General features: G+C 42.9%; 92 protein-coding genes and 1 tRNA gene (2 of these 93 running past the window's edge). 39 read left to right on the forward strand and 54 right to left on the reverse strand.

Features of this window, described 5'->3' with window-relative positions; translation table 11 throughout:
- Both J8L84_RS14825 and J8L84_RS14830 read right to left on the reverse strand, forming a co-directional pair.
- Positions 1–1,431 carry the 5' portion of an ExeM/NucH family extracellular endonuclease gene (locus J8L84_RS14825; protein WP_211071353.1) on the reverse strand. It extends 2,619 nt beyond the left edge of the window, so 1,431 of the gene's 4,050 nt are visible here — the first part of the coding sequence; its start codon is at positions 1,429–1,431; the stop codon falls past the left edge of the window.
- Between the two features lie 347 nt (positions 1,432–1,778).
- The gene (locus J8L84_RS14830) at positions 1,779–4,349 is read right to left on the reverse strand and encodes a M1 family metallopeptidase (RefSeq protein WP_211071354.1); all 2,571 of its coding nucleotides are present in this window, start codon (positions 4,347–4,349) and stop codon (positions 1,779–1,781) included.
- A 420-nt stretch (positions 4,350–4,769) separates the two neighbouring features.
- On the opposite strand from J8L84_RS14830, the gene J8L84_RS14835 reads away from it, so the two are divergent.
- Together J8L84_RS14835 and J8L84_RS14840 are read left to right on the forward strand one after the other, a co-directional pair.
- Entirely contained in the window at positions 4,770–5,615 is an 846-nt protein-coding gene (locus tag J8L84_RS14835) for an enoyl-CoA hydratase/isomerase family protein (RefSeq protein ID WP_057791123.1), read from the forward strand.
- Between the two features lie 46 nt (positions 5,616–5,661).
- Positions 5,662–5,904 (forward strand): YdcH family protein, encoded by a 243-nt coding sequence (locus J8L84_RS14840; RefSeq protein ID WP_211071355.1) that lies wholly within the window; start codon positions 5,662–5,664, stop codon positions 5,902–5,904.
- Between the two features lie 75 nt (positions 5,905–5,979).
- Here J8L84_RS14840 and J8L84_RS14845 read toward each other — a convergent pair whose 3' ends face one another.
- Positions 5,980–6,231 carry a hypothetical protein gene (locus tag J8L84_RS14845; RefSeq protein ID WP_211071356.1) on the reverse strand — a complete coding sequence of 84 codons (252 nt, stop codon included), beginning with the start codon at positions 6,229–6,231 and terminating at the stop codon, positions 5,980–5,982.
- Positions 6,232–6,795: 564 nt separating this feature from the next.
- Between J8L84_RS14845 and J8L84_RS14850 the strand changes: the two genes are divergently transcribed.
- Positions 6,796–7,173, forward strand: a complete 378-nt coding sequence (locus J8L84_RS14850; RefSeq protein ID WP_211071446.1) for a phosphate ABC transporter substrate-binding protein — start codon at positions 6,796–6,798, stop codon at positions 7,171–7,173.
- 94 nt (positions 7,174–7,267) lie between these two features.
- Here the strand turns inward: J8L84_RS14850 and J8L84_RS14855 are convergent, their stop codons facing one another.
- Complete coding sequence (locus J8L84_RS14855) at positions 7,268–8,320, reverse strand: LacI family DNA-binding transcriptional regulator (protein WP_211071357.1); 1,053 nt, start codon at positions 8,318–8,320, stop codon at positions 7,268–7,270.
- Between the two features lie 138 nt (positions 8,321–8,458).
- Between J8L84_RS14855 and manD the strand changes: the two genes are divergently transcribed.
- The 5 genes from manD to J8L84_RS14880 all read left to right on the forward strand — a co-directional run bounded on the left by manD (position 8,459) and on the right by J8L84_RS14880 (position 15,662).
- Positions 8,459–9,676: a D-mannonate dehydratase ManD gene (gene manD / locus J8L84_RS14860; RefSeq protein WP_211071358.1), complete on the forward strand. Its 1,218-nt coding sequence runs from the start codon at positions 8,459–8,461 to the stop codon at positions 9,674–9,676.
- A gap of 43 nt (positions 9,677–9,719) precedes the next feature.
- On the forward strand, positions 9,720–10,856 hold the full coding sequence (locus J8L84_RS14865) for a Gfo/Idh/MocA family oxidoreductase (protein WP_211071359.1): 1,137 nt from the start codon (positions 9,720–9,722) through the stop codon (positions 10,854–10,856).
- 13 nt (positions 10,857–10,869) lie between these two features.
- A complete protein-coding gene (locus tag J8L84_RS14870) occupies positions 10,870–12,660 on the forward strand; it encodes a transporter (RefSeq protein ID WP_211071360.1) in 1,791 nt (596 codons plus the stop codon).
- Between the two features lie 74 nt (positions 12,661–12,734).
- Complete coding sequence (locus tag J8L84_RS14875; protein ID WP_247670813.1) at positions 12,735–13,550, forward strand: hypothetical protein; 816 nt, start codon at positions 12,735–12,737, stop codon at positions 13,548–13,550.
- Between the two features lie 303 nt (positions 13,551–13,853).
- Positions 13,854–15,662: an EAL domain-containing protein gene (locus tag J8L84_RS14880; RefSeq protein ID WP_247670805.1), complete on the forward strand. Its 1,809-nt coding sequence runs from the start codon at positions 13,854–13,856 to the stop codon at positions 15,660–15,662.
- Positions 15,663–15,845: 183 nt separating this feature from the next.
- On the opposite strand, the gene J8L84_RS14885 is transcribed toward J8L84_RS14880, so the two are convergent.
- The 5 genes from J8L84_RS14885 to msrA all read right to left on the reverse strand — a co-directional run bounded on the left by J8L84_RS14885 (position 15,846) and on the right by msrA (position 20,926).
- The gene (locus J8L84_RS14885) at positions 15,846–16,781 is read right to left on the reverse strand and encodes an alpha/beta fold hydrolase (RefSeq protein ID WP_211071361.1); all 936 of its coding nucleotides are present in this window, start codon (positions 16,779–16,781) and stop codon (positions 15,846–15,848) included.
- Between the two features lie 263 nt (positions 16,782–17,044).
- Entirely contained in the window at positions 17,045–18,331 is a 1,287-nt protein-coding gene (locus J8L84_RS14890) for a beta-propeller fold lactonase family protein (RefSeq protein ID WP_211071362.1), read from the reverse strand.
- A gap of 210 nt (positions 18,332–18,541) precedes the next feature.
- Positions 18,542–19,141 (reverse strand): molybdenum cofactor guanylyltransferase, encoded by a 600-nt coding sequence (locus J8L84_RS14895; RefSeq protein ID WP_211071363.1) that lies wholly within the window; start codon positions 19,139–19,141, stop codon positions 18,542–18,544.
- Positions 19,142–19,357: 216 nt separating this feature from the next.
- Positions 19,358–20,146 (reverse strand): transporter substrate-binding domain-containing protein, encoded by a 789-nt coding sequence (locus J8L84_RS14900; RefSeq protein ID WP_211071364.1) that lies wholly within the window; start codon positions 20,144–20,146, stop codon positions 19,358–19,360.
- Positions 20,147–20,332: 186 nt separating this feature from the next.
- Positions 20,333–20,926 (reverse strand): peptide-methionine (S)-S-oxide reductase MsrA, encoded by a 594-nt coding sequence (gene msrA / locus J8L84_RS14905; protein ID WP_211071365.1) that lies wholly within the window; start codon positions 20,924–20,926, stop codon positions 20,333–20,335.
- A 314-nt stretch (positions 20,927–21,240) separates the two neighbouring features.
- Between msrA and J8L84_RS14910 the strand changes: the two genes are divergently transcribed.
- The gene (locus J8L84_RS14910; protein WP_013783601.1) at positions 21,241–21,669 is read left to right on the forward strand and encodes an OsmC family protein; all 429 of its coding nucleotides are present in this window, start codon (positions 21,241–21,243) and stop codon (positions 21,667–21,669) included.
- A 178-nt stretch (positions 21,670–21,847) separates the two neighbouring features.
- Here J8L84_RS14910 and J8L84_RS14915 read toward each other — a convergent pair whose 3' ends face one another.
- The gene (locus J8L84_RS14915) at positions 21,848–22,375 is read right to left on the reverse strand and encodes a thioredoxin family protein (protein WP_348771837.1); all 528 of its coding nucleotides are present in this window, start codon (positions 22,373–22,375) and stop codon (positions 21,848–21,850) included.
- Positions 22,376–22,586: 211 nt separating this feature from the next.
- Entirely contained in the window at positions 22,587–23,132 is a 546-nt protein-coding gene (sodC, locus tag J8L84_RS14920) for a superoxide dismutase family protein (protein WP_211071366.1), read from the reverse strand.
- A gap of 428 nt (positions 23,133–23,560) precedes the next feature.
- On the opposite strand from sodC, the gene J8L84_RS14925 reads away from it, so the two are divergent.
- Entirely contained in the window at positions 23,561–26,662 is a 3,102-nt protein-coding gene (locus tag J8L84_RS14925) for a ligand-binding sensor domain-containing diguanylate cyclase (RefSeq protein ID WP_211071367.1), read from the forward strand.
- A gap of 115 nt (positions 26,663–26,777) precedes the next feature.
- On the opposite strand, the gene J8L84_RS14930 is transcribed toward J8L84_RS14925, so the two are convergent.
- Entirely contained in the window at positions 26,778–27,248 is a 471-nt protein-coding gene (locus J8L84_RS14930) for a Spy/CpxP family protein refolding chaperone (RefSeq protein ID WP_159531723.1), read from the reverse strand.
- A 182-nt stretch (positions 27,249–27,430) separates the two neighbouring features.
- On the opposite strand from J8L84_RS14930, the gene J8L84_RS14935 reads away from it, so the two are divergent.
- From J8L84_RS14935 to J8L84_RS14950, 4 genes are all read left to right on the forward strand, one after another.
- Positions 27,431–28,144, forward strand: a complete 714-nt coding sequence (locus J8L84_RS14935) for a response regulator transcription factor (protein ID WP_211071368.1) — start codon at positions 27,431–27,433, stop codon at positions 28,142–28,144.
- Between the two features lie 8 nt (positions 28,145–28,152).
- The gene (locus J8L84_RS14940) at positions 28,153–29,496 is read left to right on the forward strand and encodes a HAMP domain-containing sensor histidine kinase (RefSeq protein ID WP_211071369.1); all 1,344 of its coding nucleotides are present in this window, start codon (positions 28,153–28,155) and stop codon (positions 29,494–29,496) included.
- Between the two features lie 216 nt (positions 29,497–29,712).
- On the forward strand, positions 29,713–31,737 hold the full coding sequence (locus J8L84_RS14945; RefSeq protein WP_247670806.1) for an FAD/NAD(P)-binding protein: 2,025 nt from the start codon (positions 29,713–29,715) through the stop codon (positions 31,735–31,737).
- Positions 31,738–31,863: 126 nt separating this feature from the next.
- Entirely contained in the window at positions 31,864–32,331 is a 468-nt protein-coding gene (locus J8L84_RS14950; protein WP_211071371.1) for a CreA family protein, read from the forward strand.
- A 65-nt stretch (positions 32,332–32,396) separates the two neighbouring features.
- Here J8L84_RS14950 and J8L84_RS14955 read toward each other — a convergent pair whose 3' ends face one another.
- Positions 32,397–33,074, reverse strand: coding sequence for a nitroreductase (locus tag J8L84_RS14955; RefSeq protein ID WP_211071372.1), 678 nt, complete (start codon positions 33,072–33,074; stop codon positions 32,397–32,399).
- 187 nt (positions 33,075–33,261) lie between these two features.
- Positions 33,262–34,194, reverse strand: a complete 933-nt coding sequence (locus tag J8L84_RS14960) for an exopolyphosphatase (RefSeq protein WP_211071373.1) — start codon at positions 34,192–34,194, stop codon at positions 33,262–33,264.
- 254 nt (positions 34,195–34,448) lie between these two features.
- On the opposite strand from J8L84_RS14960, the gene J8L84_RS14965 reads away from it, so the two are divergent.
- The gene (locus J8L84_RS14965) at positions 34,449–35,846 is read left to right on the forward strand and encodes an 8-oxoguanine deaminase (protein ID WP_211071374.1); all 1,398 of its coding nucleotides are present in this window, start codon (positions 34,449–34,451) and stop codon (positions 35,844–35,846) included.
- Positions 35,847–35,879: 33 nt separating this feature from the next.
- Here the strand turns inward: J8L84_RS14965 and J8L84_RS14970 are convergent, their stop codons facing one another.
- From J8L84_RS14970 to J8L84_RS14995, 6 genes are all read right to left on the reverse strand, one after another.
- Entirely contained in the window at positions 35,880–36,845 is a 966-nt protein-coding gene (locus J8L84_RS14970; RefSeq protein WP_211071375.1) for a nucleoside hydrolase, read from the reverse strand.
- A 10-nt stretch (positions 36,846–36,855) separates the two neighbouring features.
- On the reverse strand, positions 36,856–38,037 hold the full coding sequence (gene tsgA / locus J8L84_RS14975) for an MFS transporter TsgA (RefSeq protein WP_211071376.1): 1,182 nt from the start codon (positions 38,035–38,037) through the stop codon (positions 36,856–36,858).
- Between the two features lie 100 nt (positions 38,038–38,137).
- Entirely contained in the window at positions 38,138–39,184 is a 1,047-nt protein-coding gene (locus J8L84_RS14980) for a 3',5'-cyclic-nucleotide phosphodiesterase (RefSeq protein WP_348771838.1), read from the reverse strand.
- Between the two features lie 82 nt (positions 39,185–39,266).
- Positions 39,267–40,403 carry an FAD-dependent oxidoreductase gene (locus J8L84_RS14985; protein WP_211071377.1) on the reverse strand — a complete coding sequence of 379 codons (1,137 nt, stop codon included), beginning with the start codon at positions 40,401–40,403 and terminating at the stop codon, positions 39,267–39,269.
- A 268-nt stretch (positions 40,404–40,671) separates the two neighbouring features.
- The gene (locus J8L84_RS14990; RefSeq protein WP_211071378.1) at positions 40,672–42,681 is read right to left on the reverse strand and encodes a prolyl oligopeptidase family serine peptidase; all 2,010 of its coding nucleotides are present in this window, start codon (positions 42,679–42,681) and stop codon (positions 40,672–40,674) included.
- Between the two features lie 3 nt (positions 42,682–42,684).
- Positions 42,685–43,224: a hypothetical protein gene (locus J8L84_RS14995; protein WP_211071379.1), complete on the reverse strand. Its 540-nt coding sequence runs from the start codon at positions 43,222–43,224 to the stop codon at positions 42,685–42,687.
- Positions 43,225–43,463: 239 nt separating this feature from the next.
- Here J8L84_RS14995 and J8L84_RS15000 point away from each other — a divergent pair, with 239 nt between their 5' ends.
- The 3 genes from J8L84_RS15000 (at position 43,464) to J8L84_RS15010 (ending at position 45,965) form a co-directional block, all read left to right on the forward strand.
- A complete protein-coding gene (locus J8L84_RS15000; protein WP_247670807.1) occupies positions 43,464–44,978 on the forward strand; it encodes a hypothetical protein in 1,515 nt (504 codons plus the stop codon).
- An 87-nt stretch (positions 44,979–45,065) separates the two neighbouring features.
- Positions 45,066–45,362 (forward strand): hypothetical protein, encoded by a 297-nt coding sequence (locus tag J8L84_RS15005; protein ID WP_211071380.1) that lies wholly within the window; start codon positions 45,066–45,068, stop codon positions 45,360–45,362.
- Positions 45,363–45,389: 27 nt separating this feature from the next.
- Positions 45,390–45,965, forward strand: a complete 576-nt coding sequence (locus J8L84_RS15010; RefSeq protein WP_211071381.1) for a hypothetical protein — start codon at positions 45,390–45,392, stop codon at positions 45,963–45,965.
- A 321-nt stretch (positions 45,966–46,286) separates the two neighbouring features.
- Here J8L84_RS15010 and J8L84_RS15015 read toward each other — a convergent pair whose 3' ends face one another.
- The 3 genes from J8L84_RS15015 to J8L84_RS15025 all read right to left on the reverse strand — a co-directional run bounded on the left by J8L84_RS15015 (position 46,287) and on the right by J8L84_RS15025 (position 48,240).
- Positions 46,287–46,424: a hypothetical protein gene (locus tag J8L84_RS15015; protein WP_167347523.1), complete on the reverse strand. Its 138-nt coding sequence runs from the start codon at positions 46,422–46,424 to the stop codon at positions 46,287–46,289.
- Positions 46,425–46,843: 419 nt separating this feature from the next.
- Entirely contained in the window at positions 46,844–47,293 is a 450-nt protein-coding gene (locus J8L84_RS15020) for an NfeD family protein (protein ID WP_057791055.1), read from the reverse strand.
- Positions 47,294–47,295: 2 nt separating this feature from the next.
- The gene (locus tag J8L84_RS15025) at positions 47,296–48,240 is read right to left on the reverse strand and encodes a slipin family protein (protein WP_211071382.1); all 945 of its coding nucleotides are present in this window, start codon (positions 48,238–48,240) and stop codon (positions 47,296–47,298) included.
- A gap of 462 nt (positions 48,241–48,702) precedes the next feature.
- Here J8L84_RS15025 and J8L84_RS15030 point away from each other — a divergent pair, with 462 nt between their 5' ends.
- The 6 genes from J8L84_RS15030 to J8L84_RS15055 all read left to right on the forward strand — a co-directional run bounded on the left by J8L84_RS15030 (position 48,703) and on the right by J8L84_RS15055 (position 52,163).
- Positions 48,703–49,035 (forward strand): PadR family transcriptional regulator, encoded by a 333-nt coding sequence (locus tag J8L84_RS15030; protein WP_211071383.1) that lies wholly within the window; start codon positions 48,703–48,705, stop codon positions 49,033–49,035.
- A gap of 3 nt (positions 49,036–49,038) precedes the next feature.
- Positions 49,039–49,524, forward strand: a complete 486-nt coding sequence (locus J8L84_RS15035) for a hypothetical protein (protein WP_211071384.1) — start codon at positions 49,039–49,041, stop codon at positions 49,522–49,524.
- 139 nt (positions 49,525–49,663) lie between these two features.
- Entirely contained in the window at positions 49,664–50,260 is a 597-nt protein-coding gene (locus J8L84_RS15040) for a Crp/Fnr family transcriptional regulator (protein ID WP_348771839.1), read from the forward strand.
- An 89-nt stretch (positions 50,261–50,349) separates the two neighbouring features.
- The gene (locus J8L84_RS15045; protein ID WP_211071385.1) at positions 50,350–50,976 is read left to right on the forward strand and encodes an NAD(P)H-dependent oxidoreductase; all 627 of its coding nucleotides are present in this window, start codon (positions 50,350–50,352) and stop codon (positions 50,974–50,976) included.
- Between the two features lies 1 nt (position 50,977).
- Complete coding sequence (locus J8L84_RS15050; protein WP_211071386.1) at positions 50,978–51,433, forward strand: DMT family transporter; 456 nt, start codon at positions 50,978–50,980, stop codon at positions 51,431–51,433.
- A complete protein-coding gene (locus J8L84_RS15055; RefSeq protein ID WP_211071387.1) occupies positions 51,423–52,163 on the forward strand; it encodes a GNAT family N-acetyltransferase in 741 nt (246 codons plus the stop codon). Before J8L84_RS15050 ends, J8L84_RS15055 begins: the two co-directional genes overlap by 11 nt.
- A 488-nt stretch (positions 52,164–52,651) precedes the next feature.
- Here J8L84_RS15055 and J8L84_RS15060 read toward each other — a convergent pair whose 3' ends face one another.
- From J8L84_RS15060 to J8L84_RS15100, 9 genes are all read right to left on the reverse strand, one after another.
- Positions 52,652–53,920 carry an integrase gene (locus tag J8L84_RS15060; protein WP_211071388.1) on the reverse strand — a complete coding sequence of 423 codons (1,269 nt, stop codon included), beginning with the start codon at positions 53,918–53,920 and terminating at the stop codon, positions 52,652–52,654.
- Entirely contained in the window at positions 53,921–54,133 is a 213-nt protein-coding gene (locus J8L84_RS15065; RefSeq protein WP_129739125.1) for a helix-turn-helix domain-containing protein, read from the reverse strand.
- 411 nt (positions 54,134–54,544) lie between these two features.
- Positions 54,545–55,270 (reverse strand): DUF429 domain-containing protein, encoded by a 726-nt coding sequence (locus tag J8L84_RS15070; protein ID WP_211071389.1) that lies wholly within the window; start codon positions 55,268–55,270, stop codon positions 54,545–54,547.
- Positions 55,271–55,626: 356 nt separating this feature from the next.
- Positions 55,627–56,238 carry a hypothetical protein gene (locus J8L84_RS15075; protein ID WP_211071390.1) on the reverse strand — a complete coding sequence of 204 codons (612 nt, stop codon included), beginning with the start codon at positions 56,236–56,238 and terminating at the stop codon, positions 55,627–55,629.
- Between the two features lie 2 nt (positions 56,239–56,240).
- Complete coding sequence (locus J8L84_RS15080) at positions 56,241–57,260, reverse strand: hypothetical protein (protein WP_247670808.1); 1,020 nt, start codon at positions 57,258–57,260, stop codon at positions 56,241–56,243.
- A gap of 79 nt (positions 57,261–57,339) precedes the next feature.
- A complete protein-coding gene (locus J8L84_RS15085; RefSeq protein ID WP_211071391.1) occupies positions 57,340–59,097 on the reverse strand; it encodes a restriction endonuclease subunit S in 1,758 nt (585 codons plus the stop codon).
- The gene (locus tag J8L84_RS15090; RefSeq protein WP_211071392.1) at positions 59,097–60,572 is read right to left on the reverse strand and encodes an N-6 DNA methylase; all 1,476 of its coding nucleotides are present in this window, start codon (positions 60,570–60,572) and stop codon (positions 59,097–59,099) included. Before J8L84_RS15090 ends, J8L84_RS15085 begins: the two co-directional genes overlap by 1 nt.
- A gap of 44 nt (positions 60,573–60,616) precedes the next feature.
- Positions 60,617–63,058 (reverse strand): DEAD/DEAH box helicase family protein, encoded by a 2,442-nt coding sequence (locus tag J8L84_RS15095; protein ID WP_211071393.1) that lies wholly within the window; start codon positions 63,056–63,058, stop codon positions 60,617–60,619.
- Between the two features lie 226 nt (positions 63,059–63,284).
- Positions 63,285–64,547, reverse strand: a complete 1,263-nt coding sequence (locus J8L84_RS15100) for a hypothetical protein (protein WP_211071394.1) — start codon at positions 64,545–64,547, stop codon at positions 63,285–63,287.
- Positions 64,548–65,203: 656 nt separating this feature from the next.
- On the opposite strand from J8L84_RS15100, the gene J8L84_RS15105 reads away from it, so the two are divergent.
- The gene (locus J8L84_RS15105; protein ID WP_211071395.1) at positions 65,204–66,178 is read left to right on the forward strand and encodes a hypothetical protein; all 975 of its coding nucleotides are present in this window, start codon (positions 65,204–65,206) and stop codon (positions 66,176–66,178) included.
- Between the two features lie 2,094 nt (positions 66,179–68,272).
- Here J8L84_RS15105 and J8L84_RS15110 read toward each other — a convergent pair.
- Positions 68,273–68,839 (reverse strand): DUF1643 domain-containing protein, encoded by a 567-nt coding sequence (locus tag J8L84_RS15110; RefSeq protein WP_211071396.1) that lies wholly within the window; start codon positions 68,837–68,839, stop codon positions 68,273–68,275.
- Between the two features lie 292 nt (positions 68,840–69,131).
- Here J8L84_RS15110 and J8L84_RS15115 point away from each other — a divergent pair, with 292 nt between their 5' ends.
- Entirely contained in the window at positions 69,132–70,328 is a 1,197-nt protein-coding gene (locus J8L84_RS15115; protein ID WP_211071397.1) for a TerB family tellurite resistance protein, read from the forward strand.
- Between the two features lie 711 nt (positions 70,329–71,039).
- On the opposite strand, the gene J8L84_RS15120 is transcribed toward J8L84_RS15115, so the two are convergent.
- From J8L84_RS15120 to apbC, 5 genes are all read right to left on the reverse strand, one after another.
- A complete protein-coding gene (locus J8L84_RS15120) occupies positions 71,040–71,441 on the reverse strand; it encodes a hypothetical protein (protein WP_211071398.1) in 402 nt (133 codons plus the stop codon).
- Positions 71,442–71,670: 229 nt separating this feature from the next.
- Positions 71,671–71,747, reverse strand: a tRNA-Pro gene (locus tag J8L84_RS15125).
- A gap of 130 nt (positions 71,748–71,877) precedes the next feature.
- On the reverse strand, positions 71,878–73,287 hold the full coding sequence (locus J8L84_RS15130; protein WP_211071399.1) for an SLC13 family permease: 1,410 nt from the start codon (positions 73,285–73,287) through the stop codon (positions 71,878–71,880).
- Positions 73,288–73,361: 74 nt separating this feature from the next.
- Positions 73,362–73,958 (reverse strand): dCTP deaminase, encoded by a 597-nt coding sequence (gene dcd, locus J8L84_RS15135; protein WP_211071400.1) that lies wholly within the window; start codon positions 73,956–73,958, stop codon positions 73,362–73,364.
- Between the two features lie 147 nt (positions 73,959–74,105).
- Positions 74,106–75,248 (reverse strand): iron-sulfur cluster carrier protein ApbC, encoded by a 1,143-nt coding sequence (gene apbC, locus J8L84_RS15140; protein WP_211071401.1) that lies wholly within the window; start codon positions 75,246–75,248, stop codon positions 74,106–74,108.
- A 106-nt stretch (positions 75,249–75,354) separates the two neighbouring features.
- Here apbC and metG point away from each other — a divergent pair, with 106 nt between their 5' ends.
- Entirely contained in the window at positions 75,355–77,382 is a 2,028-nt protein-coding gene (metG, locus tag J8L84_RS15145; RefSeq protein ID WP_211071402.1) for a methionine--tRNA ligase, read from the forward strand.
- A 584-nt stretch (positions 77,383–77,966) separates the two neighbouring features.
- Here the strand turns inward: metG and J8L84_RS15150 are convergent.
- Complete coding sequence (locus J8L84_RS15150; protein ID WP_211071403.1) at positions 77,967–78,872, reverse strand: methyltransferase domain-containing protein; 906 nt, start codon at positions 78,870–78,872, stop codon at positions 77,967–77,969.
- An 85-nt stretch (positions 78,873–78,957) separates the two neighbouring features.
- Between J8L84_RS15150 and gloB the strand changes: the two genes are divergently transcribed.
- The 4 genes from gloB (at position 78,958) to J8L84_RS15170 (ending at position 84,824) form a co-directional block, all read left to right on the forward strand.
- Positions 78,958–79,749: a hydroxyacylglutathione hydrolase gene (gene gloB, locus J8L84_RS15155; RefSeq protein WP_211071404.1), complete on the forward strand. Its 792-nt coding sequence runs from the start codon at positions 78,958–78,960 to the stop codon at positions 79,747–79,749.
- A gap of 63 nt (positions 79,750–79,812) precedes the next feature.
- On the forward strand, positions 79,813–81,492 hold the full coding sequence (locus J8L84_RS15160) for a LysM peptidoglycan-binding domain-containing protein (protein ID WP_211071405.1): 1,680 nt from the start codon (positions 79,813–79,815) through the stop codon (positions 81,490–81,492).
- A gap of 19 nt (positions 81,493–81,511) precedes the next feature.
- Complete coding sequence (locus J8L84_RS15165; protein ID WP_211071406.1) at positions 81,512–82,525, forward strand: ion transporter; 1,014 nt, start codon at positions 81,512–81,514, stop codon at positions 82,523–82,525.
- A 163-nt stretch (positions 82,526–82,688) separates the two neighbouring features.
- Positions 82,689–84,824 (forward strand): TonB-dependent siderophore receptor, encoded by a 2,136-nt coding sequence (locus J8L84_RS15170; RefSeq protein ID WP_211071407.1) that lies wholly within the window; start codon positions 82,689–82,691, stop codon positions 84,822–84,824.
- A 146-nt stretch (positions 84,825–84,970) separates the two neighbouring features.
- Here the strand turns inward: J8L84_RS15170 and cysS are convergent, their stop codons facing one another.
- The gene (gene cysS / locus J8L84_RS15175) at positions 84,971–86,353 is read right to left on the reverse strand and encodes a cysteine--tRNA ligase (RefSeq protein ID WP_211071408.1); all 1,383 of its coding nucleotides are present in this window, start codon (positions 86,351–86,353) and stop codon (positions 84,971–84,973) included.
- A 161-nt stretch (positions 86,354–86,514) separates the two neighbouring features.
- Between cysS and J8L84_RS15180 the strand changes: the two genes are divergently transcribed.
- The 5 genes from J8L84_RS15180 (at position 86,515) to J8L84_RS15200 (ending at position 91,813) form a co-directional block, all read left to right on the forward strand.
- A complete protein-coding gene (locus J8L84_RS15180; protein WP_013783527.1) occupies positions 86,515–87,006 on the forward strand; it encodes a peptidylprolyl isomerase in 492 nt (163 codons plus the stop codon).
- A gap of 119 nt (positions 87,007–87,125) precedes the next feature.
- Complete coding sequence (gene lpxH, locus J8L84_RS15185) at positions 87,126–87,851, forward strand: UDP-2,3-diacylglucosamine diphosphatase (RefSeq protein ID WP_211071409.1); 726 nt, start codon at positions 87,126–87,128, stop codon at positions 87,849–87,851.
- Positions 87,852–88,157: 306 nt separating this feature from the next.
- Positions 88,158–88,778, forward strand: coding sequence for a YqiJ family protein (locus J8L84_RS15190; protein ID WP_211071410.1), 621 nt, complete (start codon positions 88,158–88,160; stop codon positions 88,776–88,778).
- Between the two features lie 17 nt (positions 88,779–88,795).
- Entirely contained in the window at positions 88,796–90,544 is a 1,749-nt protein-coding gene (locus J8L84_RS15195; RefSeq protein WP_211071411.1) for a flotillin domain-containing protein, read from the forward strand.
- A 330-nt stretch (positions 90,545–90,874) separates the two neighbouring features.
- Entirely contained in the window at positions 90,875–91,813 is a 939-nt protein-coding gene (locus J8L84_RS15200; protein WP_211071412.1) for a transposase, read from the forward strand.
- Between the two features lie 278 nt (positions 91,814–92,091).
- Here the strand turns inward: J8L84_RS15200 and J8L84_RS15205 are convergent, their stop codons facing one another.
- From J8L84_RS15205 to J8L84_RS15225, 5 genes are all read right to left on the reverse strand, one after another.
- Positions 92,092–94,428 carry a xanthine dehydrogenase family protein molybdopterin-binding subunit gene (locus J8L84_RS15205; protein ID WP_211071413.1) on the reverse strand — a complete coding sequence of 779 codons (2,337 nt, stop codon included), beginning with the start codon at positions 94,426–94,428 and terminating at the stop codon, positions 92,092–92,094.
- Entirely contained in the window at positions 94,418–95,440 is a 1,023-nt protein-coding gene (locus tag J8L84_RS15210) for a xanthine dehydrogenase family protein subunit M (protein ID WP_211071414.1), read from the reverse strand. The genes J8L84_RS15205 and J8L84_RS15210 overlap by 11 nt, the downstream gene beginning before the upstream one ends.
- Positions 95,440–95,952 (reverse strand): 2Fe-2S iron-sulfur cluster-binding protein, encoded by a 513-nt coding sequence (locus tag J8L84_RS15215; RefSeq protein WP_211071415.1) that lies wholly within the window; start codon positions 95,950–95,952, stop codon positions 95,440–95,442. Before J8L84_RS15215 ends, J8L84_RS15210 begins: the two co-directional genes overlap by 1 nt.
- A gap of 323 nt (positions 95,953–96,275) precedes the next feature.
- Entirely contained in the window at positions 96,276–98,516 is a 2,241-nt protein-coding gene (locus J8L84_RS15220) for a heparinase II/III family protein (RefSeq protein WP_211071416.1), read from the reverse strand.
- Positions 98,517–98,937: 421 nt separating this feature from the next.
- Positions 98,938–99,963: a zinc-binding alcohol dehydrogenase family protein gene (locus J8L84_RS15225; protein ID WP_211071417.1), complete on the reverse strand. Its 1,026-nt coding sequence runs from the start codon at positions 99,961–99,963 to the stop codon at positions 98,938–98,940.
- Positions 99,964–100,100: 137 nt separating this feature from the next.
- Here J8L84_RS15225 and J8L84_RS15230 point away from each other — a divergent pair, with 137 nt between their 5' ends.
- A complete protein-coding gene (locus tag J8L84_RS15230) occupies positions 100,101–101,033 on the forward strand; it encodes a LysR family transcriptional regulator (RefSeq protein WP_211071418.1) in 933 nt (310 codons plus the stop codon).
- On the opposite strand, the gene J8L84_RS15235 is transcribed toward J8L84_RS15230, so the two are convergent.
- Positions 101,030–101,641, reverse strand: coding sequence for an ACP phosphodiesterase (locus J8L84_RS15235; protein ID WP_211071419.1), 612 nt, complete (start codon positions 101,639–101,641; stop codon positions 101,030–101,032). The two genes, J8L84_RS15230 and J8L84_RS15235, sit on opposite strands and share 4 nt — an antisense overlap.
- A gap of 138 nt (positions 101,642–101,779) precedes the next feature.
- On the opposite strand from J8L84_RS15235, the gene miaE reads away from it, so the two are divergent.
- A complete protein-coding gene (gene miaE, locus J8L84_RS15240) occupies positions 101,780–102,538 on the forward strand; it encodes a tRNA isopentenyl-2-thiomethyl-A-37 hydroxylase MiaE (RefSeq protein ID WP_211071420.1) in 759 nt (252 codons plus the stop codon).
- 568 nt (positions 102,539–103,106) lie between these two features.
- Entirely contained in the window at positions 103,107–103,703 is a 597-nt protein-coding gene (locus J8L84_RS15245; RefSeq protein WP_211071421.1) for a Yip1 family protein, read from the forward strand.
- A 131-nt stretch (positions 103,704–103,834) separates the two neighbouring features.
- Here J8L84_RS15245 and purF read toward each other — a convergent pair whose 3' ends face one another.
- The 8 genes from purF to J8L84_RS15285 all read right to left on the reverse strand — a co-directional run.
- Positions 103,835–105,358 (reverse strand): amidophosphoribosyltransferase, encoded by a 1,524-nt coding sequence (gene purF / locus J8L84_RS15250; RefSeq protein ID WP_013783506.1) that lies wholly within the window; start codon positions 105,356–105,358, stop codon positions 103,835–103,837.
- Positions 105,359–105,372: 14 nt separating this feature from the next.
- Positions 105,373–105,861 carry a CvpA family protein gene (locus J8L84_RS15255; protein WP_013783505.1) on the reverse strand — a complete coding sequence of 163 codons (489 nt, stop codon included), beginning with the start codon at positions 105,859–105,861 and terminating at the stop codon, positions 105,373–105,375.
- Positions 105,862–106,021: 160 nt separating this feature from the next.
- Positions 106,022–106,627 carry an SPOR domain-containing protein gene (locus J8L84_RS15260; protein ID WP_211071422.1) on the reverse strand — a complete coding sequence of 202 codons (606 nt, stop codon included), beginning with the start codon at positions 106,625–106,627 and terminating at the stop codon, positions 106,022–106,024.
- A 31-nt stretch (positions 106,628–106,658) separates the two neighbouring features.
- Positions 106,659–107,966: a bifunctional tetrahydrofolate synthase/dihydrofolate synthase gene (folC, locus tag J8L84_RS15265; protein ID WP_211071423.1), complete on the reverse strand. Its 1,308-nt coding sequence runs from the start codon at positions 107,964–107,966 to the stop codon at positions 106,659–106,661.
- Positions 107,966–108,811 (reverse strand): acetyl-CoA carboxylase, carboxyltransferase subunit beta, encoded by an 846-nt coding sequence (gene accD, locus J8L84_RS15270; protein WP_057790975.1) that lies wholly within the window; start codon positions 108,809–108,811, stop codon positions 107,966–107,968. Before accD ends, folC begins: the two co-directional genes overlap by 1 nt.
- A gap of 242 nt (positions 108,812–109,053) precedes the next feature.
- Positions 109,054–109,845, reverse strand: a complete 792-nt coding sequence (truA, locus tag J8L84_RS15275; RefSeq protein WP_057790973.1) for a tRNA pseudouridine(38-40) synthase TruA — start codon at positions 109,843–109,845, stop codon at positions 109,054–109,056.
- A 61-nt stretch (positions 109,846–109,906) separates the two neighbouring features.
- Positions 109,907–114,547 (reverse strand): FimV/HubP family polar landmark protein, encoded by a 4,641-nt coding sequence (locus tag J8L84_RS15280; protein WP_211071424.1) that lies wholly within the window; start codon positions 114,545–114,547, stop codon positions 109,907–109,909.
- Positions 114,548–114,968: 421 nt separating this feature from the next.
- A protein-coding gene (locus J8L84_RS15285) for an aspartate-semialdehyde dehydrogenase (RefSeq protein WP_057790969.1) crosses the window boundary here: on the reverse strand, positions 114,969–115,343 show its 3' end. 642 nt of this gene lie beyond the right edge of the window; the window shows 375 of its 1,017 coding nt (coding positions 643–1,017); its start codon lies beyond the right edge, outside the window; it ends in the stop codon at positions 114,969–114,971.

Here is a 115,343-nt window from a genome sequence, read left to right on the forward strand (position 1 = left end):
ACGGTTACCTTGGAATTCGAAAACTTTACTGTTTCGTTCTTCCTCGAATTCATCTACTGGATCGCTTTCATGCCACTGCAACAATACGCAAAGCTTGCCATGTGCCGCTTCGTCAGTGCTGGTTAAACGGTCAACCAATACCAAATCTTCTTCCGATTCACTGGTATCGCTGCCATCGTAACGTACGTCCATGTAAAACATTGCGCGCGCCACATCACCCTTCACTGAATCACGAGGCTCAAAAGAGTCACTATCAATGCTGTTCGCTGGCGCTTCCGATAATTCGCCATCGCTTTCATCAAAGTCTAAATTACCGCGAGAACCATTTACCGAAATATCGGTTGGCCGAAGGTGATGAATATCGGTGTAGGCTGCAAGGCTATTGCTAGAGAAACCATGGCTGTTAGCCCAAACGTGTTCTCTGTTCCAGTTATCTTGGTTGCTGCTTTGGGTACCGCTACCGTTACTAAATTTAGCTAACGACGTTCCCATGTAAAACAATACTACATTGTCTGGGTTGGCTGGGTCTTGATCGGTATCGGTAAGGGCTGTCCATGCTTCTGAATAAGAAAGCTGATGGTGGTCTAGCGAGATAATATTTTGTGCCAGCGCTTTAAGTGTTTCAGCGCTTTCATTGTTCGTTATTGCGGTATCAAGCTGTGCATAATAATCAGCTTCAACATATTCGCTGGGTAATTTAACCGCAGTTAAATCAGGGCAGTTAAAGCAACTTTCGGTTAACGTACGAAGTGTGTCGTCAGATACTTCACCATCATCGCCGCCTTCTCCTTCACTACCGTCGTCTTCTGAGCCAGTTGAGCCTGATAAAACAACGCTGTTTACAAAGTGAGATTCTGTCCCAGCATTGTTCTTCATAGCGAGTTTTATTTGAACCGTGCTTGCATCAGGAATAGCAGAATTAACGGTTATACCAGTGTAGTCATCTACCAGAGTATGAGTGTCTGTACCCAATGTATTAGTGACTAAGACAAACTCTCCACCATCAACTGAGTACATCACATCAACATAATCTAAGTCTTCTTGCGTACCACTTTCTGATACTTCGACATCAAGCTGCAAGTCGGTCAAGCCATTAACAACAATAACTTCTGACAACCACACTGCTTCGCCATCTACATCACGAGCACTTAATTGACCGCCATCGACTTTAAACCAATCAGAAGCCGCCGTTAAATCAGCATCTGAAACATCAATACTCCAGCGAGATACGTCATCCATATCGATAGTAACAGTGTCGCCTCCAACGGCTCCCTTGCCGTCTAATGCGGCTGCGTCGAAGTTCTCTTCCCAAATTACATCTGATAAAGCGTTAAAAGAAAGTGGCAGAGTTAGCACACTACCCAATATTAATTTTACGCACAAAGCTGACTTACTCAACTTCGCTCGCCCTTGTTTACCCAGTTGTGCCATGTTGTTATTGTCCACTTTTTTTTAGGAACGTATTAAATTATATACTTGCGTATACACAGCAAGAACTTGTGCAAAATAATATCAGTTTTTTATTTAACAATGAAAATCATAAACTTACGCTGGTTAAATAAGTTTATTTTTTGTTTAACTCAAGTGTACTTCGGTACAGGTAAAACTAACTGTGCAAATTCTGTGTAAAAAGTGGCCTTGTAACAAAATTGACGCTTAGTGCTCTCTTTTGTGACATTTTGAGGTAGAAAATAAAAAAGAGGCTGCCGGATGGCAGCCTCTTGCGTCGAATCACAGTAATACTGTTGATTTATAAAGATATTAATTTAATCTTATATTCAGTTGCCGTATTTGGCTAAGAATTTATTAAAGTCTTCTTGGTATGTCGCTTTTAAACGTAAACACTGTTTCGATTCATCCAACATAATGTCGAAACTACGGGCCATGCCTTCATGCTTATCTTTGATTGGCTCGTAGAATGCTTTAGCCATCTCTACGTTTTCAGCACTACAGGTAGTTGATACAAATTCAGGCATACGCGATACATGGTAATCTGGCATCTTTGCAATTAATGCATCTAGATTTGAGTTTAACCATTTGTACAAGGCGGTTTTAAGCTCTAAATTGCGCGAGACTCTTACCAACATATAAAGTGTATTCGCCGGAGTAATGTCGTCGGTTAATGCTAAATCTAGCATTTTATTTACCGTGGCTTCATCGGTATAGCGCATTGAATAAAGCAAGGTGCGTTTAACATTAGGAAGTTGTGCTTTTTTAAATGCAGCTACCAATGTTTCATATAGCGCTTCTTCACTATGCTTCGTAGTAACCCCAATAGCGGTACCGGCAATACCCGCTGGAACGGCACTGCTATCTTCAATGTATTGCTTAGCAAGCGATTCACTTTGCTTAATCAAGGTTTCGTTGTTTGCTCTATTTCCAAGCAGGCTGTAAAGCTGGTTACGTAGGCTAATAACGCTTTCCGATTCATCGCTAGTTTGCTGAAGCGTAAGCTCGTTTAGCAAAGGCAAGTACTCTTGATTCAACAATGCAGCATAATTTGCTTTATTGTCATCATTAACTAAGTAATCAAACTCAGCCAAAACACCTACCGCAGCACGTTTAACAACTGGGTCGTTATCTTTCGCCAAGGCATTTAATACTGGCATTATGCTATCAATGTTAACTTTACCCGCGTTAAGCAATGCTTGCATATTATAAAGCACGTTTTTCTTTTCGCGGTTGTTAAGCACATTCAAATCGCCAAGTAAGTTATCAAGTTGCTTACTTGTAATTGCCCAGCGGAAATAGCCTGTGGCGTTATCGTTAGGGAAAACCCAGTCAGCTTCAGCAAGTTGAGGCAATTGAGTTTTGGCTTTATCAATAAATACCAATTCCTGCTTTATTGCACCGTTTACTTTATAAGTAAGTTTAAGCGGAACTGCCCACGTTTGTGCATCTACGGTTGCGCCCGCGTAATGGAAACGCTCCTGTGTAATAGTACCTTTATCGTCTATAGAGATCAGTGGGTAAGCAGGTTGTTCTAAATAGGCTTTCATCATGGCGCTTAAATTAATGTCTGATACACCATCAAGTGCAGCCCACAAATCATCAGCAACCGTATTACCCCATGCATGGGTATTCATATAGTTACGCACGCCTTCACGGAACTTTTCAGTACCAATTAACGACTCTATCATTTGCAGAATAGACTCGCCTTTTGAGTAGTTCAGCCCCAAGCCATCCATAACATCTGGTTGAGTGCGCACTACTTTTTTAACTGGTTTAACCGTAGGGCTAGCATCGGCACCAAACGCAGACTCTTGCACAATACGATCTGCAAAATTAAGCTCTGGGTAAAGTTCCATCATGGTGTAGCTTGCCGCCCACGAGGCAAATGCTTCGTTTAACCATAAATCATCCCACCATGCCATGGTCACTAAGTTACCAAACCATTGATGCGCCAGTTCATGTGCAATAACGTTAAGCGGGCCTTTACGTTCTGTTAAACCCGGCTCGTCTGCTAGCAATAACAAACTGTCGCGGTAAGTAATTAGCCCAACGTTTTCCATTGCACCATGAGTGAAGTTAGGTACAGCGACAAAATCGAGCTTTTTGTAAGGGTATTTAATATCGAAAAAGTCTTCTAGCGTGGCTAAAATTTCAGGGGTGTGCTTCACCACAAACTTAGTTTTGTCTGCATAGCCTTTAGGTACGTAGATTTTACCTGGTACCGACAAACCTTTTAGTTCAACACTATCAAATGGCCCTACAGTGTAAGCAATTAAGTAGGTTGGCATAGGTTTGGTTTTTTCAAACTTAACGGTTTGCATGCCTTCGCTGACATCATGGCTTTCAACCGGCGTATTCGATACCACCGCTTGTTTTTCGGGCGCCGTGATGGTCATTTGATAAGGTATTTTAAATGCGGGTTCATCGAAACTAGGAAAAGCTTTACGTGCATGCATATCTTCAAACTGCGTAAAGATGTAGTTTGTTTCTTCAAAACGAGACAAATACATGCCATCAGATGACGTATTCACCTTGCCTTCGAAGTCGATGATTAGGGTGTATTTGCCCGGCGCAATGTCAGCTTCAGCCATGCCCCAATTAATATTGTATTCACCTTGTTCAACATTAAGTGCTATTACGCGCTCATTTTGACTAAGCTCGGCATGTGTAACGGTAAGGTCTTGCTGATAAAAGCCCACTTTTTTTGTGGCTGAATTAACCGTAATGCTAATGCGGGTAGAACCCGAGTAGTTTGGTGCATCAGGATCTAGGTTTAAATGAATGTCTTGAAAGGTTGGCGTAACGGAAGATGGTAAACGGTATTCCACATCTTTTGCTAACACTTGAGTCGTTAGCAGCGCCAAAACACAACTAAACAACGTTATGATTCGTCTCATATCTTATAATTCCATGTAGAGAGGGGGCCCCTTAAAGAGAGTATTCCCTTTGAAAGAGAGTATTGCCCGTAAAAAGGGAGCATTGCCCTAAGTATAATCGCGAAGGAGCATAATCAGCTTTAGCGTGTCACGCAACGTAGGCAGTCGCAAATGATATTTGAAATTGTTACGAAAAATGTCCAGCGCAACAGATAGTTCGTTCAACTTATAAAATTCCTCTTACACTTTATATCCCCCCGTTTTCTTGTGTCTGAATCACAACTTATCCCCTATTTAGCTGTTACCTTCAACAAAAAACATAAACTGTATTCACGGTTTTACCGATTATTAAGCCACTCAATCGCTGCTAGTCTTTCATTGGCAAGTTAAACACAACTAAAAAATGAATTAAAAAACGAATGCGACCAGAGGAATATGAGCATGGCTTATAACGGCTACACCACTTTTACCGCAAAGCAAGACGGTGCAATACTCACCATTACTTTCGATTTCGGCCCTGTTAATGTGCAAGGTCAAGAGATGTTAGAAGACTTAATGGGTCTTGCCATGCGCCTTGAGCGCGACCGCACCGTTAAGGTGGTGGTATTTCAATCAGCTAACCCTGAAATTTGGGTATGTCACTATGACACCAACCTGCTAAAAGACATGTCTACAGAAGCGGTAGCACGTGGCGATGTAAAATTGCTCGACCTTCAAGTGGTATTAGAACGTATTAGCAAATTACCTCAAGCCACGATCGCTAAACTTGAAGGTTTTGCCCGAGGTGGCGGTCATGAATTTGCACTGGCCTGCGATATGCGATTCGCCGCGCGTGGTAAATACAAGTTTATGCAAATGGAAGTCGGCATGGGCATATTGCCTTGCGGCGGTGGTGCGTCTCGCATGGCGCGTCAAACCGGTCTAGGCCGCGCCCTAGAAATTATTCTAAGTGCTCGTGATTTCAGCGCCGATGAAGCCGAAGCTTACGGCACCATTAATAAAGCCCTGGAGCCTGACGAAATTGGTCCTTATGTCGATGCCCTAGCTAAACGCATTGCCCTGTTTCCCGCAGAATCGATTAATGCCTGTAAACAAGCGGTATACGAATCTATCGACAAGCCTATAGATGAAGCGTTACGTGCAGAAGCTTACTGGTTATATCAAGCCACCAGTAAAACCCCCGCTGTTAAACGTTTTAACGAAGCAGACATTAAAGGCATGGAATACGACATGGAAAATCAACGTAATTGGAATGATCTAGTCGTCGCCGTACAAGATATTAAATAACACTATCCAATCAAATTAACGCATCGAAAAATTTTAGGAGCATATTATGTTAGGTGAAGTTCACTCATTGCAATCTGACTTTCCCGAATACAAAGATACCATTGAGAAACTGGTAGAAAGTGACAGTACGTTTGCCAGCGAAAACAAACAGTACAACGCTTTAGATGAAGAAATTCGCAAACTTGAGCTAAAGGGCGGCCCAACCACCGACGAAACATTGCATCAATTGAAGCATGATCGTGCCGTGCTAAAAGATACGCTGTACGAAAAATTACAGGCCGCGATATAAGTTTCTACCGTTAAAGGAGTAGAAATCACCTCCTCTAGATAGTGGTGAAGCGTTAACCTCTCGAGCGCTTTGCCACTACTTCATATGCACTTTCCCACCAATAATTTTAAACGCAGGCGTGCCTCTTATTGTGGCTTCCCGAGCAAAGGGTTGCTCGCACCCAGGGCATATACAGGGTGTAGTGGTATAATCTTCAACAATACGCTCTTTAAAGCACTTAACCAGCGCGCCTTTGCCACCTTTTCGGTATTTGAAAATAGGCGTTTTGCATTTCGCACAGGTTATTTGTACCGTTCGAACTGGCCCTTTCTTGTTCGGTTTTGCCATATTCCCACTTTATTAATCAATTTGCTTACCACAAAGATGAATTTGAACATCTGTAGATGTAATAAGAAACCTTTCTACATTGGTTAATCTTAGATAATACACCAACATACCAATCAAGTTTGTTCACGCTTAGCCTGCCATAAATGGAAGTTCGCGAAAACTTCACCTATTATGATAACAAGGAACCTATCCTTATACTTGTATTCAGTCATTTGTATGAAGTATTCAGTTTAGCGATAGTTAACATGGACTTGCCGTAACCTTAGCTTGATTCTTTACTTATTTTGTTGATTAAGGAAGAGGCATACTAACGCTCAGTACAGAAGGTCTAAGATTTTTCGTAAACTTTCACTGATAATACATCGAACCTATACTATTCTGAGTTCGAAGAATGAATTCATATTATCGCACCTAGCAGGATACATGCTAGATTCGACGACACAGATGCAGCGGCGCTAACGCCTTACGATAGAGCAAATGCTCCCTGCAATAGCAGTATCTTTAGATTTAGTATTTTAAGGAATAATGAAAATGAAAGCGAAAGCGGTCCTATTACTTAGTTTAATGTTTGCACTTCCTGTAAGTGCAGCAAACGTAATTATCGTTAGTGCAAAAAATGGGTCGGGTATCGATGCCGAAGCAGTCAAAAGAATCTACCTTGGTAAAATGAAAGCATTTCCTGACGGTAGCAAAGCACTTCCTTTAACATTTGAACAAGGTAATGAAGTTCGTGGTGCCTTTAACACGGGCGTTTTAGGTAAGTCAGAGAGCCAATATTCTGCGTTTTGGTCTAAATTAGTTTTTACTGGCCAAGGCACACCTCCTGAAGAGGTATCTACACAAGAAGAAATGCTGCAACTTGTTGCTGATAATCCCAATACTATTGGCTTTGTGGATGAGAGTTTAGCGAACGACTCTGTCACGGTAGTCGGTAGCTTCTAACCAAATAAACTAACGCAACAAGAGCGCTTTTAATGAGGACATTGAAAGCGCTTTTTTATTTCCAATAAGTAAAGTGATATTCCTACGCCTCACATCACGCTTCACGTATTCCGCTAGCGTTTATCGCCCCCCCTTTTTTGGGGGGGCTAGCGCAAGAGTCTCTTTGTGTTACGGAACAGGAAATCATAATTTTTTGTGAATGCCTGTCTTTATCTTCTATCAATTCAAGAAGAAGTTGGGCAGCTTCCTTTCCTATAATGTAGGGTTCTTGTTTTACTACCGTAACAGGTACTTTGAAAAACTCTGTCATGGGAATATCATCAAAACCTAACAAAGAAACATCGTCAGGAACACTCACTCCTTCCTGGTTTAAATGCGCTAAAAGCTCTGTAGTAATGGCAAGATGCTGAGTAAAAAACGCGGTAGGTGCCGCATCTGATTGAAGAATTTCCTTTGGTGAATGCTCAAATCCTGTTTCTCGTTGCCAATACTGCACTAGCGCCTCGTTGTATTGAATACCATGCTTTTTAAGCGCATCGGTATAACCTAAATAACGCTCATTCCTCGATTTAACGTTCTGGAATTCTTGTGTCACAAAACAAATTCGCTCATGCCCCAATTTGATTAAATAGTCTGTGGCATCAAAAGCGGCTTTGCGGTAATCAGATAAAACAAGATTCTTCTCGCTGCCGTCATGCTCTAATTGCACGTGGACTATGGGCAGCCCCTTATGAATATACTCTTCAATGAGGCCATTGTTTTTACCCGATGACGCTATGATTATTCCGTCTACTTGCAACTGAAATAATGCCTCTAGCGACTTGGCTTCAACCACGGGATCAAAATCAGTGTTGTAAATAAGTGCGTTGTAATTCGCTTTTTTACAGAAGTCGTCCACACCACGAATAGTTCGACTGGTATCAAAACCGGTAATATCCCGAACGATAACCCCTATTGTCTTAGTTTTAGTGGTTTTTAAACCTTGAGCAAAGCGGTTAGGCGTATAGTTTAATTCTTTAATAGCAGCCCGAACTCGAAGCTCAGTTTCCTTCGACATATAGTCGAAACGCCCATTAATGTACTGAGATACCGTACTGTTCGACACTTTGGCTAGGCGCGCCACATCCGCCAATTTCACTTTTTGCATAGCTTTTTCGAAGAGCCTGAGGTTCATTGAACCATTGTTAACAACTTGTTGACATTATGCATTTGTATGCTAGGTTTAGTCAACTAAAACGTTTTACTAAAACGTTTTATATTTTCATCCTAAGCAGAGGGAAGACTGGTGAAGATTGAAGAAATTAAGGTATTTGTGTGCAGTCCGGGACGTAATTTCGTTACCGTGAAAGTCATTACAGATAGCGGAATTTACGGTATTGGCGATGCTACGCTAAATGGCAGAGAAATGGCGGTGGCAACCTGCCTTGAAGAGCATATTGCGCCTTGCCTAATTGGCCGTGACGCTCACGACATCGAAGATATCTGGCAATATCTTTACAAAGGGGTGTATTGGCGTAAAGGCCCGATAAATATGGCCGCCATTGCGGCTATTGATATGGCATTGTGGGACATAAAAGGCAAAGCCGCTAATATGCCTGTTTATCAGTTGCTGGGCGGAAAAAGCCGTACGGCAGTCACCTTGTACGCACATGCGAGCGGCGACACTATTGAAGAGACCATTGATAAAGCGCAAGCCCATATTGATGCGGGGTTCAAAGCCGTACGTTTGCAAACTGCCATCCCCGGGTTAGGGGTTACTTACGGCGTGCTTGGCGATAAGAAAGACTACTTTGAATTACAAGGCAACCGCCCTCTCCCTCCGGAAGAACCTTGGTCTACCCTAAAATACTTTAATATGGTGGAAGACCTTTTCAAGCAAGCCCGTGCCCGCTTAGGCAATGACGTTCACCTACTTCATGATGTGCATAGCCGGCTAACCCCTATCGAATCGGCGCGACTGGGTAAGCTATTAGAGCCTTATAACCTGTTATTTCTTGAAGATGCTTCCGTGGCTGAAAACCAAGAAAACTATAAGGTAATTAGGCATCACACCACTACCCCACTGGCCATAGGTGAAACCTACAACACCATTTGGGAATGCAAAGACCTTATTCAAGATCAGCTTATTGATTATATCCGTACAGCAGCTACCCATGCGGGCGGTATAACCGGCCTTCGCCGCATTGCCGATTTTGCCAATATTTATAATGTGAAAACCGCGCCTCACGGAGCACCCGATTTATCGCCAGTGTGCTTTGCTGCCCATATGCATTTAAATATCTGGGCACCAAACTTTGGTATTCAGGAGTTCGTTGGTTTTGGTAATGCACAACTTAACGAAATATTCCCCCATCGCTATGAAGTTAAAGACGGTACGGTAGCCGTTTTAGACGCACCCGGCTTGGGCGTAGATTTTGATGAATCAGCAGCGCAAAAATACCCTTACAAACGCTCTTATTTACCGGTGAGCCGATTAGAAGATGGCACTGTGTGGAACTGGTAAAGCTATTTAGCGCTGTAATAACAAATTCGATAAAGGAAAGAACATGAGTAACCCTATTAAGGTATTAATTCAAGGCACTGGATTTGCAGGCCAAGGGCATGCAGAAGCCTTTAGATATGCGGGTGCAGAAGTGGTTGGTATTGTGGGCAGAACCCCAAGCGTCGTAGAGAACGTAGCGAAAGAACTTTCAATACCTTACTTCAGTACCGACTGGCAACAAGCGCTTGAAGATTGCAAGCCAGACATAGTGTCTATTGCCACCCCCGGCGGCGCCCACGAAACGCCCATTATTCAAGCTATTGAATTTGGCTGTCATGTATTTAGTGACAAGCCTCTGTCTACCACCGGTGATTCTGCTAAGAAACTGTATGAATTAGCCGAAGAAAAAGGGGTGAAAACCGCTTTTGCTTCTAGCTTTCGCTATATGCCTCATGTTATTCACGCCAAACGTTTAGTGGAACAAGGAGTGATTGGTGAGCCACTAGAAGTAGAGTGTATTTCACACTTTAACTTAGAGCGTGACATTCCTTTTGGCTGGTCGCACCGCAAAGAAGACGGTGGCGGGCGCTTAAATAACAACTTTACCCATAAGCTTTCAATTGTCACCTCCATTGTGGGTGAAGAAATCTTATCGATAATGGGGGAAGTACGTGATGACTTGGGCAAAGCCCCGATTGTTGAAGGCGTACATAACTTCAAAAAGCGCCGCGACTTTATTCCCAATGACCTTAGCGACCCCAACCTCAAATGGGGGGAGTCGAATGTAGAATGGTCGTACACCGTGCTTGCACAGTTAAAAAGTGAACGTGCAGCAAAACCGGTCTCGGTGTTGTTTAAACATGGTGGTTTACAACCCCGCTTTACCGACGACCATATCGTTGTTTACGGCAGCAAGAGTGCCATCTTTATAAAAGGTCACTATGCCAGCGGCCCACTTTATTATTATGATGAAAACAACCAGTGGACTGAATTGCCACTACCGCAAGACATCATAGACAACACTCCCGAAGGCGAAGGTGACACCGAACGTAATTGGCGCTATTTAATTCGCGAATTAGTGAGCGATGTGAAAGGTGAAACCGTTGCGCCTTATCAAACCTTTAAAGAAGGTGCGCAATACCAGCAACTCATCGATCTCATTCGTCGAAATGACAATTGGATAGACGTTAGCCAACTGTAATTAAAGGTGTCCCATGGTCTATGAATATCTCGTTATTGCAGGGTACTTTTTACTGATCCTCGGTATCGGTTTTGCGTTTAAATCGATGGCCAAAAATTCCACCAGCGACTACTTTCGTGGTGGCGGTAGAATGCTATGGTGGATGGTTGGCTCAACCGCTTTTATGGCACAATTTTCCGCTTGGACCTTCACAGGCGCAGCGGGGAAAGCTTTTAGCGACGGATTCGCCATAAGCTTAGTATTTTTCGCTAATACGTTTGCCTATTTTTGTGGCTGGCTCTACTTTTCAGCCCGGTTTAGACAAATGCGTGTCGACACCCCCACCGAGGGCATTAAACGTCGCTTCGGTAGTCAGAACGAACAGTTTTTCTCTTGGGCGCTGATCATCTTTAGCATGATAAACGCTGGCGTGTGGTTAAACGCCCTTGGTGTTTTCTCTAGTGCCGTATTTAATGCCGATATAAGTTTAACGATTATTGCTACTGGCCTTACCGTGCTGTTTGTCTCGGTATTGTCTGGCGCCTGGGGCGTGGTAGCGTCCGATTTTGTACAAACCCTTATTGTGGCAATTATCTCGATAGCCTGCGCCATTGTAGCGCTTGTAAAAGTAGGTGGACCCGTTGCTTTAGTAACTGATTTTCCTGTAGATTTTGTTATGGGCCCCGACATGAACTACGGCCTATTGCTTGTTGGCACTTTTGTTTTCTTTTTGGCAAAACAACTGATCACCATTATGAACCTGAACGACTCGTTTAGGTTTTTAAACGCAAAAGACACCATTAACGCACGAAAAGCCGCATTACTTGCCATGGTATTGATGGGCGTTGGCAGTATTATTTGGTTTATTCCCCCTTGGGCATCGGCCATCTTGTATCCTGATGCCGCAACCGCCTACCCTGAGTTAGGCAATAAAGCGGGCGATGCGGTGTATCTTGTATTCACCCGTAATGCCATGCCCCTTGGCACTGTTGGGTTGTTGCTGGCGGGGTTATTCGCGGCTTCTATGTCGTCAATGGATTCAGCGCTTAATAAAAACGCGGGTATTTTTGTACGAAGCTTATACCAACCTTTATTGCTTAAAAAACAGAAACAAGTGTCAGATAAACACCTGTTGAATGTTAGCCGTTTAGTCAGTTTTATTAGCGGTATTATGGTTATCGCCGTTGCACTGTTCTTTAAATCATTAAAAGAGCTAAGTTTGTTTGAGTTGATGATGAATGTATCTACGATGATTCAAGTTCCGCTACTCATTCCCTTAATATTTGGCCTGTTTATTCAAAGAACGCCCCAGTGGGCGCCTTGGGTAACCGTCGCCATAGGCCTAACCGTTTCTTGGTTAATGATGAATGTGTTCACCCCTGAGCTTTTTGCTAGCTGGATTGGGCTAGAACAAGCACTTACTCGCCGTGAGTCAATCGATCTTAATCTCATGCTTATTATCGTTGCTCAACTGGTTATTACCGCTGGCTTTTTCTGTGCAACCTCCTTGTTTTACAACCCCGAAAAAGACGCGCATAAAGCAGAAACCGAGCGTTTCTTTGACGATGTGGAAACCCCAGTAATTGCAGATTTTGAGCAAGACGATTACGACCGCCAACAACGCAATAAACTAGGAGTTATGGTTATTATTATGAGTGCGGGCATGCTCGTTATGATGCTAATTCCTAATCCTCTGTGGGGCAGACTCATGTTTTTAGGTTGCGCTTTTATCATGTTAACCATAGGTTTACTGCTTAAACACAGTGCTAAAAAAGAGACGACTACGGCCACCTCATCATTGAGTAAAAAACCATGCTTAGAATAAAGCTATTTACCGCGTTTATAAGCAAGTTTTTTGCTTGTGTATCAAGCCTACAAACATTGGCACGCTGGTTAGGTATGGGTTTACTTTCTCTCATGCTTTTCGGTTGCTTAATGAGTGATGAGAATTACAGGGTAAACTTAACTGAGGGTATAGATGAGTCGGCTGGGCCTGTACCTGCCTATATTATTTCAACCCCGTCGGCCACTTACTATCTTGAAAAGCAAGGTGGTGGGTTATCGAGCATGCTTGATAAAGACGGGGTAGACTGGATTGGTTTTAACAACATTGAGGGTTCAGGCCACAAAGGTGAATACCGCGGCTTCCCCAATGCCATCCATAAACAAGACGGCAGTTATTTTCATGCTATGAATGCTGGCACTGACAATGCCAACGGTGAAGTTCTTATCGAGCATGAGAACCATGTACGTATAGCATTTACCTCAGCAAACGGGAAATGGGTTGGCCAGTGGGATTTTTACCCTACCCATTGTGATTTCACAATGAAAACGGTAAGCCCCGGCTATCATTATTGGGTGCAATATGAAGGTGTGCCAGGCGGTAGCATGGATGACACCGACTTTTGGTATAATTCTGCTACTGAAATACGCCACCCTATCAATGATTCATTCAAGGGCGATTTACCTTACCCTGAATGGTATGCCTTTGGCGATGAATCATCTCCACGAATGATTTTTTTGTTAAACCATGACGATGATACTCACCCCGACAACTACGTAAGCCGTCCTTACATGACTGTGCTCGGCTTTGGCCGCCAAGAAAAAAACAAGTTTTTGAATACGCCTAAAACATTTTCCATAGGCTTTGTGGAATCGGTAGAGTATGAAAAAGTGTCAATAGAAGTGGCTACTGTATTGAAGCAAATACATTGAACTAGCCCAGTGGCAGAGTGGCAGAGTGGCAGAGTGGCAGAGTAAAAAATTGTTAGAGCAGCAGGGCTAGCAACCAAGAAGTGCTTTTACACCATCAATAGCACATTCTCACTTTGCACAAAAGTATCGGCAAGCAGCACAAGGTATTAATACAAGCGCTGGAATTAATCTACCCTACCAGGAAAGTGCGCTATTATAAATATATCTCTCAATACCATTAGTCACTAGAAAGAGCTTACAATTCCAAATTTTGCTTTAACCATAGATAAAGACGCGTTTAATCAAATACGTCGTCGTAGACTCATGCAAATTTGTGGAGTGTCCGCCCTCGGGCTGGTGGCTTCTCTTTCTGTGGCGCGCAATGTTACCTTTATTATTATTGCCGTCGGCCTTACCTGCTTAATTGCCGCGTTTGTGTTCGCATATAAACATAAAGTACTTGCCTCAGCATCTACCCTGCTGGTGTCATTATCTTCCATGTTGTTCGCCCTAGCTGCAACCGGTGCAGGGTTATTCGACATAGCTATTTTGGGTTACCCCACCCTAGTAATTTTCGCCGCTATTTTAGGCGGTGTAGGCTTGTTCATAACGCTACTTTCTTTTGTTACTTTGCAATGTGTGCTTATTGTCGGGTTGTCGCTCCAAGGTATTATTACACCCCATATTCCTTCAACTAGTTGGGAGCATTTAATTTTCACACTAGTGATATTTATCGTCACAGGTTTTAGTGTTTACATTTTAGTTAGTGATATCAAAGACTTAATGGCATCGCTTCAGGGCGAAAATATCAAAGTGGCGCAAAGTCGCACGCAAATTCAGCATTTGGCGCACCACGACAGCCTAACCAATTTGCCTAATCGGCTGTATGGTGAAACCCTATTTAATTTATCGCTAAGCGAGTGTGAAGAACATGGGCAGTCATTAGCATTACTGTTTATTGATTTAGATAATTTTAAGCCAATTAACGATGCGTTAGGCCATGCGGCGGGCGATCAATTGCTTAAATCACTTACCCAACAGCTCACAGAAATCTTGTCGCCAAAACAATATCTCATCCGCTTCGGTGGTGATGAATTTCTGGTTATTGCCCCTTTCAACCCTGAAAGTGATGAGTTGACATCGCTCGCTAATGCTCTGATTGGGCAGTGCGCATCTGTTTTCGATATATTTCAAAACCAAGTAAGGGTTTCAGCCTCATTAGGCACAGCTAGCGCACCAAAAGACGGCACCGATTTTAAGCAGCTATGCAGAAAAGCCGATATCGCTATGTATAAAGCGAAACAAGATGGCCGCAATACCTATCACCATTACGATGAGAGTTTAGACAAAGCCAGCGAAAACAAGTTTAAAATGCTACAACTCTTGCGCCCAGCGCTGAGTGAACAACAATTCGAGCTGCACTACCAGCCCATCGTAGATTTAAAGAGTGGCAACATTAAAACCCTAGAAGCATTACTACGCTGGCCTCAACCTGATGGGAGTATGATCCCGCCAGACTTATTCATCCCCTTGGCAGAAAGTAGTGGCTTAATTAATGAGTTAGGTAGCTGGGTAGTGCGTCAAGCCACCCAATTTTGTGCCCAATTACGCCAGCAGGGACATTCTGATATACGTATGGCAGTAAATTTATCGGTGATGCAATTTAAAGATGGCCAGCTTCAACGCACTATTGAAAGTGCATTGTATGAAGCGGGCTTACCTCCAGAAGCATTAGAACTAGAGTTAACCGAATCGTTGTTGATTGATGAAACCGAGCAAATACAAAAGCAACTCGCTTCACTGAGCAAGCTTGGCATTACCATTGCCATTGACGACTTTGGTACGGGTTACTCTAACTTGGGTTATCTTCGAAACTTTAACGCTTCAAAGCTTAAAGTAGATAGATCGTTTATAAGCCCGTTGTGTTTCTCGGAGCACGATGAGTCTTTGGTAGGCGCCATTATCAACATGGCAGCCAGTTTAGGCTTGAAGACGGTGGCTGAGGGAATTGAAGATGAAGAGACCTTACAAAAGCTGCTGTTACTTGACTGCGACATGGGGCAAGGCTATTTCTGGTCAAAACCCTTACCCGAAAACGCGTTAATGGAATTTTTGAAAAGCCGTAACACTTAACACAGCAGCTTTTATATCCTCGCCTTTATTCGACTCTTGTTTACTGATCTGACATTTCTGAGCTGGGCGTTCTTAGCTGAGTTATCTGAGCTGGGCGCTCTAAGCTGGGCCTTGTGAGCTGGACTTTCTGAAACTAATTATTCAATTGATGGTTTCAGTCTTTTGCTGAAACAGCAACTTTCGTTAATTTAGTAGCTGCTTGATCCAATTAACAGATAAATTCAGCACTTCTTCTTTTTTGCTTTTATTAGGTTCATATACGTTGAAGATATGATCGGCGCCACCTATGTAATAGGCATCTTCACGCACCGCATTACTCGCATCAAAAATAACCTTTTCATGAGCGGGTAAATAGTCGTTCGAGCCTCTTATCGCTAATAGTTCCCCTTCAAATTCACCTAAGTTTCGAATGGGATTGTAGCCCAACATGCCCAACAAATGCTTTCTGGTGAGCGTTAAATCAACCCAGCTTTTTAATGTGCTTTGCCCTTGTTCTAAAGCCTGTCGAACTTCTTTAAAGTTTTGACTATTCGTCACTATTTCATTCGGGTTTAGCGCTGTAGACCATAACACCATGCCATCAAAGGTTTTAGGGTGCGTACTAACCAACTCCATAGCCGTCGCGCCCCCTAAACTAAACCCTACAACCACCAATGGCGTGTTAGGATACTGCGCGTGCAAGTAATCTAGCCCGGCCTGCGCATCTTCTACCCGGCTTTTAAAGGTACTCGATAGCGTATAATTACTTGCTTCACGTTCCGCTTCCCCTCGAACATCAAACCTGACAGAAGCAATACAATGCGCGCTTAACTGGTGCGATAAATCTTTATATAAGTCGCCCACTTCATCTTTTTGCCCTGCCCAACCGTGTATTAGCAGTACCGCGCCTTTTACCTCACGACTGGCTTCATTTTTTACAGTGCAACCAGACTTTTCCAGTACCCCATTGGCACCCGAACTCAAGTTTATCTTCTGGCTTAAGTTTACACTCTGGCTTGAGGCTGCAGAATGGCTTAGGCTTTGATTATGTTCAGCTACATCTAATTTGGCATCAGCTACTGTGCTTAATAGTAATGCGCTTGATAACACTGATGTTGCTAGCACCGAACTTACTGGCATTGAACGTAATAGCTTTGTAGTGAACAGCCTACTAATAAATAACCCTCTGACAAATGCCCCTCTAATAAATAGAGTAGCCCCAAGGCTCAAACTTTTATTACGCTTACTTCTTACACAATATGATTTAACGCTTGAATGGCGAGCCATTGTCATCCCTATTACTGCTATTTATTCTTCGGTTTAGCGCGAGTGCTAAGTGTTTGGATTTATGTCTAGCGCTAGCTCTGTTGCCCAGCTTTATTGATTAGCTTTGTTGATTAATCTTATTGAGTAGCCTCAAGGCCGGTTAGTACAAATTTTTGTACTCGTCGGCCTGTACTGACTTCTGAGGTGTACAGGTTACCCTCGCTATCAGCTACCACACTATGAAGCCAAGTAAACTGCCCCGGATAGCGACCAGGTCGACCAAAACTACCCAGCACTTGATAGTTCTCATGTAATAAAATCCAAATGCGACCATTCATCATATCGGCCACGTACATGTATTTATTGTCGGGCGAAAACGCGATATCTGAGGCTGTGCCTAAGCCGCCGGTTTCGCCCGCCACTACCACGTCTTGCATAAAATTAACCGTGCCGCTTTCATCAGCTTTAAATACTTGAATCCGATTATTTCGTCTATCGCACACATATATTCTGCCGTCACTTGCTTGAGTAACACAATGTACGATATCACCAAAGTTTTGTGCTTGTGTGCTAGTAGCACTGGCATTCGCCGTGGCTTGAGAAACATCGAACGCACCTTCACGGGTGCCGCCGCCAGGTGCTGTACCGTACGCGCCCCATAATTGGTCAAACTCGTTGGCCTCTGTGTTAAACGCCGTCACCCGTTTATTTATATACCCGTCAGCAATAAAAACTTTATTAGTGTGGGTGTTATGAAAAATATCGGCAGGGTTACCTAGCGTTGATTTACTTAAGTTTCCGTCTGTTTTACCGCGAGTACCAAACTGGCGAATAAATTCCCCTTTTTCCGTGAAGTTAAGCACCACATGGTCACCGTCACCATTTCCGCCCAACCACACCGTATTTTCATCATCCACGTATAATCCATGGACCGTTGCTGGCCACTGGTTTTCACCATTTATTGAAGGTGATATTTCAGGCCCGCCCCACGCATTCAGTAAGTCGCCTTGTGGTGAAAATTGTAAAACGTGAGGGGCAGCTTCACAGCAAAGACCCATATTGTTGGTAAGCCCGACATCAAGCTTACTTAGTGAATTCGGTCGGTGTAGTAACCACAGGTTATCGTTTTTATCTACCGACAACCCTGGCACCTGACCAATAATCAATGTTTTCGGCATTTTAGGCCAGCTTGCATCCACCTTGAATTGAGGAACCGGATGGCTAACATCTGCTTCAGAATAGCGTTCAACGTTAACCAAGCTGGGGGATTGCAGCTCTTGACCATTCGCCGAGGCTTGGTTTCTAACGCTGGCTTGGCGCTCGACATTAGCGGCACTTACCGTGAAAGAAACCACTACGCTGCCAATGCAAAAGCCAGCTATCTGCATAAAAGATTTAGCGGATGGTAAAGAGATACAAGGCATTGCGTTAACCCTTAAATGTATTGAACGAGCAATATTGAATTTGGTGTAATTGATGAACTTTGTCTTACTAACGTTTTAGCACAAGCGTTTTGGTACAAGCTATTTTATACAAGTCGATTACTATGAGCTGCTTGGTAACAACCGTTTAAATCATAAGCTAGCTGATGAATAAACACACTAACAAGTACGGTCATGTTCGTTGAAGTGTCGTTAATTTCCGGCCAATGATAGCAATTTTTTAGCGGCATCCCACTGCGCTGGTGTGTTCACGTTGGTTAACCGCGCGTTATTTTCCGGCGAGACTTCAATTGCATCAAAATTTGTACACATGGTATTGACTGAACGTTGCGGCACTTGCCCTTTAACAACACCTTCAAGGTACTGTCGAACCTCTGTCGTTAACGGCAAAAACAAGGGTAGATAGTGATGGGAAAAATAAGCAGGCCGTTTTGCGCTGGTGCCTTTGTCGATAAGCTGCTCTAAATCTTCTTTTCGCAACAGGGGCAAATCGACTGGCGTGATAATCAGTGCATCCGCGTTGCTTTGTTTAGCAACAGAATATATTCCGCCCAAAGGCCCAATATTGGCCACTACATCATTCACCACTTTGTAGTTATCAGCATATTTATTAGGCTGGCAACTAACAGTAGTCGCTTCATTTCGGCTAATTAATAAACGCTCAATAGGCAATGAAGAAACTAAGTCCGCAGTGTAAGTAAGCATATCGCGCTCATCACGTTTCAAAAGCGCCTTATCTTCCCCCATTCGGCTTGAAAGCCCACCTGCTAGTACTACACCATCAATGGCCATATCGCCCCCTTTCCCTATACTACTTTTAACACAACTCCAACCAACCTTATCATGCTATTAGCATGCGGATAATCATAAATTTCAGTCAATTAACATTAGCCTAGGCTCAATGTAGTTGGCGATTTACGGTAATTGAATGAGGCTATCTATTACGCATAGTACGATTGCTTAAGTGCAATAGAAGCGCTTAATGGCTAGAAACATTTTCAACCGGTACTACTTTTGATTGGCTATGGCTTCAAAACGCGCATCTATTTGGCCGCGCTCGCCAGACTGTTCAATGAGTGCTAATGCAGCGTTAAATTCATCGATGTGCGCCTGCGCATTTTCAAGCTCTTTAGAAACAATATAGTAAAGCGGAATAGTGGCTACAGGAATATCGATAATGCTGACACTGTCAAATACTTCAAGGAGTTTTGAATTATGATCTCTTTGCAAGTAACCATTAGTAAAGCCTATATCGCCCCACCCTTTTGATACTTGAACAATACAGCCTCTTGCATCAGCCGCTCGTTGAACAGAAAGCTTATATGCTTTGATAAACTCTGACTGTTCGCTGCTTAAGCTATAACCATATGGCAAACAAAGGCGAGCCCCTGTCACATCAGCTAATGTATTAACTTTCATTTCTTTTGAGGTGTAAATACGTACGGGAATTGAATTAATGCGTTTAGAGTAAATAAACGACTTGGCTCGTTCGTCGGTATGAACATAGGGAAATGTTCCTTGATACTTGCCTTCAAGTGCCCATTTATAACCACGTTGCCAGGGTAAAATGTCGATATAAATGGGGGTATTCATGTGCTTGAAAACAGCTTTTACCAAGGAAACAGACCAGCCACCATCTTGCGCATTTTCATCAACATAAGGGAAGTAACTTGAACCCGTAGTTAATAGGGTATCGCTATCAAGCGGTGGCGCCTTTGGGAGTTGCTCGGCCACACTAAAGTAAGACGAAAGCCCCAAACACAGCAAGATAAGCTTTATTACAACGCACTTTTTCATGTACTACATCCAGCCGTTTTGGTTATTTCATCGCTATTTAGTGTTAAACAACGATTAGCTATACTTTAAATTACTATAAAGAAAAAATAACGAGATAAAAGTAAAAACCGCGCAATGCTGCACACAGCAGACCTGTATTTAAGTCTACCGCAGCATTACATAATAATGATGACAAGAAGCAAGTAACTAAGACTTACCTGTTGCTTTCTCACCCCAAATCTCTTCTAAGCGCTGATCGCGGCCACAATTCCAGCGATAAAGCTTGTAACGCACCGGGCTTTTTTTATAGAAATCTTGATGACCTATTTCGTCGCCTTTAATAGGATAAAATGTCGATGAATCCAAAATTGGGGTAACCACGGTTTGATTTGGAAATTGTGCTTTCACCGCATTTTTAGTGTCTTGTGCAATAGCACGTTCTTCATTGTTAGCGACAAATACGGCACTTAAATAACTGGGGCCTTTATCACAAAATTGCCCCCTTGCATCAAATGGGTCGATATTCACCCAGTAATGGTCGAGTATTTCTCGATACGACACTTTGCTTTCATCGTAAGTTATCTTCACAGCTTCATAATGCCCCTTATGGTTACCATTATAAGTAGGATTAGGCACTGATCCTCCGGTAAAACCCGAGACCACATTGGTTACGCCCTCTAATTTTTCAAAATCAGATTCCATGCACCAGAAACATCCACCAGCCAGAATAGTCTCGTCAGCAGTGGCAATTGGGGCAGCGATAAACGTGCTTAACAATAATGCGGGCAAAATAGATTTCATTATTAACCTTAAAATTAACTATCGAAGATAAAGACATACAGCTCACTAATAAAGAACGGATTAAGTCCTAAAAACTTTCATTTTCTGAGACATTATAATTGCGGGTAGAATTTTCATTTAGCCCTGTAACCTACGCATGTTGTAACGACATTACACTACCAATACTAGCTGCGTTAACTCATATTACTTCAACGCTATCGCCCGCATGGCCTTGGCTTGCAGAAAATCGGTGACATCGGCAGAGCACTTGCATCGTTAAGTTTTTAAAATTCAAACCATATAACTGGTTTGGTCAAAACGTAAGGAAATAGCAAATGAGCATAGTTAAATCAGGCAGTGCAGCATACAAACCTTTAGGTAAGCAAGGCAAAGGCAGTATTTCTACCGAAACAGGCGCATTATCTAATCAACCCTACGGATTTAATACACGCTTTGAAGATGGCAAAGGCACCAACCCCGAAGAATTAATAGGGGCGGCGCACGCAAGTTGCTTCACCATGGCCTTATCTTTTGCACTATCAGGCGCAGGCTATGATGACGGAGAGCTAAACACTACCGCTAAAATCAGTTTAGATAAGACAGACGATGGTTATGAAATTAGTCAGTCAGCGTTAAGCCTTGAAGCGAGCGTTGAGGGAATTACCGAAGACGAATTCGCTAAAATTGCTCAGGAAGCAAAAGACAACTGCCCCGTTTCACAGCTTTTAGATACGAAAATCACCCTTGAGTACACGTTGAAGTAGTAATCTTTATCATTACGCAATGAGGCAGTAGCGATAGGGCTTAGCTTTTAGCTCTTGATCTAGGCTACTGTACCAATATAGCGGATAAATCAGCAGGCTGATTGAATGCCTGCTGATGCTTTTATTCACGGCTATTTTATTTACCACTTATTTGTCTGCCAAACTTTTACCCGTGCATCTATTCAACCGCTGCCGCCAGCGCCTGTAAATCTTGGGGCAAACTAGTTTCTGCACGTTCTACCACTCGTCCTATTTCTTCACCATTACGCATTAATATGAAAGTAGGCGTATATTTAAGCGCATGCTTTTCTGCCATACCCTCAGGATCGCTCTTTTTCCTGTCAACCGCGAATAACGTAAATTGAGGCACATCTAATCCGCTAGCATCTAGCGTTTTCAATAGTCGGGGTACTTCCCTTTCACTGTCATGGCACCATGCGCCAAATAGTATGAGTAGCGTATCGTCCTCTAAAGCAGATACAGCTTTAATCTCTGCGTCGCTAGGTTGGTACGACTTATATTCGTCCATAAAAGCTGGATACTGTGCAAGCAATGCTTCACCGCTAATTTCCCCTACAACATCTGGAATGTTATCTGCAGCCAACACATTTGCTGAGGCTAATATTACTAATGCAGTTAGCACTGGTTTCAATACCGTTTTCAACACTGGCTTTAACGCATTAGATACGAACTTAAATGTAAACACCTTATTTCTCCTTAAACGGCTATAGCCGTATTCAATAGTGCATTGAAGTAAAACGCAAGTTCACTATTCTCCACTTAACCCTTTTCAGATTTGTCGGCTTACGCTGAGTAACTCAAACACAAAAAAAAGCGGCATTTCTGCCGCTTTGATTATTCATTTTTGCTAAGTACTAATATTTAAGGTCAAAACTAATATTGACCTTCAATACTGTTTATTTACCAATCACGCCGCAAGCCACTCGCTCGCCGCCACCGCCAAGTTTGGCTGGGGAATCTGAATAGTTATCGCCACCTGCATGAATCATAATGGCGCGCCCTTCAATATCTTCAAGCTCCAATTCAGGTGCGAATACAGGTTGAGTGGCATTGCCACTTTCATCAACATATAAGGTTGGTAAATCACCTTCATGACCTTCTTCAGACCAAGGTACGCTGTGACTACCCGTATTTTCAGGGTCGAAGTGCCCGCCCGCAGCACCGCCTAAGACCTTTTTGCCGTCTTTCATTGCTGCTGAGCAGTCGCCATTTTCATGTACATGGAAGCCGTGAATACCTGGGGTTAGCCCTGATAGTTTTGGTGTAAACACCACACCGTCGTCATCGTAGCTACTTACCATCACGCTTCCGATAGCTTCGCCTGTTTTCAGATTATTCATCATAATCTTTTTCCCTTCATCCTCATGATGACCGGCGAAACTACTTGCGCTTAAGGCTAGTGATACTGCTCCTACCATGGCGGTTAATGTAAGCTTTTTCATAGCGTTCTCCTTCTCTGCTTAAAATTCGTATTGATGAAGCCCGTGCAATTATTAAACGAGCCTGCATTACGACTTACCCTTAAAAGGAGCATAATTTGCACCACAAGTGGTTAACGCGCTGTAACCCCATGAAAAATAGACATTAAGAAGAATTTAGTGATATAGACGTTCTTGACGCTTTTGAATAGATGTAACGATTTAACTCGCAATGTGTAATGTTTACGCAAACAAGCACTTATAAAATAAAGCCTACATTAATTCGGCTACGGCCTGTTTCTCGTTGCAACGCGAATGGCAACGCTTTATTCTCAAAGTACGAAAGTGATTTAGTGCATCAGTATGCATTGGGTTAATAGTAACGATTAACGTGGTACGCTACTTTGTTAACTAAATTTTTAAAACTGTGTTGCACTTTATCAGTGTTGCCATTGTTTTTTTGTGTCCCCGCTTCAGCTACCTCTAGCTGGCACACGCTTCATCAGCCCACGTTTTACACGCCTTTAGCCGAGACTTCACTAATTGACGGCCCAATCCTATCTGTATTGGAAACTAACGACGGGTTTATATGGATTGTTGATTCCAAAGGATTATGGCGATGGGATTCCCAGTCTTTAAAAGCAGTGTCATTTGAAAACAAGCAAAGCGATACGCCTTCGCCGCAAATTCAAGCCACCTTTGTTACCAAAAGCGGTGAAGTATGGGTAGGTACTCAACAAGGCCTTTACCGTTTAAATCAAGAAAAACTACAACTCAATGCATATGAGGAAAGTTTACTTTCGGATGTATCGATACTTAACCTCAACGTCACTTCTATTGCCAACAATAAGATTTTCACTTTTGCATCAGATAGTGCGTTGTTTATTTTCAATGATACAACGAAAAAACTATTGGGATTTGAACTACCTCATAGAGCGAGGATCCATGCACTTCATATAAATAGCAAGCACCAATTATGGGTTGGGTCTGGACAAGGGCTGTTTCAGTTTCCGCTCGTTGATATCGCAAGTAGCGGCGTTGAGCATTCTCCGCTTCGGGTAGCAGTGGGTAGTTATAAAAAACCTCGTATCAGTAGTATCCTTTCGACCGCTTCAGGCTCCCTTGTCGTAGGCACTGCCGACAAAGGTTTGTTTATTCAAAATGAAGATGCATTATTTCGCCAATTAGCAATGGGTACCACGACATTGCCTTGGCTTTTTACTATGAGCGAAATAAAACCTGATTTACTGCTGCTTGGCACCTTTGGGCAAGGGTTCATAGAAGTGAATATTAATACTCATAAAACCCGCCAGTTTTTGCACAACCCACTTCAACCAGCCTCGCTTGCTGACGACAATATTTGGTCTACCTTTACCGATAGCAAAGGATTAGTGTGGATTGGCGCTGGGCACACGCTTAATATTTTCGATGCGAATAACCAATCGATAATTAATATATTCGGTGGTGCAAATATTGATAAAAGCTTGAGTTACCGAAAAGTACATTCGGTACAGTCCCATCATGGCGAACTGTTCGTAGGTTCCGGTAATGCCGGCATCGAAATCCTGTCACCGGTAAAAGGCAAAATAGAACAGCGTTGGGAAACATCAGAAAACCCCGTTGAAACCTTGCATGTGGCTAAAAATGGTGACGTATATGCGTCTAGCAACTTTGCATCAGTGAAAGTAGACTCTGCTACTAAGCAAGCCCTGTTGTTAGCGGTATCAACACGCCATCCTTCAACATTTACCACTGCCTTTTTATCCACAGAGACGAGTTTGTGGCTAGGCGGTACAGACGGTTTATGGGTGCAGCACAACGCTACAGAAAAACACATTGAATTTGCTGACAGTATCGCAGAGCGGCGTATTGCGTCGTTAGCAATTGATAAAAATCGCTTATGGATTGGAACATGGCAAGGATTGGTCAAAGGTGACATTCAAATGGGTGAAACTATCGACTTGGCGACAAGTTACATTGCTCACCCCATTTTAAAACAACAATATATATCTAGTTTATTCGTTGACGATAATGGTTACCTTTGGGTCGGTACAGGCTCTGCAGGTTTATTTGTTAAACCTACACACGCAGACTGGATTCAAATAGAGAGCACTAGTGGTTTGCCAGGCAATAACATTGCTGCAATCGCAGGAGAAAGTGAAGATCATATTTGGGTAAGTACTACCCAAGGCATTGCCGCAATAAACCGCCATAAATTTGCTGTTAGCTGGGCTGTCGTTGCACCAAGCGTGGTGAATGCGCCTTATGCACCTTCAGCAGCTACAATAACAAATGAGAACGACATTGTTTTTGGCGGCATTAACGGCTTAACCATTATTGACAGTAATAACGTTACGTTTGCGAAGCCGCCTCTGCCAGTCGTGCTTACGGATATTACTTTGGTTCACCATGACGATACCATCGAATCGCTGGGGCAAGCCGCGACTGATTTAACCCTTCCTCCACTGACAAAACGAATAACCTTCGAATTTACGGCACTTGATTATCTTACTCCTGAACACACTCACTATCGTTATCGTGTATTAGGGTTAGATGGAAACTGGATTCAGGCAAATGCTGAGCAACGTTTAGCAGTCATTACGATGCCGCAGCCTGGCGACTATACTTTGCAAATTGAGTATTCTTACGATGGAGTAACGTGGGAAAAAAATGCATTGCATCGAAAGTTATTTGTTATGCCAGCGTGGTATCAAACCACACTAGCAAAATTTGTCGCTATCTTGTGTTTATGTGTCGCTGTGTACATGGGTCATTTACTGGGGGTAAAACATCACAGACACCGTCAAGCATTTCTAGAAAAGCTCGTGAATGCGAGAACTACTGAATTATCGATAGCTAATAAGCAACTCAGTGAACAGGCCGCAGCGCTTAAAGAGGCCAGTTTGACTGACCCACTAACGGGGTTACACAACAGGCGCTATCTAACACAACATATTGAGCGCGATATTGCCCTTGTGCAGCGTTATTACGCTAACTGCGATCAAACGTACACCGAGCCTAAAAACCACTATGACATACTGTTCTTCGTTATCGATTTAGACCACTTTAAAAAAATCAACGACACTTATGGTCATCAGGCTGGTGACAAGGTTTTAGTTGAAACCCAAAAACGCTTGAAGCGTATATTTCGTGAAACTGATTATCTTATTCGCTGGGGCGGTGAGGAGTTTTTAGTCGTCGTCCACAACACACCTAGAGAAGAAGCGTGTGTGTTGGCAGAGCGAGCGGTAGATATAGTGGGTTCGATTGAATTTCAACTTACAGAAGAAACAAGTAAACATGTCACCTGTTCAATTGGTTATGCGGCTTATCCACTTTCTCAGCAGCATTACGATATTTTTGATTGGCAAACTACAATAGGACTTGCAGATACCGCGCTTTATGGCGCGAAAAACAACTGTCGTAATACCTGGATGGGCTTAACGTCGATTCCACCAAGCACTGACCGTAAGGCGCTAGAAAAAGTTGCCAAGGTTCCTTCATCTATTTTTACATACGCCCAAGTTCAACAACCTAATAGCGCTAAGTTATAAAGAACATCAAGCGAGTTTACTGAACGTAAAATGGTAATAGCCAACGAAATACCCCCCGCTCGTTGGGCTTTCCAACTGCGGGGGCTTTTATTAAGAACACATGTCTATGTTACGACTAGCTGTTTCTTTCTCGCTTGTCACCACGGTCGCCGCGTTCACCACGCTTGCCACGCTTTTCTTTCATCGACTCGAACTTTTCTAGCTGCTCGTCAGTAAGAATTTCACTCACTTTCACACGTACATCGGCCATTTTAAGAAAACGTGCTTTCGCTTTTTCGGCTTTTAGGTTTGCAAGCTCGTTTAAGTCTTGCTCGTAATTAGCGTCTGACGGATCGAGCGCCTTAAATTGTGCTCTGAAAGAGTCTTCGCTGCCTTTCTCTGGGCGGTTTGCTTTGCGCTCCGCTTTAAGTTCGGCCTTCAACGCTTTTAGCGCATCTTGCTGCTCGTCAGTTAAATCTAGCACTTTCGTCATTTTGTGAATGGGAAAGAAGTCAGGACCCTTACGGTCATCAGAATGTTTACCACCTGCATAAGCTGTAGTGGCGATACATGCACTCAATAAAACACCGGCAATTAATTTTTTCATCTTAATATTCCTACTTGTTTTGGTCATGATGCTGCATGACATGGGGGAAACGTTTTGTTTCGTCTGTTTTGTTTCATCAACGGAGCTAAGTATGCATAAACGATTCGATAAGTAGGGTTAAGCTAGTGTAAAGTTCAGTAAAGTTGAAAAGTCCTCAAAATAAAACGGTTAATCTCTATTTTATGGAAAATGATAAATACAAAATCTTACTGGTAGATGACGACGCAGAACTCTGCGCGCTACTGAGTGAATTCCTGCAGACCGACGGCTTTGCAGTTGAAACCTTAAATAGTGGCGATGCCGCCGTTGCCCGCTTATTACAAAGCGACGAGTTCGATACGGTCGTGTTAGACATTATGATGCCCGGCATGTCGGGCCTTGATGTGCTGCGCAATGTACGCGCAAAAAAACAGACTCCTATTCTTATGCTAACCGGTCGTGGTGACGACATAGACAGAATTCTTGGCTTAGAAATGGGTGCCGATGATTACCTAGCGAAGCCTTGTAACCCGCGGGAACTCGGCGCGCGTATTCGCGCCATTATTCGCCGTACCCAAAATGGCAATACGCCAACCCAAGCGGTTGTGCATTCAGAACTTCACGGCATTGTGCTGGATAGTGGCGCTAGAACGGCGTTAGTAGACAACACCCCTTTGCCCCTAACGGGCGCAGAGTTCAACGCATTAAGCTTGTTGATGGAACGCGTAGGGCAAACCATCACTAAACAAGAAATGACCGAAGAAGTGCTTAACCGGCCACTTGAAGCTTACGACCGCGCCATGGATGTGCACGTAAGCCGAATACGTCAAAAGCTAGCTACGGTAGGTATAAACGATGTGATTAAATCGGTTCGTGGCGTGGGCTATCAAATGCTTACTCAGCCGTCAGAGCAATAAGGCATAAAATGAAGCGTTCAGAAATGTGGCATTCAATAAAGCATACGTTTGGGTTTAAACGATTGTTTTGGAGAATATTTCTTACTTTCTGGTTAGCTAGCCTAGTGGTGATGACTGCCACCGGCTATGTACTGGTCAGTAAGTACACGTCAGATGAATACAATCAGCGATATTTTAATGGGGTAATTAGCCAAGCAGAACGTATTGTGTGGCGATACGAACAAGACCTTGCAAACGGTAATGTTCCTAAAGGAAAGATAAAAGATTGGATAAATGATAATGTCAGGCATCGCAGCGATCTTATTGCGATGGAAATATCGGACAATACCGGTAGAACCATCTACCACTATCGAATGAGCAAGGTACCCAAAAGGGATCGTACGGTAAAATTAGTTTATGGTTTATCTACACTTCCCTACCGAGTAGAAACCCGACTGCCAGAAGCGCCTCGTATTTACAAACAAGTACTTTACCGGTTTCAATCTTTGCAGTTCGTTTTTATCTTTATTGCCTCAGCCATTGTTAGTGCGCTATTGAGTTGGGGCATTGTACGTCCTATTAACTATCTAGGCGCGTTTAGTCGCCGTTATGCCAACCAACAAGAAGTTGCTACGCCGCCTAAAGCTATTATGGCTCGTGGTGATGAACTAGGCGACTTAGCTGCTGACATCAGTTTTATGGTTAATAAAACCCATCAAGCAGCTACTAATCAGCAACAGCTGTTGCATGATGTATCCCATGAACTTCGCGCGCCGCTGGCTCGCTTGCAAGCATCGGCAGCCATTATTGAGCAGCACACGCCTGATAGTCGCCATGTAAAACAAATTCATAATGATTGCGTTCGTATGGATGCGCTCATTCAACAAATATTGGACTATTCAAAGTTAGAAAAAGGGAGCCCAACGCCTGAAATTTGTGACATTAATGCGCTGTGCGAAAGAATTGCCGATGACATGGCTGTACTTTATCCAGGTATCCCGCTAAGTCTTGAGTGCGCCCCGCATATAGCCATAACCGGTTTTGAAGAAGCCCTTCACCAAGCATTAGAAAATATTATCGGTAATGCCTGCAAGTACTCTTCTAAAGGCAAACTTGTTGAAGTATCGACCACAAAACAACACAGCGCTATCGTGATAACTGTTCGCGACCATGGACCTGGCGTTGATAGTGACGAAATCGAAAAGTTGCTTCAACCTTTCTACCGTGCTGGTAATCAAATGCATACTTCAGGATTCGGACTAGGCCTAAGCATTGCGAAAAAAGCCATTGAAAAACACAGTGGTAATTTACTCATGACTAGCCCTGCTGACGGCGGTTTAAGTGTGCAGATAGTACTGCCAATAAATCAGTAACCCTCTGCGAATTAACCGCCAACCATTCTAGATAAATCGTAGATACCAGCCTGAAATTAGGCATATAACCTGCTTAGTTATAATGATTAAGTAACTTGCTCCTCGTGTTTGCCAATGCGAATAGCCTGCGTTGGATGCTTGAAGTACAAGCACGATAACACTGAGTAAATAATACGTTTCAATTAAACAGCGTGTTTTATTACGGGTAGGATGATGATGAACAAAACAAGGATTGCGTTAATTGGCGGCGGCCCCAGCGCCCTTTCTATTCTTAAAAAAGCGCTAAGCTTGTTTAGCAAGCAGTTTGCGGATGGCGAGTGCTTTGATATCGAGAACTCTGATTCCAATACCTCTGATGGCAGGGCATCTCCTCACTTATCCTTCGATATCTTTGAGCGCAACACCGCGCTAGGTAAAGGCATGCCCTACAGTAAAGATGGGGCGTCGTGGGAACATATTACCAATATTTCATCCGATGAACTGGCACCGTTTGACGAAACCTTACTTGAATGGTTGCGCCAGCAAAGCCCTGAGTACCTCGCGAAATATCACATTTGTAAAGCGGATCTTCATGAAAAACACGTGGTACCACGGCTGCTGTTTGGTGAATATTTACAGGCACAGTTTTTTGCACTAATTGGCAAATGCCGTGCAGCAGGAATACTGGTTAACGTGCACCTACAGTGCAACGTTTTGGACATTAAACCCAGCACTGAGGATGAGAACAGCCCTGAGCACAAAAATAGCCCTGAGCACAAAAACACCCTTGAGCGTGAAGACAGCCTTGAGCGTGAAGACAGCCTTGAGCGATATAAAAGCCTTGAACGCCAAAACAGCCCTGAGCACAAAAATAGCCCTGAGCACAAAAATACCCTTGAGCGTGAAGACAGCCTTGAGCGATATAAAAGCCTTGAACGCCAAAACAGCCCTGAGCCTCAAGATCGCCCTGAGCTTCAAAACGGCGATAGCCATGCAGGCATCAACATTTTGACTAACAGTGGATGGGTGACAGGGTTTGATAACGTGGTGGTGTGCACTGGCCACATTTGGCCGAAAATCCATGAAGGTAAAGTAAAAGGGTATTTTGATTCTCCCTACCCGCCCACCAAATTACAGCGAAAATACAACCATACCATAGCGCTTAAAGGCAGCTCCCTTACTGCTATTGATGCAATTCGAACGCTAGGCGAGGCTAATGGCGAGTTTTATCAAACTGATAACCAACTAAAATATCGTTTACTTGACGACGTTCCAAATTTTAAAATAATCATGCACTCTTTAGAGGGCTTACTACCGAATATCCGCTTTCACTTAGACGATCCGTTGGTATCTGATGAAGGCATGCTAAGTGAGCAGGAGATTGCTCAGCATAGGGCCGATAATGATGGATTCTTAAGTTTAGATTTTATTTTTGAGCACAATTTCAAAAGGGCTTTGAAACAACTGGACGCGGATTTTTATCAAAAAATAGCGAACAAAAATATAGAAGCGTTTTGCCAATTGATGCTTGAGTCGCGTAAAGCGTATGCGCCCTTCACCTTGTTTAAAATTGAGTATCTGCAAGCTGAACAGTCGATTAAACAGAAACACACATTGCAATGGAAAGAAGCCATCGCGCTGCTGAGCTTCACCATAAACCACCCAGCTAAATACTTTAGTGCAGAAGATACCCTACGATTACGCAACCATCTTTTACCGCTTATTGGCCTTATGATTGCGAACATTCCCCAATCATCAGCGGCACAATTGCTCGCCCTACACGATAGCGGCGTCCTCGATATTATTGCGGTAGATAGCAGCAGCCACCTTGAAATTGAAGGCGACTGCGATTTTCATTTTTTTTATAAGGGCAGCGATAACAAGCCGGTTGTTAACTTATATAAAACCTTTATCGATTGCACGGGACAGAAGTCGCTGCCAATAGATGCATTTCCCTTTAAATCTATGTTTGAAGATGCCGAGCCATTAGTGGCTAAGGTACGATTTAAAGATAAACACCAAGGTAAACACCATTTAAAAGCAAATCCCAAAAGTGTCTGCCTTGGCGCTGACAATGAATACTATTTAGAAACAGGTGGTTTTGCTATTAACGATGACTTTCAACCCATTCTAGCCAACGGTAGTCTGAATGAGCGCTACTTTGTTATGGCGGTACCGTATATTAGTGGGTTCAACCCAGACTATTCAGGTTTCGATTTTTGCGACCAAGTGGCCGAGTTAATAGTAAATAAGCTCAAGTGAGTCAATAAAACTGTGCACCACCCATGCTAGAGTGCCGTATCATTTGGGTATGAAAAATCTATTTTTAAGTGATTACCGTATTGGTGATAGACGCACTATTAGAATGTGTTTTAAAAGGATATAAAAATGAAAAAGATAATAGCCGTGTTAGTCGCGGTAGCTGGGCTAGGCGCATGTACCGATAATGAGGTGGGAGATGTGTCGTTGGGTGTATTCACCACAAAAGATATTAAATTAGATGCCATGCAAGACCCTATCGTGACAGGCGTAACTTGCCACATTTCTAGCATTGAAGCGAATTTAGATGTGTCTGATCCTTCCGATAGCTCTATAGCCTGTCGTCAAACCGGTGAGATTACCGCGCAAATGCTACGAGATATCGACAAGTCCGATTCAGGCGACATCATTTTCAGAAAGTCGAAAAGCATCTTCTTTAAGAACATGAAGGTCAGACGTATATTCGACGCTAAGTCACAAACCCTGATGTATCTTTCTTATTCAACTAAAGAAACATCAGGAAGTTATAAACATAGCTTGTCGACAGTGCCTTTATGGGGTACGGCGGCCTATGGAGTAATTGCTTCCGAAGACTAACTTCCAAAGACTAGTATCCGAAAATTAACCGCTGAAGATTAGCTAGGGCTTAGTTTCATTTTAATCTAGGATTCAAACCCGTGGTACGTGACGAACTCTTCATTGTCGGCACGTACCGACCTTACGTCATTAGCAGCAAAGTTTTCATCGGGGTACCCTAACGCAATACAAATCATAATGGCTTCAGAGTCAGGAATTTGTGCATGCTTGTGTACAACGTCTGACTGCATAATACCTTGGCCGTTAATCACGCAACCAAGACCTAAATCCCATGCCGCTAATACAATGCCATACGCCAAAGAACCTAACCCAAATTGCGTGATGCCCGCTGGCTCTAGAGCTTTATCATAGGTTAATACTAGCGATACTGGCGCATCGAACTGCCTAAAACCACGCATCATCCAATCCATGCGTTTTTCTTTATCTTCTCTGGCTATGCCCATCACATCAAATAACTGCATAGCAACATCACGCTGGCGCTGTTTATGTACGCCGTCATAATCTTCCTTGTACGGAAAGTCTCTTACGTAAGGTGTTCCCGCTAACGTTCTTTCTGTATTACCTTCGCGAATTTTATCAAGCACATCACCCGATACCGCATGAATTTTCCACGTTTGGGTGTTGTAAGATGAAGGGGCCCATTTTGCTGCGTTAATAATGGCATCCACGGTTTCTTTAGTGACAGCTTGTTTCGTAAAACCACGTACGCTCTTACGTGATGCAGCAAATTCAGCAAAGTTCATACTTACTTCCTATCTTAGTCATTACTCTCAATTGTTAAAATAGAGTAAACACAGCCAGATAGGTATGCAATAAGCGCTAACCAGATAATGGATTTTTTGTTTTTATAGATATGTATTCGGGGGGTAACGTATGGGAGTGCTGCTAATGACTTTAACAACACCCCCAGCGTAGTTTTACAGGTACGGATTAACCATCAGAAGTGATAGTGTCTATTATCTCGTCAAGCACCGCTTCCGCTTTACTGGTTTCTACTTGGCACGTTCCTGCGTTTAAATGACCGCCACCACCGTACTTAAGGCATAGTTCACCTACGTTGGTGTTTGAACTACGATTCGTGATTGATTTACCAATAGCGAAAACCACATTTTGCTTTTTGAGGCCCCACATTTTGTGAATAGAGATATTACAGTCGGAATACATGGCATAAATCACAAAACGATTTGTAGCGTAAATAGTTTCTTCTTCTGTTAAATCTAGCACCACAAGATTCTTATGAACGGTTGCACATTTAGCTAATTGCACCTTCGCTAGCTCATTATGCTCATGGTATAAAGCAACACGCTCGGCAACATCTTCCATTTCCAGAATTTCTTCAATGTCTTTGTCTTTACACGCATCAATTAACTTCATCATTAACTGATAATTTGAAATTTTGAAATCTCGGAAACGGCCAAGACCCGTTCTGGCATCCATGATGAAGTTCAGTAATACCCAATCGGTTGGCTCCAGTATTTCCTCTTCAGAGAATTGCGCGGCATCACCTTTATCTACGGCATCCATCATATCAACGGAGATATTAGGAAATTTTTCTGCACCGCCATAATAGTCGTATACCACACGCGCAGCAGAAGGTGCTTCAGGATCGATTACATGATTTTTAATATCACTCGCATTTCGAACTGTTTCACTAAGATGGTGATCGAACGCGATATGACAACCCGCCACATAAGGAAGGTTTGTGGTTATATCATTTTCGGTAATATCTATTTTGCCATCCTGCATATCTTTAGGATGCACAAATAAAATATCGTCTATAAGATCTAAGTCTTTCAACAGTACGGCACAAACTAATCCATCAAAATCGCTTCGAGTAACTAGTCTAAATTTATTGTCAGGCATGTGGTTTCCATCTCTCCATTAGGCTGCTGCTTTTAGTGTAACAGCTAAAATCAAGTTTAGCGTAATACCACGACAGTACAATTCTCCCTTTGTAGAAGCGCTTTAACTTAAACTTAAAATGCATTAGCATTACATAACGAATTGGCGTTAATCATTGATAACTGGAGTTAATCAATAAGGCACGCTCCCTGGATCAGCAGACAGGGCATAACTGAGCTGGCATCTTTAATATCATTATTTTATGGAGCCAAGTTATGTCTGAATTTTCGCCCTTAGCGACACCTGAAGTTAAGTCCTCATCGAAATCTAAAACACTTTGGATTAAAAACCCGCAAGCCGTTTTTACGGGTAACGATCTCGATGCCGCGGGCGGCATTGTGGTACAGGGTAGCAAAATTATTGAGCTTGTGGGTGCGGGTCAAACCCCTGTAACGCCTATCGATGCAACAGAAGATGCATCTCAGTTAGTTATGCTTCCAGGGCTTATTAATACCCACCATCACTTTTACCAAACCCTTACCCGTGCATGGGCGCCAGTGGTTAACCAGCCGCTATTTCCATGGCTTAAAACCTTATACCCAGTGTGGGCAAAACTTACGCCTAATGCGTTGTCGCTAGCCTGCGATGTGGCGTTAGCTGAACTGTTACTGTCTGGATGTACTACCACGACCGATCATCACTACCTGTTCCCTACCGGTATGGAAGATGCCATAGATGTGCAAGTAGACTCTGTAAAACGTATGGGCATGCGCGCCCTACTTACCCGGGGCTCAATGAGCCTGGGTGAAGATGAAGGTGGCCTTCCTCCACGCCACACAGTGCAAAGTGGTGATGCAATACTAAAAGACAGCCAACGGCTTATAGATACCTACCACGAACGTGGTGACGGCGCGTGGATGCAAATAGCCTTGGCGCCTTGTTCCCCTTTCTCGGTGACTCGAGAAATTATGGCTGACAGCGCGCAATTGGCAAAAGACGAAGATGTGCGGTTACATACCCATTTAGCGGAAACGTTAGATGAAGAAGACTTCTGTTTGAAGATGTTTGGTATGCGCACCGTCGATTATTTAGAAAGTGTGGGCTGGCTAAGCGATAGAACCTGGCTGGCACATGGTATTCACTTTAACGAAGATGAAATTCGCCGCTTGGGCGCAGCGGGCACGGGCATTACTCACTGCCCCGTTTCAAACATGCGCTTAGCCTCCGGCATGTGCCCTACCCTTGAACTGATTGAAGCTGGTTCGCCTATTGGCTTAGGCGTAGATGGTTCTGCCTCTAACGATGCATCGAACATGATGTATGAAGCGCGCCAAGCACTTTACTTACAGCGCTTAAAATATGGCGCAGCGAAAATTACTCCAGAGTTAATTTTAGGCTGGGCTACCAAGGGTTCTGCGTCGTTAATTGGCCGAAGTGACATTGGCGAAATAGCCGTAGGTAAACAAGCTGACCTTGCCTTTTTCAAACTGGATGAGCTGCGTTTTAGTGGCAGTCACGACCCAATTTCTGCGCTGCTATTATGTGGTGCAGATAAAGCCGAGCAAGTGATGATTGGCGGAAAGTGGCGAGTTAAAGAAGGGCAAATTATTGGGTTAGACACCCAAACACTTATGGCGCGCCACCGAGCAGTGGCCGCGCAATTAGTTAGCTAATCTAGTCCCCTGAATAAGTGACCTAGCACCTCATTAATCAAAAGCCGCTTGGCTAAGTATGTCTTTATACTTAGCCAAGTAGGCATCTACATCTACCTCTGAACACACCGATTGAGCAGGATAATCGGCCCACTCATCAATAGGAAAACGCTTTGATACGGTTTTTTGCATAGTATGACCTATAGCAGGACCTTCTGTGATAACACGAATTGGGCCATCTACGGTTTTAAAAAATTGCGGTGCTATCACCTGCATAATTGCTGATGAGTCGTGCACATATATGCCATCGACTTGATCTGTCTGCTGATGAAAGTTCGCATAAAAGCGGGTAATGTCATAAATGAATGGCCCATATTTAGGCGAGCACTCGGCAAGGTTTGCCAAGTAATCGTTACTCATTATCACCTTTTTGGTTACATCTAGCCCCACTACGGTTACCGGCCACTCAGCGGTAAGCACTTCGTCGGCAGCATGAGGGTCACCAATAATATTTGCCTCGGCAAAGGGGGTAACGTTACCTGTATTACCATGGTAACCAAACGCGCCGCCCATGATCACCACTCGCTTCACTAACTTAACAATTTCAGGGCACTTTCGAAGTGCCAGCGCTAAGTTAGTCATGCGGCCAACAGCCACTAGTGTAATTTCACCTGGGCTGGCTTTCACCTTCTCAATAATATAATCGTGAGCGGCAAGCGATACTTCACTTGGTAAGTTGGATTCATCTATTTCAACGTTACCCAAGCCATTATCACCATGGACAAAATCAGCGGGTTCATCTACCGGTATCACCAGAGGTTCTTTAGCACCACGAGCTACGTCAGCACTAAGATTAAAGCGTTTTTTAAGGTATAAAGCATTACGTGTGGCGGTGTCGATATTCGCATTTCCGAAGCCAGTAGTAATGGCCACTAAATCAATATCCGCACTTGCCTGTGCAAACAAAATCGCCATGGCATCGTCAATACCGGGGTCGGTATCAAAAATAATCTTTTCCATTTTTAAATCCTTACGCGTGGGCTCGCAGCTCACGTTGTTCCAATAATAAACAAAAGCCGAACACAAGTGCCACTAAGGTATAGCCTACCCAAGTCATAATAATCGCGCTTTGTACGCCAAATAACTGCACCACCCAACCGGACAACATAGGGGCTATAGTGCTACCCACGTTGCCACTGAATAATAAAAAAGTGACTAGCACGGCGGGTGCTGACGCAAGCTGCTGTGAACCGACAGATATCGCAATTTTATATATACAGGTAGTGATAAATCCAAATAGATAACTGGTAAATAGAAACCATTTTGCAGAGGGAGCCAGCATAAACGAGAAGGTGATTATGCTAGCTAGCACGGTAACCGACATCAATAAAAAACGCTGCGGAATTTTATTTACAAAGATAGCTGCGGTAACTAAACCAAATATCGACATCCCCCAATAATTCCCGACGGCCTGCGCCGACACTTTTTCGCTTACTCCGAATGCATGTTGTAAGTAATTAGGTGACCACGTAAGAAAAGTAGTTTGCGCAACTAAATAAGCACAAACGCCCACGGCGATTAAACACACCCTAGGGGTTAATACGCTTTTAAATTGTAAGAATGCAGAGGCAGCATTGGTATCGTCTGCCTCTGTGGCAGGAAAGCGAACAAAAAATAACATTGCCCACAGAGTAAGTGCCAGCGCACCTACCGCCCCATAGCTATAAACCCAATCAAACTGAGCGGCGATAATCACAGCCGCTAAGGAAGGAAAGAGATACCCTGCTGCACTGAATGCGCAGTCGGTGGCTAAAAATGCCGACGCTCTTTTTGCTTCATGATAAATTTTGGATAGAATGACCGCCCCACCAGCGAGGCCGCAACCACAGCCTACTCCAAGCCCCCAAAGCAATACGGCAAGGGGCCAATACGAAGTAGGCGCTACTACAACCAATACCAGCATGATCAACAAAAATAGCGTGTAGTTTGCAATAAGCACTTGTTTCAGCGAATGGCGAGCATACAAAAATAGTGATGCAAATGTACCGCACAACGCACCGCCAGTAAGCCATGAGAACACACCAACGGTTGCTGCCGGTCTGGCATTTAACGAAGACGATACTGCGTTCAAAATAATGCCAATTTGGGTAAGTAAACCCGACATTATCATGTAGCTAATGAACGCTATTGCGGTAAGGAAAACTCGATTCAATTCTGTCACCTAGGTGCTAGTAATACTCTTTTATACCTAGTTAAAACCGAAACAACAATGCCACCCACAAAAATATTGACCATTTAGTCAAAAAATCACTTTATAACGCTAGCAGCTGCCCTTGTTTCGCTAGTATAAAGTTAAAGCCTAATGCATTAGCACCTTCCAATTCTTGCGCAATTACAGCGCGCGGATCAGCCCCACTTTTTAAACTGTATTTTATGTGGCTGATAATAATCTTCATGTTGGTAAGCTGCGATTTGTCTTCTACTAAGGCGTGAAACTTGGTGAGTTCTTGCATCAACCATTTAGGTGTAAGGTGGCCGAATAACAGGTTATCAGGCCGTGTATTATCGAACGACACTTCAATGGAAATACCGCGAAGGGTTTTATGCTGCATTTGCTGTGCGAGATAACGCCATACTGCATCTAGCTTTCCTTGCTTTTCTACTTCATCAGGCCCGGTATCACCAAAATACACAAACATATCGTTATTGTGCTCAATCACAAATGCGGTGGACTCTAATGGATGGCTTAAGCTTAACGGCGTTACCGTAAGTGTGGTATCTTTAATTTCTACCGTTTCTTGAGGCGCTAGGTCGATAACGTCGTACTTATTTAACATTGGGGCTATGCCACGGTTGGTGAAATTAGCCCATGCCTGCCAATTAAAGTAAGTATCGCTCATGGTTTGGTTTACAGACGAAAGCGCATAAATAGGCTTGCTACTGTCATCAGGAGAGGCAATCAATAATCCGGCAACGTGGTCAAGGTGTCCATGACTAAGCAAGTAAGCTTTAACGTGATGATGCAGAATATTACCGTTTGGGTTTAACGCAGGGTCTGGTGTGGTAGCTAAGCTATCAAACGCATTGTTTTGAAGCGCCACGTTAATGCCATTCACTAACGACCCCGCGTCTAATCCAATAAAGTTTTCATCGTCTACGCTACGTAGTAAAAACGAACTTAAATTACCGTCTTCAATGCCGCCCGTATCGCCTAAGGTAATAAGTTCGAACGCCGGCGACATACTGCTATTCGTTTGTGTTTGAGTGCCTTGTTGAGCTGGGCTGTGATGAACCTGGTTTTGATTAAACTGACAGCCGCTCATTATCAAAATAAGCAGTAACGTACTTATGTATTTCACGTAATTTTCCAAATAAATTGTTTACCGTTAGCGAGTGAGCGGTTTTAACATCGAATTATAATGGGTTATCGCACCCTTCTCACTACAAGGTTGAAAAGAAAGCTTGGCTTTCACTTATTATGCGCGCCGTTTCAACCGGGTCCGGCTCGGTAGTCCAGTCGTTCAGTTTGAAGGTTCCGCCTAAAATCATATAGTCGTTTCTAGAGAACATGTACAAAACGTCTGAACCGCCACCAACCGTTAAATAGTCGACGGCGGGGTCTGGCGGTAACAATACCAGCTGCCCTTTTGCTGGCATAATACCTTCATCGTTAAATAATGTTCTTGAGCCCAACCCGGTGCAATTAAATACAATGGGCTCGGCAAGCGAATGTATGTCGTCTTCATCTTTGAAGTCACGAATTATAAACTCACCACCCGATAATCTAATATCGGTCACTAAGCGTCTTAAAAAGGTAGTGGTTTCCACCAACATAGTGGCAGATGATGTGCAGTAATCGGTTGGAAATGGGTGCTGATCTGGCCCATACACGTGTGTATAAGGGTAGTATTGGCGAAAAGCTCCTTCACTATCTGGCTTTGTATTTCCGGCGGTATATAACTCTTTCCATTGAATACCGTAATCCTTCCCCACCATTTTCGCAAAAGTGCTGTGTGCGATTTTTGCTGCTTGCTGTAATTGGGTTTTAAACGTACTGCTAGATACCAAGGGGTCGTGCACACTGTATGGCCCCCATTCTCCGCCTGCCACTTGCGACGTGGTAAAGCGCGGCATCGCTTTGGTGTACAAGGTCACTTTCCAGCCCGCTTCTTGCAACAAACGAGCTGTGGTTAACCCCATTACCCCGCTACCGATAATAGCCGCTTCTTTAGTTTCAAAATTAGCAACTTCATTCACTGCCAGTGCTGAAGAGCCCCAAGATAGTGAAATACCACCACCTCCATGCCCATAATTGTGCACCAAGGTTTTATTCCCGAATACTTCACTTCGCACCACAAAGCCTTCGGGCCTATAAGGGCGATGCCCCACAATTTCAGTCACGATATTATTGGCAGAAATTTTCGGCGCCACCATGGGCTTGCGGGAAAATGGGCGCTGAAACCTTTTGTTCGTTGTGGTTTTAGTGGGTGATGCAGTGCACGCGGCAAGTGATGCTGCTAATGAACCCGCACCAATACCTTGTATAAACGCTCGGCGTTTTAGTGGTTTGTTCACCATGCCCATTCCTCAATTTGTTTTGTTCTGTTTTGTTGTTTCTCAGGCTTCAATGCAAGACACTGGATCTATAGTGCAAAGTAAAATGGAAGAAAGCAAAACACTTGCCAAGGGCATTGATTTACAATGAAAAATGAAATAGAGAAAAGAGGAAAAGAGGAAAAGAGGAAAAGTGAAATAGGAAACAATGAAATGAAAAACGATAAAGCCGTATCGCTAAATACACGGGTTATCTTGAAGCGATAACCCGTGAACAAGCGTAAGTAGAGGATTAGTGATTAAGAACCAGTTGCTCTTCTTCAAGGTGCGTATTAAGAAACTCAATGAGTGCATTGTAATATACCGCCGCATCATTAGGATCTGAAAAGCCGTGGCCCACGTTGTCCATCACCATCCACTTGTGTTTTATACCATGGTCTTTCAATGCAAAATGCAAACGATAAGAATGCTCGATATCGACATTATTATCGTCTGTGCCATGGGCAATAAAGACAGGCTTTGTGATACCTTTAAATTGATATAAAGGAGAGTATTTAAATAGCTCATCTTGCTGAGTTTTAGGGTCGCCCATTATCTCTGTCAGTGCTCGCATCATGTCATCCCGTTGGGCATCGCTTCGTTGGAACCGTAAAGCAAGATCGGTAACCCCAGCAAAAGACGCTGCACACTTATAGAGCTGAGGAGAGCGAATAACACTGTACAATGCTGAATAGCCGCCATAACTGCCTCCCACAATACACACTTGGTTCGCATTTACCTCGTAGTTATCTTTAGTGAAGGCGAGCGCTTGCTCAATATCATCTTCAATAAGCCGCCCCCACTGCTGAAGCCCCTGTTGTTTAAATGCCTTTCCATAACCTGCAGAGCCTCTGTAGTTAACTTGCAGTGTGGCAAAGCCTGCATCAACCAATACTTGTATATTGCCCGAATAATGACGCGAGTCACTCACGCCTATAGGGCCGCCATGAGGAATAACCACCAAGGGAGGATTTTTGGTACTTGGCAGGGTTAGGAACGCTTCTAACGTTACCCCATCTTCCGCTTCTAAGCGCAGTAGCTTTGTTTTACTAAGCGACTTATTGGAAAGCCAAGGATACAAATCAATAAGGTGACTGAAACTGTCAGTAGTTCGATTGTAATAGTAAGTTTGGCCTGGGTTCGCGCTATCATCCGCCACGAAAATAATATTGTTCCCCGACTTATCCATATCTACTGCATAAACCCCTTCGATTTCCGTTGATTTACTGAGCCTAGTGGTTAGCGCGTTGTAGTCGTCAGAAAAATAGACCTGCTTCGCCATGCCTTTTTCAATAAAAGACACACCGATGATATCTTTCGTTTCAGGATGCCTAATGGCCGCCGTTAAATCGTAAAATGGGTGCTCAAAAACAACCTCAGCAAATTGTTGAGATTCTATATCGAAGGTACGTAAATTGATTTTGTCGCTATTGTGATTGGTGAGCAAAAGTAGCTTTTCCGCATTACCACCAACAACTTTTAGAACATCACCTTTTTTACTCTTCCACACAGATTTGTAACGATATTTCCTGGGCTTGCTTCCTGTTCTTGCAAACAGCTCAGTGACTTCATCAACAGTTCGTGTACCAGCCAATCGCCAACCTTTACTGTCAAATACCCAATTGTGAAGTTTCGGCCCCGTTTTATTAAGTCGTAGTTTTTTACGAAAATTTGACTCAGAAATCTTTTCAGTAAGGTCTAACTTAAACAAATCGATGTAATAATCGTAATCATCAGAATATTCATATAAAGCAAAAATAGCCTTGTTTGACTGATTCGGCAAAGTATCTACCCAATAGCCATCCTGCGATACATAAGAAAGTCTAAAAGCTGGATTAGGCTGCTGGCTTCTGTCTGCGAACTCAACAAGAACATAGCGGTGAAAGCGGCCATTAGAATGTTGCTTAAGCGAAAGAAAACTATCTGAGAGCCACTTGAGCTCATAAATTTTATTATAGTGAGTTTCCCAACTCATTATCTTGTTTTTATGTTGAACTTGAAGCTGCTGACGCTCGAACGTTATGGGGTCGTCCATAGTGCCCCGTTTCAAGTCATAAACGATAAGGTCGTAAGTAGCTTCTTTAGGCTCAATAAATGCTACCGCTGTGCCTGAAGGGTTTATAGAAAATAACTTGTACTTAGATGCTTTGAAAAAGTCGCTTATATTTTCACCACTGGCTTCTCTATCTGCAGCCAGAACGGGTTCGCAAAGTAATACTAAGCTTGAAAGCATTACCAAAAATATCAATTTAAGATGTGACATATTTTACTCCCCCTCTTTTAATGCGTGGGTGAGATAGAAATCGATATAATGATCGTTCGGATAAATACTGTTTACTACATCGAATTTGCCAATGTAACCAGGGTGATCTTGCTCTAGAATTTTGAGAATAATCGATGCTCTGTTTAGCTGTCTAACCTGAAGTCGGCTGCCCCGCTTTTCAATCATCAGTAGGCCAGTGTAGTTCAACACTCCCGGCTTTACGGAAAAGGTTAAATTATCGTCAGATAAATCGTAATAAACCTTTAGTAAATTACCATTTTTTCTGGATCCCGTACGCTCGTATACCTCGGTCCACGAATAGGTACCTGCTGGCATTTTTATAACTTCGATATGTTGGGAGTAGTTTAATGGACCAAACGTAAGCTTGTTACCGAAACCATTGCCTTTCAAAACAATACTTTCTGAGTAGCCTTTAGAATACAGTGCAATGGCAACGTACCCTTCATCAGGCCCAAGGGGTTCTATTTCTGAAAATGCCTCAGCAGAAAATAAGGCAAATATTGCTAGTAAAACAGCTTTCACGCAGTTCATTCCTTTGATTTTTTCTAGTTATTTTTGCGATACACTTTACTTAACCGATGAACGATTATCAACGACGTTTTGTTAAAATTTTGAGTATGAACCCTGAACTCGACCAGGCATTATACTTTCGTCTACCTATATTAATGACAGTACGGAAAATGGCGCAATTAATGTGTTAGCGCTATACTAAAGATAACTAATTGCTGTTCCCCCCTCCGCTAACTTTCGTGGGCTGCTATATGGAAATAGTCAATCGAAGCAGTATCGAGAACGAAATACCCGATTTACTTTCTGACACATCAGTATGGAGCCTAGTGCCTCATAAGGTTTCTGAAACCACTGCAGAGATTTGGGCGGGCACTTTATTCCCTTATTTAAGAAAACCAGCGCTTAGCCGTATAATTGTTTATATCAATAATACAGAAGTAAGCCGAATAGATATTACCCTAGACCAATGGCAGCGACCTTTTAGGCGTGTGAGTAAGCGATTCTATACGCTGTTGACGTTGAATAACTTACAGCCAAATCAAGAATATAAAGCGGTTCTTTTTCAACAATTAGAAGACGATGCACTAAATTACGCTGGCGATTGGCTTCTATTAAAAACAGCTTATTTCAGTACCTTCCCTTTAGCACTTCCCACCAGCGAGAGTAACGCATTTACGGTTTCGTTAAGCAGCTGCTTCTATGAACACAAAGACTATGGTCAAACTGCCCACGCCTTCAAGATGCTTTACGCCAATGATAAAAACGTGTTTAAGCCAGACATAAAGTTCATGGTAGGCGACCAAGTTTACTTAGATATTGGCGCAGACTCTCTTTCCCCGCTAACCAACGAAGTTAGACTTCGAATTGCTGATGACTACGCCAAGCACTGGCAGGCATTAGGGAGCATGCTTTCGCGAGGTGGGGCGTGGATGCTGCCCGACGATCACGAGTATTGGAACGATTATCCTTTTTACGATGGCATTGTACCTACCCTGTACATGTTAAAAATTCCTAAAATTCGCGCTGCGTGGAAAGGTGCATCTGAAGATGGTGTAAAGCACATTCAGCAAACCAAAGCGCTGGTTGACACTTTCACCATTGGCAATGATTTGTCTTTTTGCATTGCCGATTTGCGCTCTTCGCGGTCAAAAAACCAGTTTATCAACAAAGCAGGATTTGCTGAGCTCATCAAATGGATAACCACGCTTACCACGCCTGGCGTATTGGTTATCCCGCAGGTTTTAGTTACCCAAGAGAATAAACTAGAGCGGAATTTACTCAGCTTTAAAAAACAATATACCGCGCTTTTAAATGCCCTTGCTACTGCCAGCCATGACATTGTTGTGCTGTCGGGGGACGTGCACTTTGGCCGTATATGCTCGGTAGATATTGGTACACAGGGCGTAAAACTTATTGAAGTAGTTGCTTCGCCAACATCGAACCTCACAGGCGTTAACTCCGTTGCCTCATCTGAGCCAAGCTATTGCCCAGAAAAGTTTCCCGACCCAAAAGCCAAGTTAGACATAAATTGGCCTGAACGTGATGTTGAGTATTATGATAAACCATACAAACTATCCACCACGAAGGGCAGATGGTTTTCTTCATATTGGCGAGAAAGAACGAATGAACACATGATGACAATAGGCTTTAACAAGATAGACGGTATAGTGAAAATGACCGTTCAAGCGTGGTTAATTAGGAAAACGGATGCCAACGGAAACCCTAGAGCCCAATTTAAAGACCCTTTTACTATTTCATTGAACTGAAGTAAGCCGAGACTACCATTGGCTATTGCTTACTTAAATAGTGTAACTTTTTACAACGCCCTTAATTGAAACGATAAGGCACAAATATTGAGATACTTTGCATTTTTACTTTTATTTATAACGCTTTCAGTAAACAGCTATGCTTTTGATCCCAAGCAAGCACGGCAATCGCACAAGGTTATAGTGGAGTGCAAAGACATCGCGTGGTCAGACGTTCAAACCCTTGTAGAACCCTACTTATCTGACGATCTTAATGCTGCCCTTGTTATGCAGGGGCAAAGTGCCAATTACAAAGTGTCGTTAGCTGCCGAACAAGTTATTAGTGAACCGGTTCCTGATATAATTAAAACCCTACTGGAATCTATCATAGCAGCTGATTGTTAGGGTTATCGCCATAGGATTTATGAGCATATGCTTTATATTAAGTTCGGTATCAGCTCTTCTTCAAGGGTTGAAGACTTTACTTCCTTGTTTTTTTATATGCAGGAAGTGCGAGCTCCACATTACGAATTTGATGTCCAGACGCCAGATTATGATTGGGACAATATGACTGAAGAGGAAATATCCATAGCCGCACAGCGCACCGTACAAGACCCTACCGAATTAAGATTAAATCAACAGTTACCCAGTTACGTACAAGACGCAATTCATGAATTTGCTAAGCGTTCTGAGGTTTATGGGTACGGTTTAGAGAATATGTTCAGCTACATCGAGAATGATTTTGAAGTAGAAATTGACTCATTGTCATACCTTAGCGATGTCGAGGGAGAGGTAGCATTTTCTACTGGAAATTACCCGTTCGGTGGTATTGAGCGCTTCGCGGTAATACTTAAAGCTTTCAACTTGATCCCTTTCGAATGCTTTGACGGCTTTAATGTTGGAACAATTGAATGGAACGGCGATTACATGTTCGAAATTATTGCCAATCCAATTAAAACAAAGTCTTACCTGTCCTCATTAGGTAAAGAACAAATCCACATACCTTGATAAAGCAGATTGGTGTTTATCTTACTCATCTCTTCGTGTAGTTTTATTATTAATTGGTGTAATTTTCTAAACGCTTTTCGTCTGATTGAAATTAGTAGTGGATGTAACGTTACGCTTAAACTGCGTTTCCATTGTCCCTTGCCCCCACACAAGTCGATAGTCTCCATTTTACGAGGCAAAATGAATATGGGTGAACAAGGGAAAAATAGCATAGTTTTTAACAAGGCTGAATCTCAGCGCTAGTTTTGGCATATTCAAACGTAGCAACTAAATATCAATCACACCTAAAACACCCACTTTTATCGCTAGGTTTTAAACGGGCTATTTCTTGTCAGAGCGCTCGGCTCTTTTCTTTTTTTTCCGCTCGTTTTTATCGGTTACAATCTTAATCGCTTCTTCTTGCGTTAAGTTAGGGTGTTTAGCCACTATTTCTTTAACTCTGTCATCAAATTTTGTCATTTATAAATCTCATATTTTGTATGTTCAATATTACAGCGGTTCTAGCTTTCAACGTGAATAGATGTGTAGCGGTTCAACTTCTTGCCGAGTTTGCAAATTAAGGCAAGATAAGGAAAAAGCGCACCCTTTATACTCAGATGCCTTCGCACAAATAAACTAGAACAACACCTTATGCGTGATAACACTATTTTACATCAAACACGGAGATAAAGATGTCGAAATCGAGTTAAAATTTGAGAGGAGTTTTGTAGAGGCTTTGTGGGATTAATTTGTGGAGACTAATTTTTTGGACAGCCACCGCCAGTATTTAATGAACAGGAAAGCCTTTAGGAGAAAACGCTAAGGAAGTAAGAGGATCAGAGTACTTTGAAACCGTAAGTTAACTCTGCCCCATTTTTGCTGCCTCTTTTTAGCGATAGCTATGCAGGTTTAACGTGTAGAACACCTACTTCCACTTTCACCACTTCAGCCGTTGCACCTTTTTTCAGAATAGACGAAGACTTAACAGACCATACCACGCCAGAAAAGCGCGCTTTACCCGGCTCGCCAGGCGCTACATCACTTTCTAATTCGAATTGGGTACCAATCCAGTCTGACTTCACTTCTTTCGGCGCTCGATCTCGTTGTAGCAACTTCATTGGCCGCCACAGCACAAAGGTAAGTACCGAATCGATAATAGCTATAGCAATAAATGCGTCTAACAATTCCTCATCTAAAATCCCGATATACATAAGGCCCGACGCGAGCATCATGGAGATGCCCAACGTCAAAAGTAATATGGTGGTGAACCCCATCATTACTTCGAGAATAAGCAATGCTAAGCCTATGCCGATTAAAAAATGAGGTAAGTTGGTAAACATATTATCCATTGCTATGCCTTTTTGCCTATTGCGTTCGCAATAGTCATTGCTTGCGCTACAACGTTGCCTATTTCTGTTCCGCTGTCAGGCAACAATACAATTGAAGACTCTTTGGCAATTTTCTCTTTTGCTTGAATCGCGCCTTTCGCCAGTTCAAGCTGCACCGCTTTTTGGCCCTCTATCGTGGCTGCCGCTTTACCTACAGTATCAATAGCTTCTGCATCCGCTTGTGCAACGCGAATAATAGCTTGAGCCTCACCATCGGCTTTTAATATTTGTTCTTCTCTGTCAGCTTCTGCGGCAAGCACTATAGCTTGTTTGTCACCTTCTGCACGGTTAATGGCCGCTTGACGATCACCTTCAGATTCTAAAATTTGTGCGCGCTTCAATCGCTCAGCTTTCATTTGCTGTTCCATAGCATCTAGCACTGAATTCGGCGGGTTAATATCTTTTAGCTCGTAACGTAACACCTGAACGCCCCACGGAGCAGCGGCTTCGTTAAGCGCAGACACAATATTCGTGTTTAATAAGTCTCGCTCTTCAAAGGTTTTATCTAACTCCATTTTTCCGAGCTCAGAGCGCATGGTGGTTTGTGCCAACTGCGTTACCGCAAATGTATAGTCTTCTACACCGTAAGTGGCTTTGTAAGGGTCAACGACTTTAAAATACAACACGCCATCAACGCTTAACGTAATGTTGTCTTTAGTAATTGCAGACTGTTCAGGTACGTCACCCGCCTGCTCTTTTAACGAGCGATTTGCCGCAACAGCATCAATAAAGGGAACGATAAAATTTAGACCGGCTTCCAAGGTGGTGTTGTACTTACCAAAACGTTCGATAATGTACGCGCGGTTTTGAGGTACAAATTTTATTGACGATTTAAGGCCAATAACAATAAGCACAAGTAAGATGACTTGGTACGAAAAAACGTATCCTAATAAGGTTTCTAATTCCATTTACCTACTCCTAAACGATTACTACAACAGCTTTTAATTAGCTTTTATATCACAAAATGAAATCACAAAAAGCAGTTTAATTGTCAGTAAATATTACGGTTGAGTCGAGTGATTTTATATCCGATTTATGAAAAGCTATATGGACACCCACTGTAATCGATGAGTAAAAGGTAGGTTTGCCTAGTACCTTATTGCTTCGAAATACTAAGGCTATGTTCAAATCTGATACAGGTTGGTGTGAGTGATTCGCTCCCGCTTATAATGTGGGTGTCTCATTTCACTCATCTACATTATCTTGTATGTCTACTTCCATTTTAATAGCTAAACACGGGCTATAATTTAAAATAAAAGCTCTATTTTCTATTACTTTTTAACACCTTAGCCTCTGCTTAAAAAATAACCATTGCAATACATAGAAGTACTATGTAATTTATACATAACACTCCTATGCAAAGAGTCGCTATGGCTTCCACAATTGCAAAAGACTTAGTCGCTGCTTCAGCAACGCCGTTAATCCTCTCTATTTTGAAGAATGGAGACAGTTACGGTTACGAAATTATTCAGCAGGTAAAAGAGCATTCGAACGGTTTGCTTGAATGGGCAGATGGAATGCTATACCCCATTTTGCATCGCATGGAGAAAAACGACTTCATTGAATCCTATTGGGGTAAGGCCGACACGGGTAGAAAGCGAAAGTATTACACCTTGCAGGATGAAGGCCGCAAAGAACTACTTAAGATGCAAGATCAGTGGCATCAGCTATACACTTTACTTATGTCTTTCAAAGGAGAATAACGTATGTTTGATCTCGATAACGCTGTTGAAAATTGGTGTAATAAGGTTGTCTCTCACAACATCTGGGATGCAGATAAAATTGATGAATTGAAAGATCACCTATATTGCATTATCGAACAAGATGTCAATTCGGGCACCGATGAAAAACTCGCTTTTGAAAAAGCGACCAGTGATTTAGGCTATCCCGAAGCAGAAATTAAGGCATCTTCTGGCCGAGCCAAAATTATCCAAAGAATATGTCGAGTATTAAATAAAATTGAAGGCAATCCCTCTTCAGATTCACCTTTGGTCATAGGTCACGCAATAATATGGGCTAGCGTAATGCTTGCAATGGCGTTAGTGGTTGATGATAAAGACACTAATGGAGCTGTGCTAATGGTTCTGATGCTAGGCTGGTTTGCCAGCTTTACCATTCTTGACGGTACGAAAACTTCAGCAAAAAAAGAGTGGGCTTGTTTAAAACGTTTCGTTGAACGGAAATTGTCTTAATTCTCCGACTTGGTGGGTGTTAGCGTGATGTTAGTATTGTTGGAAAAGTAGAGCAAAGGCTTAACCCCACTATAAGCGATATCATTAATAAAAATAAAACCGTCACGTTTTTGCAGAAATTAGTAAAGGGCCTCTTTAAGTGAAGAAAGAAAGTTTTGAAGCGTTAAAAGTTGTTATGGAAAGCTACGCTCCCCTATCAAATGAAACCTGGGATAACTTCTCCAATCTTTGCAAAGTAAGAACATTAAAAAAGGGGGCTCTTCTCTATGAAGCGGGAAAACATCCAAAAAGTTTTGCTTTTGTGGTGAAAGGGCTGGTCAGAGGGTATGTTATTAGTGAGCAAGGGCATGAATACAATAAAAACTTCTTTGTCGAAGGGCAGTTTCCCGGTTCAATGACAGCCCTACTTACCTCGCAACCTTCTCGTTTGGCATTTGAGACTGTTGAAGACAGTCTGTTGTTGGAAATCGATTTTGCAGGCTTTCGCCAATTACTTTTTTCCAATAACGAGTTGATGAAATATCAAATCATTTATCTGGAAAAAAATTGGTTACTGCACAAAGATGCTCGAGAAATAGAATTAGTTCAGGATAATGCCACGCTACGATACCAGCAATTTACCTCTGAGTTTCCCAACTTGGCGGACAGGCTGCCACTATACCAAATTGCTTCACACCTCGGCGTAACGCCAACACAACTAAGCCGGATACGCAAAAGTCTCAATAATGAAAAATAACTTTCAAAATCAACCTATGTAAAGGAAGTACATTTCATACCCCGATAATCTTAGTTGAAGTACAACAAAGACAAAATACGGGATATGACATGAATGTAATAAACGCATTAAACTGGCGCTATTCAGTTAAAAGTTTTTCCGAACAAAAGCTACAGCAATGGCAGTTACGCGAACTCCTTGAAGCAACTCGATTGAGCCCTTCTTCTTACGGACTTCAACCCTATAAGGTCATCGTTATCGAATCAAAAAGCGTGAGGCAACGTTTATTGTCTTTTGCTTATGGCCAAGAGCAAGTAATTAAAAGCTCTCATTTACTGGTATTCGCTGCCAGAACTGATATTGGTTCCCACTTAGTCAGTGACTATATTCAGCAGGCTTCGAAAAACAATGATACGTCTTCTGAATCTCTAACAAGTTTTGCTGCAATGGCTGAAAAAGCGCTAGAAAATATGAACACAAAAGAAGGTATGCACTGGGCACAGCAGCAGGCTTTTATAGCACTAGGAAATATGTTGACCAGCGCAGCTATGATGAAAATTGATACTTGCCCCATCGGGGGGTTCGACGCTCAAGAATTTGACACCATACTCAATCTTTCAGATTACAACCTCGCTTCCACGGTTATTTGCCCGATTGGTATTCGTGATCCAAAAGATAAATACAGCCAACGCCGCAAAGTTCGTTTTGATCATCAACATCTAGTGATGGAGATATAATATGTGGGCCTTCCCTGCATTAGCAGTACTCGCCGGTGCCGCTATCACTTTTCAGGCCAGTATGAACGCTCGTTTAGGAGTTCTTCTTAAAAACCCAGTGCTAGCGACAGCTATTGCGTTTTTATTTGCCTGCTTTTTTACCGTATTGTTTATGCTGATAAATCAAAGGCAACTTCCGGTATATGCGGATATTAAGTCTATTCCAACTTACTTATGGTTTGGCGGTATTCTGAGTGCGTTTGGTGTTGGCAGCTATTATTACCTGATCCCGAAAATGGGTGTGGGCAGCATGATGTCATTTGCACTGAGCGGACAGTTAATTCTTGCAATTGTCGCTGGGCATTTTGGCTGGTTTGAGCAACCAATCAAACCTATTACTTCTAAAGTTATCATTGGTATTTTAGCCATGGTACTCGGCATCAACCTTATAAACGGGGGATCGAAACATGTCTATTGATCAACAGAACATTCATAACCTGACCGCATTATGGGACAAATACAGTTCAGAGCGTGTTATTAATGAAGGGAACAGTACAATACTGGCAACTCGAAGATGGCCTTATCGCAGCTGGTTGGAAGGAGAAGAAAACCTAGCGCTACAGATATCTGCTACTCCTAAAAGCCACCGAATTACCTCTTGGCCTTACCCATTGCCTAACGCAAATAATGTGGCGTCTATTTCTCGCTTGGACGAAAACTGGCATTTAGAGTTTGAACAGACAGCCATGTATTTAAAATTGAATGAAACTACATTGCCTACTGAACAACAAAACAACCTAGATTTGCGCATAGTCAAAGATGTCGAATCCCTAACTCAATGGTTGCAGATAAGCAGTGAAGCGTTTGGCTACGAGATGGACCATGAAGTATTTAAGCCCTTGTTGACTGACTGTGACATAGAAATTTATATAGGCTACCTTAACCAGAAACCCGCCGTAAGTGCCTTACTCTATAAGACAGGCAACGTCACTGGACTACATCAGATGGGTGTCAAAAAAGCTTTTCAAGGCCAAAACGCAGCAAAAAGCGCCATGTATTTGTTACTTGCTCGTGCGCAGCAACAACGGTCTGAATTTATGGTATTACAGGCATCTAAAATGGGCCTTCCTCTTTACCTTAAGCTTGGCTTTCAAGCGCAGTTCAAACTATTAAACTTTCATTTTGTTGAAGAGAATAGTGATGCGTGATGAATTACAGCGCTGTGACCGAGGCTTACAGAACAAAATTGAAATGATATCAAGAAGCTCGGATGGTTTTAGATACGTTGAAAATTACAGAATGAGAGTGATGACCCATTGTGCACATCGGTTGCCGAATAGGATGCTGTTATCAATCGAGTGAGGTGGATGCTGATCCCTCATTGATGGGGTAGAGCTGTAAAGGCTATAAGCGTCATGAAGAAAGGAGAAGTTGGTCGGTGTGAGAGGATTTGAACCTCCGACCCCTGACACCCCATTTGTTGTAGCGGACATTGAGCGAACTCTATAAATTAACGTTAAATCAATAACTTAAACGCAGAAACAAACTAAAATAACAACTCAAAATTCGTAAAACCTCAAAAAACACCAAACATCGCAAAAACAGCAACTTACAATACTAAAAACACTGTATTTTGTGACACTTATTTCTTGCAATTATGGACAAAAAAAAACCGCCGTTTCGGCGGTTTTTAGTATTAAAGCGTAATCGTGGATGGAGGAACTCGTTTAAATTTTTCATGGCCTTCCTTGTAGTGCTGAGTCATCCCTAAGTCTGAGTGCGCTGCCCGATTCATCGTAATTTCTTCGTCCCTAGCCTGCTTGTCGTGAAGATAAATCGCAAGAGAACGAATTTCGTGAAAGCCTGGCCGTTCCCTTCTATTTTCAATACCAACATACAACTGCAATGAATCTCGTAACTTCGAAAACTCTTTGCTCAAATAGCTAGGCTTCAGTTGCCATGGGTGGTTAAAATCACCCGAGTAATTAACTTTGTGGTAACGCTTTTTACGGTGAACAATGTATAAACAGCTTGGCTCCCTACCCTTAACAAAAGCCTCACCTAAATCTTGCACCGAAGCCTTAATCGTAGTCATCATTTCGTCAGTAATCGGAATCTCAACTCTTGAAGCATTAGTATGTTGGTTCTTCTCCCGAGAAATCCACATCATGCCATGGACTAAAAATTCTTGAGGAGTATCTTCGCTTGGCTCTAAATAGGTTTCTGTTTTAGTGCAATACAACTTAGGACTAGAAAAATAGTGACAGTCTGAATATTTCAGGTTCACAATCTCGTTAACTGCATGACACGTTTGGAGTGAGAGCATTATTGCTGTTTTTAGAAAAGGTTCAGCCTTGTCAGCCATCATCATGAGTGCATACTTTGAGATACGAATTGGCGTTCTTGATTTGGCTTTTTTAGACTTTTTCTTAATTTTTTTGTCATTAGCGCAATTTCGTTGCATGTAGCTCATATCAGTAAACTCAGCAAACACGGTTCTTAGAAAATGAATTTTTCTGTTGCGGACGTTAAAAGAGGCATCAGCATGATACTCATCTAAATACTTATTAATATCTTCTAGCTTAATCTCTTTCGTGTAGTAATCTGCGAAGAAAGCGACAAAGCGAGCACTATCTCTTTCAAACGTTTCCAATGTACTTTTAGATTTGCCCTCATTCTCTTCGTCAAGGTTTTGCTTTATCTTGGGCCACACTTTATAAACGCGTACGTTGTAATTATCTACGCGATGCTTCAAAGACACAGTGCTATTTCGATTTTCTTTATTAAAGTCAATAACAGACTGCTTAATATCAGAAAGTTTAAATCCGACCGGAAAGTAAGCATCTTTGCCCCTCGAGTTACGATAAAAGTAACGCGTTTGCCCCCTCAATGGCCGCGAGTAAAGTCCCAATGGCAAATCAGTGTTTTCAATTTTTCGTTTACGTCCCATTTGTACTGAATCCAATTAGTTTGCCCCCTTCAGGATGTTGAAGCACTCTTCTCTGGGGGTTTGATACGTCATTGATTCACGAATATCATCAACGTGGACTCGCCAGATACCGCCCATTTTTGCACCTTTCAGCTCACCGCTTTTAATCCAGTTGATCACGGTTTGAGACGAAACAGGATCGTCAGACAAGTATTCATTGATGTACTTAGCAACGCGAATTTTTCTCATTTAGAACATTACCTCGTTTGTTGAACTGAGCTTATGTTACTAAAAAAAGTAGATTTTCCTATGCCGTTTTCGAGATTTCTGTGAACGAAAAGGCACTAGTGTTACACATAGTGTTGACTTTCCTTAGAAAATAAATTTGAAAAAAAGTAGTAACTCCAAAAAACTATGATGTGGCGAAATTTGCTTTTAAACCTGAATAAAACATCATCATTTTTATTGTAATATAATGAAAAATATGGCATTTTCAATTTCATTGACTGCATAGTCAGCAACAATGTAATTGTTTCCTCCCCAAATTACGCTTAGTTTGAAACACTGCGCCCTTTGTTGTTTTTTTTATTCACAAACGAAAAAACAAAATCTCCTCAAACATTATGTGAATCGACCAGACTTTATTCGACAGATTCTCGTTTAAAAGCAATACGCCTTTGGGACGAAAATATAACCTAGCGCTTTATCGCCATATACGATGCCGTCAGCCTTAATTGAATAGAGGCCCGCGATGTAAAGGCATACGATAGCATCTAAGGCATCTTCGTTGGATTTAAGCGAAATACCCTTCAAGGTCTCAATATAAGTAGCTGATAGAAGTCCCTTCAAGTTTTTGGGTAGGGTTAAAGGCAATACCTTCGAGTGCTCTAGACTTAAAATCAATCTCGCCAATTCAATTTGACCAGCCTTCCTTTCAGCTACACTTCCTTTTTTATAAGCCAACCTTTCAGGTAGATTGAAACACTCGATTATTGCTGGGTGAGGATAACACTCTATTTGCCATTTAGAGGGTGCCAAGTGGTTAAAACCGTGAGTCTGTAATACTGAGGAAAGTTCAACACTTAATGCTTCTGGGTAAAGCCGTTTATTTGATGTATGGCAGGAAGCCTTGCGACCACCGTATTCGCGGCTAAGTGCTTTTTCGCATAGCCGCTGCCCTGTATCATTTTTGATAATGAGCGGAGCATCTATAGCAATGCCTTGAAGGCTCTCTTTTTTTGTTAACTGTTCGATGATTCGAGCCAACCCATAAACTGCGGGTTCAAGCGACTCAAGAATAAGTCGATTATGCTTAATGCTGCCAAAAGCTATTGCTGATGGGTTACGCTCACCTTGCCAAGCTAAGTCTATCCCAGCTAACTTCATCAGACTTCTCCTTTAAAAATTGGAAAGTTACATAACTTTAGGAGGTTGGTGAAGAAATTTTCCCGTTTAGATAAGGAAAACAATATCCGTTGCATGTTGAAATACTTGGACAAAGAACATGCTTTATTCACTTATTTTACTCTCTATTTGACCTAGGTTTTGTCACAAAGCGACAGGCTAATAGACATGAGATTTAAAGGTTAAAACGGCATTTTGAAGCCAAATGAGACTTCGGTGCTGATTTGTGTTGAGATGTTGTTTTTAGGGGGCTGTAGCGCTTTAGACATCATTTTCATCACTCTACATTACTCTTTATTACTTTACTTTTGGCCCCTATTTGACCCCCAGTTGAAAAACTAATCCTGATGATACTCCCATCTCAAGAAATTCATAACAATCGCGTATATGTTAAAGATGAAAGTCTTAAGCAACAACAATAAATGTACAAAACTCCCGCCAATCAAAACGTACGTAATTTTTATTAGGGCAATGCCCAAGCACTCGCTATACGGAAGTAAGCCTCCGATATTACTAATTAACCCGTTAGCTTGCCCAAAGAGCAAAATAACCAGATAAAATAAAGTGAACGTTATATAGGCTATGAAAACTTTCATGAATGCAAAAAAATTGTACTTTAAGGTAGGTAGACCAGTTTCCTTATTTGTATGTTCCATCATTGCTAATAGCATCTTAGGTTTCGACAACGTTGCAAAAATAGTAAATCCAGCAATCAAAAAACCTAGCGTGGTGATTCCAAAATTAAAGCCTAATTCTGCCCACTTACGAACGTCCGTTAAAATACTTTCCGATTTATTTTCTAGAATAAAAGCATTGGCAGCCAAAGTCGCCATCACAATTAGTAAGATGATTACTTGTGATTTTTTTGGATGTATTCTCCTACTGAGCTTGTAGACATCCCATAATGACTTTTCACTTGTTAAATCAGATTCATCAAACGAGTATTTCATGTTTATATACTTCGAAATATGTTAGCTACTTTGTCTATAGTAGCTTGTGCCAGAATTGGCATTTTTATTACTCCTTGAGATGCCAGTTGCTGAAATTGATTAAACTTTGCAATAGCTGCTCTCTTAACATTCCGAGGCATAGATTCCATTTCGACAGTAAGACTGAAGTCATCGTTACTCCCTTTGATTGTATCTCCTTGACGGTCATATCCCTTCAATTTAACTTCAGAGTTACCAAGTTCTGAAGCAGCATTAGCTTGCTCGTAGACTTTATTTCCATCCAACCCTTCTTTTGTGTTCGAGAAGGTCACTTTAGCAGCATTACTATTCATTTCCTCTCGTCGCCGTCCAAAATCAGCCCAGAAATCATCATTATTGATTTCTTCATCATTGGTTGGCAGCAACTTAATAGAAAGATCATCTATGTGTTTTAATCTCCCTACAAAATCTTTTAAAGACTGTTTATCTGATAGTGGAGTAATCCTTAAGTAAGGTCTGGGATAAACTTCTCTTAAGTGCTTTTTAGTTGTTTTTTGGGTTTTATTTTCTGATTCTTTTTGTGCTCGTTCATATTCAGATTGTAAAAAAGCTTTATATTGTTGACTCAAACAATATTGACTAGTGCTTTGAAAATTCTGAATAGTAGGTGCACCAGGCACTTCTCGACATAGGATTAACCTGTGATTATTAAGGATCAATAAGAAACTAGAGCTTGGTGCAGATTCAAGCTCTTTTCGATCATCGATCAAGCCCCCGTTAGAGCTATAAATTTGCTCTCGTTTAAGTTTTGTATTCTTTACGATTCTTCCTGTGATCCCTAAAACAGGGTTGTGTGTGGAGCTATCTAAAACAAGTAACTCGGTATCCAAGAAGAAATACTCTCCTTTCCCTTTTATTTTTCGAATATATTTCATTTCATGAAAAGAAGGCATTACAACTTCACTAAACAAATCAAGGAGTACCTTATCCTCCCCAAACTTCAGAGTATAATTTCCAAATTCTAATTTTTTAGTAAACGACATTTATCGTCCTTGTTAATATTTTCACTTAAATACAAATTGACATAATTATTTAGTTCAAGCATTTTTCTATGCTTTTGATTTATAAAACACTTGTTAAACTATCTGTAAGCTTCATTTTTACAGAGGACGTTTTTCTGAACTTCTCAGTCAACTTTTCACATAGCGTAAGCATTTGTGTTGCCTTTATAATTATTCTGGCTTGCTCCGACCTTGGAGGTAATGGCAGCACTATGGAACGACTCTTCGTAACCGAAATATTGTCCTGACCAGCAGTGCCAATAAGCTCAATCGAATTTAAAAATGTTCCTGCAATCAAATATTGGTATATATATGGTGATAAAAACTCCTGAATTGGTCTGAAAAATACGATTGCTTGATTACAATTCCATTCAGGATACTGCCGAGGTACGACCGCGATCTTCCCTAACGGAGGCCCAACAATATTCATTATGACGTCATTAGGCCTTAATATTGACCGAGTCAGTTTTGATTTATGAAATTCATTTGAGACAAACTGGCGTTGGTAGTTGAAATCAACTTTTTGATTTCGAATATTATAAACTTTCAAATATGGTACACCGTCATCATTTCTGAATTCAGACTTTGGCGGCGTTGACCCAGAAGTTATACCAAAACATATATCGTCTAATCTACAAAAACTCCAACCACCTGGAATATCAAAAGGTTTTTCCTGTTCTGAAATCTCCGGCAATGGCTTTTGTTTTTTAATTTTTTTATCTTTGATTAGCTGCTCTTTTTCGGCAGCGATGCGTTCAAGCAATTTTGATGCGGGTTCGTCGTTGGGGTCTTGTTTTACTAGTTTGCCCATGACTGCGAGTTGCAGGATGGTTTGTTTTAGCTGGTCGATACTGTCTTCTGTGGTGAATATCACGTCAAAGTGTGCGCTGATGCGCTGCCAGCTTTCGTTTAATTCGTCTGTATCTTCTGCGTTGGTGAGCGTTTCTAACAATGATTTAACGAGTGTTTGGTGCGCTTTGATACTGGATTCGGTTTGTGACTCTAGTTGGTCACAGAGAGCCATCAGTTCATCAACTTTCGCAACTATTCTTTTTTGTTCAGCTTCAGGAGGTAGAGGTACTGGTAATAGCTTAACCTTATCTGCATTTAAATTTTGCACAACGGCGCCTGATGCAGCCTCAGTAAATTGACTTTTTGCATAAGGCGACTGAAACAGAACACTCAGAAATAGCTTATCTATCCCCTGTGCGGGTGTACGAATGACTAACCAACCATCATGTATGCACCCATGAATTTGCATTATATACGGATAGCCAAAACTCATTGAATTTGAAAGAATAAGGTCTCCTGGGAAAACTTCTCTAGTTTTATGTAAACCTTCCCTTAAGATCTTTTCTTTCGTCGATGATATATATCTTGAACCTCGAATTGAGTCGCTTATTTTTATCCAATTTAGTCCTGAACTATCTTCGGTTATAAAAGACTTTATCGGCCTTGGAGAGCCTCCTCTCGCTATAGCGACAATATCGTCTAATAAACACCATTGCCAGGTCTGAGGAACCTCAAAAGAATAATTATCGGTTACAACGGGTTTTGATTTGAGTTTTGAAAATTTACCTTCCCGCGCTATCTGCTCTTTTTCAAGCTTCATCTGCGATAGCAATTGTGAGGCATTACCATCAGTTGTTACCTGTTCAACTAATTTACCTCGCACTGCCAGATCCAGAATTAAATCTCTTAGCCTCTTAATCCCATACAATTCAATCTTGTTAGAACTTCCCCGTCCTGAAGCTGATTTAGTTTTGATTGCCGATGTCCAGATATCCAGTTTTTGAGTAATGATACTTTCCACTGACATTAAGCTTCGCCCTCAGTACCTGATGACAGAGCTTCAGCCAAAATGCCTTTAAGCTGATCGCGCAATGCTTGAATTTCTTGCTGCTGGGCTTCGTATCGCTGTAGCAGTTCATCAGGATCGTGGTTTTCTACTTCGCCAACGTGTGGATTTTTAATATCTAGGTTGAAGTTACGTTCGATAACGTCTTCGATTGAAACTTTCCAGGCTTGTTCATTCTCTACACGGTTAGCAAAACCATCTTCTTCCGTGCCCCACCATTCCTGTTCGGTTTGGAACTCGTCAAACTTCATTGGTTTGGTTTTGGAATAGTTTTTCACACCTTCTGGATACGGATGTTCGTAAAACCAAATCTCTTTGGTTGGCTTTCCTTTGGTGAAAAACAGCAGGTTAGTTTTAATACCTGTGTAAGGATTAAACACGCCGTTAGGCAGCCTGACTATGGTGTGCAGATTACATTCTTCTGTAAGCAGTTTTTTGATTTTGGTTTTAACGCCTTCACCAAAGAGCGTGCCATCTGGCAATACCACAGCGGCGCGGCCACCGTCTTTGAGCACTTCAATGATTAGCTGTAAGAACAGATCGGCAGTTTCCCTTGTTTGCATATCTGAGGGGAAGTTCTTTTCAATGCCGTCTTCCTCTGTTCCACCAAAGGGCGGATTGGTGATGATAACATCGAACTCGCTGTCCCAATTTGAAAGTGGGCGATTGAGTGTGTTGTCGTGCCTGATTTGTACAGGTACTTCAATACCGTGAAGCATCATATTTGTGGTAGCCAGTAGATGTGGTAACTGCTTTTTCTCTACACCGTGAATTTGGTTTTGCAGTGTTTTGTGGTCTGCTACAGTTTTTACGTATTTTGATTTTACGTGGTCAACAGAGCAAGCTAAGAAGCCGCCTGTACCACAGGCTGGGTCGAATACTCTATCGCCCAGCTTTGGGTCTACCCTGTCTACAATAAAGCGTGTAACGGCACGTGGCGTATAGAATTCACCTGCGTTACCTGCGCTTTGCAGGTCGCGTAAAATTTGCTCGTAGATATCACCGAATAAATGGCGTTCTTTAGAGTCAGTGAAGTCAACTTCATTAAGCTTGTTTATCACTTGGCGAAGCAACGTGCCGTTCTTCATATAGTTGAAAGCATCTGAAAACGCTTCGCGCACGATAAAGCCACGAGGGTTCTTATCAATTGGCGCTGTCAGACTTTTAAGAGCTGGGAACAAGTCATCATTCACGAACTCCATTAGTTCATCGCCCGTAATACCTTCATCGTCTGCTGCCCAATTACGCCAAAGGTACTGCGATGGAATTGGCTCTCGGTACTCATCCATTTCAAATTCTAGCTCTTCCTCTTGGGCATCGAATATTTTTAAGAAGAGTAACCATGACATCTGGCCTAAACGCTGGGCATCACCATCAACGCCTGCGTCTTTTCTCATAATGTCCTGGATAGATTTGATAACGGTACTGACTGACATATTTTCTTATTCTCTGTTCATTTATTGTTCAGCCTGAATGTTACTCAGGCTGATTTATCTGGTGTGGTGTCGTAGATGGCATTTTCCAGCTCAGCGATAGCGGCTTCGTATTCTTTTTTGCCACCAAAACCTTTTTTGGCGATTTCGATGGGGCGGCCAAACTCTACAACTTTGCCTGTTTTAAGAGCGTCTTTGCTTTCCAACGCTTCTACGCCCTCACTACTGTATTTATTCAAAAGTTCATTTAAAACGGCCTGTGCCATTTCGCTGTATTTAGTGAAGTAGTTACGCTTTTTGACATTGTTTGCGCGTTCTTTGCGCGTTAGCGGAGGCTGATCGAAAACAACGTGGCATATCATATCAAAAGGATCTAACTCTTTCCCGATTTCTGCTTCCAACACTTCCCAAATAACACCCTCGGAAGCTAACTCATCGATGATTGCTTGTTTGCGCTCTGCACTATTCCAACGCTTAATGAAATCATCAAGGGAAGCAAAGGATTTAGTCAGGGTTTTCTTGGTGTAGTCTTTAAATGATTCCGTAACGAGTTTTCCGTCTTCATCGTAATATTGAACTCGCTCCCCAACTTTCTTAACCGCTACACCATTAACGTGATATTTAGTAACAGTGGCTTCTTCGCCTTCATCCCAACCTGTTTGAGGTGTATCATCACCTTCTGGAAAATCAAACTCGCCATCAGCAATATTATCAGGGCTATCTATTGTGCCTTCTGCATCTTCCGCTGGGTCTTGCCCTTCTAAAATGTCGTCGAAGTCGGATTCCTCATCATTGATATCACTAGGTTTCGCGCTTATAACTTTTTCAGGAATACCGTCGAAGCGCTCATCAGCAAATAGTTCGGTGGCTTTTTTGAAATCCAGAATGGTAAACCATAACTTGCCAAATTTATCATCGATGCGCGTACCTCTACCTATAATTTGCTTAAACTTGGTCATACTCTGAATGTTCTGATCGAGAACAACCAGCTTACAGGTTTTCGCATCAACCCCAGTTGTCATCAGCTCGGATGTAGTAGCGATAACTGGATAAGTGCGCTTTGGGTTAATGAAGTTGTCCAACTGAGCTTTGCCGATGGCATCATCACCTGTGATCTTCATAACGTACTTATCGTTTTTGGCATACTGTTCTGGGTTGCAGTTGATCAAGGCCCTTCGCATGCGCTCGGCATGGTCGATGTCGTTACAGAAAACAATCGTCTTCGCCAAGGGGTCAGTTCGCTTAAGGTAACTGGTAATCGTTTCTGCTACTAGTTGTGTGCGCTCATCGATGACTAAAGTGCGGTCGAAGTCTTTTTGGTTATAGATACGATCATCAACTTCATTTCCATGCTTATCAACCTGCCCTTTTGTCGGTCGCCAGCCTTGCAAGTCGATATCTAAATCAACGCGAACCACCTTGTAAGGGGCAAGAAAGCCGTCTTCAATGCCTTCCTTTAGTGAGTACATATAAACTGGCTCACCAAAGTAATCGATATTAGACACTTCATCAGTTTCTTTAGGTGTGGCAGTTAAACCAATTTGAGTCGCAGAACCAAAATATTCAAGAATCTCACGCCAGGCACTTTCCTCTGATGCACTACCTCTGTGGCACTCATCAATGACGATAAGATCAAAGAAGTCAGGATCGACCTGCTTATAGGCCTTTTGACTTTCATCAGGGCCAGTTAATGCCTGATAAAGCGCTAAGTGAACTTCGTAGGCTGGGTCGACTTTTCTGCCTGTAATTTTAGTCATTGCCTGACCGAAAGGTTGGAAGTCGTTTATACGAGTTTGGTCTACTAGCACATTTCGATCTGCCAGAAATAAAACACGCTTTTTGGCTTTGGCTTTCCACAAGCGCCAAATTATTTGAAAGGCGGTATAGGTTTTACCTGTACCGGTTGCCATTACAAGTAGAATGCGATCCTGGCCTGTAGAGACAGCTTCAACGGTTTTGTTTATAGCTTGCAACTGATAATAGCGTGGTGATTTTCCCGAGCCATCATCGTGGTAATCTTGAGTGATTACAGGTAACTGAGAATCTGTATACCCTTTATAAGCACAGTATTTGGCCCATAGGTGAGCGGGTGTAGGGAAGTCTTCTAACTTGATTTCTGTTTCAAGTTGATGTGGATTAGTTTTGTCATGAAAGATAAAACCGTCACCATTACTAGCAAAAATGAAGGGCACATCGAGTAATTTGGCGTAATCTAGCCCTTGCTGCATCCCTTTTCCAACTTCATGCTTATTGGCTTTAGCTTCTATAACAGCCAAGGGCATTGAGGGTTTGTGATAAAGAACGATATCAGCGGATTTTACTTTTTTACGGGCAGCAACCATTCCGCGAACGACGACTTTACCATCGCGCAATTTCACTTCTTGCCGGATTTGGGTCATATCATCCCACCCTGCCTGCTTTACAGCAGGCATGATGTACTTAGATATGATATCTGTTTCTGATAGCGCCTTTTTATTCACTGAACTCATACGTACTCCGTATACTGTTCACGAGAAGGGCCAATGGCAGTTGCTGTAATTGACAACAAAGTTGATTCCCTTCAGCGTGACGAGCTAGTCCTTTTCTTTGCGATGCTCGCGCGTATTCGCTTTATATTAGACAAAAGTATCAGAACACAGGCTAGTTGTCACTTACAAGGACAACCAATACGTGGACTGTGTACCTCTTGAAGTTGAGGGGTAAAAGGTAACCGATTTATTCGATGTAAATTGCTGAGGGAATGTAGCCGCCCTCCTTTGCTACCGCAGCCTTAATGTTATTTACTGTGTGGTGATGTTCAACATTGAAAAATGTCAAAATATCCAAAACCTGAGGGAACAGCTTTTCTTTTTCCTTTATATCGATAAGTATCTTTCTATGACTGATATATATTTCGTCTGGATAAAGCTGTATTTCAACAACGTATTTATATTGTTCGGTATAGAATAGCCTTATGGATAGATACTTTGATGCATTCAATTCTAACGCTTCTGGCAAGATTAGGCTCGATGAACTAGTTGCATCAATCTGTAATAAGCTTTTTTCAGTCATTGGTTCTCGAAGCCTTAACAAACGATCATCATCCCAAACACATTTCCCAACAATCACATATTCTTTTTTGGGTAACCGCTCAGGTTTGATATTTAGCTGTTTGCCAAAACTAAACGGAGCATGAGCGCCCACTATATGAGAAAAGGTTTGGCTTTCTAAAAGAGTCGTTAGCCTACCTAATGCAATAAATCTTATGATATCTTCAGTGGGGTAATAAGAGTCGAATGTTAAAGCGAAACCTGGTTCAATTTGCTCACACAATCCAATTAAATTTGTGAAATCAGCATTTGGAATGTCCCTTTGCACGCTTCCATTAACAAGAGTGGGTGTTGTGACATCTTTTGTGTAAAGCAACTTATCAATAAACGAAAAGTCTTTTTTAACGCTTCCGTCTGTTAACAAACGGACCGCAGTGTCACACCAATTTTTGAAATAGGCATTACTAAGCATTTGATTAAGTAATTTGAGTTTATACTCTCGCACTAACCGTTTATTTTTTTGCTCAGTACCTTTGCTTTTATCACTGATATCCACTGCTTGAACGCGCTCATAGCCTCTTATTCTACTCTCTTCTACACGAATACAACTCAAAATACCGTCAATAAACTCCTCGGAATTAACAAACTCACTTACTTTTACCAATTGATTTACTAAACTGTTATCGACAAGTGATTTACTTAACGAATCAAAATCTATCAACTCAGCGACAACCCAATGCCCTTCAGATTGGGAGGGGGTTCCGTAAAGTTCTTTCAATACTTGAGCTTCATCCGCTGTAAGTCTCCTCCTGCCTGCCTTTATCTCGCTAACTCTTGGCGCTTCAATTCCGAGTTCCTTTGCGACTTGCCCACTGCTGGATATTGAACACGCATGTTCAATATAGTGTTTCGATATTTGCTTGTTTAATTTTGTTTCAGTTTCTTTCATAGCTTCCTCCTGATTTGCCAGGACATTAAATCACTAAACCTAATTACGGATAAAGCGTAATTTTTGCGTAATTTTTACGAAAAAATTATTTTATTATTGATATGGTCAAAGCATGTTTTTATCGAAGATGGCAACAACGCATTCGAAACGAACGCGTAAGAACACTTGAGCGCAGCTCAACAACTACTGCGTAGAGAGCTGCTTTGTGAAACATAGCGGTTCTCGAAGCCGGAGTCAGCATCGCAGATTAACCACTTTTTTCGTTTGCTTCAGAAAACTTGCTGAGTATTGCGCAGCAATAATCTGCAACCTTCGCAACACCGTTGTGAACACTGCGAGCGGGGTATCCCTCGCGACGCTTTCCCCGAGCAGAAGACGGGGAAAATAGTGGTTAATCAGCGGTAGCTGACTCCGAGCAACGCTTCTGTCGAATTCGCGCAGCAATGAGTGCGTGAGCAGCGACAAGTCGCGTCAGCTCTCGCTTGCAGAAGGGTTGCTACAACGAAGTTGCGTGTGATTTTCGAAAGAAAAACGCTGGTATTACGCAGTATGCCTAGCCTAGCGAAGCGCTGGCAGGATGCAAAGCAAACTGCTCTACCCTGCTTATTCCCCCTCGGCTGTTTCTATGTATTTGTGAATTCAAAAAAGGAGAAGAAATGAATTACATAGAAAGAGCAATTGAAACTTCAATGCGTCATGTCTGTATATCTGCCCCAAGCGATCCGGCAGCACGGGGGTTGGTGAGAGAGAATGCGGTGATTGCAATCATTGGAGCCTTCGGTGTATCTAGTAAAACAATTATTCAACGTCACTTGGGTCTGAATCGAGAGAGCACTAACAAACTTATTAATAGATTGAAGAAAAAAGGAATCATTTCAGTACACCCAACTTTTGCTAATACTGACCGCAGTTTTATCATTCTCACGTCTTTCGGAATTAGAGAAGCAGAACTGCTTTTAAATCGGGAACTGAATTTACGGTCGGATGTAAGTCGTGTTAACGAACGAAATCTTATTCACGATCTTTCAGTTCAATTAATCGTTTTAGAGCTTGCTAAAGCAAATAAGATCTCTGGGTTCGCAACCGAACGTGACTTATCGATACAACTCGAACAAAGAGGAAATGATCCTAGACTCGTAGATGCACTTGTGGTCGACGCTAATACGGGCGCAAAAATAGCAATTGAAATGGAAGCATCAAACTCAAAAAATAAAAACAACGGAGACGTACGACGTAGAATACTCGATAAGTATCTTGAGGAGCTGGAATCGAACGATGGACTTTACGAGTTTGTGCATATGTACAGTCATCGACAGCGGTTTCTAACACAGATAGAGAAAGCCCACACCCGAATCTTTGATAGCCGTAGCTCTACTTTTTCTTCCGGCCAACAACGACTGCTGCTCGATAGTATAAAATTCAAATCATCTGAATGTAGCCTAATCTATGAGCTTATGTTTAATAGTAAGCGTCAATTGAGTGATGAGAACGGAGCAGCGACAAATAAGATTAACTACCTAGAACAATTAGCGGAATTAGAAAAACTTGCAAAAAATACTCAAGATAGGGTTATTGACATCAGGCTAGAGGGATTTCGTGACGCAGGAAGAGTGTTAGGCATTTTAGAATAAGCCCTTGGAGTGACCTCTGGGAGCCTTAAAGGCTCCCCTTTTTTATGGCTTCAAGCTTCAAAATGCACTGAGTATCACAATGATAAACAATACATTTTTAACGCACATACCTCTATGTACGTCGAATCAGAAGGAAAGCACCGCTGAGGTTTACCGTACTTTCAATAGTGTGCTCGCCTAAGCTCATGAAACTCTAGCGATTATGGGTAGAGAGTTGTCTGATTCAGCTACTTTTAAATAGTCACTTACCACGCAAATTTTTCGTATACGTTCGATAACCACGTTAAATATTCGATGATATTCGGTGTCAACAGTTACTAGGTAGTCGGCATCAAGTTAAATGGAATAATCGAGCACAGGCATAACATATTAGAAAACACTGCTGTGTCTCCGTAGCTCCTTCAATGAGGCTGTAACGACATGTCTTCGCATTGGCGTCCATACCAGCTTACACGCTCAGATTCGCTCTGCGAATCAAATGGAATTCAAACAGGCAACACAAAATTCCAGCGCTATCAAAAAATCCCCCCACTCCATACTTAGTTATTTAGAGGACATTAACTAAGAGAAGTAAATATGAAAATAAACTATGAAAGCCTTTTTAGCCGTTGTTCAAAGACAAGCCAGAAATGGATGGCCTTAAGCAATTCGTTAGTGGCGGTAGCTGTATTAAATTCACTTTTTAATACAGCTTTTGCCATATTTGGGCATTTCGACTATATCGAGTACCAAGCGCTAACAGATAGATTGTTACTTTTATCGTTTGGCTGCATTGGAGTAGCAGTGCTACTAATATTAGTTTCTTTATATGCTGCGCATAAGTTAAGAAGCGAATGATATTGAGCACCCCATTAGGGGTGCTTTTTTTTAAGCCAAATATATCTTGTGGTCAAAAGCGTTGATTAGTTTTGGCTTCATTTGGCAGACAGCTACTAGCTGTAAAGCGGAAAATCGCAATAGGTAAGAAAACTATCTTCTTAAAACAAACAATCGACGTTCAATTTACAAAAAAGTAGTGTCACTGTGCACGACCTGTTCTGACAAATTTGGTTTTAAACACATTCAAATTATCGTTTTTTGTAAACTTGACGCGCACTACGAAATCACCTGTAACTGACCAGTCAGTAACAAGGGTTAATCGGTGTTGTATTCAAAAAACACGAAAAAGTATCACGAGATGTCTAACGAGTTATTGCTAAACTTGAAGTGGATTTATCATAAATAAAAGATTGATTGCACCTATTCGCTAATGAGATAGGTGCAGCCAAAATTGAATTACTTTCCCCCTGCTATCTACTTTCTTTAATCAATCATATGTGGTTTGCTCCAGTCAAAAAGGTTGACACAAGTGCCTAGTAATTCGCTCATTTACAGTAGTCAGCAAGGGGAGGCTGAAATTTTTGCATTAGGCTCGAAAAATACAGTGTTGCTAGTAATAGACTCTTCGCCAAACGCAGAGTTAATGTAGCAAATAAATTCTTTTCCAATAAAAGTAAATTATGCTTTAACCATACTTACTCTCATTAATATTGAAGCTTTAGTCTAGGCAAATAGCACTCTATTAAAAAATTTGATGTGCTGTAATTATATTGAGAACAGATAATTGCCCCATGGGTAAGGTGTGATGAACCGCTTACGCGATAAGAATATGATTTATCTTGGAATGTTCATTTAGCGACAAAATGCAAAGTCCAATGATACAAACCTTTACCATTGCCCTCAAAAACTAGAGACTAAAGCAACTTCAGCTAACTCCCCACCTCCATAGTCTCCCTGAAAAAATATTGCAGTTGTAAAGGCTACATAAGCAATCAATCGACAGTAATTTTTCAAGAGTATTGTGGTAATGGGTCTTACGAGTCTTTTCGTTATTTTCAATTACAGGCTTTTGGCTATCGCCACTCAACACGATAACCCTTTTCAGTAGAGGCTATTTATAAGTCCGCTCATTCTTGAAAGCCGATACGCAGTAGAATGGCAACTATTAACGTAGAGCAGGCGATTTGCGAATCATCACTAGCAGTCCACTTTAGACAAAGATCAGACTTTTAACGTATCAAACACCATGCAGCTTGCTCCGTCTGAATGCTTTGATTAGTTAGGCGCTGCCTTCAAGAACGAACTGATACTTGGTTTCAACTTTTGCCTTTGCCAAATCATGGGATGTTTTGGCGAGCCTGAATTATTTTTTGGCAATAGAATTTCATTTAGTGATTCAAGGTAACTAAGGACTAATGCCTGCCTATCTTTTATTTCCGTATCACGCTGCCCCCAATTTTCATAATCTCCGTAAGCCAATATATAGCTTTGGAAAATTGATAAAGGTAACTTACCAAAAACAATGCTATTTGAGTCTCTTTGTTCCCAGTTATCGAATAGTTTCTGTGGTGACGCACTGGCATAGTCAAAAAGATTAATGACATAAGGGTTTAGATTTGCTGCACCACAAACCTCTCTCAGGATTCTCAAGGTTGTATCTTTACTTAGATTTGCTCCATCACCACTCAGACTTCCAGGATTAAACATCACGACTAACAAAGAATCCCATTTCGGGTTTTTTATTTGGTGGCACCAATGACGGTAGTTGCTTCCGCTCTCCCAAAAGACAGACCATCCATCTAACTCATGATTAAAAACCTGTCCGCCATTGATTGAGTTCATGATGTCCCTTCTCGCCTACCATTTAATTGATGCGTACCTTAAGGAGCCGCGTACTAACCTTTATCATACTGTGCTATCTCCCGCCAGCCCCAGACCCACAAATAAAGCACATCAATAAATTCTCCCTGCATTCAAAAAACCGCAATAAATCTGCGACGACAGTTAACGCAGCCATAAGTGCGATTAATTTTTTTAAGCATGTTTTGAATTGGGAGGTGGAGCAGCTTGCACAACAAATACAATTAAATTAGTGCTAGTCTTATGACTGAGAATATTGTTAAGGACTGCTCCCTTGAGAAACAAAACCCTATGTATTGAATGTCGAAAGCCAAAATCAGCGACAGCATTTAATTATGCTGGATTCGATTCGTCAATGAGTAGATTGCATGTATATCAAGGGCGCATTCAAGCCCCAATATTGCCGGGAATTAAAGACATGGACTTTCTTTGTGTAGATTGTGCCAATAAACTCACAGTACGCTGCATACAGCATGGAGATATTTCCGCTGAGTTTTCCATGGGCGTGCCGCCCTTGTGTCAGTTTTGTAAAACCGAATATCAAGAAAAAAATCGTAATCAAGCTATCCAACGCTACTGGAAAGAACATCACCCATCGATAGCGCCCCATCTGTCATACAAGAAACTGTTCCTCCTCGGTGCGTTGGCCGCAACTGTAATGAAATCTGACGGAGAGATAACGGAAAATGAAGTAGAGGCGGCGTTGCGAATTTTTTCTAAGAAAAAAAATTTTGCTGACAGAACCGACTTTAAAATATTTTCGACTGGTGTCCAGTCGGTGAACAATAAGCAACTCAAATTCCGGCAACTATTGGAATTGTGTTACCAGATAAAAGGTAAAAAGCAACATCTTAATATCATTAAATATCTGTTTCGTATCTCCGCCTCAGATGGTCAACTCGATAAGGCAGAGTATCAAGTAATCAGGCAGGTCGCTGAATTGTTTGGAATCAAAACCCCTAGCTTTGAGGATCTTGCAAACCGTCTTAACGTGGAAACGGGCCATGCAGCTCGGGATCGTAAAATTGAAATGGTTGGCAATGTAGTTAAAGCGGTGGGCACTGGGGTTGCTGTAGCGGGTAGCCTTTTATTGTCGTTATTGTCAGAAATGGTGGAAAGTACAACTTCTTCACAAAATGGCCGTTCTTCAGCCAGGCCCGACCCATTAGACAATCGAACTTCCGCAAGGAAAACTGAAAAACCGTCATGCTCTGCAACTCGCGCAACGCAAGTAAATGCCTCTAAAAAGAAAGAGCAATCGATAATATACGGTACGGTTGGTAACAGTTACAAAAACTGTGTGACATGTGAATTTTGGGATGGCTTGCGTGAACCTCAAAAGTATACGGGAGCAGTTCGATTCCCTTCAAAAAACAATAAAGGAACGTGCCAAAATAAAGCTACCCATCATCGTAAAACCTCTCCCACCAGTACCTGTAGCAAATGGAATAAGTGGAGCAGAATATCTTAAAAAACTATAAACACCTCAACGGCCGGTTTACGTACATTTCGGACGAGTTGACCCGCAGAATAACGATGACAAAATCGATAAAAATACATAGTGTGTGAACCGCAAGGTGCTAATCAGTCATCGTAGTTTGCTCTACTGATTATAAATAAAGAGCCTACGACTAAAACTATCAATGGTAGTAAAAACCATAATTCCTGCATAATAAAGTTCCTTGTTAAACCTTTCTTATTATAGATTAAAAAACAAATCGCATTACAAGGCTTGAAGCCAATTGCGGCTCCATTACACTAGTTCATGCCTTGTTTAAAAGAATCGTAATAACGCGTGCAACATTAACTCACGTCCATTTTTTCTACACGATTTATCATCGTAATATCTCTGCATACCCCGCAGAACTTTGCTTATAAGTAGGATATTAGCCAGTGCAAAAATCGGATTCAAAGTTATGAAAAACGACGTAAGACAAACCCCGCTAATAGTACCTAGCACCAAACAAATGGTCTGGTGAGCTTCTAACTCACTCACAAATAGCTCCGACTTCCATTGAATATTCCTTTAAGTTTGCATCCTTATTTGAAAATTTAATGAATTTTTGACGATTTGCAAATTCTTTACTGCGAGGATTAGCAGCACGAACCTGTTTGATGGGTGATTTCTAACCTACAAGAATCAGCTTACACTAGGTAATAAAAAAGGGCTGCAAAGCAGCCCTTAAAGTGATTCAACCTGCTCAGTCCACTCATCAATTGCTTCGGCTGAAAAGTAACGATGCTTCGTTACACCGAAAACATTCTCAAACTCTGCATCATCAACGTTATCTGAATTTATAAAATCGACGATTTGAAGCTCGAATAATAAGAACAATAAGCATCGCTCAGATGGCTCGAAATATTTCTTCCTGAACTCTTCTGGAAGCTGATTTGCAAGACCGTCTGATATTACAAAACCATTCGTGACAAATTGCTCGTTCTTATGTTCGTAAACATAATCCAGTGTTTCTGGGTTGAAATACCAACATAAACGAAATTTGTCGTGCCATGGCGTTCTTGTTGCTCTTTTGAACTGATGAATGAACGTGATTTGCAGATCACGCGTCTGAGTCTTCTTTGTCATAGTTATGTCCTGTTTGGTAAACCTCAGGATTAACTAGTTACGACTTAGGAGAATTTTCACGATTGATACAGGAGTACCAAGCTTGAAACGGAAAGTTAGTTATTAATGACCAGGTAGGAAAACTTGAAATTTTTACTACTGTATAATGTGACAATTATGGGACAGTTTTGGGACGCTCATTTCACAAGCAATCAATGAGCGGGGTAAGTCATTGAAAAATAAGAGAGATTGGTCGGTGTGAGAGGATTTGAACCTCCGACCCCTGACACCCCATGACAGTGCGCTACCAAGCTGCGCCACACACCGACCGAAAGAGCCGATAAGTCTACTTATTTTTAGTCACAATGCAACGACAATTGTGCAAATCCTTGGTTAAGCGCTTAATTGCTAATCAGTTTGTAAAATAAAACTGCACATCCGGTGTGAAACATCATTTTTATAACGTTAAATAACACACTGCGGTTACTACCAAAGCAACAATCACGTTAAGCACTATACCCTCTCGTGCCATAGTTTTTATATCAAACTTCTCGGTGGCATAGGCAATTGCATTTGGTGCGGTGGCTACTGGTAGCATAAAGGCACAACTGGCGCTAATAGCAGCGGGGATCATCAGCAGTTTAGGATCTACGCCTACCGCAAAGCCTGCTGCCGCTAATATCGGCATTAATAAAGTGGCTGTAGCAGTATTTGATGTTATTTCAGTTAAGAAGGTTACAAACAAGCAGATACCCAGAATAAGGAAGATTACGGGTAGGGTTGAAAGCCCAGTAAGCCACTCTCCCATTAGCACACTTAAACCTGATGCTCTAAACGCCTTAGCAATACAAATACCACCAGCAAACAATAACAACATGCCCCACGGAATGTTATTGGCGGTTTTCCAGTCGAGTAATTTGTCGTGCTGGCTTTTGCGGGTTTCGCTGGCTGGCGTTGTTTCACCATTATTGGTCATAAACATGGCGACCACGCCGGCTACTGCAATAGTGCTATCGCTAATAGTGGTAATGCCTAACCATGCACTCCAAAAAGGCCTGAATACCCACGCCATGGCGACAGTGCCGAATATTGCCAATACGCGCTTTTCAGCTACGGTCCATTTGCCAGGTTCAGGTAAGGCAATGTTACCCACTTGCGTTAATCCCCGTGCTAGCCACAACGCCATTAATGGAATAGAGACTAGTACAATGGGTACCCCAGTTTTCATCCACTCAATAAAGCTGTATTCATGCCCTTGAGTTTCTTCGTAAACACTCATAAAGATAATATTGGGTGGCGTGCCAATGGGCGTGCCCACGCCGCCTAGGCTTGCGGCATAAGCAATGCCTAAAATAAGCGCCACACCAAAGCGGGGATTTTCCATTGCATTAATAATTGCCATGGCCATGGGTAGCATCATCAAAATGGTGGCGGTGTTACTTATCCACATGCTTAAAATAGCGGTTGTCAGCATAAAGCTTAAAATTAGCTTTAGTGGGCTACCTGCCCCCGTCACCCGCAACATGTAAATCGCGAACCGTTGATGCAGGTTAGCTTTTTCTAACCCTTTCGACAGCATAAATGCAGCCATTAATAAGATAATAACGTGGCTACCCAACGACGAAGCGGCTTCGGTGTGAGTTAACACACCAGCTAGAGGAAAAAGTGCAAATGGAATGAGTGAGGTTGCGGGTATGGGCAACGCTTCCGTTACCCATAATATTGCCACAAACAAGGTAATGCCTGCGGTAAGTGCAATATCAGCGCTTATATTTGAAAAATAAATACCTGAGCCAAGCGCTAGCGAAGTAATAAGGGCAATAAGAATAATAAACGAGCTTTTGTCGAACGGCTTATTAGATCTCATTGCATACCCTTTTTTGTACTTTACTTCATGTTTTGCTACATGCTTTGCTTTATAGAGTTTGTGCGCTGTAGAGCTTATGCGCTGTCTTTATCGTCTGACGATATACGGCTGGCTACCGCGCCGTCCTGCCCTTTATATTTGGCATCTACTCGCGCATTGTATGGTTTTTCGGCAGGGTTCGATAACACTTCAAAGCTTAACGCACCGATTTTCATTTCTGGACGAAGAGCTAAAGGCAGTTTCCCGCTGTTGTAAAATTCCAGCACAATATTGCCCGACCAACCTGGATCGATTCTGTGTGCGGTTACATGCACCATCAAACCTAATCGTGCTAGCGATGAACGCCCATCTAACCAACCTACAATATAATCAGGCAAGGTTACCGACTCATGCGTAATGGCCAATGCAAGTTCGCCTGGGTGCAAGAAAAATGCTTTGCCTTCTGGCAATTCAATTTCGTCGCTCATAACGTGATCCAGTGCTTCTTGCACCTGCGCTTTAGGCCCGCTTAAATCGATGTAAGGCGCTTGATGGTCTTCAAATACGCGAAATTTATTACCTAGGCGAATATCTACGGTCACCCCACTAATTTCTTCGTAGTCGGGTGTTGGGTCAATTTTTATTTTTCCCGCTTTTAAATGTTCGTATATATCGCGATCGCTAAGGCGCATGAGCCGTAAATCCTTACTATAAAGTGTGCGGTATTATGCGTATGTAATTCCTGCCAATCAACTGGCTACAGGCTACTATTTACTTAAATAACTAAATTAATTGCGTAAACGGTTATTAGTGACTCACTTCGGCCTCAAGCTTACTGGCTAAAGCTTACTATTTACACCAATAGGATCGCCTTTTATATGCTTGGTTTGCTGTGTTCTAGGAGTCACGGTTAAAGCAAGTTGCATCGATAACGCTCTAGCTGCTTCGCGATAGCTTTCACTTAATGGGCTATCTGGTGCACTCACCAACAAAGGGGTACCGGCATCGGCGTGTTCGCGAACGGTAATATCGAGTGGCAATTGGCCTAGCAGTGGTAAGCCGTGTCGCTCAGCAAGTATTTCGCCGCCATCTTTTGAAAACACATAGTCTTTGGTGCCACAGGCGCGGCATTGGTAGTAACTCATGTTTTCAACCAGCCCCAATACTGGCACGCCCACTTTTTCGAACATGCTGATACCTTTTTGGGCATCGGCTAGAGCCAAGTCTTGTGGAGTGGTTACTACTACCGCAGCGGTCAGCGGCACTTGCTGTGCCATAGTAAGTTGAATATCACCTGTACCAGGTGGCATATCTACAATTAAGTAATCCAGTACGGGCCACAAGGTTTCATCAATAAGCTGCTTTAATGCCCTACTTGCCATTGGGCCTCGCCATACCGCAGCGTCTTCTTGAGGCACTAAATAACCAATGGAATTTGCCACCAAACCATGAGCACTTAACGGCTGCATATGTTTGTTATCACTGCTATGCGGGTGTGCATCGGTATTGCCCAGCATAATAGGCACCGATGGGCCGTAAATGTCAGCATCTAAAATGCCTACACTGGCCCCTTCTTGCATAAGCGCAAAGGCCAAATTAATACTGGTGGTCGACTTCCCCACCCCGCCCTTGCCTGACGCCACAGCAATGATGTTTTTAATGTTATTTACGGCGGTGTTTTTAGTTTCACCCGACGCTATATGCTGGGTAACAATCAATTGTTGTTCGGTAAGCTCGCCTTTTAGCGCTTCTAGCACATGGGCTTTTACGTTCGCTTGCTGGGTTTTATAACAAAACGGTAAGTTAATAGTGAATGCGTTGGCAGGGTTTGTGTCGTCAACTTTTACTGCATCAGTGGCTTTATCTGCATCTAGCTTATCTGAGCACCATTTCGCGGTAATGGTGGCTTCAACACTGAAGTAGCTGGCTAAAATAGCGGCAACTCTGTCAATGAGAGGCTTAGCTTTACGGGAAAAGAACATAAATTATCCTGTCTACGGGGTATTTTGTGAATTTCGTAATGCAAAAAACGCGGATTTCCGCTAGTATTTGCAGCCATTTTGAAACGCGAAGAATCTATACGTTATTATGTCTGAAAATCGCCGCATTCTGGTAACCAGTGCGTTGCCCTACGCCAATGGCTCTATTCACTTAGGCCACTTGCTTGAACACATTCAAACCGATATCTGGACACGGTTTCAGCGTCTGCGTGGAAACGAATGTTACAGTGTTTGTGCCGATGATGCACACGGTACGCCTGTTATGCTTAAAGCGCAGGAACTGGGTATTACGCCAGAAGAAATGGTTGCCAGAACTCGTGCAGAGCATCATCAAGACTTACTCGATTTTCATGTAGAGTACGACAACTACTATGTAACTCATTCGCCTGAAAACAAGGCTTTGTGTGAAGAAATTTACACTCGTTTAGATAACGCGGGTTACATTAGCAAACGCACTATCAATCAATTATACGATCCGCAAAAAGAAATGTTTTTGCCAGACCGCTTCGTTAAGGGTACATGCCCTAGCTGTGGTGCTGAAGATCAAAACGGCGATAGCTGTGATGTGTGCGGTGCTACTTACAGCCCTACAGAAGTTAAAAACCCACGCAGTGTGGTATCTGGTGCTACACCAGTATTGAAAGAATCTGAACATTTCTTCTTCGACCTTCCTAAGTTTGAAGAGATGCTGAAAGGCTGGATCCGTTCTGGTGCCTTGCAAGAAGAGATGGCCAATAAACTACAAGAGTGGTTTACCGAAGGCTTGCAGCAGTGGGATATAAGCCGCGATGCGCCTTACTTTGGGTTTGAAATTCCTGGTGCGCCGAATAAGTTTTTCTATGTATGGGTAGATGCCCCCGTTGGCTACATGGCCAGCTTTAAAAACTTCTGCGACCAAAACAATTTGGAATTCGACGATTTCTGGGGCGCAGACTCAGAAGCCGAGCTTTACCACTTTATTGGTAAAGACATTACCTACTTCCACTGCCTATTTTGGCCTGCCATGCTAGAAGGTGCGGGCTACCGTAAGCCTACTGGTGTGAATATTCACGGTTTTGTTACTGTGAATGGGGCGAAAATGTCTAAGTCTCGCGGCACCTTTATTAAAGGGCGCACGTATTTAGACCACCTAAACCCAGAATACTTACGTTATTACTTTGCGTCTAAACTTGGCGATAACGTAACGGATATCGACTTAAACTTTACCGATTTCGCACAAAAAGTGAATTCAGATTTAGTGGGTAAAGTAGTCAACATTGCTAGCCGTTGTGCCAGCTTTATTACTAAGCGCTTTGACGGCAAATTGTCTGACAACGTTTTAGAACCAGAGCTTATTGCCGAGTTCCAAAATGCAGCCGACACCATTGCTGATTTATTCGAGCGCCGTCGTTACCACCAAGCAATACGTGAAATCATGACATTGGCCGATAAAGCCAACCAGTTCATTGATACCAACGCCCCTTGGGTAACCATAAAAGACGAAACCAAACAGCAGTTCACTCACGATGTATGTTCGTTGGGTATTAACATGTTCCGCCTGTTAGTCATTTACTTAAAACCTGTGCTTCCAGTACTGGCAGAAAAAGCAGAAGGCTTCTTGAACGATGAGTTTACTTGGTCGTCTCTTGAAACCGTGCTTACCGGCCACGCTATCAACAAATTTAAGCCAATGATGCAACGTGTAGAAATGGAGAAAGTAGACGCTATGGTTGACGATTCAAAAGAAAACCTAGAGCCAACGAAACCTGCGGTTAGCCCAGACAGCCCGCTTGGTAAAGATCCTATTAGCGAAACAATCTCGTTCGACGACTTCGCTAAGGTAGATTTACGTATTGCACGTATTGCTAACGCTGAACATGTTGAAAAAGCCGATAAGCTTTTACGTTTAGAGCTAGATTTAGGCGGCGAAACGAAGCAAGTATTTGCTGGAATTAAATCTGCCTACTCGCCTGAAGCGCTAATCGGAAAGCATACTGTGATGGTCGCTAACTTAGCGCCACGTAAAATGCGCTTTGGTATGTCTGAAGGCATGGTATTAGCTGCAGGCCCTGGTGGTGATGAGCTTTATATCTTAGAGCCGCACGAAGGTGCATTGCCTGGTATGCGCGTTAAGTAATATGGAGTTGCTGCCTTAAGGCAAGCCACCCGCTACAAAACTTGAAAGCCGTGTTGATAATATCAACGCGGCTTTTTTGTTTTTGGAGAAATGATGGGTTTTCTTGTTTCTCTTCCTAGCTTAAGAATGGACATCCATGTTTTAACGCCACTCAAAAAATGGACACCCACTTTTGGAACAGCCAGCTGAATTGTGGGTGTCTGGTTATGGGTTCACGTTAAAACGGTGAAATCTAAAAGGTGTAAAAGGTGGACATCCATGTTTTAACGCCACGTAATCAGTGGACATCCACTTATTAAAATTCCAAATTAACGTGGGTGTCCATGGTTGGTTAAACTTTGGGTGTCCAACTATTCTTCATAACTTTCAGCTGTCATTAGCATGGGTGTCTAGTTTTAAGGTTTCTGTGGCTGTCCACATTAAGAAGCTCAGTTTTAATACCTTAATAGTGCCAGTAAAAGATGGGTGTCCAAGTTTAGCTCTTTAATAATGCCAGTAAAAGATGGGTGTCCAAGTTTCAGCTTTTAATAATGCCAGTAAAAGGTGGGTGTCCAAGTTTCAGCTCAAGATAAACTATGGGTGTCTCAGTTTTTGGCTTTGTTGTACGAAGAGGTTCTGGCACTGGCTGCGCCTACGGGTGAAAATTGTCGCTTCAATTGTAGCTTGGGCCGAATAGCGGTCATCGGCATTACTCGTTTTCTGGCTAAAATTACATACATGGCGCTGCACCACGGAAGATAAGCGGATAACCAGTGCTGAATATTTTTCGAATAATCCCAACGTTGCTCAAAAAACAAAGTAGAAAACATAATTTGGCGCTGTTCTACAATTTCAAACCCTAATAACTGCAACCAATCTTTTATGCGATACGAGGTAAAAAAGCGCGCATCATGCAACTTGTTATCTCGTTTAACCGGCAAGAACTTAGCGATGCCGGCCAAACTCAACGGGTTAAACCCGCTAATTATCACGTAGCCACTTTGGGTAATAACTCTATCAACTTCCCGCAGAATTTCGTGGGGGTCTTGGGCAAAGTCCAATTCATTGGCTAGCAAAAAGCCGTCTATGCTGTTTTCTGAAAAAGGCAGTTGGTGTGACTGTCCTACTATTTTAGGGCTTACTGAGCTGTCTTTACCCGAAAATGTGTGGCTGTCCGATAACGTGCTCGATAATATGGCATCTGATAACTTGCCATGCTGATGCTTAGCGTCCTCTATCCCCTCAGCATTGCTGCTAGCACTGTCGCTTAAATTATCATTCGATACATGCATTGCGCTAAATGGCACTTGGCTAATAATATTGCGAATGGGGCTTTGCTTTAACGGAATTTGCGCACTCAAACTACCAAGTTTCACGAAATGATACCCAAAAATGCGTTGGGTGTAATCGTCGCACACTTGCGTGATGGCTTGCTTGATTTGCTCTCCTGCCGGAAAGTCGGTCCAGTCTTCAGGGTAGCGGGGTGCTTGGGAGCGAAATGCTGATCTCATAGATGCTAAGCGTGCCTCAAGGTTGCTCTGTGTACAACAAGTTCTTATAGTATCGCATAATTATACCTACACAAGCAGGTGCACCATGGCTACTGACGTTCTTCCTCACAGCATTTCAATTTTTCCAATCGAAGCATTTAGCGACAATTACATCTGGTGTATTCACAATAACGAGCAAGCAATCGTTGTCGACCCCGGCGATGCAGAGCCAGTACTCGCGTTTTTAAAAAGTGAAAACCTACATTTAGCGGCAGTATTAATCACGCATCATCATCATGACCACACCGGTGGCATTGCCAAATTAGTGTCAGCAAACCCCAACCTTCCCGTTATCGGCCCAAGAGGGGGTCATATTCGGGGTATCACTAAATCTGTTTCACAAGGCGATACCTTACAGCTTCCTGTATTAGATTTAGAATTCCAAGTAATGGAAGTGCCCGGTCATACTCTCGATCATATTGCGTTTTTCGGACACGGCGCCCTGTTTTGCGGGGACACTTTATTTTCAGCAGGCTGTGGCAGGTTGTTCGAAGGTTCGCCTGAACAAATGCTTCACTCATTGAACAAGCTGAAACGCTTGCCCGATAACACACTGGTTTATTGTGCCCACGAATACACGCAATCAAATGTACGCTTTGCATTAGAAGTAGAGCCAGAAAACCATGCCCTTCAAACCTATTCATCATGGGTAGATAAAAAACGAGAAATGGGTGTGCCTACCCTGCCCTCAAATTTGGCTGAACAAAAACAAATTAACCCTTTTTTACGTTCTCATGAACTTTCTGTACAAACTGCTGCCGAAGCTTATTGCGAAAAAAACATGGGCGACGATGTAGCTGTATTTGCTGCAGTTCGACGCTGGAAAGATGAGTTTTAATGCAAAACTAACGCACTGAAGGTAGAATGTGCGGTTTGCAGATATTCGAGAGGTTCCTTCTACATGCAGTTGAAGTTGTTTGTTTTGTCACCCGTTTTATTAGCGTTAGGGCTAAGTGGGTGTCAAATCACCGAAGAACAAATACAAGAAGACGTAGTGAATGTGCAAAATGTTGAAGGCTCAACTGAACCTTGCAGCACATTACACGAAACGCCCGAAGCAATTGAAGACTGTGAAATAGCGCGCGATGGCGTTATTGATGTAGTGCACCCTAAAGATAATTTGCTGTCGGAAGCCGAAGAGCTTATTGATGATCCGGCAGTAGAAACCGAAGCCATTATTACCAATGTATGGCAGCGAGTAAGCGATGGGCTTAATTTACATATTCCCGATGATCGCCGCGTTGATGTGCAAAAAAACTGGTATCTAAAGCATCCAGAGTACATGAAACGTGTGGTTACTCGCGCGAAACCTTTTCTTTACTACATTGTAGATGAAATTGAAAAGCGCGATATGCCAATGGAATTGGTGTTATTGCCTATTGTTGAAAGTGCCTTCGATCCGTTCGCTTATTCTCATGGCCGAGCGGCTGGCATGTGGCAATTTATTCCGGGTACAGGCAAGCGCTTCGGTATGGATCAAACATGGTGGTACGACGGCCGCCGTGACGTTATAGCCTCTACCAAAGGTGCTTTAGACTACCTAACCTATTTGTCGAACATGTTCGATGGCGACTGGTTGCACGCGCTGGCGGCATACAACAGTGGCGAAGGTCGTGTTTCAAAAGCGATTAGAGCAAATAAAAAAGCCGGTAAGCCCACCGATTTTTGGTCGTTAAACTTACCCCGCGAGACTCGCGCATATGTGCCAAAATTATTAGCCTTGGCCGACATTTTAAAACACCGTGATGAATATGCCTTTGCGTGGCCTGAAGTAGAGAACGTAGCTGTCATCGAAGTAGTAGATATTGGCTCTCAAGTCGATTTAGCGTTCGCTGCCGACCTTGCAGGTATGACACTTAAGGAATTGCATGCGTTAAACCCAGGCTTTAACCGCTGGGCTACTGCACCGGAAGGCCCACACCGGTTAGTTCTACCGCTAACAAAAGCCACAGCCTTTAGTGATGCGCTTGCAAAAATTGATCGCACCGATCGATTGAACTGGGTTCGCCATACGGTAAAACCTGGCGATAGCTTAGGGAAACTGGCGAATAAATATCACACCACAGTAAAAGTGATAAAACAGGTTAATGAGCTAGATTCTAACGTGATCCGTATTGGCCAACCCATCATGGTGCCAGTAGCATTGAAGGCTTTAGACAACTACGATTTATCACAAGGCGAACGTCTAGCCAGCGTCCAAAATAAAAAGCATGGCGCGTACAAAGTAACTCATACTATACGCTCGGGTGATACGTTATGGGATATTGCCCGTAAGTACGGTGTAACCACGAAAAAGTTAGCAAGCTGGAACAGTATGGCACCTGGTGACACGCTTCGTCTTGGTAAAAAATTAGTGGTTTGGCAAAAGAGTAATAGCAACGCAAAAAATGCAGACGCCATTACTAAGCGCGTGACCTATACGGTAAGAAATGGCGACTCACTGTCGCGTATTGCGAATAAATTCAATGTTAGCATCAGCAATATTGGCAAATGGAATAACATTAATACCTCGCGTTACTTACAGCCAGGCCAGAAGCTTAAGCTGTTTGTAGACGTTACTAGACTAAACAGCACAGGCTAAACAGCACAGGATAAATGCAATGTTAAGGATTAACCGGGATAATTTACGTAACAGTCATGAAACGCCCTGGTTAATCCTAGATTTAGTCATGCTAGGTATTTTATTTTTAAACCTAGCCTGGCTAATTTTCGATGCCCTGTACGCTACCGACTTTATCTATTCTCAAATAGATGCCTTCTTTCCCGCATTAATTAACGCTTACGACCCCATTCACCACAACTTCTTGTTGGTTGATTTAGTCTTCATTGGCATTTTTCTTACTGAATTTTGTTTTAGATGGATTGTCGCCATCGTTCGTAAAGAGCACCTACGCTGGTACTTTTTTCCTTTTCTACATTGGTACGATTTGGTGGGCCTAATCCCGCTTGGTGCTACACGCTTGTTCCGTTTTTTACGCATATTTTCAATTTTGCACCGATTGCACAAGTATCAAATAATTGATTTAAACCGCACCGCTATTTTTCGCTTCTTTGCTTTTTACTACGATGTGTTTGTAGAAGAACTCAGCGACAGAATTGTGGTGAAAGTGCTTAGCGATGCGCAAAAAGACATTGCTGCAGGCTCGCCCTTGGTTGATGAAATTACCGAACAAGTCCTTGCGCCACGACGCCCTGTTATCACTCAATGGATGGCTGGGGTTATTAATCACATCGGTCAATCGATAAGCAATGATGAACACGGTGAAGTAATACGCGAGCATGTTCGCAAAAGCGTTGGCAAAGCGGTGCGTGGAAACGCGCAAGTGTCTACCTTGAATTACTTGCCAGTTATCGGCAGAACCATCGAAAATACATTGGAAGAATCGGTAACCGATATTGTCACTATGTCATTAGTAAATTTACTGACTGATATAGACGCCCAGCGCATCGACCATTTCATCTCTGTTGGTATGCACGATTACACCCCTACTGCAGACGCATTAGATAAAGAAGTATTACAGGTGGTAAATGAGTGCTTAGAATTGATGAAAGGCCATATTGCGCAACAGCGCTGGAAATCTGAGCTAGCGAAGAAAGAGACCACCATGCCGTAACAGCACTAGCAAGGGAAACGCCAATAAACAAAGCGTTGTAGATAAGTAAATTAATACCTCCACCCCTCAAAACTTAATGATAACTATTATCATTTCAATACTCATATGGTAGACTTATGGCTAATAACAATGGTTGTTAGTCTTACATTTTGAGGAAATAAGAATGTCGAACGGTCGTAAAGGATGGTTTTACCCTTCCTTAACCGCATTAGCAATAGCGGTAGCTACCTCTCCAGTTGCACAAGAGCAAGAAGATGAAAGCCTTGAGCACATTGAAGTAAATCCTATGCAGTCGTACAGAAGTACCGCTACCAAGTCTTCTTTGCGCCCTATTGATTCGCCGGTTAGCATTAGTGTTATCGACCAAGAGCTTTTACAGTTACGCCAAGCACAAACCGTGTCAGAAGCCCTACGCTATAGTTCCGGCGTAACAACTGAAAGCCGACCCACAATCACTATCTTTGACCAATTTACCATTCGCGGTTTCGATACCTACCAAACCTTTTATGATGGTTTACCGCTTCTAAGTAACAACAGTTGGAACCTTTATCCTCAAGTGGATGCTTTCGCTACAGAATCATTAGAGATTCTGAAAGGCCCTGCGTCATCGCTTTATGGCTTGGTTCCCCCGGGCGGTATGGTGAATCAAGTGGCCAAATACCCTAAAGACGAAGACGAAACCTTGGTTCGCGCAGCTGTAGGTTCTGATAACTTATTCGAACTTGGTGTAGATACCACAGGTCAACTGACTGATAACGCGCGCTATCGCATTGTAGCGTTAGGAAGAAAACAAGATGGCTTTCAAGACACTACTGAAAATGAACGCTATACTATTGCGCCTTCTGTCACCGTAGATATTACCAAGAACACAGAACTTACGCTGTCTGCGTATTATCAAGATGACCCTGAAATGGTCCCCTCTACCCCACTTCCTGGTATAGGTACACTCTACGAAGCGCCTTATGGAAAGCTTGATGCTAGCGTTTATGCGGGTGATGAGAATTGGAACCGTTATTCTCGTGAAGTACTTATGCTTGGTTATAAGTTAAATCATGAATTCAATAACAATTGGTCGGTTTTACAGAAGTTTCGCTATACCGATGCCGATGCACTACAGCAAAACTCTTATCATTCAAGCGAACCACCAACGGATGGTATTTACTTAACCCGCTCCGCCTACCTCACCGATGAAGAAATCGATGGTGTCACTGTCGATACCCAAGTAGCTGGGTTTGTACAAACCGGTGATGTGGCACACAACCTATTGTTTGGTGTGGATTATCAAAATTCAGACTCTACCGTAGCGTATCGCGATACGTTGACTACCGATACACCAATACTCGATTTGAGCAATATTGATAACGATCTTTTCGATGTAAGTTCGCTTCCATTAGATTTTTATCAAGAAGACCACGTTATCGATATTGAGCAAATCGGTTTCTATCTTCAAGACGAAATTCGCATCGATAACTTCACCTTCTTGTTAAATGGCCGCTACGACCAATTTGAAAGCACCGATGTGGCAGCCAATGAATATGCTGGTTTTCCTTACGGCAGCACTACAGAAATTGACCAAAGTGAATTTTCAGGACGCGTTGCAGCCATGTACACCTTTGATTCAGGCTGGCGCATGTATGCAAATTACTCTGAGTCTTTCGAACCAGTATCAGGCACTGATTCAGTAACAGAAGCAGCCTTTAAACCAACTACCGCTGATCAAGTGGAAATCGGCACTAAGTATATCAGCGGTAACGGCGCAACGACGTTTACAGGTGCTTACTTCGTACTGACAAAACAGAACGTTGTAGTAAATACATCTGACTTTGCCCAGTACACACAAAATGGTGAAGTTGAGTCTAAAGGTATAGAGCTAGAACTTAATACTCGCGTTACTAACGCGCTTTCACTACAAGCAAACGCAACGTTTCTTGATATGGAAGTGACTGAAGATACATTAGACCCCGACGTGGTTGGTAAAACACCAGTATGGGTTGCTGAAGAAAGTGCCTCAGTTTGGGCAAACTACTTTTTCGACGATGCATTAGACGGTCTGATGTTAGGTGCAGGAGTTCGTTATGTCGGCGAAACACAAGCTGACAAGTACAACTCTGATACCGTCCCTTCGTATACTTTGATTGATGCTGTTCTGTCTTACGACATGCCGCAATACGATTTGAAACTAACTGGCAGCGTAAGCAACCTTACTGACAAAGAATATGTAGGTGCTTGCTACGACACCAACAACTGTTGGTATGGTGCACAGCGTAGATTTGAAATTGGTATTGAAAAGCGCTTTTAAGCGAATTGCTGTTTGATCAAAAGGGCGTAGCTGATGAACTTGGCTACGCCCTTTTTTGTTTTTCTAGCCAAATTATAAAAACGGAGATAGGCATAAAAAAGGCCAGCTAACGAGCTGACCTTTCAAGTAGATGTATGCGTAAACGCCTAGCCTCTGCGCCAAGTCGTGCCTGCAGGTCCGTCTTCTAATACTATATTTTTAGCATTAAGCGCATCACGAGCAGCATCTGCGGCAGCCCAGTCTTTGGCAGCACGGGCATCGTTTCGCTGTTTTATCAGCGCTTCAATTTCTGCAGCTTCATCGTCGTTCTCACTGCCGCCTTTTAGGTAAGTATCTGGGTCACTTTGCAGCATACCCAAAATGGCACCTAACCCTTTAAGCACGGCCGCTAGCTTACTGGCTTCTTTCGCATTGTCTTTGTTACGGTTAATCTCACGTGCTACATCAAACAATACCGAAAATGCTTCTGGTACGTTTAAGTCGTCATCCATGGCAGCTTCAAAGCGCGCTAAATAACCACCGTAGCTAAGGTCAGTCGACTCATCAATTACCACACCTCGTAACGCAGTATATAAACGTTCTAATGCTGCTTTTGCTTGTGTAATGTTATCTTGCGAATAGCTCAACTGGCTACGGTAATGTGCCGACATTAAGAAGAAACGTAAGGTTTCAGCATCGTGCTCTTGTAGCACATCACGAAGGGTAAAAAAGTTACCCAGTGATTTAGACATTTTTTCGTCGTCTACTTGCACCATACCGGCGTGCATCCACACGTTTACGTAAGGAGTGTCATATGCACAGCATGACTGCGCCACTTCGTTTTCATGGTGCGGAAACGTAAGATCAGAACCACCTCCATGAATATCGAAATGTGCACCTAAGTGCTTTTTGTTCATAGCAGAACATTCAATGTGCCAGCCAGGGCGACCTTCACCCCACGGCGATTGCCAAGCAGGCTCGCCTGCTTTTGCTGGCTTCCACAATACAAAGTCTAATGGATCGTCTTTATCAGATGCTACTTCAACACGTGAACCCGATTGAAGTTGATCTAAGTCTTGCTTGCTCAATTTCCCATAATCAGGGAATTTACTAACGTCGAATAACACATCGCCGCTTGATGCTTGGTATGCAAAACCTTTTTCCATCAATATTTTAATAATATCGATGATGTCATCCATATGACCGCTTACTGTTGGCTCTACATCTGGCTCAAGTAGATTGATAGCCGCAAAATCTTCATGCATTTTACCAATAGTGCGCTTAGTTAACGCTTCAAAGGTTTCACCGTTTTCATTAGCGCGAGCAATGATTTTGTCGTCGATATCAGTGATATTACGAACGTATTTCACATCGAAGCCTAGATGACGTAAGTATCGAACAAGTATGTCGAAACTAAGATAAGTGCGAGCATGCCCCATATGGCTTAGGTCGTACACGGTAATACCACACACATACAAGCCCACCTTCCCTTCTTGAAGCGGCACGAATTTCGCCTTGTCACGGGTACGGGTATTGTAAAGGTGTAGCATAAAGTGAATTCCTAAGTATAAAAATGGCCGCAAAGTTTAGCACTGTATGTCGGCAAATGGTAAGATTTTGCATTGCTTTTTAGCATCGCTACTTCCCCGCATGACTGGTTATGCGTTAATATTACCGAGTATTTACTTATTTAAAGGCAGGACACGCACAAATGGTTACTCTCAAAACAAACTTTGGTGATATCACCCTAGAATTATTTGAAGACAAAGCCCCTAAAACGGTAGAAAACTTTTTAGCTTATGTTAAAGAAGGTTTCTACGATGACACTATTTTTCACCGCGTTATTGACGGTTTCATGATTCAAGGTGGTGGTTTCACTGCTGACATGGATCAGAAAGACACGAAAGATACCATTGAAAATGAAGCAAACAACGGTGTTGCTAACGAGATTGGTACAATTGCGATGGCGCGTACTAACGATCCGCATTCAGCAACGGCGCAGTTTTTCATTAACGTAGGCAATAACAGCTTCCTTAACCACACTAGCGAATCAGTGAATGGTTGGGGCTACTGTGCGTTTGGTAAAGTGACAGACGGTATGGACGTTGTTGAGAAGATCAAAAGCGTTAAGACTGGTTCAAGCGGCTATCATCAAGATGTGCCTGTGGAGCCAGTTGTTATTGAAAAAGCGGTGGTAGCCTAGTTCTGTTAAGTGAGCATTTAAAACTCTAAACGCTCACTATCGCTACATCTTAAGTGAAGGCCGTATTAGTTTAACGCGGCCTCTTCTTTTCGAAACGCCTTTCAAAGTTGTACATCTCTATGTCATTTACTTACTTCATCGCCGATTTACACCTAAGTGCAGACCGCCCAGACATCACCGCGTGCTTAATGCAGTTCTTAGAAAATGAAGCAAAAGAGGCAGATGCCCTTTATGTATTGGGCGATCTTTTTGAGGTTTGGATTGGCGATGATGATGTTACTCCGTTCAATACCGCTATTGCAGACGCGTTCAAATCCTTAAGCCAGCATATCCCTATTTACTTTATGCATGGCAACCGCGACTTTGCTATACGCGAAGGCTGGACTAACAAAGCCGGCATGACACTCATAAACGAACCCACCGTAATAGACTTATACGGGACACCCACACTTATCACCCATGGCGATGAGCTTTGCACGAACGATGTGGCCTATCAAAAATTTAGAAAAAAATCGCGAGGTTGGTGGTGGCCAAGACTCATGCTGGCCTTGCCTTTATGGTATAGACGCCGTGTTGCACGAAATGGCCGCGCAGAAAGTAAAGAAAACCAAAAGCACCTTAAGCCAGACATTATGGATGTGACACCCACTGAAGTGGTGAAAGTAATGGAGCTACACAAAGTGCAGCGCTTAATTCATGGACACACACACCGACCCAATATTCACTCGCTGATAGCAAATGGTAAGCCAGCAACCCGGATTGTTTTGGGTGACTGGTACGATCAAGGCAGTACATTGTGTGTGTCTAGCACAGATATTGCGTTACAAAGCCATAAATTTAAGTAACTTCTTTTCAGCCTTCTTTAAAAAAGAGCTCAACAAAGCATTCCCCAATATTTCATCAGCATACACGTAGACGATGTTAGCTCGCGAATATAGCCCCCTTGCTTTAGTTCACTTACTAATCGGCAAAAAATTACCAGTTATTTCAGTAAATTTGTATGCTCACCAGATTACTAATTCCATTAAGTGCACCATAAAAAGCGCAACAGCCTATTCAAAAAACCGCTCTCCTTATTGTGGTTTTCAGTGGATATATAAACGGAATGTGATATAAAAAGGTTAATAAAAACATCATCAGGGACGGTGGAAATGTTAGACGTTTTGCTGAGTGACGCTAATTTTTGGTTTAGCATCGCGTTAGCCACAGTAGCTATTTTATTTATTATAGAAATTGTAGGACTTGTATTTGGCATAAGCATGGTTGGCTTGCTTGACGACATGCCTAACTCAAATATTGATGTAGAAAGTAGCTCTATTCTTAGTTTTGGCAGCTGGCTCAATTTAGATAGAGTACCACTGTTGATATGGCTTGTGGTGCTTCTAACCATTTTCGGTTTACTCGGGTTTGTGACTAATTTTGCCACCCAATCTATCGCTAACATCACCCTGCCCGTTTGGGTTTCTCTCCCTTTTGCCGTCGTTGTCGGTACCTTATTGACTTCGAAAGTGAGTGTAATAATTGCCGCTGTAATTCCAAAGTTTCAAACTTCTGCCATTCAAAGCGAAGACTTCATTGGTGCTGTAGCGCATATTACTATTGGCACCGCATCGAAGGGGAATCCTGCAGAAGCTAAATTTACCGATGATTATTCACAGCCCCACTATGTTTTAGTCGAACCTTTCGAAGACAATGAACTCTTCAAGCAAGGTGAGCGCGTTATCCTTGTTAAGAAAACCACCAGCAGCTGGTTGGCCACCCGTTATCAATAATAAATAAGAGACTGAGTATGGAAACCCTTCAAACATCAAACTTACCTTCATTGCTACTTATTGCAGGTATTATTGTAATATCCCTTATCACTATTGGGCTTATTTTTGCCAAACTGTACACCCGGGCAACGAAAGAAACAGCCTTTGTTCGAACCGGTCTCGGGGGCGAAAAAGTCATCAAAGATGGCGGTGCCATTGTGCTTCCTGTTGTACATGAAATTATTCCTGTAAACATGAACACCTTGCGTATTGAAGTAGAGAAAACGCAAAAAGATGCCCTTATTACCAAAGATAGAATGCGGGTTGATGTTAAAGCTGATTTCTATCTTCGCGTGGCGCCTAATTCAGCCGGAATTTCTATGGCTGCGCAAACGTTAGGTACTCGCACAACACGTGCAGAAGAAGTAAAAAAATTAATGGAATCTAAGTTTGTTGACGTGCTTCGCGCCGTAGCAGCCGAGATGACCATGACCGAAATGCATGAGCAGCGTGCCGATTTTGTACAAAAAGTACAACAGAGTGTGGCTAACGACCTTGAAAAGAACGGCTTGGAATTAGAGTCGGTAAGTTTAACTGGGTTCGATCAAACTGACCTTGAGTTTTTCAATGAAAACAACGCATTCGATGCTGAAGGTAGAGCCCGCTTAGCTAAAATAATTGAAGAAAAACGTAAAGAAACCAACGACATTCAGCAAGAAAACCGTATTCTTATTGAACAACGTAACTTGGCTGCCGAAAAGCAGTCTTTAGAAGTTAAGCGCGATGAAGAAGAAGCTCGCTTGATGCAGGAGCAAACTCTTGCATTTAAACGCCAAGAGCAAAAAGCGGAAATTTCGAAGCAACGTGAAATGAAAGAGCGTGAAGAGCGCGAAGCAGAAATTGCTAAAAACCGCGCTATTGAAGCCGCTGAAATTGAAAAATCTCGCGAAATAGAAACCCAAGAGATTGCCAAAAGCCAAGCCTTAGAGCAAGCCCGCATTCGTCAACAACAGGAAGTTGAAGTTGCCGAGCAGGTAAAACAAATAGCGGTGGCCAACAAATCGGAAGAGGAATCGGCTGCTCGTGCAAAAGCTGCTGAAGCTGAGAAAACGAAAGTTGAAAAAGAAGAAGCCGTTATTACCGCTAAATTGGTGGCCGACGCTGAGCGTAAGAAGCAAATTGAAGTCATTGATGCGCAAAAAGAAGCGGAGCGTGATGCGGTAAACATTACTGTTGAAGCAGCTGCAAAGAAAGAAGCCGCTGAAAATACTGCACAAGCTATTCTTACTGAAGCAAAAGCTAGCGCTGATGCTAAGATGCTTCAAGCCGAGGCCGATGAAAAAGTGCTTGCTGTAGAAGCTGCGGGTAAACAAGCACTCTATGAAGCTGAAAACACGCTGAAAGATGAGCAAATTGAACTGCAAAAATCGCTCGCTATGATGGAAGTATTACCTGGACTGATTGAACAAGCGGTTAAACCACTTGAAAATATTGAGGGCATAAAAATTCTTCAAGGTTATGGTCAAGGCAATAGCCAGTCTGGCAACGGCCAAACCGTTGCTACAGGGGGAGGCTTAGCCGACCAGGTTACGCAAGCCGCCCTTAGTTACCGTGCAAATGCGCCAGTGGTAGATGCTATGCTTCGTGAAGTGGGCTTGGTGAATAGCGAAAGTGGTACCCTTGATGACTTACTTACTGGCAATAGTCAGATACTGACAGGCACCGCTGCTAATGCGCCAATTGCAAACAATCCTGCTGCGCCAAAACCGGATGCACAAGCTGAGTAATTTTGAACAGTTGCTGATACACCTAAACTAATACTGCCCCTGCATAGGGGCTTTTTTTTGCCTAAAGGAACCTAGATCGTTCTTACGATTTACCTCTTTAAACCCGAGCTAAAACTTGAACACCCACAGTTTATAGATCTAACTTGTACACCGAGCTCAAACTTGGACACCCACAGTTTATAGATCTAACTTGAACACCCACAGACAAAAAACCTTAATTACGCTCCCAATCAGCTTTGGATATCCATACAAACCATTCTCAAGACCAGTAGTTATCTATTTTAACTGAAGTCATGATAGTGAAACTTATTGATATCGTAGTTTCACAATATGCCGCGCCCAAGAAAATCGCTTATTAGCCTACAAGATACTCCCTACTATCATTGTGTCTCGCGTTGCGTCCGCCGAGCATTTCTGTGCGGCGAAGATCATTACAGTGGTAAAAGCTACGAACACCGTCGCCAATGGGTTGAAGACCGATTGCTCAAACTAGCCAACGCATTTGCGATAAACGTTTGTGCTTATGCCGTGATGAGCAACCACACTCACGTGGTACTGCATGTCGATAGAGACGAAGCTCTAGCCTGGAGCACTGAGGAAGTTTTGTCGCGCTGGCACTCACTTCACAAGGGCACTGAATTAACACGCCAATATATGATAACTGAAAAGAGGATGTTGATGTCTGAAGCACAGGTTCAGGCAGTAATATCTACAGTGAATATTTATCGGCAACGTCTGTACGATATCAGTTGGTTCATGCGGTTGCTGAATGAATACATCGCACGTCTTGCAAACAAAGAGGATGACTGCACAGGCCGCTTTTGGGAGGGGCGGTTCAAGTCCCAATCGTTATTAGATGAAGCAGCATTAGCTGCCTGTATGGCATACGTCGATTTGAATCCACTTCGAGTGGGTTTAGCGAAAACGCCTGAGACCTCTGACTTTACGAGTATTCAGAAAAGAATCACGGCGGCCAAAAAGAGCACGCAACCTAACTTTTTACTCCCCTTTACTAATAACGTTAGTAGTACGATTAAAGGTTTGCCCTTCAAACTCCAGGATTACTTAGAATTAGTGGATAGCACTGGCAGACAGATAGTGGCGAACAAAATTGGAAGCATCGACCATAGCTATTCCCCTATCCTAGTCCGCACGGGGCTACAGCATATAGACTGGCAAACTATGGTGATGGGCATTGAAAATCAATTTTCGACGTCAATAAGCCTTAATATAGCTATAGGTAAAACACAGAAACTTAAGCTAGCTTAACAAGCAACTCAGCTACTATTTGCATCGCAAGTTATCGCTTTTGTAAGAGAAGCCTAACATCTGTAATGATCTTTCAGTTAGGAAAGTCCTCTCCAAGCCCCTTGAAATAAGCTTTTGATATCAGAAAGTAAACAACCGTTAATTATGCCTATCAGCAAAATTTCTTAGACCTTACCAAATGTGGGTGTCTCAATTTTGCTTATAGAAGAAGTTCTGCTCAAAGAAAACCAAATGATGGCGCTACTTATTAACTAACCACCATCTGGACTTTACCGAATCTAGCTTCCGTTGTTGCCTTTCAGCCACTCCATCACCTTATCCATGGTGATGGGGAACTCTCTCACTCTTACGCCCGTTGCGTCGGCTATGGCATTTGCAATAGCAGCACCAGCCCCTGTAATACCAAGCTCGCCAATACCTTTCGCGCCAATGGGCGACGCTTCGTAATCTGGCGTTTCTAAGAAGTCTAATGCCACATCAGCGATATCTCGGTTTACCGCAATATGATACTCACCGAAATCTGGATTGATGAAACTCGCAGTATCAGTGTGATGATGAATGCCTTCGGTAAGTGCGTATCCTGCCCCCCACACCATGCCACCTTTAATTTGCGAAGACGCCGTTTTTTCATTAAGGATTTTTCCTGCTGAAAAAATGCCATATTGTCTTTTTAATCGCACTTCACCTGTGTGGCTGTCCACTTCCACTTCAGCGAAATGGGCGCCGCAGGAGTACTGTTCATCGTCACCAGTATCATCTTCGCTCACCTCACCTATTTCAGTTAACGGGAATTCGCTTTCGTCGATGAGTTCGCTTAAGAGAAAACGGCGTGGTTCATTGTGGGTGTCTCGCGCATACGTGTCTGGTTCATTGTGGGTGTCTCGCGCATGAGTGTCTGGTTCATTGTGGGTGTCTCGCGCATGAGTGTCTCGCGCATGAGTGTCTCGCGCATGAGTGTCTCGTGCATAAACCACCAGCGTGTCGCCCTCTAACGCTAATTCGCCTACAGAGTCAGGTAGCTTTTTCTCCAGAGCTTTCTTCAACGATTGTTTCAACAACTCACAAGCCTTCATTAGTGCAGAACCTGTACTAGCTGCACCGAACGAACCACCAGAGCCACAGGAAGTTGGTAAGCTGCTGTCGCCTAGCTGCACATCAACGTTGTCCACCTGTGTATGAAAAGCACCCGCGGCGATTTGTGCCAAAATGGTGTAAGAGCCCGTGCCTATATCGGTCATATCCGAACGTACGGTAAGCTTCCCTGTACTATCAATGCTAACGCTGGCTGCACTAGGTACCAGCACATTCATTCGCATAGCACTTGCTACACCGTGTCCAATAACCTTTCCTTTTTTGGGGGCAGCTTTATGCTGCCAACCAAACTTCTGAGCGCCTTCTTGCAAGCAATCTCCCAACCTATGTGTAGTGAAGCGCTTGCCACTTACCGGGTGAACTTGAGGCAGGTTTTTAATTCGAAACGTTAAGGGATCTATTCCCGCTTTAAGGGCTAATTCATCAATAGCCGCCTCAAATGCGAGTGAGCCAATGGCATCACCAGGCGAGCGCGTCGAATCAATAAGGGGGATGTCGGCATCTTTAATCCGATGCGTACTTTTTATATGCTCTGCGCTATAGGTTACCCGTGCACCAGCCCCCGTGGCCTCAGCAAATTCGTAACCCTTCGCTCGCGGCATTGCACTATGGTGTTTTATACCCCCTAATAGCCCTTCGCTGTCACAGCTTAGCTGCATAGATTGAAAACTATTTCCTCTATGAGGCGAGTTATAAAATACCTGACGCCTGCTTAGCACAACCTTCACCGGCCGCTTAAGATACCGTGCCCCTAAACAAGCTAATACGGCATCGTAATGCAAGCCTAGCTTTGAACCAAAACCGCCGCCAATATAGGGGCTTTTCACCTCAATATTCTCTGCATCCAATTCGAAAGTTACCGCTAATGCCTCCACTGCTGATGCGATAATTTGCACACTGGTGTACACCGTAAGTTTGTCGCCATCAAAATTAGCGATGGTGGCATGAGGCTCCATCGCCGCTGATATTTGAGACGGTGTTGTGTAGTCTACGTTTATCGACACAGCATTTTTATTGTGGTAGCTATCCCCACTTTCAACATCAGCTTCAAATCCACCATCTAACGAGTCAGGCACAGTAGTAGCTTGGTCTGGTGATAAGAGCAAATCGGGTGTTTCAGCATCAATGGTATATTCAACTAGGCTTGCCGCGTAACGTGCCTGCTCTAACGTATCAGCAATCACTAACGCCACTGGCGCACCAAAATGCCGAATATGAGGCTCATTTAATACGGCTCTGCTTTGCGTAAAACGGCTTTCGCTCGCTGGCTTACTAAATGGCTTAAGGGGGCCTGCATTTTTGTAGGTTAAAACTGCATGTACACCCTCAGCATTTTCGGCTTTGTCCGTTGATAGCTGCGTTATTTCACCAATTGCAGTATCAGACGATACTAGCCACCCTGTTAACGGCTTTTCATCAAACTGTTGCTCTGCTGCATAACGTGCTTGCCCAGTAACTTTTAAAATGCCATCTACGCGACTAATGGGCTTACCCAATACATTCTTTGAGGTATCAATTTTCATAAAGCGCTCCTTCATGGTCACCATTCTCACGCTGATGTTCATAAAGTGAATGCATCACGCTTTTAAATGTATTACGAAGCAAATCAGGTTTAAAATTGTTACTCCCGTACACCTTTGCATCGGCTAATTCAGCGTCAATCGCAAGGTCTAGCAACTCTTCAGAGAATGTCGCGCCAGTGAGTACTCTAATAGCAGAAGCGGGATACCAAGGTTTAGTACCTACCCCACCAAAGGATAAAGTGAGCTTTTCAATGGTATCGTTTTTTAGCACAAGGCCAGCCCCAACCGATACAAGCGCGAAGGCGTATGAAGAACGGTCACGCACTTTGCGATAATACTGCGTGCCGTGGCGCTGCTTAGGAATAATTACGGCAGTGATAACTTCGTCGTCTTTGAGTACATTTTCAATATGCGGCGTAGTGCTAGGTACGCAGTAAAAGTCGCGAAGCGGAATGTTTCGCACCTCGCCAGTTTTAGACGTTAATGCAACCTGGGCATCAAGTGCCATCATGGCCACCGCCATATCAGATGGATGCGTGGCGATACAGTCGTCACTTGTGCCTAAAATGGCATGAATACGATTCATGCTAGTTAACGCAGCGCACCCAGAACCAGGTTGACGCTTATTGCAGGCTTTAGTGGTATCGTAAAAATAGTAGCATCGCGTGCGCTGTAACAAGTTTCCGCCTGTCGTTGCTCTATTTCGCAGCTGCACTGTCGCGCCGCTTAACAACGCTTGTGATAGTAAAGAAAGCGATGGTTGATGATAGGCGTAATTAGCAAGTGCCGTATTGGTAACCATGGCACCAATACGAAAATGGTCATCGTTTTCAGTAATACTTTGCTCATCTTCCCATTGACTTAAATTAACTAATTGAGATGGTGTCTCAACCTGCAATTTCATCAAATCGATAAGGTTAGTACCGCCAGCGATATACTTGGCGCCGTCTTCGGTAGATAGACCGTTAATATCTTGAGTATGTTTTATATGTTGTAAGCTAAAGGGGTTCATTATTGTGGCTCCAAAGCGATAACATCTTCTATCGCATCGACAATATTGGGATAAGCGCCACAGCGGCATAAATTACCGCTCATTCTCTCGCTGATATCTTCTTTTTGTGAGTAATCAGCACTGCAAGTTACCGCACTGGGATTCTTTGCCGCTAGCTCACCAAGTAGCGCCACGCCCGAACATATCTGCCCAGATGTACAATAGCCACACTGAAACGCATCTCGTTCCACAAAGGCTTTTTGTAGTGGGTGTAATTTAGCATCGCTATCGTTAGTTTTCTTAGCAATACCTTCAATTGTGGTAACCGATTTACCTTCTAGTTGAAACGCAAAAACCAAGCATGCATTGATACGTTCGCCGTCAAGCAATACGGTACACGCACCACATTGACCGTGATCGCAGCCCTTTTTGGCGCCAAACATGGACAAATGCTGATGTAAAAAATCGAGTAGTGTGGTTCTTGGATCTTCAGGGAGGGGATAAGTTTCTTTATTAACAATAAGTGTAGACATGGCGTTTTCCTAAACCGTACAGCCAGCAATCCATTACTGCTCAAAGGGAGTTGGCTGAATATTTGTCGTTCACTTTGTGGTTACGCTATTCAGTTATTTTAAGTTCATAGAGATAAAACAAGTGAGATAAATTAAGAGGGACAAGTACAAAGGAATAAGTTTAGAAAAAGAAAAAGGCCGCACTCTCTTTTTATGAAGCAGCATGTTAATGCTAGTTTCATCATAAAGAGGGTGCGGCCTAGCTTTTTAAAAGTTAAGTTAGGCTACGCAATTAAGCCAAGTACATTTCGGCACTAGGTTTGAAAAGCACGTATCTAATGGCCTTACTGATAAAAGTAGGGCCCTGTCCAGCTAACTTTTTTACCGTCAACTTTTACACTATGCTTAGCGCTTTTTGAGGCATCTGTATTCGAAATAATAAACAGTTGCTCGCCACCTTTTACATCGGTAATCGACACCCCCGTATATTCATTGCTATCCATCACTACTTTCAATGCAGCAATGCTGCTTTTTGAGTTTTGTGATGACTCGCTTACTGGGCTGTATGAACCATGCGGCTCAATAACAGATACGAACAAGGTATCTTGCGTGTCTGTTCTACGCAGCATAATGCCTGGGTCACGACGAAGGTTAAACTCAGGGTCGTTAGCACCAATACGCGTGAACAAGATCTCATCGTTAGCATCATTTACTGCTGTGAGCGTGTAGTATTTGCCATGGCTCAACCAAGAAAACTTAGCATTTTCGCCTTGTGCTTTACCACGCCCTTCTACGTACAAATGTTGATAGCCGTTATCATCGCCTAGCGGGCTTAAACTACTTGGCGATTCATATTCAAAGTTCATGTCTAACACTTGCCCCATGTAATAATATGGGAAGTCGTATTGATTTTTCGTGTCTGAATTAACACGCATAATATCCAACATGAAAGGCTTTTCGAAGTTTTCATCTTTGATCAATGCCATGGTGCGCTGCATCTTAGTGCCAGGGTAGGCATTTTCTTCAGTCGCACTCACTACTTTTACATTTTCGTCTTCGGCATCGAACGCAAAAAGGTCTGAGTGATGCTGACTAGCCACATCATACACACCGTTAAAGTGCTTTTTCTCATTGATAGACAAGGTATTGTGAGCAATGGTTGTTTTAGCCCATGTGGTATTTTCTTTTAAGTAATTACCACCGCCTTTTTGCTCAATATTCACAAAACGGGCTAAGCCATAATCTTGCAGTACTTCATCACCTTTTTCATATAATGAATAAGAAAGCTTATCGTAATGGCCGTGGCTCAAACCTTGCGCTGCATATTTGAATACTAGCGTTAATTCTTCTTCACCATGACGCAATACACCAATACCGCCCTGCTTGCCGTCAATACCATCGCTTAAGTTCACCGAGCTTTTAACAAAAGGTTCTGCTTTGCCATCACGCACACCAATAGCCGCAGCCAAACCTGATTCGTCCAGCAATACTTGGTTTTGCTTTTCCACTACGCTGAGTAATTGCGGGTTCTTTTCACCGTAAAAATAGGCCAAATCTACCGCGGTTACTAATGAACTACTGTAATACGACATGCCTTTTTGACCGTCGTTAATTGGGAAGAATTCACCATCAGCATCAGATAAGTTAAGTAAAGCACTTACCCCTTTAAGTAGCACATTGTCTTTGTGTTGTAGTACTTTTAAGTCTGGGCGATTGTTTTCCATGGCCAATGCAAAGATAAGGAATGGATACATGGCATAACGCTGATAATAAGGCCCTTCGGTGTAATACCCGTCTGGCGAGAAAGGCTCTTCTAAGTTAGCGAAGAAGCCTTTGCGTTGGCCTTCTACTTTAATAGTGCCGCCGTCGTTGTCTTTACCGCCGACTACTAAGCCGTCATCTTCAATGCCATATAACGCACGCTGAATCAGCTCTTCGTCATTCATAACAAGGCCAATCATACCCACCGCGGCAATACCCCAGGTACTGTGATTGTGAACGCGGTTAAAAAACTGTGGGTTTTCTAACGAAATAAAGTCAGCGAAAGGACGGAACAGATTATTTTCGAGGGTTTCACGCTCTTCAGCTGAAAGATAATCGTAAATGGCATCATAAGCTTGGCTCATATAAACCAGCCAGTTACTGTCATTTAAGCATTGCCAAAAAAGCTTACCACGTGAATAAGAACGTTCTTGCGGATGAAGGGGTAAATCTTTATACATGGCTTCATATTGAAACAACATATCGCGAATATATTTCGCGTATTTTTCATCTTCCAATACTTGAAACAGTACACCGGCTTTTTGCGCGGTATAGAAATTTTGTTTATGGCGTTGATGCGTATAGCCGCCTGAGAAATCTTTAGGGATAGGCGTATCAATGCCCATCGCAATTTCCGCATCTACTTGGCTTTTCACCGAGGAAAGTGTCTCATCAAATAAAGGCACTTGACCCAAGTGCTCTCTCATTTTCTCAACACCAGGTTCGGTAAGAATAAGATTAGGGTGTTCTTTTGCTTGTATGGTAAACGGCGACATGCTGATACCAACGGTTAACAGAGTTAGGGTAAATTTTTTTATATTCATATTATGAGTTCCGTTTTTAACAATTCGCCTTTTTTAAAATGAATTAACAATGGGTGTAGGGTAAAAAATTGTTAATAAGAAGATAGCGAATTGAGGATTAGTACAATAACAGAACCACTCTGGTATAAAAGCTGACCACTGCGAGAAAATACAAAAACAATCAACTATTTGTTTGAAATTTAGTCTTGCTTGGTATTTTCACTGAAAATTTGCACTGGCGGGCATTGAATAGAGGAGTAATTAAGGATGTAAATAGGATAAACGTGGCGTACCGTTTTGTGCGCCACGTTGGATAAATTATTATTAGCCCGGTTAGATTATACCGAATTAGCTTGTACCGAGTTAGGTAGCACCTAGCTAGGAAGCACCGAGCTAGCGCTATCGCACCTAGCTCGATAAACGATTATCCGTTACAGAAAAATTAGAAGCCTTCTAGAACAATTTTCCCAATCGCCGTACCTGCTTCTAAGGTTTTATGCGCTTCTATCAAGTTTGCCGCGTTAATCTTACCTAAGTGCTTACCCACCGTGGTTTTTACATGACCAGAATCAATCAGTGTTGCCACATCAGTAAGCAATTCACCTTGAGCACTCATATCTTCTGTTTGGAACATAGAGCGAGTAAACATGAACTCCCAGTGTAAAGAGATACTCTTTGGCTTAAGCTTTGAAATATCTAGCGCTTCTGGGTCGTCAATAAGGGCAATTTTGCCCATCGGCTTCATAATTTCAACGTACGCATCTAAGTAAGCATCAGTAGCATTCAAGCTTGCCACATGGGTAACTGGCCCAATGTTTAGCGCGGTGATTTGTTCAGCCAATGGTTGGCGATGATCAACAACATAATCTGCGCCTAACCCCTTCACCCATTGTTTAGAGCTTTCACGAGAGGCGGTTGCAATAACCGTAGCGCCGGTTAGGTTTTTTAGCAGTTGAAGCATAATAGAGCCAACGCCACCTGCCGCACCTACCACTAATACGGTTTCGTCAGTTTTCTTAGTATTGCCCGCTTGTTGCTTTTCAAGCGCCAAATGTTGGAACAATAGTTCCCATGCAGTAATTGCGGTAAGTGGTAATGCCGCCGCTTCACTATCAGACAAGCTTTTAGGAGCACGGCCAACAATACGTTCATCAACTAACTGAAACTCTGCATTAGTGCCTTGGCGCGTTAAATCACCGGCATAATAAACCCGATCGCCCACATTCAAGGTTTGAACATCGTCACCCACTTCAACCACTTCACCTACGGCATCCCAGCCTAAAATTTTTGGTTCGCTATTTTCAGGTGAAACACGTTGGCGAATTTTAAAGTCTACCGGATTAACGGCAATGGAATTGATTTTAACCAGCACATCACGTCCCGATGCAGCAGGCTTGGCAAGCTCTACATCCATTAGTGCGTTTTCATCTGTTATAGGTAAAGATGTAGTGTATCCAATTGCTTTCATCGAGAAATCCTCTTCTGTTTAACTAACTTACTGAACGAATGTGCATATTGATATGCGATGAGAACATAATACGCCTTGACTGTTTCAAATTAAACAGCACAATATTTGAAACATTTTCAATAAAAAATAGATAATCTATGTTACTTGAAGATCTCATTGTTATTTTAAAGGTAGCGGAGTTTCGCAGTATTACTGCCGCAGCATCTAGTTTAGACATGCGCACAGCAACAGCCAGTGCTGCAGTTAAACGAGTTGAAAGTACGCTGGGTTCCGACCTTTTTATTCGAACCACTCGCTCCCTTCGTTTATCTGCCGCGGGTGAACGCTACTTACCCATTTGCGAGCAAGCCATCACTATGCTTGAACACGCAAAGCAAAACTTGCAAGAAGATACGGGCAATATTGAGGGCGAATTACGCTTAGGTTTATCGTCAGATTTAGGCCGTAATGTTATCGCACCCTGGCTTAATAGCTTTATGGATGAGCACACCCAGATCACCATAAAACTGCATTTAAGCGACAGTAATATCGATTTTTATCGTGACCCCGTTGATATCGCCCTTCGGTATGGCTCGCCAAACGATGCCAGCCTGTACGGTTTTAAAATATGTGAAGTCCCTAGGCTATTGGTAGCCTCCCCCACTTATTTAGAGAAACACGGCACACCCAAAACCTTAGAAGACCTACCGAAACACAACGGCCTTTTTTACCAGCTGCACGATATTATTTATAACGAGTGGGAAGTTACCCGCAACAATCAGCCTGTAAAAATTAAAATGCAGGGAAACCGTGCTGCTAACGACGGCGACATGGTGCGCAGATGGTGTGTGAATGGCCATGGCCTGGCGGTAAAATCAAGTTTGGATATGTGCGACGACCTACTTAATGGCCGCGCAGTGGCGTTAATGCCTGAATACATTGTTAAACCTACCCAATTATGGCTAATCTGCCCGAGCAGACAAACCATAACGCCAGCGGTAAGGTTATTAAGAGATACCCTTAGGACGCACTGCCAATATCAACTACAACAACTTGTAGCGGCAGGTGTTGTTAATGAAGATCGTATCTAAATCGTGATGAGTCCACTAGGGGTGCCGCACTCAGGGCCCTGTTGTTGAACATGGTCAATTAAGGTAGGGAAAAAGCTTAGAAACAGGCTATCTAAGGTTGTGAAGTTTGCTTCTATATCTTGCACACACTGCGCAAAATCATTTTTAAATCTTATGCGTTTCGCGACTGCCTGTATGGCATAACCTATCCCTTCAAATTGTGCATAGTCTGCAAACCAATTGTGCGTAATCATATGTGAAACACTGCGCTGCATAGGCGTGGGCATAATAGGCAGATTTTTCTCTAATAACAAAAAGCTGTGATCACAAAATGCTTCAAAGGAAATGTTAGAAAACCGCGCCCAATGGGTAATTAATAGATGGTCGAATAGCATATCTATTGCCACGGGCGCAAAGCGCCTATGCTGAGGTTTAAAGAGTGCTTTGGCTTGTTTCACGCTGGCATGACTGTCAGTAAATCTATCTACCGTATAGTGGTTTTCCAAGCCCTTGCTAACCCTAAGGCTAAGCGTGTCGAGTGCAATACCTTTGCGAAAATCACCAAGTAAATTTCCATAGTGAGAATCGGCATTGGGCTGGGCTAAAAAAAGATGTGCGAGGTAATTCATGGTTCTATTATACCCAAATAGCTAGCAAATCGTTTACCCCATTAATATTGTTTTAGTATTTACTACGTCCCCATCGGTTCGAAGTGTGAATGTGGTACAATTGTAGTTTACGTTAGCCCTAATTTAGTTTTAAAGACCGTGAATACGACAGAATTACTTGCCCCTATAAATACGTTTTTACACGCTACAACGCCAGATGCATGGGTTGAAGAAGCTACCAAACCTGAAAACTTTTCGATGCTGCTTTTAGATCATTTGATTTGTGAGCTTAAAGCATCTCAATCGGCCATGTTTCTGATTCGAAAATATGCTGTTGATAAAGAAAGTAGCGATGCCCTTTTGGCGTGGCTGCAACCTTTCGAGCAATACGTGTACAAGCGCGAAGGCGACTGGCGAGACTTACCGTCTAAAAACAAACTGTCTAAGTCTGTTATTCCTCGTTCCGACTCAAAATACGGCCAAGATCTTATTGATAAAATGGTATTACTGATTAAAGAAGAGTTACACCACTTCTATCAAGTATTGGAAATGATGGACCATTTCGATATTGAGTATCGAAGCATAACGCCCTCGCGCTACGCAAAAGGGTTGCTAAGACACGTTAAAACCCATGAACCTGACGCATTAGTTGATAAACTTATATGCGGTGCTTACATCGAAGCTCGTTCTTGCGAGCGATTTGCGAAATTAGCGCCCCACGTTGATGCAAAGCTTGGAGAGTTTTATATTTCATTGCTTCGCTCTGAAGCTAGGCATTATCAAGATTACTTATCGCTAGCCACCGACATTGCGGGCAAAGATATTTCACAAAGGATTGCTTACTTTGGTGAGGTAGAGGCGGAATTAATCACCACCAGTGACAGCGATTTTAAATTCCATAGCGGGCTTCCAGCTTAAGGCATTGACGAAGCACTTATAGGCTTTAAAACCAGAAGCGTTAACCTGTGATAATGCGTGGTGTCATGCCACGCTTTCAACTAATTATTTCTTGCCACCTTTTCTCTTTGAGTCTTGTTTACTTATTTTTATTCATACCTTTTTTCTTGTCTGAATGTTCTTCTCTAGTTATTTGAATGCGCTTATCTGACTGCTCTCAACTAATTGATCTCGCCTGATGCTCTTACCTGATGGCTTTTACTTGGTTGCACTTATCTGATTAGTCTTCTTTTACTTGGCTAACCGGGTCGATAGCACCGCCTTACCTAAGATAATCCTTATATTTATTAAGCTATTTAGCCTTCAATTCGTTTAAATTTCTGCCTGATTTCGACCCATATTGGTGCACCTTAGTAATTTAGTTTAATAAGTGCGTTTTAGGGCCGAATTTTTACACTATTTATTTGACTGATTCATCATCCTGTAGCAAAATTGACGTGTAAATTAAATGTTGCATTTTATACTTTAGTATTAACATTGACTCTTATAAAAAATAATACTCTTCAGACTTTCTCAGAGGCGAAGGACAATGCTTTTAAACCATGTTATTGGGATGTACACGCATCCGAAAGAAGAATGCCGTAATATCGATAGACGCCAAGAAACATTTTTCTACGCATTTAGCCACATTGCTATTATTGCGTTAATACCCACTATTGTGGCGTATTACTCAACGGTCTATACGGGCTGGAGTATGGGCGGAGAGCTCATCAAATTAAGTGAAAGCAGTGCGCTATTAATGGCGACGGGTATGTATTTTGGCTTAGTTGCTGGCGTAGTAGCCTTGGCAGTCGTTATTCACGAGCTCGCTAAAGCGTTTGAATCATCAACCACTTTCACGCAATCATTAGAGTTAGCCGCTTACACCGCTACCCCATTATTTATGGTGGGCTTTGCAGGTTTGTATCCCGAGCTTTGGGTGGTTATGACTGCACTACTAGTAGGTGTGAGTTATTCAGTCTATTTACTTTTTTCTGGTGTGCCTTTGTTAATGCAATTGCCGCAAGAAAAAGGATTCATCTATTCAAGCTCAGTAGTTACCTGTGGGCTCGTGTTAATGGTTATTTTAATGACTGGCGCAGTATTATTGTGGGGTATTACAACAGGCCCTATTTTTGCCAGCTAGTGGTAAGTAAACAGAAGATGTGAATTGCTTCACCCATTTTGCCAAAAAGTAATGAACACAAAAAAGCCGCTTAATAGCGGCTTTTTTTATGAGTAAAGCACATAGCCAAAACTATCTGCTGGGCAATTGACCTAGTCGTTAGAATCGATATTGTGCATATCTAAATTGCTCAATTCTGCTTGCAGAATAGGCGCTTCACGAGACTTTTCTCCACGCGAGATATCAATACGTTCAAGGTAGTCTTGGTCTACATCACCGGTAATATAATTGCCGTCGAAAACAGAGGTTTCAAAACGTTGAATTGAATCGTTTTCTTCTCGTACTGCTTCAACCAAATCAGTGATATCTTGGAAAATAAGACCATCCGCTTGAATAAGGTCAGCTATTTGATCGATTTCTCGGCCATAAGCAATCAGTTCGTTGGCGGAAGGCATGTCGATACCATATACGTTAGGGAAACGTATTTCAGGGGCTGCTGAGGCGAAGTATACCTTTTTAGCACCAGACTCTCTGGCCATCTCAATAATTTGTCCAGAGGTAGTACCGCGAACAATAGAGTCATCAACCAACAACACATTCTTGCCTTTAAATTCAGACGAGATAGCATTTAGTTTACGGCGCACAGACTTCTTACGCATAGTTTGGCCAGGCATGATAAACGTGCGGCCAATATAGCGATTCTTCACAAATCCTTGGCGGTATGGCAACTCTAAGGTATTGGCAATTTGCAGTGCCACATCCATAGAGGTTTCAGGAATAGGAATAACAACATCAATGTCTAAATCGCTCCATTCACGGGCAATTTTTTCACCTAATCTGCGACCCATGTTCACGCGCGAAGCGTAAACTGAAATACCGTCGATAAAACTATCTGGACGTGCAAAGTAAACAAACTCAAAAATACAAGGTGAGGTAATGGGATTCTCAGCACATTGTCTAGTATGAAGCTCACCATTTTCAGTAATGTACACTGCTTCACCCGGCGATACGTCACGGATGAATTGAAAGCCAACTGCATCCAGTGCCACACTTTCAGATGCTACCATCCACTCTTCGCCAAGCTCTGTCATACGCTTACCTAGCGCTAACGGGCGAATACCGTGTGGGTCACGAAATGCCACAATACCCTGGCCGATAATAGCGGCAACAACCGCGTAAGCACCACGAATTTTCTTATGTACTTTGGTGACTACTTCAAAGATATGTTCAGCAGTAACACTCAACCCAGCTACTTGCTGTAGCTCGTGAGCAAGAATGTTTAATAATAACTCTGAATCAGATGTGGTGTTGATGTGACGACGGGCAATTCGAAATACTTCTTCTTGCAGATCGTGAGCATTGGTTAAGTTACCATTGTGCGCAAACGCAATACCAAACGGCGAGTTCACATAGAAAGGCTGTGCTTCTGCTGAGCTCGAGGTGCCAGCAGTAGGATAGCGAACATGCCCAATACCCATATTGCCCGATAAGCGTTTCATATGACGCGTATGAAATACATCACGAACCAAACCATTTGCCTTACGCAAATTAAACATATTTTGGTCGATGGTCATTATTCCAGCAGCATCCTGTCCACGATGTTGGATTACCGTTAAACCATCGTACAAAGACTGAGCTACTGGTGTTTTACCAACTATTCCGACAATACCACACATGTGCGTTACCTATATCAAGCGGGATTTAAGAAACTGGAGGAGCCTTTCACATACGTGAAAAACCACTCAATAATGACACCAAATTCGGGAATAAGTACCGACGTTTGCCACCACTGCGACGAGGCAGCAGCAGAGAAAGTGTCCATGAAAAAGAGAAGCGCGCTAACGATAAGAACTCCGCGGAGCGCTCCAAATACAATGCCTAAAACGCGATCGGTACCTGACAGGCCTGTTGCCTGAACCAGTTGCCCAATTGCAAAATTTAACATGCCGCCTAACATCAGAGTTGATACAAATAAGGCGGCAATGGCAGCGCCATTTCGAAGATACAAATCATCGATGGCAGTAAAGTATACGGCTAAGTCGGCATAAAAATGGCTGGCAATAAAGAGTGCGCCAAACCATACCACAAGAGAGATGGCTTCTTTAACAAACCCTCTAATAAGGCTTATTAAGGTAGATACCGCAACGATACCCAATATGGAAAAGTCTACCCAGTTCATTGTCTCTTAATTGCGTTATAGTCGCGGAAGTTGTTAGTAGCGACATGCCGTTGGCGAGATGGCGCGCATTCTAACAGAAGCCAGAAAAATTACCAATGTGTAATATTTCTGGCCGCTAATTTTTACGGCGTAAAAAGTACTGTGTACCTATCGGTTTACACTATTCTACTTTAAACGTGGTGACCTTACCTTTAAGGTCGGTGAGTTCACGTAAATGGGGCAATGCTGCCTCTAATTTTTGCTTTTCTAAGTCTGGGCCAACAAACACTTTGTTGAGCGGGCCTGAGTTAGTCATTATCCGGCGACTAAACGCACGGTATCCCGCTTTTTCAAGCTTATTCAATAGTGATTTTACGTTCTTCTCATGGCGAAAGCTGCCTAGTTGTATCACCCAGCCTGCGTCATCCACTGTGGATGAGTCTGGTGCTTCAACAACGGTTTGACTAGCTAGAGAGTCTTCCGGCGTTATTGACGCCTCTACGGGCTCAGGTAACGCTTGAGTCTCACTGGGCGCTGACGTTGCGCTTTCATCATCCAGCGCCTTATCGTCCGTTACCGTAACGGGCAACTGTGCAGCTTTAGCTACCCGCTCGCTCGGAAAGGCTTCGGGCTCTACAATGGGTTTCTTAGGAGGACTTGCAGGAACAGATACAAACGGTTCTTTATTGGTTTGCTTCTTGCCATCGAGAAAGTCTGGTAAAAAAATAACTGCCAGCGCCACAATGATGATGGTGCCCACGAGTCTATTCTTTAATGCCGACGTCACTATTATCTCCTGTTGAACTTATTGTTCGTTTTTATTGTTGTTCATTTGCGTTGGTATAATCTAACACTTCAGCCACGGTAACAAAGGAACCAAAGACCAAGATAAGTTCGCCTTCATGGTAATCATTTCGTGCTGCTTTATAAGCACTTGTCACATCAAAGAAGGTTTGGGTACGGCTTTTATCAAGCTGAGCATCCAAAAGTGCACCCGCCAGCACGTCTGCATCGCAGCCTCGAGGGCCTGATGTACTTGCTAGGTACCATTGTGCATTCAGCGACGACAAAGGCGCAAGGGTTTCTACAATAGATTTGTCTTTTAACATACCCACTACTACGCGTATTTTACTTGCGGGGTAACGTGTAAGCCATTCCTGCATTGCTTTAGTTGCTTGGGGGTTATGCGCGACATCCACCACTACTAGCGGGTTGTGACTAATTTCTTGTTGACGGCCGGGTAAACGGGTATTGGCAATGATCTGCCTTATCGCCGTTTCATCTGGTAGTAAGTCTAATAACTCTAGTGCTGCAAGTGCCGTAGCTACGTTTTGCAGCGGAATGTGCGGGTATGGTAGTTGGGTAAATTCAGAATGCTTCCCTTTCCATTGCCATGAAGTGCTAACGCTATTATCTGTTATAGACTCCTCTACAACGGAAAAATCTTCTTGCGCCCATCGCCCATCTACGTTGAACTCTCGCGCAACATCACGCAAAGAGTCTGGTGGCAAAAGCTCACCAATAACGGCTTTACCATTTTTTCGCATAATACCGGCTTTTTCGCGAGCGATGGCTTCGCGGGTATCACCTAGCCAGTCTTGGTGATCGAGGTCGATGGTAGTAATGATGGCTAAATCTGGGTCGAGAATGTTAGTCGCATCTAGCCTTCCCCCCAGTCCCACTTCCAATACGGCCACATCAACACACCAATCCTGCATCATTTTCATTGCCGCTAAGGTGCCGAACTCAAAATAAGTTAACGTGATATCGCCACGGGCTTTTTCGATAAGCTCGAAAGCGCGGCAAAATTCGCTTTCTTCAGCCAATTCACCGTTTAGCCGCACGCGTTCGCAGTAACTCACAAGATGAGGAGAGCTAAATACTGCTACGGTTTTACCTTGCGTAAGCATAGCTTGCTCTAACAAGCGACACGTCGTGCCTTTGCCATTCGTGCCGGCCACGGTTATAAGCAGAGCGTCTTTTAAATGGATACCCATGGCATTGGCCACAGTTTTAACGCGTTCAATCCCCATATCAATGGCACTTGGATGGATAGATTCAAGATGAGAAAGCCACTGACTCAACGAGGTTGTTGAGTCAGTATTTTGATTTTTTTGTGTATTCACTAATTCTGATGATGCAGCTTAAGTAACAAGCCGTGTAATTTATCACGCATTTCTCTGCGGTCAACAATCATATCAATAGCGCCCTTCTCAACAAGGAACTCACTACGCTGGAAACCTTGTGGTAACTTTTCGCGTACGGTTTGCTCGATAACACGAGGACCAGCAAAACCAATCAAGGCTTTTGGCTCAGCAACGTTAACGTCACCTAGCATGGCTAAACTAGCAGAAACGCCACCCATCGTTGGGTCGGTTAGTACAGAAATGTAAGGCAACCCTTTTTTGCTCATTTTTGCCAATGCTGCAGATGTTTTCGCCATTTGCATGAGCGACATAAGCGCTTCTTGCATACGTGCACCGCCACTGGCAGAGAAACAAATAAGAGGTGTGTTGTTTTCAAGACAAGCGTTTACGGCAGCAACAAAGCGAGCGCCTACCACAGAGGCCATTGAACCACCCATAAAGGCAAACTCGAAACTGGCTACTACTACTGGCATACCTTTTAGTTTGCCCTGCATAACAACCAAGGCATCTTTTTCATTGGTTAGCTTTTGCGCGGCTACAATACGGTCTTTATAACGCTTTGAATCTTTGAATTTCAAGATATCTTGTGGTTCGAATTCACCACCAAGTTCTACGCGGTCACCTTCATCAAGAAAGCCGTCTATACGGCGACGGGCCGTAATACGCATATGGTGATCGCACTTAGGACAAACTTCTTGAAGTTTTTCCAACTCGCTTTTGTACAACACAGCTTGGCAAGAGCCGCATTTTGTCCAAATCCCCTCAGGTACATTACCTTTTGTGGATGTTTGCGTACGCGGAAGAATTTTTTGAATCCAGCTCATGGAAAAGGAATCCTTTATATTTATTAGCGCACCGACACTGTTTTTTCATTCGTGCTTTGTGTCAGTACTACATGAATATTTCGGTTACTTTATTGTAGCGCAAGAGAAAAATACGCACTACGTTAGTACAACCACCTAATATAGCGCGCTATTAGACCACAATACAGTAAAATGGAAAAAACAAAACTGGTCTAAGAAGTTGAACGGTAACCCATTGCTACCGTTCAGAGGTATTCAGGCTTTTAAGATTCTGGAAGAAAAAGAGGCCCAAGAGGCGATTTTGGTATGCCGAAGTGCTCAGGGTAAGTTACATCAACCAAATACAACCCGTTAGGTTTAGCGGTAGTAGCGGCTTTAGCACGGTCTTTTAAAGTAAGTAGATGGGCCATCCAATCGACAGGTTGCTCCCCTGCCCCAATGCAAAGCAGTGAACCAGTGATATTTCGTACCATATGATGCAAAAATGCATTCGCACGAATATCCAACACCACATAACGACCTTGTCTATGTACACTCACGCTACTCACTGTTCGGTGTGGCGTTTTGCTTTGACACAGTGATGCCCGAAATGTAGTGAAATCGTGCTCACCTACCAACGCCTGTGCGGCTTCATGCATTTTCTCGGCGTCTAACTCTCGGTATTCGTGAGTCACACCATTGTGCAGGATAGCAGGTCGCATACGTGAGTTATAAATAACGTAGCGATAACGACGGTGAGTAGCCGAAAAGCGGGCGTGAAAATCATCAGAGACAGGCCTAGCCCATGTTACGGCTATTGAGTCAGGCATGTTAGCATTAATGCCAAGTGTCCAAGCACGCTCTGGACGCTCTACATCGCAGTCAAAATGGACTATTTGGCCAGTTGCATGCACACCGGCATCGGTGCGACCAGCACAAAATACTATAATAGGCTTATTTGCGATAACGGTGAGTGCTTTCTCTAGGTATTCTTGCACGCTAGCCACGTCTTTTTGACGTTGCCAACCATGTACCGATGCACCATCATACTCGATGCCTAAGGCGATTCGCCCCATGTTTCAAACACCTCTAAATAGAAAAGCCGCTAAGTGTAGTCATACCGCACTCAACATGCAATTAACTGATGGATTTTAAAATACTCTCAGCTTCTTGCTTTTGTTCTTCACTACCTAGATTCATCACATCTTCGAGTAATTCCTTCGCTGCAACAATATCATCCATTTCTAGATAAACACGTGCAAGGTCGAGGTTAGCGTTTTGCCCAGCATCTTTATCAATATCAATCACGTCATCGGCATCATTAACACCGGTGAAATCAGAAAGGCTTACGTCTAAATCAAGTTCTGCACTGTCTGGGTCTATCTCGTTGTCTTCGCCATCATCCATAAGCGCTTCTACATCCAAGAAGTCTTCTGGCGGTGTACGTGACTCGGCTTCAGCATCGAGATCCACATCGTTTAACAACGCACTTAAATCTAAATCTGGGTTATCTAGCTTAAGTTCAGGCTCTGGGCCATCTTCTAGGTTTAAGCTTTCTGTAGATTCAGTGGTATCAGCTTCAAGGCTTGGTTCATCTGCCTGCTCTGATTCAATGCTTTGCAGTAATTCATCAAATTCTGCACCATCTAAATCGTCAAATATCTCTTCTTGTTCTGATTCTTCAGTACCTGATAACCAGTCATCTAGTCCTGGCACATCTTCTAATTCGTCGAAGTCGCTGGGATCTTTTTCTGTGGCTGACGGCTCTTTATCCGCTGAAGGCTCTTCATTCGCTAAAGGCTCTGGCACCACGCCATCGACTTCATGTTCTAATTCAAACTCGTCAATTTCATCGAAAGCGCTATCAAGAATACTGTCGTCATAGCCGTCGCTTTCTGGCTCTGGCTCTGGCTCTGGCTCTGGCTCTGGCTCTGGCTCTGGCTCTTCAGCATCATCGCTCAACTCACCAAATGTAGGAATATCATCCATCATTTGTTTATCAAACGCCGCTAACGCATCATCAAGCGGGTCGGCTTCGGCTTCGGCTTCGGCTTCGGCTTCGGCTTCGGCTTCGGCTTCGGCTTCGGCTTCGGCTTCGGCAAGAGGCTCATTAGCGTCTGGCTCTATGTCAAAAGTATCTTCTAAATCATCTTCATTAATTTCATCATCAGCGTCGGGCTCGTCTGGCGAAACCTCTTGACCCGTTTCAATGTCAGAATCAAGCTCAGAAAGTAAATCGTCAGTTAGTAGCTCGTCTTCTTCGTCGCTGTCGATTTCTTTATCGCTGTCACTTTCTTCATCGCTCTGGCTTTCTTTATCGCTGTGGCTTTCTTTATCGCTGTGGGCACCATCTACACTTTCGGGGTCGGCTGATTCTAAAGCATCTTCTGAGTCATTCTCTTGGATATCCTCACGGGTATCCTCAAGTGCATCTTCGCTGTCATCGTTATCAAAGTCGAGTTGAGCTTCCGCTGGCGGTACTTCATCTACTATTTCGTCTTCGTTAAACCCATCCACGTCGTCTTGCGACTCGGCTTCTTCTAGCGAAGCTATATCTTGTATTTCTGCTTCAGGATCATCAATGACTTGATCAGCGGAACCTAAAGACTCGAGCTCTTCAAAAGGCTTATCGTCGTCTAAATCTGTTTCATCAGTTTCTAATTCATCTAAAGCTGACTCATCGTCATTTTCGTCTGCTGGACGCGGCTCATCAACAGCAAGCTCGGCCTCTGGCTCACTATCGGCGTTAACAGCCGCTAGCAACTCATCGGCTAATGCATCGTGAGTTTCTTCTTCAACGTCACTCTCAGGCTGCGCACTGTCATCACTGGTAATGGCTTCTTGTTCTTGTTCTAGCTCGAGGCCTGCTGCCTCTGCTGGCTCATCTATTGTTGACTCAACATCTTCTATCGCTTCTTCTTCGATAGGCGTATCGATATCATCTAGCCCGTCGACTTCATCTTCACCGTCAAGCGCAATTTCTTCTGCGGTATCTTCCAGCGCTTCGTCTAGTTCATCTAGCTCTGATTCTTCAGGCTCTGTTGACTGAGCAGTGTCTTCAGGTACGTCCTCAGCAAGCGCGTCATCAACACACTCTTGTTCAACGGGCTCTTCTTCAACATGCAGTTCTTCTGCGGGCTCGTCATCGTCTGCAGGCGCTTCGTCAACAAGGTCTTGGTCAGACTCATCAAAATCATCAACTTCTTGCGGCTCGATTTCATTGTCTAACGGCGCATCGGGCTGAGTTTGTTCAATATCACTGTCGATGCCACTGTCGATATCAGCTTCAAGTTCAGCAAGAAGCTCATCTGCAAGGGCATCGCCGGAATCTGCGTCTTCATCTGATTCAATATCTGCTTCTAGCTCAGCGAGTAAATCATCAGTAAGAGGATCATCAAAGTCACCATCAACTTCTGGAGCTTCAGTAGCAGTGGTTTCTTCTGGCTCATCTTGAGGCGCTTCGTCTGGCTGGTTTTCAGCTTCAAGTTCAGCTAATAAGTCGTCAGTAAGAGGGTCATCAAAGTCGCCATTTTCGTCGAAGGCAGGCGTAGCTTCATCTGCTGCTTCGGGCGCTAATGCATCATCTTCGGAATCAATACCCGCTTCTAGTTCTGCGAGCAAATCGTCCGTTAACGGATCATCAAAATCAGTTTCAGCTAATTCAGGTTCAGCTTCTGGCTCAACACCTTCATCATCCGATTCAATGTCAGCTTCAAGCTCGGCGAGTAAGTCATCTGTGAATGGATCAGCAAAATCATCATCTGCAGATTCATCTTCCTCAGGAGCACTCTCTTCTTCAAGAGTATTTTCATCAAAGCCCAACTCTTCTTCACTTTCTGCCTGCAATTCGGAAATTAAATCATCAGACAGGGGATCAGAGAAATCATTTGCATTCTCCATGTCTTCAACATCAATTTCATCTAGGTCGTCAGTAATATTGTCTAGGCTCTGAATGGCTTGTGGCGAAGGTGCTGAAGCCACAGACTCTATCGCTTCCTCTTCACTTTCGCCGTCTTCAGCGCTTTCATCGCCGGCTTCGTCTAAGCCACCCATCATTTCTATTTGCTCAATCTCGTTGAGCAAATCATCGGTAATACGATCGAGTTCTTGGTTCTGCTGATTAATTTCATCATCAAGCTTATCAATCATATCTTCATTGATAAGCTCATCTTTACTGTCTAGCTCATCTAGCAGTGTTGGCTCTGGCGCATTTTGTTCAAGTAAATCATCAATACTGATTTCAGGTGTTTCGTCTTCGTCATCAACACTGGGTAAGGTGGCAGTATCTTCTTCGCTTTCATTCGATGCAGACTGTGCGGCTTCAAAAATGTCGTCTACTGAATCACTCGTGGCGGCTTCTGCCATTGCGCCATCTAAAATATCATCAATATCAAAGTCGTCATCTAAGGCGTCGGGTTCAGACGCATCTGGCGCTTCTTCAATATCGGTTTCGTCTTGCGCTTCGTCTAACTCTTCACCAAGGTCTGAGTCTAAAGAATCGTCAAAGCCAGCTAGGTCATCATCGTCATCACCAGATAAATCAAACCCTTCTAAACTGTTGTTTTCGTCTTCACTCAGCTTATCGGACAAATCATCATCATCGAACAAACTATCTAGCTCGTTCTGATCAAGCTCTTCGCTGCCCGACTCAAATAAATCATCGGTATCGTCTTCTGGCACCAACATGTCATCATCAAGGTCGCCGAAGGTTTCTAAATCATCATCAAGACTTTCTTCTAGTTCAGAGGTAAGCACATCATCAAGCAAGTCGTCGTCGTTGAAAAGATCGTCATCCGTCAGCTCCATGCTATCGCCAAGATCTGGCTCCAGTGCACTGGCCAAGTCAGCCATGTCAGTATCTGGTACTGGTACATCATCAGAGATTTCTGGAACTTCAGGTGCTTCCGCAGCTTCAGCTGGCTTACGTTTCAACAACCAAGCAATTAGCCCGCCTACCAATAATAAGGTAAGAATGCCGGAACCTATAATCAGAAGCATCGGGCTAGAAAGCGAACTCCACATCGATTTTTGTTTTTCTGCTTCTCGCTGCATTTGCTCGGCTTTCATCATATCGAGCAGCTCTTGCTGTAGCGCCACTTGCGTATCTATTTGTGATTTAACATCGCCTTCAACCTGATTACGAAGCTCTTGAAGTTCACCGTTGACCTCGTCTACTCGTTCATACAGTTTGCGATTTTCATTTAACAAGGCTTCCACGTTTTCTAAAGACGCAGCAAATTGCATCCGAAGTTCATCAAACTGACGGGTTTGCTCTTGATCTAAACGCGTTATTTTCTGCTCTATATTGGATTGGGTTTGGCTTAAATCGTTTTGATTTACCAAAGGCGCAGGCGGCTTGATGTTTCGTACGCTGCTACCGGGTTTATTTAGCAACTCAGCGAAGGTTCGCTCGTCACTTTCTGCTCGAATTTGTGCTTGTCTAGCATCGATACGAGAAATATACCGTTCTGAAGGCAACTTCAGCATTGAACCATCAACTAATAAATTTAAGTTCTGCTGTTCAAATGCATTGGGGTTAAGTTCGTAAATAGCTGACATAACCTGATAAACCGACAGGTTATTATTTTGACGATAACGCTCAGCTATACGCCAAAGGGTATCTTGAGAATCAATGGGGCCGTATTCTAATCCAGAATACTGGCTGGTCGCGTTCTTGGGCCCTTTCAGCAGGGTAGCGCGTTCCTGTGCATCGACATTATTGTGGGGGGCTAGTAAACATAAAGTAAGTAAAACTAAGCCCGTCAAATGCAATTTCATAGCAATCCTATATGCCCTCAAGCGTCAACACCACCAAGTGTCATGGTGGAGATTCGTAGCTAAACCTCTTTTCATTGGCGCTTAAATGCGGCAAACGGGTTCAGCTTTTTATTCTTATCATTTGATAGCGCCTGCGCACGAATGAAAATGCCCTATCAATACAGATTTTCTACATTGCTTACCGCTATTTTTTACCTTTATTGATGTATCGACAACATCACTTAGGCCAACGGTATTTTTAATCTGGTTTAGGAAACTATAAACCAGTTATTAATGGCAATCTAGTTAGCCCTTCTGTTTTCGGTATCTATTTGTTGAATATCGATATAACTGCTTATCGGCCGAGTAAGCAAAATGTTTACTTACTCGGCGAAATCAATGTTATATGCCCTACTTTGAGCTTTGCCTATTTATCCTATTATTACAGGTAATCGCGAATTAGGGTTTCAGCAATTTGAATACTGTTGGTTGCCGCACCTTTACGGATATTGTCTGACACCACCCAAAGGTTAAGACCACAGGGGTGAGTAATATCGTTTCGAATACGTCCAACGTGAACCATATCATTGCCGCTAGCACTGCTTACCTGAGTAGGAAACTGGTCGGCAGCATCATAAACTTTAACCCCAGGGGCATCTGCAAGTAATTGCTTAACCTGTTCGGCATCTATTGGCGCGCGAGTTTCTAAGTGAATGGCTTCACCATGCCCGTAAAACACAGGTACTCTTACTGCGGTCGCATTAACCAAGATGCTGTCATCGCCCATAATCTTTTGCGTTTCCCACACCATTTTCAT

This window comes from Alteromonas sp. MMG017 (assembly GCF_018100795.1).
Classification (GTDB): Bacteria; Pseudomonadota; Gammaproteobacteria; order Enterobacterales; family Alteromonadaceae; genus Alteromonas.

Coding starts and splice junctions, on each gene's coding strand:
- J8L84_RS14830 (WP_211071354.1), bottom strand. CDS start 4,349: ATGAGACGAATCATAACGTTGTTTAGTTGTGTTTTGGCGCTGCTAACG.
- J8L84_RS14835 (WP_057791123.1), top strand. CDS start 4,770: ATGGCTTATAACGGCTACACCACTTTTACCGCAAAGCAAGACGGTGCA.
- J8L84_RS14840 (WP_211071355.1), top strand. CDS start 5,662: ATGTTAGGTGAAGTTCACTCATTGCAATCTGACTTTCCCGAATACAAA.
- J8L84_RS14845 (WP_211071356.1), bottom strand. CDS start 6,231: ATGGCAAAACCGAACAAGAAAGGGCCAGTTCGAACGGTACAAATAACC.
- J8L84_RS14850 (WP_211071446.1), top strand. CDS start 6,796: ATGTTTGCACTTCCTGTAAGTGCAGCAAACGTAATTATCGTTAGTGCA.
- J8L84_RS14855 (WP_211071357.1), bottom strand. CDS start 8,320: ATGCAAAAAGTGAAATTGGCGGATGTGGCGCGCCTAGCCAAAGTGTCG.
- J8L84_RS14865 (WP_211071359.1), top strand. CDS start 9,720: ATGAGTAACCCTATTAAGGTATTAATTCAAGGCACTGGATTTGCAGGC.
- J8L84_RS14870 (WP_211071360.1), top strand. CDS start 10,870: ATGGTCTATGAATATCTCGTTATTGCAGGGTACTTTTTACTGATCCTC.
- J8L84_RS14875 (WP_247670813.1), top strand. CDS start 12,735: ATGGGTTTACTTTCTCTCATGCTTTTCGGTTGCTTAATGAGTGATGAG.
- J8L84_RS14880 (WP_247670805.1), top strand. CDS start 13,854: ATGCAAATTTGTGGAGTGTCCGCCCTCGGGCTGGTGGCTTCTCTTTCT.
- J8L84_RS14885 (WP_211071361.1), bottom strand. CDS start 16,781: ATGCCAGTAAGTTCGGTGCTAGCAACATCAGTGTTATCAAGCGCATTA.
- J8L84_RS14890 (WP_211071362.1), bottom strand. CDS start 18,331: ATGCCTTGTATCTCTTTACCATCCGCTAAATCTTTTATGCAGATAGCT.
- J8L84_RS14895 (WP_211071363.1), bottom strand. CDS start 19,141: ATGGCCATTGATGGTGTAGTACTAGCAGGTGGGCTTTCAAGCCGAATG.
- J8L84_RS14900 (WP_211071364.1), bottom strand. CDS start 20,146: ATGAAAAAGTGCGTTGTAATAAAGCTTATCTTGCTGTGTTTGGGGCTT.
- msrA (WP_211071365.1), bottom strand. CDS start 20,926: ATGAAATCTATTTTGCCCGCATTATTGTTAAGCACGTTTATCGCTGCC.
- J8L84_RS14910 (WP_013783601.1), top strand. CDS start 21,241: ATGAGCATAGTTAAATCAGGCAGTGCAGCATACAAACCTTTAGGTAAG.
- sodC (WP_211071366.1), bottom strand. CDS start 23,132: ATGAAAAAGCTTACATTAACCGCCATGGTAGGAGCAGTATCACTAGCC.
- J8L84_RS14930 (WP_159531723.1), bottom strand. CDS start 27,248: ATGAAAAAATTAATTGCCGGTGTTTTATTGAGTGCATGTATCGCCACT.
- J8L84_RS14935 (WP_211071368.1), top strand. CDS start 27,431: ATGGAAAATGATAAATACAAAATCTTACTGGTAGATGACGACGCAGAA.
- J8L84_RS14940 (WP_211071369.1), top strand. CDS start 28,153: ATGAAGCGTTCAGAAATGTGGCATTCAATAAAGCATACGTTTGGGTTT.
- J8L84_RS14945 (WP_247670806.1), top strand. CDS start 29,713: ATGAACAAAACAAGGATTGCGTTAATTGGCGGCGGCCCCAGCGCCCTT.
- J8L84_RS14950 (WP_211071371.1), top strand. CDS start 31,864: ATGAAAAAGATAATAGCCGTGTTAGTCGCGGTAGCTGGGCTAGGCGCA.
- J8L84_RS14955 (WP_211071372.1), bottom strand. CDS start 33,074: ATGAACTTTGCTGAATTTGCTGCATCACGTAAGAGCGTACGTGGTTTT.
- J8L84_RS14960 (WP_211071373.1), bottom strand. CDS start 34,194: ATGCCTGACAATAAATTTAGACTAGTTACTCGAAGCGATTTTGATGGA.
- J8L84_RS14965 (WP_211071374.1), top strand. CDS start 34,449: ATGTCTGAATTTTCGCCCTTAGCGACACCTGAAGTTAAGTCCTCATCG.
- J8L84_RS14970 (WP_211071375.1), bottom strand. CDS start 36,845: ATGGAAAAGATTATTTTTGATACCGACCCCGGTATTGACGATGCCATG.
- J8L84_RS14985 (WP_211071377.1), bottom strand. CDS start 40,403: ATGGTGAACAAACCACTAAAACGCCGAGCGTTTATACAAGGTATTGGT.
- J8L84_RS14990 (WP_211071378.1), bottom strand. CDS start 42,681: ATGTCACATCTTAAATTGATATTTTTGGTAATGCTTTCAAGCTTAGTA.
- J8L84_RS15000 (WP_247670807.1), top strand. CDS start 43,464: ATGGAAATAGTCAATCGAAGCAGTATCGAGAACGAAATACCCGATTTA.
- J8L84_RS15010 (WP_211071381.1), top strand. CDS start 45,390: ATGCTTTATATTAAGTTCGGTATCAGCTCTTCTTCAAGGGTTGAAGAC.
- J8L84_RS15015 (WP_167347523.1), bottom strand. CDS start 46,424: ATGACAAAATTTGATGACAGAGTTAAAGAAATAGTGGCTAAACACCCT.
- J8L84_RS15020 (WP_057791055.1), bottom strand. CDS start 47,293: ATGGATAATATGTTTACCAACTTACCTCATTTTTTAATCGGCATAGGC.
- J8L84_RS15025 (WP_211071382.1), bottom strand. CDS start 48,240: ATGGAATTAGAAACCTTATTAGGATACGTTTTTTCGTACCAAGTCATC.
- J8L84_RS15030 (WP_211071383.1), top strand. CDS start 48,703: ATGGCTTCCACAATTGCAAAAGACTTAGTCGCTGCTTCAGCAACGCCG.
- J8L84_RS15035 (WP_211071384.1), top strand. CDS start 49,039: ATGTTTGATCTCGATAACGCTGTTGAAAATTGGTGTAATAAGGTTGTC.
- J8L84_RS15045 (WP_211071385.1), top strand. CDS start 50,350: ATGAATGTAATAAACGCATTAAACTGGCGCTATTCAGTTAAAAGTTTT.
- J8L84_RS15050 (WP_211071386.1), top strand. CDS start 50,978: ATGTGGGCCTTCCCTGCATTAGCAGTACTCGCCGGTGCCGCTATCACT.
- J8L84_RS15055 (WP_211071387.1), top strand. CDS start 51,423: ATGTCTATTGATCAACAGAACATTCATAACCTGACCGCATTATGGGAC.
- J8L84_RS15065 (WP_129739125.1), bottom strand. CDS start 54,133: ATGAGAAAAATTCGCGTTGCTAAGTACATCAATGAATACTTGTCTGAC.
- J8L84_RS15070 (WP_211071389.1), bottom strand. CDS start 55,270: ATGAAGTTAGCTGGGATAGACTTAGCTTGGCAAGGTGAGCGTAACCCA.
- J8L84_RS15075 (WP_211071390.1), bottom strand. CDS start 56,238: ATGAAATACTCGTTTGATGAATCTGATTTAACAAGTGAAAAGTCATTA.
- J8L84_RS15080 (WP_247670808.1), bottom strand. CDS start 57,260: ATGTCGTTTACTAAAAAATTAGAATTTGGAAATTATACTCTGAAGTTT.
- J8L84_RS15085 (WP_211071391.1), bottom strand. CDS start 59,097: ATGTCAGTGGAAAGTATCATTACTCAAAAACTGGATATCTGGACATCG.
- J8L84_RS15090 (WP_211071392.1), bottom strand. CDS start 60,572: ATGTCAGTCAGTACCGTTATCAAATCTATCCAGGACATTATGAGAAAA.
- J8L84_RS15095 (WP_211071393.1), bottom strand. CDS start 63,058: ATGAGTTCAGTGAATAAAAAGGCGCTATCAGAAACAGATATCATATCT.
- J8L84_RS15100 (WP_211071394.1), bottom strand. CDS start 64,547: ATGAAAGAAACTGAAACAAAATTAAACAAGCAAATATCGAAACACTAT.
- J8L84_RS15105 (WP_211071395.1), top strand. CDS start 65,204: ATGAATTACATAGAAAGAGCAATTGAAACTTCAATGCGTCATGTCTGT.
- J8L84_RS15110 (WP_211071396.1), bottom strand. CDS start 68,839: ATGAACTCAATCAATGGCGGACAGGTTTTTAATCATGAGTTAGATGGA.
- J8L84_RS15120 (WP_211071398.1), bottom strand. CDS start 71,441: ATGACAAAGAAGACTCAGACGCGTGATCTGCAAATCACGTTCATTCAT.
- J8L84_RS15130 (WP_211071399.1), bottom strand. CDS start 73,287: ATGAGATCTAATAAGCCGTTCGACAAAAGCTCGTTTATTATTCTTATT.
- dcd (WP_211071400.1), bottom strand. CDS start 73,958: ATGCGCCTTAGCGATCGCGATATATACGAACATTTAAAAGCGGGAAAA.
- apbC (WP_211071401.1), bottom strand. CDS start 75,248: ATGTTCTTTTCCCGTAAAGCTAAGCCTCTCATTGACAGAGTTGCCGCT.
- metG (WP_211071402.1), top strand. CDS start 75,355: ATGTCTGAAAATCGCCGCATTCTGGTAACCAGTGCGTTGCCCTACGCC.
- J8L84_RS15150 (WP_211071403.1), bottom strand. CDS start 78,872: ATGAGATCAGCATTTCGCTCCCAAGCACCCCGCTACCCTGAAGACTGG.
- gloB (WP_211071404.1), top strand. CDS start 78,958: ATGGCTACTGACGTTCTTCCTCACAGCATTTCAATTTTTCCAATCGAA.
- J8L84_RS15160 (WP_211071405.1), top strand. CDS start 79,813: ATGCAGTTGAAGTTGTTTGTTTTGTCACCCGTTTTATTAGCGTTAGGG.
- J8L84_RS15165 (WP_211071406.1), top strand. CDS start 81,512: ATGTTAAGGATTAACCGGGATAATTTACGTAACAGTCATGAAACGCCC.
- J8L84_RS15170 (WP_211071407.1), top strand. CDS start 82,689: ATGTCGAACGGTCGTAAAGGATGGTTTTACCCTTCCTTAACCGCATTA.
- cysS (WP_211071408.1), bottom strand. CDS start 86,353: ATGCTACACCTTTACAATACCCGTACCCGTGACAAGGCGAAATTCGTG.
- J8L84_RS15180 (WP_013783527.1), top strand. CDS start 86,515: ATGGTTACTCTCAAAACAAACTTTGGTGATATCACCCTAGAATTATTT.
- lpxH (WP_211071409.1), top strand. CDS start 87,126: ATGTCATTTACTTACTTCATCGCCGATTTACACCTAAGTGCAGACCGC.
- J8L84_RS15190 (WP_211071410.1), top strand. CDS start 88,158: ATGTTAGACGTTTTGCTGAGTGACGCTAATTTTTGGTTTAGCATCGCG.
- J8L84_RS15195 (WP_211071411.1), top strand. CDS start 88,796: ATGGAAACCCTTCAAACATCAAACTTACCTTCATTGCTACTTATTGCA.
- J8L84_RS15200 (WP_211071412.1), top strand. CDS start 90,875: ATGCCGCGCCCAAGAAAATCGCTTATTAGCCTACAAGATACTCCCTAC.
- J8L84_RS15205 (WP_211071413.1), bottom strand. CDS start 94,428: ATGAAAATTGATACCTCAAAGAATGTATTGGGTAAGCCCATTAGTCGC.
- J8L84_RS15210 (WP_211071414.1), bottom strand. CDS start 95,440: ATGAACCCCTTTAGCTTACAACATATAAAACATACTCAAGATATTAAC.
- J8L84_RS15215 (WP_211071415.1), bottom strand. CDS start 95,952: ATGTCTACACTTATTGTTAATAAAGAAACTTATCCCCTCCCTGAAGAT.
- J8L84_RS15220 (WP_211071416.1), bottom strand. CDS start 98,516: ATGAATATAAAAAAATTTACCCTAACTCTGTTAACCGTTGGTATCAGC.
- J8L84_RS15225 (WP_211071417.1), bottom strand. CDS start 99,963: ATGAAAGCAATTGGATACACTACATCTTTACCTATAACAGATGAAAAC.
- J8L84_RS15230 (WP_211071418.1), top strand. CDS start 100,101: ATGTTACTTGAAGATCTCATTGTTATTTTAAAGGTAGCGGAGTTTCGC.
- J8L84_RS15235 (WP_211071419.1), bottom strand. CDS start 101,641: ATGAATTACCTCGCACATCTTTTTTTAGCCCAGCCCAATGCCGATTCT.
- J8L84_RS15245 (WP_211071421.1), top strand. CDS start 103,107: ATGCTTTTAAACCATGTTATTGGGATGTACACGCATCCGAAAGAAGAA.
- purF (WP_013783506.1), bottom strand. CDS start 105,358: ATGTGTGGTATTGTCGGAATAGTTGGTAAAACACCAGTAGCTCAGTCT.
- J8L84_RS15255 (WP_013783505.1), bottom strand. CDS start 105,861: ATGAACTGGGTAGACTTTTCCATATTGGGTATCGTTGCGGTATCTACC.
- accD (WP_057790975.1), bottom strand. CDS start 108,811: ATGAGCTGGATTCAAAAAATTCTTCCGCGTACGCAAACATCCACAAAA.
- truA (WP_057790973.1), bottom strand. CDS start 109,845: ATGGGGCGAATCGCCTTAGGCATCGAGTATGATGGTGCATCGGTACAT.
- J8L84_RS15280 (WP_211071424.1), bottom strand. CDS start 114,547: ATGAAATTGCATTTGACGGGCTTAGTTTTACTTACTTTATGTTTACTA.